Here is a 115,343-nt window from a genome sequence, read left to right as displayed (position 1 = left end):
TCGGCAACGTGCCCTGCCCCGAGATCGGCACGAAAACGCAGATCAATCTGTTGGCTTGGCGTGTAGACAAAGAAACCGTCACCGTCGGTGGTAACTTCGTCAATCTTGTTGCCATCAAGATCAAAGATCTCAACAACCGTGTTTTCGGCCATGACACCGTTGGAGAAACCGATTTCACCTTCGATGTTCGAACCGCTTGGAAACAGAGATGCGATAACCTTGTGCGCCTGTGCCGGTGTTGCGCCGAACACAAGCATGCCAACCACAACGACCAGCTTGAGTGATCTAGCCATTGGATGCCTCGCCCGCCTGCTTTGCACGCAAGGTTGCTGTCGGTTGCATCTCAAAACCGGATGTCTGATCGGCGGCCTGCAACAATGCCGGTTTGACCTTGGCGATCAGATACACCGATGCCGCTGAAACCAGCCCTTCGACCACCATGATCGGAATGTGGGCAAAGAAGACCAGCTTGGCCGCCGGTACAAATGCATCACCACTGAGCGCAAGCGAAACCGCGACAAACACCGTTGTCAGCCCGATGGAAAACGCACCAGCACATCCACCAAGCACGGCGGCCGTGACCGGGTTGCTGCGCGACACCATTCCCCGGAACAAAAGCCCCGCCAGCACAGCCGGAAAGGCGATATTGACCGTATTGACGCCAAGAACCGTCAAACCGCCAAAGCCAAAGAAAACCGCCTGAAGCAAGAGACCGACAAAAAGTGCCGGAAACGCGGTCCAGCCAAGCACGAGCCCGGCAAGACCGCTCATGATCAGATGCACACTGGATGGTCCCACCGGCACATGAATGAGCGAGGCAACAAAGAATGTTGCCGACAAAACCCCGGTTGCGGGAATTTTATCGATTGGCAGTTTCCGCAGACCAAGGCCAAGCCCGGCAACTGCAAGAACACCCCCGCCAATCAAGACTTCCGGTGCCAGCGCACCATCGACAATATGCATCTGTTTTGTCCCTCGCCTATTTCACATCATAGGCGCGAACCCACAGGACTGCATCCTGTGAAAGTTCCTTGCCCTGAAATTCTTTGTCAGGGCCGCTGCCAAGTGCTGCAAATCCCCAAAAACCTGCCTTGGGGACACCAAAAGTGAAATACCCGTTTTGATCGGAGATGGCCACAACCGCACCACCGGGCATTGGCGATGCCGTTGGCCCTTTGGGTGTGTTACTGGCCATATCGGGTTCTGCGGCCATGTATTCGATTTCGACTTCAACACCGACTACCGGTTGGCCTTCGCTTAACACTCGGCCGGTAAAGGTCGAACCGGCAATGATGTTGGTTGGTCGATTAAGCGGCAGGATTTCGGTTTTAAGACCTTGCGGTTCCATCCAGTCGGTCGGAATTTCATTGCGGTTCACATAGGATTTCGTGATCTGTTGGATGAAGATATCTTCGCTTTCTTCGTAATACGGTGCGGGGACCACCACCATGACGTAATCGCCGCTGCGGCGAAGAGTCAAAGTTGCGTCAAAGGCCGCTGCCGTGTTCGCAATTCCGGTGAAAGTAATCGGCGAAAGCGTTGATTTCAGATCAATTTTCTCACCGCGGTTAACCGCATAAAATTCAAGCGGCTCGGCCATATCCATGACATGACCGTTTTCAAACGGGTGCCAGAAAATCAGCTTCACCGGCTGATCCCCGGCCTTGGTCACGTTTACGTCCGGCGTATAGGCCAATTGAAAATGCGCATGGGCCGGCATGGTCGCCGACAGCACGCAGGCGCTTGCAATCGCAAGCCTGCCAAGGGTCTTCAACATATAATCGTCTCTTTCTCAAACGATGCACGCAGGCCAAAGGCCCAACGCACAGGGTCAGGACAAAGAACGATAGGATGGCTGGAAGCAAGATTGCGGATCTTCAAAAGACCGTTTGTACCCCTGCAACCTGACGCTCACCCCGGCGTCCAACAGTTTCATACCGGGCAATCGGCACCCGGCAGTCAAAGGCAGGTCTCCTGGCTCACGGTTTGAAAAGCAATGCGCCTTCCCGGTTTGCACCAGTGGCATATGCAATGCTCTGACCGCTTACAGTTGCGGGGGCAGCCGTGGCTTTGTCATACATGACGCACCACGTTCCCTTTTAAGTTGATCCAATCGGATCAACACCAAAGACAATGTCATAATCCACGTCGGACGGATTGCTGTCAACTCCCTGCCCCATGGTCCATGACAATCTTTTTGCGGATGGCTTGACGCGCCTTAAACCGGGCGCGAAGATCACGCGCAATTTTGCCGACGGGCCGCAAAAGCCTGCAATCAGATGGGTGGAAACATTATGAAACCTGAAACGGTTCTTGTTTTCTGGTTCAAGGAACTCGAAGAAAAACAGTGGTTTATCAAGGATGAAGCACTGGATCGCCATATCACGGAACGCTTTGCCGATTTTCACGCCGCCGCCACGACCGGAGAGCTTTTTAACTGGCGCAAAACCGCCCATGGACGACTTGCCGAGATCATCGTTCTTGATCAGTTTTCACGCAATATGTACCGCGATCAGCCACAGTCCTTTGCATCAGATCCAATGGCATTGGTGCTGGCACAGGAAGCTGTTTCGTTGGGGCTGGATCGCAAACTGGTCACACCGCAGGAACAGGCATTCCTGTATATGCCCTATATGCACTCGGAATCCGAAATCATTCATGAAGTGGCGGTTGACCTGTTTTCACAGCCCGGCCTTGAACACAATTACGAGTTCGAGCTGAAACACAAAAAGATCATTGACCGGTTTGGCCGCTATCCACACCGCAATGAAATATTGGGCCGTCCATCGACGCCAGAAGAAGTGGCGTTTCTCAAAGAGCCCGGATCATCGTTCTGAGCATTAAAAAAGGGACGGTTTCCCGTCCCTTTTATTTGATCGCACTTAGGCGCAGAACATCAGCCAACATCACGGTCGCGATTATCCCACCAGCCCTGCACAAGGCTTTCTGCCTCATCCATGTAATCCGCCTTGCCCGCAAGGAAGGCTGCCATGGCAGCACTACCCTTGATCTTGGCTTCGGCGGGAATATCTTCCACCTCGCCACGCCAGACAGCCAGGAAGTGCTTCAGCGACACAGGGCTTTGATCTTCGCCGTCTTTCTCGGTTTTCGACAGCAATGCGGGCCAGCGAACATCATTGAGCTCACCATTATCAAGCATGCGCAGATCGACATGCTTATAGGGTGTTCTTTCGGCTTCGCCGCCACCGCCCTTGATCACACCGATGCGTGGAAGTTCCAAGAGCTTGCCGGTTTCACGATGGACATCAAGAAACGCCGGATGAAACACACCAAGGAAGGCTGCACGCGCATGCAACGGATTAAGCAAACGCAGTAACGTATTGACCGGACTACGCAATCCAAGAAGCGGACGTAATCCGATCAGCTCTTGCAGCTTGTGATGCATGTGACGTAGCGGCAGATATGCAAAGCCCTTTGATGCGATATCAGAACGCGCTTCTTCTGCAGACATGGCAATCGGAAGCTTAAGCGCCTTGATGGCAACTTCTGTGCTGATCCCGTTGACCAGATGCGAGTTATAGCCATGCATCAGCACCGGAACATTATTCTGCGACAACAGAAGCGCCGATAGCACAAACCAGGGCAGACCACGGGTCCGACCGGCCGCATAGGATGGCCAGTCCAGCGCAGGACGCATAAGCGCGTCATCTTTGCTGTCTTCATCCGGTTCAAGGCGCGCGGCCTTGCGCACAGCTTCGATCATGCCAGCCAGTTCTTCGGGCGTCTCAGCACGATAGCGCAGCATCAAAAGGAATGCGCCAAGCTGGATCGGTTCGACCTCGTCGCGCAGGATCATAGAGAACGCATCAAATGCCTCCTCGCGGGTCAGACTGCGCGAACGGCCCGGCCCACGGAAAAACGTGCGCAGATAGCCAGAAAACGGATGCGCCTCTGGTAAGACATTCTCATCCTCGAGCTGTTCAAGATGCTCGTCGGTCATATGGTTTCACCGGAATAGTTGGTGTTACTGATCGTGAATACGCGTGAAGACCCACTCTGTCTCGGTCGAGAGGTCATCCTGATAGCGATAGCCATCAACATTAAACTTCTTGAGCTCTTGCGGGTCTTCGAGCCGATTGTCAATCATATAGCGTGCCATCATGCCACGCGCACGCTTTGCCGAGAAGCCGACAACCTTGGCCGTACCGCCCTTCACTTCCTTGAACACAGGCGTAATTACCGGGCCATCAAGGACCTTGGTCTTGATCGATTTGAAATACTCGTTCGAGGCGAGATTGATCAGACTACGGTCCTTGTGAACTTTGGTGATCTGGTTGATTTCTTTTGAGAGCTTATCATCCCAGAACGCGTAAAGGTCTTTGCCCCGCGGGTTGGAAAGGCGCGTTCCCATTTCCAAACGATAAGGCTGCATCAGATCACGCGGCTTCAGAAGGCCATAAAGGCCCGAAAGCATTCGAAAATGGCTCTCTGCCCAGTCGATGTCTTCGGTCTTCATGGTATCGGCATCAAGGCCGACATAGGTATCACCGCGGAATGCAAAGATCGCCGGTTTGGCATTGGTGCGATCAAACGGACGCGAAAAATGCTGAAAACGCTGATAGTTCAGATCGGCTAGGTTTTCGCTGATGCCCATGAGCTTCATCAGATCGCTGCGGCTTTTTTTGCGCGCGACATCAACAAGTTGTTCGGTGTCGTCCAGAAATGCGGGTTGAGAAACAGACATTTCCGGGACGTCTGTTTCGAAATCCAGCTTCTTGGCCGGGGACACAACAGCAAGCATCAATCTGCCTCTTCTCTTTCATCTCGGTTCGATTTGTCGTAACAAGCCACAAGGCATGGGCAATGTCTAGGGTCCAACCCTATGTACAGGAGTATACGGCTGTACATGGATTTGGACCCTTAGCGTTATCCATAAACTTCTAATCTTGCAGAAAATCCGTCGGTTGCAAGTTTTGACGGATGAAAGGACCCATTATGAGTGAACAAGTTCGCGCGTCGCACATTCTTCTGATGTATGCCGGTTCGGCACGTTCGACCGCCACCCGCACCAAAGACGAAGCCCTGACCGAAATCAACGCGCTTAAAGACCAGATCGCAAACGGTTCCGATTTCGCAGAACTGGCAAAAGCCAATTCTGATTGCCCGTCCGGCCAGCAGGGCGGCGACCTTGGCTTCTTTGGCCGTGGCATGATGGTTCCGGAATTCGATGCCGCTGCGTTCAGCATGGAAGTTGGTTCGACGTCTGACGTGGTTGAGACCGATTTCGGTTACCACCTGCTGCAGCGCACCGCATAAGCAATCGCTTGCGCGTGATGCAAAACGTAAAGGCTGGCATTTGATTGCCAGCCTTTTTCTTTTTTCAGAACCGCCTGTCAGAAATCCACAACCGGGGCATCAAGTTCGTATTGCCCCTTGTGATCTTCGATTTCCAGCACCCAGACATCCGGATCATAGCCAATTTGTTTCCGCCAATATTCATCGCAGACAAACTCGGTTTCGCGGCCCCCATCCGGGCCACCGGCCACCAGCATCCAGCCCAGCTCCCCATCAAGTGTCGTCACACGTGAGTAGACAAAGCACCCTGCGTCAAACCGGTTGAGCTTCACAAGCACGGCGCCGGCATCTTCGTTGCCCTTGTGGGCCACCATCGCCGTAATCAGGTTCGACTGGCAAATCGCGATCTGCGCGCGCACCCACAAACCGGCTTTCAGACGCGGTTGCATCTATACCCCTTTCCGTGACGCGGTCACGTTTTCGGGCATTTGCAGGATCAGGTTCGGGTTTGGGCAGATACTTTCCCAGATATCCCATTCAGACGGTTTGGCAGCGCCAAAGAAGTCCCCTTCGCGCCCCAGCATGTCAAAGATGATCTGAAAATGCAGATGCGGGATCCAGTCGCCATTGATCGGGAAATCACCAAACCGACACAGAAGTTCACCGGCGTTGATTTCCTTGCCCTTGTAAAGCCCGTCTAGGGATTCGCGGCTGAGATGACCATAGAGCGTATAGAACCTGATGCCTTCCGCCGGTTCATGTTGCAAGATAATGGTCGGGCCATAATCCAGATGCAGGTTGTTATCGGCAAAGCTGTGTACAACACCATCCAATGGCGCAAATACCGGCGTATATGCCGGTGCGAACAGATCGATGCCAAGGTGCTGACTGCGGGCCTTGCCATCGTTTTTGAACTGTTCGGACTGATAACAGATGCGGTCTTCGCGATAACGCCCAATCCCGACCGGGGCATTGGCATCAGCCAGTTGCAGCCACATGATTTCGGTCTGGCGCGCCGGATCGCTTTCGCCACCAATCACCACATCGCTGTTTGAAGAAAAGTCGTAGACGATCTTCGCGCATGTTTTGAGGTCGCATTCCATGACCGAGTGAAAAACATCGCGGTTCTCATCGATCCAGGCACGCAGGTTTGCGGCTTCTGGCATCGGCTCGTCGCCGTTTGCAAAGCGGTCCTGATAGGATTGAAGACGTTGGGTTGCGGCAGTCGATCGCAAGGCGGTCACGGTGGTGGCTCCGAAACAGAAAAAGGCAGGGAACGATGCCCTGCCTTTAGCTACATTAATTTTTGCCTGATCGGCAAGCCTTGGCTTACCAGTTGGTCACTTCATATTCACAGGACACATCGTCATCATCGGTGTCGGTCAATGCAACCGTCAGGCGGCGCATCTGTGGATTGAAGCGTTTGATGAAGTTCAACAGCAGCAGTGCTTCTTCGGAAAGCTCGCCCGCGTCTTCGTCATCTTCATCAATTTCGCAAAGCTCGACCAGCTCCAGGAACAGGGCACCAAGGGCGCGTTTGACGTCTTCGCCGCCTTTAAGGCCGCCGGTAAGCTCGCCAAGCGGTGAAAGATCGATTTCGAGTTTCCGCAGGTTTTTGCTCATCTGGTCGATGGCATCTTCATCAAGCACCATTTCGGCCGCGATCATGTGCGTGCCGACTTCGTTGATGTTCATGAAACCGATGAACTCGAACAGGTCGTCTTTGGTGCGACCGTCTTCCAGCAGCTTTTCGGTATGGGCTTCGAATTCTTCGAAGTCGATGTCATCGCCAAGATCGTTTTCAAGATCGCTCATGTCGCTCTCCAATCAAAATTTGCGCTGCTGATACTCTGGATTGTGGAAAAACTCAACCCGGACTGGTGACATGACCATCTGCTATGCATCCATCACATTGCGTGGCAAACAATATTGCGAACGATAGCGCATTATCAATAGGATTAGAATAAATCTGATGGAACGGCTTTGAATGGAACCCGCTATGCCCACCTTCACGCTTCTTGATGTTGTCGCAATTTGTTGGGCGTTTGCCTGGTGGGTTGGTTACACAATTTTTGCCGATGCCAGTTCGCGGCGCCGGAACTCCATCTCCGCCCATATGGCACGCAATCGCCATCGCTGGATGGAACAGATGCTTAAACGCAATATCCGCATGGTGGATACATCAATCGCCAGCAACCTGATCACCGGCATCAGTTTCTTTTCCTCGACAACCATTCTGGTCCTGATCGGCCTGATGGCGCTCCTGGGTTATACCGACAAGGCGATTGAAACTGTCTCTGCCCTGCCCTTTGCTGCTGTCACCACGCCGGCTGTCTGGGAATGCAAGGTGGTGTTGCTGATCGTGATCTTTATTTATGCCTTCTTCAAATTCACGTGGGCGTTTCGGTTATCCAACTATTGCTCCATCCTGATCGGCGCCGCACCGGAAGCCGACGCGCCAGATGCCGCCCGCGCGGCTGCAAGGGCGTCGCGCATGAGCATGATGTCGGCCCACAACTTCAACCGAGGAATTCGCGCCTATTTCTTTGCGCTGTCGGCATTGGGCTGGTTCTATCATCCGCTTGCTTTCATTGTTTGTGCGACCTGGGTGACGCTGGTTCTCTATAATCGGGAATTCCGATCGCACGCACTCGATATCCTGAGCGGTCATCACTGATCAGCACAGCAACGAAAAAGGGCCGCATATGCGGCCCTTTCCTTTATCTGCCAAATTCCGCCTTCAGGCGGCTTGTGCCTTGCGGCGGATCGCGAAGGTCGCAACGATCAGCAACACCAGACCAACCGGCAAAGCGGCACTGTAAAGCAGCGTCCCCCATCCCGATCCTGCATAGATCGTGCCTGCCGACAGCGATGCAATCGCAACGGTGCCAAATACGCAAAACTCGTTGATCGCCTGTACCCGTGCCTGTTCGGACGGACGGTAATTTTCGGTCAGGAACGTCGTCGCACCGACAAACATGAAGTTCCAGCCAACGCCGAGCAACACAAGCGACACCCAGAAATTGCCGATCAGGTCCTGTCCGGCAAGACCAACCGCAAGACAGGCAAAGTTCAGGATTGCACCGGCCTGAATAACCTTAAGCGCACCAAATCGCTTAATCAGGTTACCGGTAAAGAAACCGGGCGCATACATGCCCACTACATGCCACTGAATGATAAAGGCGGCATCACCGAACGCGTAATCGCAATCAAGGATCGCAAGCGGTGTCGCCGTCATGACAAAGCTCATGACCGCATAGCCAAGCGCACCTGCAATGATCGCAACGATGACGGCGGGTTGCCCCATCACGGTCGATAACGGGCGTGCCGGTTCAGGATGCTTGTGCCCGCGCATGTCGGGCAAGCGCAGCTGACCAATGGCGATCACCAGCAAAAACTGCAAGCCGATCAGGGCAACGAAGGTTCCAAGAAACGGGATCGTCTCAAACCAGTCCCGTGCAAAGCTTGCCAGGTTCGGCCCGATAAAGGCCGAGGCAAGACCACCCAGCATGGTGTAGGAAATCGCACGCGCACGGAATTCCGCCGGCGCGGCTTCTGCGGCGGCAAAGCGGTACTGCATGGCGATGGCATTGCCAGCACCAATGCAGGCACATGCCACACAAAGCAGCCAGAAATTGGCGTAGTAGACAGCGCCCATACCAGACACTGCACCCATCATGGCAATGGTCGCCCCCATCCAGAACCCGAATTTTCGGCCCATCTTGGCCATGACAACCGCCGACGGGGCCGTCATCGCCATCATGGCAATCATCATGAAGGCAACAGGAAGGGTTGAAAGGGATTTGTCACTGGCCAGCGAAAAGCCGATCACGGCAGCGACAGTGAAAATCAACGACATCGCGCTGGCAGACAACGCGACGCACAGACTCAAAATCATGATGTTCCGGCGAACTTCCGGGCTCGACATTTTGGGGCTCCCTTCGATGGCGTTGGTGGCGCCGTAATAATGCTTTGAACAAAACCTGCCTTTGGCAAAGGCTTGCGTCTTGCTCTACAAGTTTGTCCTGTTATATTAAGTCTTCACCTTACGGGATAGTATCAATGCACGGCTTTGCCGACAAAAAGTTGAATACCGCCGAAAACACTGCACGCCAGATTGGCGTTGCGGCGGTTCGTGCTGTCCCGAAAGTCGCTTTTTTCAAAGAGCGAACTTGACCTCATCCTGAAATTCCTTTTCTTGTGCATTTACCCCGCGTAAACATGCGGGTCCTATATGTGCATTCCTGAATTATGCCCGCAGATAAAGCAGAGTTGAGCCAACCATGATTGCCCTGACCCTTCCCGATGGTGCCGTGCGCGAATTTGACGGCCCGGTATCGGGTTTCGATGTCGCCAAAAGCATCAGTTCTTCGCTGGCAAAGAAATCCTTTGCCATCATCGTCAACGGTGAAGTGCGCGACCTTGCGCGCGAGATTGACACTGACGCGACTATCGAAATCGTGACCAAGGGCCATGCGGAAGTTCTGCCGCTGATCCGTCACGATTGTGCGCATGTCATGGCCGAAGCCGTCCAGGAACTTTACCCCGATACGCAGGTCACGATTGGCCCGTCGATCGAGAACGGTTTCTATTACGATTTCGCCCGCGAAACGCCGTTTACGCCCGACGATCTTGTGAAGATCGAAAAACAGATGCACAAGATCATCGAACGCAACGAGCCGATCGTGCGTGAGGTCTGGGACCGTGACGAGGCGATCAAGTTCTTTCTTGATAAGGGTGAGAAATACAAAGCCGAGATCATCCGTGATCTTCCGGAAACCGAGACCATTACCTGCTATCGCCAGGGCGATTTCATCGACCTGTGCCGTGGTCCGCATGCACCGTCGACGGGCAAGATCGGCAAGGCCTTCAAATTGATGAAGGTTGCCGGTGCCTATTGGCGTGGCAATTCGGATAACGAAATGCTGCAGCGTATCTATGGCACCTGCTGGGAAAGCAAGGAAGACCTTGATGCGTATCTGCACATGCTTGAAGAAGCAGAAAAGCGCGATCACCGTCGCCTTGGCCGTGAAATGGACCTCTTCCACATGCAGGAAGAGGCCCAGGGCTCTGTCTTCTGGCATGACAAGGGTCTGAAGCTTTATCGCAAGGTCGAAACCTATATCCGTGATCGCCTCGATGCGGCCGGGTATCAGGAAGTTCGTACGCCGCAGTTGGTTGATCGCGTGCTTTGGGAAAAATCCGGTCACTGGGAAAAGTTCCGCGAGAACATGTTCACCACGACCCCGGATGAAGATGATCCCGAGAAGGTGCTGGCGCTTAAGCCGATGAACTGCCCGTGTCACGTGCAGATCTTCCGCCTTGGCAGCAAGTCATATCGTGACCTGCCGCTGCGTATGGCGGAATTTGGCTGCTGTCACCGCAATGAACCGTCTGGTGGTCTGCATGGCATCATGCGTGTTCGTCAGTTCATTCAGGACGATGCGCACATCTTCTGCACCGAAGATCAGATTGTCTCCGAAACCAAGATTTTCTGTGACCTTCTGAAATCGGTCTACAAGGATTTCGGCTTTACCGACATTCTTGTGAAGTTCTCCGACCGTCCGGAAGTGCGTGCCGGTTCTGACGAGATTTGGGACAAGGCCGAAGCGGCGCTCCGCGAAGCAGCTGAAGAAGCGGGTCTGGCACTTGAAGTCAATCCGGGTGAAGGCGCGTTCTATGGACCGAAGCTTGAGTTCGTGCTTCGTGATGCCATTGGTCGTGACTGGCAGTGCGGCACGCTTCAGGCTGACTTCGTTCTGCCGGAACGTCTTGATGCATCCTATATGGGTGAAGACGGTGAAAAACACCGCCCGGTCATGCTGCACCGTGCGATCCTTGGTTCACTTGAACGCTTCATCGGCATTCTGATCGAAAACTATGCCGGTCGTTTGCCGCTGTGGCTGTCACCTGTTCATGCAGTTGTTTGCACAATTACCAATGATGCCGATGACTATGCCCATGAAGTGAAGGCAGCACTTGAAGCCAAGGGCCTGAATGTTGAGCTCGATACCCGTAACGAGAAGATCAACTACAAGGTCCGCGAACACAGCCATGCAAAGGTTCCGATGATCCTTGCGCTTGGCAAACGCGAAGCCGAAGAAAAAACTGCTTCGGTCCGTCGCATTGGCTTCAAGCACCAGAAGACGTTTGGCATTGATGAGCTTGGTGATGCAATGGCGGCGGAAATCCGCGACCGCGTAATCGAAGCCGACTTCTGATCGACGTTAGAAACACAACCAATAAAGCCCGCAAGTTAAATACTTGCGGGCTTTTCTTTTGGCGCAACGTGACCTTATTCAGGCGGAAGTTTGGGTTTGTCCGATGGTGGCAAAGCTGATCCGCCTGCCCCGGACAGATTGAGTTTTGGCAGCCCCGTACCAGTGCTTGCCTGTTGCGCACGGGTTTGGGCGTAGGCCACGGACGGATGGCGCGCATTGCCAAACACCTGCCCGATAAACCGCCAGATCTTTGGCACCAGCCAGACCAGAAGCAGAACGAACAGGGCAAACAACACAAAGAAAACCACCGGATGGAAAGCGACCGTGTACAGTGCGCCAAAGACGGCGACATCCTCGGCGACTGAGGCAATGCTGTTACTAAACGGTTCAGGCGATGTATTGATTGCCGCGCGGCTGCCGGCCTTTGTAAAGTGGCTCCCGGCCGCCACCGTCCCGCCGACCAGCAAGGCAATCGCAGTTTGAACACCGTCGCCCATGCCGGTATCAAGGCCGCTCATGGCGCCTGCGGCAAGGAGTGCGCCGGCGGGAATCCTGATGAAGGTATGAATGGCATCCCAGACACTATCAACGATCGGAATTTTGTCGGCCACGAATTCGATCAGATAAAGGAACATGGCGAGTGCGAGTACCCACCAACTCCCCAGAAGCTGAAGCTCTGGCGGCAAATCAAGCAGCCCGAAATTGTTCAGAAGACCAAGAATAACCACTGTGCCATAGAGGTTTACACCACTGGCCCAGGCCCCGCCCATTCCCAACGCAAGAGTTTCAATTACCCCCACAGATTACGCCCTTTCAAAGCCATAATTCTCACCAACAAGTGAACAGGAAAAACGTTCAGTTGTGATAAATCACACTTTCAGCGCGTCCCGACACACGTATTAATGCCAAACCAGATCACAGAAAGGTACGACGATGGACCGTAACGGTGAAACCCCAAAAATGATCAAGGCATGTGCTGTTATGATGATGCTTGCCACCCCGCTTCTGGCAGGCAACGCTTTTGCAATGGGTAGCTCGGATAGCTGGAGTTCGGAAGGTACCGACCTCTCCGCTGTTACGGAGCTTGTTGATACCGGCATGTACGACATGGCGATCGACAAGATTGAAACCATGCTCGAAGAAGATCCGGAAAATGCCGATCTTTACAATTACCTTGCCTACAGCCAGCGCAAGATGGGTGACTTTGACAGTGCGGCGCAAAACTATGAACGCGCCCTGATGATTGACCCTGAACATGTCGGTGCTCTTGAGTATCAGGGCGAGCTTTTCCTTCAGACCGGGAAACCTGAAATGGCTCAGGAAAACCTTGCGCGACTGGAACAGCTCTGTGGCATGGACTGCGAAGAATACAAAACGCTGGCCAGCAGCATTACGAACTGATCTCTCCCGTTTGACCGCCAAGAGAACCTATTCTTTAGGATAGGTTCTTATTTTTGCACTAACACGCCATATGTCTGTCAAAGTTGTACACGAAAAAACAGGAATAAAGATGACCGACGCGGCACTTAGCAAAAGTTATACTGTGGTTTGCCTGCGCAAGACCGGGAACCTGATGGAGCTCGAGCCGGTATCGGACTACAGTTCTGCCCTGAAGACTGCCAAGGATGCCATCAGCAGCAAAGGCAATTCTGAAGTACGGATCGTTGAAAACAAGTACGACCAAGATACCCGCAAGGAAAAGAAGCAGGTCATCAAGATTTTGACGTCCGAGAACGCGGGCGGTGCTACGGGTGCCTCCGGCCGATCGTCTCAAAGCCGTGGCATGACGCGTGAAACCGCAAACAAGGCAACAAAAGGCATCATAAATATCGTCATCGCCGTAACCGTGCTGATCCTGCTTATCGGGATCATGATTCCATTGGCCATGCGGTGATTTACCGGTCTGCTGTGCCACCCTTCCGAATGCGATACCGCTTGCTTGCTATGTCCCTGATTTCCAAAGACAGCTGATCATCATCGTTGCGTTAGCAGGAGTTGTTTTTGCTGGCGATGAAAGATATAACTTTCTGTAATACAGCGATGATCAGGTGAAGCGTGAAAATCAGGTTTGCGACAACAAACACTCCCCTTCGACGCAACTGGGGAAGAATAACTGCCGCAGCTCTCCTGCCGCTCCTGACTGCTTGCAGCACCTCTGATTTTTCCGGTCTTTGGTTCGGTTCGTCGCACACGTCGCAAGAACTGAGTTCCCCATCGAACGAACAACTGCCTGCAGCGGAAAAAACAAGCTTCAACAGGGCCGCCTGTGGGTTGTTTTTCGGCCACACGGCTTCCACCGGCACCGGTATGGCGAAGGATGGCTCCACCCCATCCGAACCGATTTCACTTGATCGAAGCCCCGAGGATAACTTCCTTCAGGCGATTTCATATGACATGGACGGGAACTATGAAAGTGCGCGCAAGCTTTATGTTTGGCTGACCGCGACGCCGCCCGATGCCAAGATTGATCTCAATTGCGGCCAAGGTGTGCGGCTTTCAGGCAGCATCAACAGCCTTGCCCAGAGGCGCCTTGTCACGCTTGATGCGTCATCCCCGGAATATGCGCGATCCAAAGAAATAGATGCCGTTGTCGCATCCGCCACCGTTGCGCCAGGTCCAGAATTGCCCAATCCGCCGCAGGTCGAACGTGATCGCCGGTTCTATGAAACCGGTGGCGTCGTAGAGGCAGAACCCGAAGCGCCTACCAGTCCCGTCGTTCGGATGGAGATGGAAGTCAGCGAAAACACGGCGCGACTGACGCGTGTTGACCGACAGGCCGCTGCACCCAATGCGACGCCTGCAGCTACGCCCGTCCCCGCAGCTGAGCTAACCAATGGGCCGGCGACCAGTGGAGCCGAAACGGCAGTTTCTAAACTTGCCCCGGTTGCAGCCCCTGCGCCGGTGCCCAGTCAGTCAGTGCAATCCGCGGCACCGGTTCGCGTAATTGCTGCGCCAACGATTGCCGGCGACGCAGCATCAACAGAACATAAGGGTGCAATGGTCACCTCAAACGCGCGCCCGACTGAACAGGGCGAACTTGATATTGTTGACCCTAAACCCGAAGGACCCATGATCGAACTTCCGATCACCTCGACAGAGCCGGTGGCCACACAAAACGCGATGGCGCCATCAACCGGAAACTCGGCACCACCGGAAACTAAGATCAGCCAAACCACGCAAAGTGATAACCCCTACTACGCTGTTCAACTTGCGGCGTATCGTTCGCGCGGACGTGCGGAAGATGCGTGGTTGAAGTTCCGGAACGCATCGCATGGTATGCTGGCTGCCGCAGACCATGAAGTCGTCAGCATCGCGATTGAAGGCAAAGGTCTGTTCTTCCGCCTGCTAACCGGAATGTATGCTTCCTCTGCCGAGGCAACGCAGGCTTGCAACAGCTTGAAATCTGCCGGGACGGATTGCCTGGTTCGACGCGTCAGTCCTTAGACCGCTGCCTGGCGGATGCCGCCATCTTCTCAGATCGCATCAAGCCATCCGGGCGGGTTTTCTGACCGTGTCTTCGAACGAACCCCGGCATCTTTCCCAAAAAATATTCGATCCTGGCGTTGTGCCGGTAATACCGCCAGCGCAGATGCTGGATAAATCGTCGCGTTCGTTTCGATCCCGCTGCCAGCAATGGAATACCAAGTGCAATAAACACCATGCCAAAAAATGGTGGCGGCAATGGCAGGAACACAAGCCCGACCAGCAAACTGAACGCCCCCAAAAGCATCAAAGCTGTCGATTTCAAATGCTTGAACCTGTGCAAAGCCATTCCATCATGCAGTTCCATGGACTTTGGATGCGGATTATCCGCATGATTGGTGGCGCCGCCAAAAGAATGTTCAAAGACATTTGATCAAGACGGGAATTGCTATTGTGCGCGTCTGGAGTACATTGCAGGCATGAACGCAAATTCTTCTTCGGGAAATCAAGACATGTTCTCCGTGCTGAAATCAGACAAACCCAAAATGCCAACCGCTGACACCGCGCTTCCGGGGCGCGACGAAACATTGCCGGTTGCCGATTCCAATATCGTCACAGGCCATCCGATGAAGGGCCCCTTCCCGGATCATCTGGAAATTGCCGTCTTTGGCATGGGATGCTTCTGGGGGGCGGAACGCCTGTTCTGGAAAGCTGAAGGCGTTTACAGCACTGCTGTTGGCTATGCCGGTGGCTTCACCAAAAACCCGACCTATCGCGAAGTTTGCAGTGGCATGACAGGCCATGCCGAAGTGGTATTGGTCGTCTTTGATCCTGCCGTAACGTCCTATTCAGCGCTTTTGAAGCTGTTTTGGGAAAACCACGACCCGACTCAGGGCATGCGTCAAGGCAATGACATCGGCACCCAGTACAGGTCTGTCATCTACACCTTTACGCCTGAACAACAGCAAGCGGCTGTTCAGTCGCGTCAGGACTACAACGCCGCACTGAAAGAAGCAGGTCAAGCCGACGTGACAACCGAAGTCACCGAGACACCGGAATTCTTTTATGCCGAGGACTTCCATCAGCAATACCTTCACAAGAATCCTGATGGCTATTGCGGGCTTGGCGGCACCGGCGTTTCCTGCCCGGGTATGTAAACAGCAATACGACGTAACAGGATAACTTTGGTCCGTGGAAGAACGCCGGTCTTTAGACCGGCTTTCCTCCATATTCACGGCTCAGGTCGGCGCAGACACGGCGTATTTTAAGCCCCAATTGCTCGATATGGTCGTTTGGAATACGGGCCGCGGGCCCCGAAAGTGATAATGCCGCAATTGGCAAACCCGTTTCATCACGGACAACGCCCGCGACACAACGCAGACCAACCGCGTGCTCTTCATCATCAAGGGCATAGCCACGCTGACGGCAACGCTCCAGATCCTTTTCAAGAGCTTCCTGGGTTATCAGGGTTCGTTCGGTAATTTTGGGCAACCCATGCTTTGCCACGACCGAATGCAGTTCTTCTTCCGGCAAAAAGGCAAGCAAAGCCTTGCCAACGCCCGAGCAGTGCATCAAGGCCCGACGACCGGGTGTGACGAGTGCGCGCATCATTTTGCGGCATTCCACCTGCGACAGGAAGATGACCTCCCCACCATCTGCGACCGCAAGATTGACGGTTTCACCGCTGTCTTCCATGAGTGCGCGCATATAGGGGCGCGCGATCTGGCTGAGGTTACGATTCTTGGTAAATGAATTGCCGACGCTGAAAGCCTGCACCCCGACGAACCAAAGGGTGCGCTCCCCCTCGAACGATACATAGCGTTCGTGCTGCATGGTGGTCAGCAACCGGTGTGCTGTCGAGGGCGGTAATTTCACCTGATGGGAAATTTCGGTCAGGGTCATCCCGTCTTCGCTTTCGGCAAGCGCGTTGAGGATACTTAACGCCCGTACCAGTGACTGGACTTGCTGCATTCAGCGACTACTCCCTGTGCGCGGTCGATTTGACCGACCATCATTGTCGTGTTCTCTGAATGTTAGGAGATCATTGCGCTGCTTGCACGGACTTTTGGCGGACCCAGACGAAAGTGGTGTACCCGACCAGATAGACCGTAGCAGCACCAAAGGCACACAGCGTGCCCAAGCCAAGACCAAGAACAGGATAACCAAGGGTCACGGCAAGGATATAAACCCATAATGCCCCCATTCCTCTGGGAAAGTTTCGAATAACCGTATGCACCGGTTCGGCCCCATAGGTGAAATGAAGGATCAGCATCATGGGATAGAGTGTTACGGGGAAACCTGACAACAATCCTGCCCAGCGCGGACCAATCCACGCCGCCATGCCGCTGATGACCAGAACGATGATTGCCGCCAGTGAAGCGCGAAGCAAAACAACACGCTTGGTCAGGCGAACCCGATTGAGAATACGCACATTCTCGATCTTGCGGAAAAGAATGAGTGCGACAACGATCGCAACCAGCAAAATCACCGCCGCCTGCGTCAAGCTCATCGGTGCAAGCTGAAACAACCAGGAGACCGACAGATAAGTGACAAACGCGCCGAGCGAACTGAGCAGAATCTGTGGAAAGACAGGCAGGCGCACGCATTGGCGCGACACAATGAAATAGGCATAGAGGAAGGTTAAGGTCGCAATCAGGCCGGGCAAGGCGTACACCGCGCTTTCACTTGCGAAGGCAACACCTTGCTCAATTGCGATGAAATACAAAAGGATGGCTGTTCCCAACGGGTAACCTGACAGCACGCCGGCGACACGTGGCCCTGCTCTTTCTGCAAGCATCGAAAGCCCCAGCACCGTTCCGATTGACACGGCAATTTTGGCAAGGATCAGTTCCAACAGCTTTCATCCTTTAAGGCAGATACGATGACATTTTATCAATAAAGTGACAGCATCGTTAGCTCTTTTCACGCCAAGGGGCAAGCGCAAACACCTGCGCACAAAACAAAAGAAGACGGGCACCAACACAAGTTGCCCGTCTTCTTTTAGCAGATAGATATCGTGGTTCGCCTAGACGTCTACAGTTAGGCGACGGCATTTTCCGCTCTTGGTGTTTGCACGATAACCCCACGCCAGCCGAGCCCTTGATAGGTTTCGTAACCCGGCGTCAAGGCGTAGGCCACAAGGGATCCGTCTTCAAGCAGATAGGCCCCGCGGGCAGGATCATCGACCCGCAGATTAAATGTTTCGCTGAGCACGCCGCGGTCATCGGAAGCAGCAAGAACCCGATTTTTTGCGTCGATCAACATCACCCGGGTACGTTCACGTTCTTCCGCGTTGAAGTTCAGCGATTTAACGATCATCGGTGCCTGGCTTTCCCAGTCAAAAAAGACGCCCAAAACACCGATCACATCGCCATCAACGGCACCGCCCCGGCGTACGGCGGTCGCATAAGTCGGGGATGCGGCGTTGTTTAGCAGTGAATTGGATGCCACATCCGCGACGGCATAGTGTCCACCATCGCGACAGCGCAACGCTTCCTGAAACCAGCCCTGATCAGAAACATTTTTCCCCATCACGCGATAGGAGTCCGGGCGTCCGTTGGCAATGACGTTGCCGTTCCGGTCAGCCACCCAAAGATCGAGATACACGGTATAGGAATCAAGGATCACACCGAGCCGTTCCGATGCACGCGACGCAAACGCAGGGTCTTGCAGATTTTCACAAACATCGACCACGGCCGCGTCGGTTGCCCACCAACGCACATCGCAAGATCTTTCGTACAGGTTGCGATCCATCAATTCGACAGAATAACGGGCAAGGTCGGCAAAACGATCACCACGAACCGTCTGCGCTGTTTTCTCCAGATCGGAGGCAAGCGTCAGAAACATGTCTTCAAGTTCTTCGGTAATCACGTTCACACGCTGCGAGATTTCCTTGACCTCGTTGGCAACAACGCCAAAACCCCGGCCCACTTCGCCTGCGCGTGCGGCCTCGATCAACGCATTCAGTGCAAGAGTTCGTGTTGCCCGTGTAACGGCCTTGATTTCGGTAATTTTATCATTGGCTTGCCCGGAAATTGCTGTCGCAACCTGCAGAATTCTTTCTGGCATTTAAATAAAGCTCCCATATGCGCATCAGGTTTCCTCCTGGCTGCTGATCGCGTGCTTTTATTCGCCATCCATTCTGCTTGTCTTTGCAGCACTGATATCTAATAAGCCACTTATACCATTACGTAAATACAGGATTATATTCGGACCACACGGCTATCTCATTGGCGTATGCCATTTCCATCCTGACGCGAGTGGATACATCACATCAAAACCATTGATCGACACGTCGACAGTTAGCGCAGAGCGTTAAAGTACCGCGCAAACCGATGCAATATTTAGGCTGTAAATTCGAGGATCGAATCCGCAAGCAGCTTAATCCCTGTCAGGAACAACAGGCTATAGCAAACCCGGTAGAACAATTTGACACTGACTTTGTCATGCGCCCACAAGCCAAGCCACGTCCCGAACAGCGCGATCGGCACGAACAAAAGTGATGTTCCAAGGTTGGATGCATCGAATTGCCCAAGCAGCGCATACGGGATCAGTTTGACGTAATTGACGACAATGAAGAACATGACTGTCGTACCGACAAAGATCGATTTGTCCATTCGTTGCGGCAGCAGATAAACCGATACCGGTGGCCCGCCCGCGTGGGCGACGAAACTGGTGAAACCTGCCAGCGCACCAAGAACCGTGCCCTTACCAATCGTTGCCTTGCCCGGTGCACCGGTTTCCTTCCGGCCACGGAGCCAATGATCTAGGGTAAAGATGATCGCGATCATCGCGATGATCAGTTTGACGGCTGCCTCGTTCAGGTAGCTGAAAGACAATGTCCCGACAAGAATGCCCAGCAATGCGGCCGGCACCAGGATCTTCATGTTCCGGCGATCCCAGCGGTTGCGATAGGCCCAGACATTTGCAAGGTCCATCAGGCACAGGATGGGAAGCATGATCGCCGCGGCGGCCTGTGGCGATACTGCCAACGCCATCAAAGGCACAGCCACAACACCGAGCCCGCCGCCAAAGCCGCTTTTTGAGACACCGGCGATCAAGACGGCGGGAATGCCGACAACATAGAAAAACGGATCCGAGATAAATTCCATCGGAAGTCCTTGTTATTTGGGGGAATTTAGGGATCGCGGGCAACGTATATGGACGGCGCGCGTCCCTATTCTTCAAGAAGACGCGGCATGAGCTCGACGAAGTTGCACGGCCGATGGCGGATATCAAGCTGATAGGTCAGAATTTCGTCCCAGGCATCTTTGCATGCCCCGGTCGATCCGGGTAACGCAAACATATAGGTTCCCATACATACCCCCGCAGTCGCACGTGATTGCACGGTGGATGTGCCAATTTTCTGATATGATATCCAACGGAACAGTTCGCCGAAGCCGGGTATTTCCTTTTCGTAGATTGCCCGGTGGGCCTCCACCGTCACGTCGCGCCCGGTAACACCTGTGCCGCCGGTGGTAATGATCACATCGACATCCGGGTTTGAGCACCAAGCACCGAGCTGCTTGCGCAAAGCCAATTGATCGTCTTTCAGGATTTTGCGTTCATAAACGTGATGGCCCTTGGCGATGATGCGTTCGCAAAGAACCTCGCCCGAGGTGTCGTTATGGAGATCGCGCGTATCGCTGACGGTCAATACGGCAATATTGATCGATACAAAGGGTTGGCTTTCGTCAATACCTGCCACGGTTATCTCCATGTCTCGTGAAATGCTGTGTCAACCTAATATGCCCAGACAGGCGTGCAAGCGTTTTCACGTGCAAGACACACCTGCATCGCAACCCAACGAATCACGATAGAATAAAAACCGGTCGCCATTTGATATTTTATTAGCCTTGTGGGCTATTTTTAAGCTCCAACTCACAATATTTTTGAGCGCTGCAAGTTTAGACATTTATCAATTAAATACATATACTTAATAAATAGATCTCACCTTATATATGATAAAAAATAAGCCAATTGGTATTACCAATAAAGGACATCTGTGTTACTTCACTTGCTGGTCCGCATTTTTACGCCTAGAAAAAGCGGTAAAGGACTACCAATTTGGCGCCCTCAAAGGATGCGCCGACCAGATCGAAACGTTCGGCAGGAAACAGAGGACTCATGATGAGCGACTTTCTTTGGCAACCGACGAAAGAACGCGTTGAAAATGCAAACGTCACCCGCTTTCGCGACTGGGTGAATGAAAAGCATGCGCTTAACCTTCAGAGTTTCACCGAACTCTATGACTGGTCCGTTGCCGAGATTGAACGTTTCTGGCCTGCTCTTATCGAATATGCCGACCTGAAAGCGGAAACATGGGGCGAACGTGTGCTGATCGACGGCAACAAAATGCCGGGCGCCCAGTTCTTCCCGGACGCGCGCCTGAACTTTGCCGAGAACCTTCTGGTCCGTGATGACGACACCGACGCCCTGATTTTCTGGGGTGAAGACAAGGTCAAAAGCCGCCTGTCCTGGGCGGACCTTAATATTGCGGTATCGAAATTCTCGCAGGCCCTTCGCGCCGAGGGCGTTGGCAAGGGTGATCGCGTATGCGGCTATATGCCAAACATGTCGGAAACCGTGATTGCGATGCTGGCAACGGCAGCCATCGGGGCAACCTGGTCCTCCGCCTCCCCTGATTTCGGCGTTCAGGGTGTTGTAGACCGCTTTGGCCAGATCGAACCAACCGTGATGATCACCGTTGACGGTTATCACTATAACGGCAAGCAACACGACATCCGTGAAAAGGTTCACGATGTTGTCGAGCGGATCGACAGCCTGAAAAAGGTTGTCATCGTGCCCTATGCCTTTGACGGCGCCAACACGACGGATATCCGCAACGCCGTCACCTATGACGATTTCATTGCCACCTTCCGGACCGAGAAAATCGTCTTCGAACAGGTCGAATTCAATCATCCGCTTTATGTGATGTTTTCGTCCGGCACGACGGGTAAGCCGAAATGTATTGTTCACGGCACGGGCGGAACGCTGCTGAAACAGGTTTCGGAACATATTCTGCATTGTGATGTCGCGCCCGGTGATCGCGTTTTCTATTTCACCACTTGTGGCTGGATGATGTGGAACTGGTTGATGGCTGGTCTTGCGGCCGGTGCAACGCTTCTGCTTTATGATGGCTCGCCCTTCTATCCGAGCGGCAACATCCTGTTTGATTATGCCGATGCAGAAGGCATGACGCTGTTTGGCACATCTGCCAAATATATCGATGCGTTGGCCAAGGCCGAACTCAAACCGCGCGAAACACACGATCTGTCCACTGTTCGTGCAATGACGTCAACCGGCTCGCCGCTTGCGCCGGAAAGCTTCGATTACGTTTATCGCGACATCAAGGAAGACATTCATCTGGCGTCCATTTCAGGCGGCACAGATATCCTTGGCTGCTTTGTGCTGGCTTGCCCCGTCCTTCCGGTCAAACGTGGTGTCATCCAGACCCGTGCCCTTGGTGTTGCTGTGGACGTGTTTGACGACGATGGCAACTCAGTGCGGAACGAAAAAGGTGAACTGGTCTGCACCAAACCATTCCCATCGATGCCGGTCGGCTTCTGGAACGACCCGGATGGTTCGCGGTATCACAGCGCCTATTTTGACCGGTTTGATAACATCTGGTGCCATGGCGACTATGTCGAGCTTGATGATGATGGCGGCATGGTCATTTATGGCCGCTCGGATGCGACCCTTAACCCCGGCGGCGTTCGCATCGGCACGGCAGAGATTTATCGTCAGGTAGAAAAACTACCTGAAATTCAGGAATCGATTGTGATCGGCCAGGACTGGGATAACGACGTTCGGGTGATCCTGTTTGTTGTGCTCCGCGACAATTACGAATTGGATACCGCCCTGATCGACAAGATCAAGAAGCAGATCCGCAACAACTGCACCCCACGCCACGTCCCTGCCAAGGTGCTTGCGGTTGCCGATATCCCGCGGACAAAATCGGGGAAAATTACTGAACTTGCTGTTCGTGATGTTGTCCACGGACGGCCGGTAAAAAATCAGGAAGCCTTGGCCAACCCGACGGCACTGGAACTGTTTTCCAACCTGTCGGAACTGAAAACCTGATCAAGACAAGCCCCGCATCTCGAAGCGGGGCTTTTTCGTGCCGATCCTGTTTTGCAAGATGCTCGACCGCGCTGCTTAACGAATGTCGCTCCCGATTCCGCAGTGCAACGATGCGTATTTTTTAAACAGTGTGAACTGATGCACTTTTTTTGATCATGACTGATTGTTTGGTGAAAAAAAGTTCGTGCAATTCTCGGTCTTGCCGGTGATCAGAATGAAATTACCACTAGGTTATTGAATAAATGAGACAAACAAAGTTTCGTATATTTTATGTGATCGTATCTCCGCGCGATATAACCACAGAAAAAGCCTCAATTTTTAGCCAGCACGGCAGGTTCTAATGTTGCCAAAATTTTTTCACACTTGACACAAGGCGGCCTAAAATTTCTTAATTTGGCGGTCCGATGTTCTTCGGACGAATGGATATGCGGCTGTGCATATCCAGGGTGGCACAAAAGCTAAAAACAATGCTTTGCTAATAAGGGAGCTATCTTATGAAAATCCAGACGATCCTTGCCGCTGGCGCAATGACCGTTGCAGCCGTTGCCGCGCAGAACGCACAGGCAGGTGCCGTTCTTGACGGCATCAAGGCCAAAGGTTTCGTTCAGTGCGGCGTGAACACCGGTCTTCCGGGTTTCTCCGCTGCCAATGCCGAAGGTAAATGGGAAGGTATTGACGTTGACGTCTGCCGTGCAGCAGCAGCTGCAGTTTTTGGTGACGCAAACGCCGTTCAGTACACCCCGCTGACCGCAGCGCAGCGCTTCACGGCTCTGCAGTCCGGTGAAATCGACATCCTGTCGCGTAACACCACTGCAACCACCACCCGTGATGCGAAACTGGGTCTGACCTTTGTCGGCATCAACTACTATGACGGTCAGGGCTTCCTGATCCCGAAGGCTCTCGGCGTTTCCAGCGCAACCGAGCTTGACGGTGCGACCGTCTGCGTTGAGCCGGGCACCACGACCGAGCTGAACCTCGCTGACTACTTCCGCGCCAAAGGCATGTCCTTCGAGCCGGTCGTTATCGAGAACATCAACGAAGCAACCGCTGCCTTCTTCTCTGGTCGTTGCGACGTTTACACCACCGATGCTTCGGGTCTTGCTTCCATCCGTACCCAGATGGCAGAAAATCCGGCTGACTATGTGATCCTTCCGGAAATCATCTCCAAAGAGCCGCTCGGCCCGGTTGTCGCCCAGGGCGACGAACAGTGGTCGGACGTTGTTCGCTGGGCTTTTGCTGCAATGGTTGAAGCAGAAGAGTATGGCGTCACCATGGAAAATGTTGACGACATGAAAGCAAACAGCACCAACCCGGGCATCCAGCGTCTTCTGGGCGTTTCGCCGGGCATGGGTGAAGCTCTTGGTCTTGACGAAGCTTGGGCATACAACATCATCAAGCAGGTCGGTAACTATGGCGAAAGCTATGAGAAAAACGTTACCGCCAAGCTTGGTCTTGAGCGTGGTCTGAACGCTCTGTGGACCGATGGTGGCCTGCAGTATGCATGGCCGGTTCGCTAATCGCTAGCAAACCGACTGCCTAAACCTACGAAGCTCCGCCCCACTGCCTGAACGCATGGGCGGAGCTTTTCGTTAGGTGCTTGCTGATTTTGGATACAATCTACACCTGAGGGTCATATGAGTAAGCCTCAAAATGCCCCGGGGGATGTTCGTTCCAAGGGCCTCGTTGATTATCTCAATGACGAAAACGTCCGTGCGGTGCTTTATCAAGTAGTCGCAATTGGACTGATCGTTCTTGCGGGCTGGTACCTGGTGTCCAACACCTTGTACAACCTTGAACAACAGAACATCTCAACCGGTTACGGGTTCCTTGATCTTGAAGCTTCCTTCGAGATCAGTGAAACCATGATCGACTACAGCGCCCAAAGCGACTATGCGACGGCGTTGATGGTCGGTCTTCTGAACACTGTGAAGGTGTCACTGCTTGGGATCATTTTGTGTACGATTATCGGGACAATCTTTGGCATTGCCCGCCTGTCCTCGAACTGGATCGTTCGCAAACTTGCGACTGTGTATGTTGAAACGTTCCGGAACATTCCGGTCCTGTTGCAACTGTTCTTCTGGTACGCACTTATTCCAAGCGCTTTCCCGCATCCACGCGACGCGCTGGAGCCTCTGCCCGGTGTTTTGCTGACGTCGCGCGGTATGTATTTGCCGGTGCCGGAACCTGATAACGCCTATACCCTTATGACCATTGCGGCCGTGATTGCCTGCGTTGTGATCTATTTCGTCAAGAAATGGGCCAAGAAACGCCAGGACGCCACAGGTCAGCCCTTCCCGATGCTTCTTGCCGGGATCGGTATTTTCGTCGGTCTCGTTCTGGCTGCCTATCTGGCAGGTGGCGCACCGACCGACATGAGCATGCCGGCCCTCAAAGGCTTTAACATTCAGGGCGGCTACAACATTTCACCTGAATTCATGGCGGTTCTGATCGGGCTTACGGTTTACACCTCGACCTATGTTGCCGAGGTTGTTCGTTCCGGTATTCAGGCTGTTCCGAATGGCCAGTGGGAAGCTGCCGACAGTTTGGGCATTCGCCGTTCTATTGCGCTTCGCAAGGTGATCCTGCCGCAATCCATGCGTGTCGCGATCCCGCCACTGACCAACCAGTATCTTAACCTGACCAAGAACAGCTCTTTGGCTGTTGCCGTCGGTTATCCGGATCTGGTTTCTGTTTCCAACACGACCATGAACCAGACAGGTCAGGCGATCGAGGCCATCTCGATCTTCATGTCGATCTATCTTGGTTTGTCCTTGTTGACCTCGCTCTTTATGAACTGGTTCAACAAGAAAATGGCACTGGTGGAGAGGTAACATGTCAGAAAACGCAAAATTACCTCCTCTTCCGACCGGCACCTTTTCCGAGCGTGCCGTGGCATGGTCGAAAAAGAACCTGTTTGATGGATGGTTCAATACCCTCCTGACCCTTGGTTCGATTGCATTCCTCGTTTGGCTGATCCCGCCAATTGTCGAGTGGGCCCTCATCAATGCGACGTTGGCGCCATCAATTGAGGCCTGCGCGGAAGCGACAGGTGCCTGCTGGGGGTTCGTTAATGCCAATTTACGACTGATCCTGTTTGGCACCTACCCGTTTGAAGAACAGTGGCGGCCGCTTCTTGCCATGATCCTTCTGATGGGCATCATTTGCGGCAGTCTGGGTGCGGTTAAGTATCCGAGCCTGCGCAAGGCAATCATTCCGATGTGGGTCATTGGTGTGCCGATTATTGCCATCCTCATGTGGGGTGGTGTGTTTGGCCTTACCTATGTCCAGAACAGCTATTGGGGTGGCTTGCCGCTGACCCTGATCCTGTCCTCGATCGGTGTGATCTTTGCCTTCCCGTTCGGGCTGCTGCTGGCACTTGGTCGTCAGTCGCACATGCCGGCCATCAAAACCGTTTCCGTGGTGTACATCGAAGTCATTCGTGGTGTGCCGCTGATTACGGTTCTGTTCATGGCATCGGTCATGTTCCCGCTGTTCCTGCCCGATGGGGTTACCATCGACAAGCTGCTGCGTGCGCAGATCGGTATCATCCTGTTTACCGCCGCCTACCTCGCCGAGGTATTCCGTGGTGGTCTGCAGGCCGTTCCGCGTGGTCAGTTTGAGGCTGGTGACAGTCTTGCGCTGTCTTATTGGCAGTCGATGCGTCTGATCATTTTGCCGCAGGCACTGCGTCTGGTGATCCCGCCGACCGTCAACAGCTTTATCTCCATGTTCAAGGACACCACACTGGTCGTGATTATCGGCCTGTTTGACTTCCTTGGCACGGTGAAGCTGGCACTGCGCAGTGACCCGGCCTGGACCAAATATTACGTCGAAGGTTATGCCTTCGCCGCGGCAATATTCTTCCTGATCTGTTTCTCGATGGCGAAATATTCCGCCTATCTTGAAAAAGAGCTTCGCAAAGGCGAACAAAGGTAAGGAGCGAGGAAAAAACAATGACTGTAGCAACTGAACCCACTACCGGCGCTGTGCCTCCTCCGTCCAAAGAGGATGTCATCACCGTCAACAAGATGAACAAATGGTATGGCAATTTCCATGTTCTTCAGGATATTGACCTGTCTGTTCGCAAAGGTGAGCGTATCGTTATCTGCGGCCCGTCCGGCTCAGGTAAATCGACGCTGATCCGCACCCTGAACCGCCTTGAAACCTATCAAAGCGGTGAAGTTTACGTCGACGGCATTTTGCTTGGCGACGATGTCAAAAACATCGAAGCCGTGCGCCGCGAAGTCTGCATGGTGTTCCAGCACTTCAACCTTTTCCCGCACATGACCGTGCTGGAAAACCTTACGCTTGCCCCGATCTGGGTTCGCAAGATGCCCAAGAAGCAAGCCAACGAACTGGCCATGCATTACCTTGAGCGTGTGCGAATTGCCGAGCAGGCCCACAAATTCCCGGGTCAACTTTCCGGCGGTCAGCAGCAGCGTGTGGCGATTGCCCGTTCGCTCTGCATGCAGCCGAAAATCATGCTGTTTGATGAACCGACCTCGGCGCTTGACCCGGAAATGGTCAAGGAAGTTCTCGACGTGATGGTCGAACTCGCCAAGGAAGGTATGACCATGCTTTGCGTGACCCACGAGATGGGCTTCGCCAAAGAGGTTGCTGACCGTGTGATCTTTATGGATGCAGGCCAGATCGTCGAAATGGCTGGTCCGAAGGAGTTCTTTGATAACCCGAAAAGCGATCGTACAAAGCTGTTCCTCAGCCAGATCCTGTCGCATTAATCGGCTATCAAACATCCGATCTTTGCAAAACGGCCCCCATTTGCGGGGCCGTTTTCATTTTTGTAAAAATGATCCTTGCCCAGACCCGCGCAATTGCCGAAACTCGGCCCAACACGTTCATCATCCGGATTGCCAATGACCACGCCTGAAACCAGCTCCGCGACCCGTCCGGCCTTTATCTCGGTTGAAAATCTCAGCAAACGGTTTGGCGACAAGCTTGCCCTTGATGATGTCAGCTTGCATCTTCCCAAGGGCGAAACCATGGCCATTATCGGTCCGTCTGCCGCAGGCAAAAGTGTCCTGATGAAATGTCTGGTTGGGATTTACGGGGCCGATGCTGGCAAGATCCTTTTGGATGGCGATGATGTCAGTCAAACCAATGCGCCGAAACGTGATGCATGGGCGGAACGCATTGGCATGCTGTTTCAACAAAATGCCCTGTTTGACAGTCTGAAGGTTTGGGAAAACATCTGCTTTCGACAGATTGAAACCGGCACTCTTAGCCGCAAGGAGGCCCGGGAACGTGCCCTTGATCTATTGGGTCTTGTCGGTCTGGCATCGGAAAGTGCGGATCTGACACCAAGTGATCTGTCTGGCGGCATGCAAAAACGCGTTGGTGTCGCACGGGCGATTTCCACCGATCCGGCGATCCTGTTGCTGGACAATCCGACCGCCGGGCTTGATCCGGTTCTGTCGAACCATATCGAACGCATGATTGGCAAGATTGCAGAACAACGCGGGACCACGGTGATATCAATCACCAACGACATGCATATCGCCCGCACCCGTTATCAGAACCTGATGATGATGCATGACGGTAAAGTCTATTGGGCGGGCAAAACCAAAGATATCGATGACGCACATAATGCGCATCTGACCCAGATGCTGAACGGATCGTCACAGGGCCCGATCACCATGCGAACCGGCAAACGCGAAGACCACGTCTATAGCTAACGGGGCAAACAACACCCTGCCCCGTGCCGGATCTAGTTGGCTGTATAGACCGAAACGTCGGCTTCGCGGATCACATCGGCCCAAACCGGCCCTGGATGACGATCGGTAAACAGAGCGTCGATTTCGGAAAGATGTCCCAGGCGCACCATCGCACGACGACCAAACTTCGATGCATCCGTGCACAGGAATGTTTGGCGGGCGTTGGAAATAATCGCCCGCGCGACGCGCACTTCACGATAATCGAAATCCATCAGGCTGCCATCCTCATCGACGCCGGATATCCCGACAATCGCGTAATCAACCTTGAACTGGTTGATGAAATCAATGGTGGCCTCGCCGATGACACCGAAATCGCGCTGTCGCACAACGCCACCGGCAATAATCACTTCAAATCCCTGATTGGCAGCACAGATTTCTGCAACATGCAGGTTATTGGTAATGATCTTAAGACTTTTATGGCCCAGAAGCGCATGTGCGACTTCTTCGTTGGTTGTTCCGATATTGATAAACAGAGACGCGCCTTCGGGGATATGTTGCGCTACCAGCTTTGCGATCTCGCGCTTGCTGCCAAGGTTTAGAACCTGACGGTCGGTATAGGCGGTATTTTCGGTGGTCGAGACACTGGCAGCCCCGCCGTGATAGCGGGCAATCAGGCCTTCTTCGGCCATTTCATTGATGTCGCGTCGGATGGTTTGTGGCGTGACAGAAAAATGTTCGGCAAGGGTATCAATGGTCATAAAGCTGTTGGAGGCGACAAGCTCCAAAATCTCTCTACGACGCCGATCCAGTTTCCCCATGCCTCTCTCCTTCTGTTTTCAATTTTCATCTTTATTGGAAAATTTTCATTCCTGATCAAAATGCTTTCTCTTGAGCCATTTGGCAAGCCTTGTCCGCCGAAAGCAAATGCACGCAGAATGCTGGCGATGCACTTCGTTAAGAGCAGAAAACAAAAAAGCCGGGTTTCATCCCCGGCTTTTTTGTTTTTGACTTGCTAACGATCACGCCTTTTTGCGTGCTACGATCCGCTCACGAACTGCTGGTTCAGTACCTGTCGGATCGACATCCCCCTCGCCAATCACAATCGCATCGCGCAGCAAGGTCGTTGCCTCTTCAAGCTGTGCCTCGTCACGGGTATGGGCCAGGCAAATTGGTGTTTCGGCCGATACCGGCTGTCCAACCTTGATGAAATCGGTAAAGCCGACAGCAAAGTCGATCTTCTGGTCTGCCCGCGTGCGCCCGCCTTTAAGCGACACCAGCGCAAGACCAACCTTTCTGGCATCCATCGAAAGAACACGGCCTGTCTTGGCGGCTGTTACCGTATTTATCATCGGGGCGGCTTCAAGATACTTGTTGGTGTTTTCGACAAAGTCCGCAGGGCCACCAAGACTTGATACCATCTTGCCAAAGGTCTCGGCTGCCCTGCCGCTTTCAAGCGCCTCTGTTGCCATACGCAGGCCATCGGAAACATCGGATGCCACACCACTAACGGTCAGCATTTCTGCCGCCAGCGCCATGGTGACGTCATAGACACGTTGTTCCTGGTGCGTGCCGGTCAGAAAGTCGATTGCTTCCTGCATTTCGAGAGCATTGCCAACTGTGTCACCCAGCACCTGTTCCATATCGGTCAGAAGTGCGACCGTGGGAACGCCGTTGCGGGTGGCAACTTCGGTGATGCTTTCGGCCAGTTCACGGGCGCGCTCATACTCGTTCATAAAGGCGCCAGAGCCGAATTTCACATCCATGACAAGGCTATCAAGCCCGGCTGCCAGTTTCTTTGACAGGATGGACGCCGTTATCAACGGGATGCTCTCGACCGTCGCAGTCACGTCGCGAATGCCATAGAACCGTTTGTCCGCCGGTGCCAGATCGGCTGTCTGGCCGATAATGGCGCAGCCGACTTCACGGGTGACCTTGGCGAATTCGTCAAGACTTGGTGTGGTGCGATAGCCCGGAATGGAATCAAATTTGTCCAGCGTCCCACCGGTATGGCCAAGGCCACGGCCGGAAATCATCGGCACGAACGCCCCGCAGGCGCCAACAATCGGGCCCAGCATCAGGCTTACCTTGTCACCAACGCCACCGGTCGAATGCTTGTCCACCACCGGTCCATCAAGGCCAAGCGCCTTCCAGTCAAGAACCGTACCGCTATCGCGCATGTTGCGCGTAAGCGCCGCGCGTTCATCCATGGTCATGCCGTTAAAAAACACAGCCATGGCAAGGGCGGCAACCTGCCCCTCGCTGATGCTGTTATCGGTGATGCCCTTGACGAAAAAGGCGATCTCAGCGTCTGTCAGAACTTCGCCTTCGCGTTTACGGCGAATGATTTCTTGGGGCAGCATGTGCTGTCTCCTGCGCACGTGTCGTTAATTCAAATTAGCAGCCTCGAAGTCATTCGACTTCAGGAAGCGCTTGAAAAATATTGCAGTAATATCTTGATAAGATTGGCCGAACCGGCTTTGGACATTTCCAATGTCTGCTCGTGGCTAAGCGGTGTCGCACTCATGCCAGCAGCCAGATTGGTGATGTTTGAAACCGCGGCGACCTTGAATCCAAGACGGCGGGCCAGAATATTTTCCGGCACGGTCGACATGCCGACCGCATCGGCGCCAAGGATCTTGAGCGCTCGGATTTCAGCTGGCGTCTCAAAGCTTGGCCCGGTGCACCAGCAATAGGTTCCCTCAAACAGTTTGATGCCAAGCTTGGCCGCCGCACCATGCAGCCCAGACCCGATTTCAGGATCATAAGGCACATCCATGCCGACAAAACGGTCGTTTCCGTGATAGCCGATCAATGGGTTCGGGCCAAACAGACTGATATGATCGGTAATCAGCATCAGACTGCCCGGTACGGCGTCAGGGATCAGTGAACCGGCAGCATTGGTCAAAAGCAGACGTTCTGCGCCAAGTTCGCGCATAATTTCAAGCGGTTCAGCCATCAGATCTGATCGGCCATGCTCGTAATAATGCGCCCGCCCCTGCATCACCGCGACCGACACACCGCCAATACGGCCAAGAACAAGTGTCCCGCCATGTCCGACCACGGTCGGGCGCGGGAATCCCGGCAATTCTTCGTAGGCAATGCTGATCGCATCACTTACGGCGTCAACCACACCACCAAGGCCGCTGCCAAGAACCAATGCAACTTCGGCCTTGAAACCCGGCGCCTTGGCGGCAATGACATCAAGTGCTGCTTTTACATTGCTCATTTGAGGTTCTCCGGCCCGAAGGAATGGGGAATAAGTTCTTCACGGCTCAGCGTCAGAAGCGTTTCACCTGCATCATTGATGATAAAGATGGTCGCATCCGGACCGGTAAATTCGCGGATCTTCTGGCGGCACCCGCCACATGGGGTACAGGCGATATCGCCCAGCCCGACAACGACGATCTCGTCAAAACGGGTTTCCCCTGACAGCACCATCGCCGAAATCGCGCCGGCCTCTGCACAGACGCCCTCGGGATATGCTGCATTTTCAACATTGCAGCCCGAAATGACCTTACCCTCAGTCGTGCGCAGCGCAGCACCGACAAAGAAGTTCGAATAAGGTGCATATGCCTTGTCACGAGCCGCAAGTGCCGCGTCAATCAGATCGCGCGGAGCCTGTTTATGAGCAACCATTTGTTTGATCCTGTTTTGATTACCTATCGCGCCTGACCAAAGCGCACATTCCTGGAAAAATATGGTTCGGGACTGCCTGTATCATAGGCCGAGACCCGAACCACGAAAAACTTAGCGTTCCTTGACGTATGGCCGACCAAGTGCCTTTGGCGGAATGGCCCGGCCAATGAACCCGGCCAGAAGAATGACCGTCAGGATATAGGGCAATGCCTGCACCAACTGGACCGGAACTTCGCCGATACCGGGCAAAACGACGCCCTGCAAACGCGTGGCTGCGGCATCAAGGAAGCCAAACAGCAGGCAAGCTGCCAATGCCGGGAACGGACGCCATTTGCCAAACACCATGGCCGCCAGCGCGATATAGCCTTTGCCTGCGGTCATGTCTTGGAGGAAGGATGCGCCCTGTGCAGTCGAAAGATAGGCGCCTGACATGCCAACAAGCACACCACTGCAAATTACGGCGCGGTAGCGCATCGCGACAACACCAATGCCGGCCGTATCAACAGCGCCCGGGTTTTCACCAACCGCGCGCAGACGCAAGCCAAACCGGGTGCGATACATCACCCACCAGGCTGCCGGAACAGCAAGGAAGGCAACATAAACCAGAATGTTATGACCGCTTAACAGTTCCGAATAAATCAGGCCCAGAACCGGAACGTCCTGAACGGCGTCGGCACCCGGGAACGTGATCGGCTGGAAACGTGATCCTTTATCAAGCGCTGGCGTTTTGCCGCCCTGTGCAAAAAGTGCAATCCCGACAAGGGCGGTCAGACCCGACATCAGGATATTGATCGCCATCCCCGAAACCACCTGGTTGCCCTTGTGCGTGATGCAGGCAAAACCATGCAGAAGCGAAAGCGCAATCGTGGTTGCAATCGCGGCCAGTAGCCCGACCCACGGGCTACCGACATAGAATGCAACCGCAGCAGCCGAAAACGCACCGCCCAGCATCATGCCTTCAAGGGCAAGGTTAATTGTTCCGGACCGTTCGGAAAACATCCCGGCCAGGGCCGCAAGAATAAGCGGTGTCGAGGTGCGCAGCGTTGCATCCAACAACAGGATAATCAGCTGAAATGTATCCATTATGCGGCCTCCCCGGCATCCTGGCGCAGGCGCCAGGATGTATAGATCTTTGTCACGCGCGGACGGAACATGTGTTCCATCGCACCGGTAAACAGGATGACAAGCCCCTGAATAACCACGACCATGTCATTCGAGATGGTCGGAATTTCAAATGAAAGCTCCGCCCCACCCTGATAGAGCATCCCGAATAGCAAAGCTGCAAGGAAGATGCCAAACGGATGATTGCGCCCCATCAGCGCTACAGCAATGCCAACAAAGCCATACCCGGCGGTAAAATCAATCAGCAAACGGTGCTGAACACCCATGACTTCGTTTAGCGCAACAAAGGATGACAGCGCACCTGAGATCATCATCGCGATGATGATAAAACGCCCGGGCTCAAGCCCGGCATAGGTTGCTGCCACAGCATTGGCACCAACTGTCCGGATGGCATAGCCCCAACGGGTATGCCAGATAAACAGCCAGACCATCACGCTGATGACGATGGCATAAACAAATGACAGGTTCAGCGGGCTTGACGCCATTTCAATGCCAAGCGCGCCTGCAATGTCATGAATAAATGGCAATCGCAAATGTTCGGCGATCTGTTCGCTTTCGGGCGTCATCGAGCCTTCCGGGCGAAGCACATTGACCAACAGATACACCATCAGTGATGAGGCGATGAAGTTGAACATAATCGTCGTGATCACGACGTGCGATCCGCGACGCGCCTGCAAGTAGGCCGGGATATAAGCCCACGCCGCGCCAAAAATCATCGCCGCCAACATCGCCACAACCAGCATGATCGGGAATGGCAGGAAATCGAGATAAAGGGCTGCCAACGTCACACCAAGGCCACCGATATAGGCCTGCCCTTCGGCGCCGATGTTAAACAGCCCGCAATGGAACGCGACGGCAAACGCAAGGCCGGTAAAGATGAAGTTGGTGGTGTAATAAAGCGTATAACCCCATGCCTCTTCATAGCCAAACGCGCCATAAAGCAGGATTTCAACCACCTGAACCGGGTTTTCACCAATCGCCAGAACCACAAGCCCGGATACAACAAGGGCCAACAGCAGATTCAGCAAAGGCAAGGCGCCAACGTCAATCCAGCGCGGCAGCTCGACAGTCTTGCTCATGCCTGCCCCTCCGCTGCCTTGGCTTCATTTGGGTCAACGCCCGCCATCATCAAACCAAGCACACGTTCATTGGCTTCGGATGCGGCAACTTCACCAATGATGGCCCCATCGCACATCACCAGAATGCGGTCGGCAAGCGACATAATCTCGTCAAGCTCCACTGACACCAGAAGGACGGCTTTGCCCGCATCCCGCATGGCGACAATACGTTTATGAATGAATTCAATGGCACCGATATCGACACCACGGGTCGGCTGGCCCACCAGAAGTAATTCCGGATCACGCATGATTTCACGCGCCAGAACAAGCTTTTGCTGGTTACCGCCGGAGAAATTGGCAGCTTTCAAGTCCGGATTGTCCGGACGAACGTCAAATTCTGACATCATATTGGCTGTGGCAGCTGAAATAGCATCCCAATCCAGAAGCCCGCCCTTTTGATAGGCAGGATCATCTTCATAGCCAAGAATGGCCGCCTCTTTGGCTGAAAAGGCCGTGACCATTGCCATGCGATGGCGATCCTCGGGCACATGCGCGACACCGCGACGACGGAGCTCTGCGGCATCAACGCCTTTGCCGGGTGTTACATCCTGCCCGTTCAGTTCCACGGTCCCTTCGCTGGCAGATCTGATCCCACCAAGCGCTTCAAGTAGTTCGCTTTGCCCGTTGCCGGACACCCCGGCAATGCCGACAATTTCTCCTGCGCGCACGGTAAAGGTCGCATTTTTGACCTTGCGCACGCCCTGGGCATTATCAACACAAAGATTATCGACCTTCAGCACGGTCGCAGCCGGTCTAGCTTCACCTTTTTCAAGGCGTAGCAATACCTTACGGCCGACCATTAATTCAGAAAGTTCTTCCGGGCTGGTTTCGGCTGTTTTGCGATGGGCCACCATTGCGCCTTGGCGCATGACGGAAACATTGTCCGTTGCGGCCATGATTTCGCGCAGTTTGTGGGTAATCAGAACAACCGTCTTGCCCTGTTCTTTCAGGGTATCAAGAATTCTGAAAAGGTGATCTGCTTCCTGCGGTGTCAAAACACCGGTCGGCTCATCCAGAATAAGAATTTCCGCCCCGCGATAAAGGGCTTTCAGGATTTCCACACGTTGCTGGAGCCCGACCGAAAGATCACCCACCGTGGCGTCCGGATCGATGTTTAGCGAATATTCGCGTTCAAGACGTTTGAGTTCTTCGCGTGCCTTTTCCACACCGTCGCGCAGAACAGCACCGCCTTCGACGCCAAGAATAACGTTTTCGAGCACCGAGAATGTCTCAACCAACATGAAATGCTGGTGAACCATTCCGATCCCGACCGCAATCGCGTCTTCTGATCCGTTAATTTCACAGAGCTTGCCATCGACGTGAATGGTTCCTGCATCGGCCTGATAAAAGCCGTACAGAATACTCATCAGGGTCGATTTACCAGCCCCATTTTCGCCCACGATTCCGTGGATAGTTCCCTTGTCGACCTTCAGGTCGATTTCTTTATTGGCATGTACCGCACCGAACCGCTTGTCTATACCGCGCAGTTCAATAGCGGGTTGCACGGCACCGGTTTCCCCGGCGCCGTGCATTTGATGCATCGTATCCGACACGACAAATCCCCGATTTGCTTTGACGTCTGCCTTACATTGGGCAGGCGCTATCGCTCATGTAATCGTGTACTTCAAGGTTACCGGAAATGATTGCTTCCTTGGCCTCGGCAACGGCTGCTTTCATCTCGTCGGTGATCAGGCTTTCGTTGTTTTCATCAAGTGCCCAATCAACGCCGCCTTCTGCAAGACCCAGAATGGTCAGGCCCGGCTCCCAGGTATCGTTGGCAGCAGCCTCGAAAGCTTCGTAAACAGCAACGTCAACGCGTTTCAGCATAGACGTCAGAACCGAACCCGGATGCAGGCCGTTCTGGTTGGAGTCCACACCAATGCCGAGTTTACCGGCATCTGCAGCAGCCTGAAGCACACCAACGCCAGTACCACCTGCAGCATGGTAAACAACATCAGCACCACGGTCGAACTGCGATTTTGCAAGTTCACCACCCTTTACCGGGTCGTTCCAGGCCGCACCGGTAGTGCCGGTCATGTTCTGGAAGACTTCCGCATCACCGTTCGAATATTTTACGCCCTGTGCGTAACCGCAGGCGAATTTGCGGATCAGCGGGATGTCCATACCACCAACGAAACCAACTTTGCCGGTCTCAGATGCCATAGCTGCCAAAACACCGACAAGGAACGAACCTTCATGTTCCTTGAAAACCACCGACTGAACGTTCGGCAGGTCTACAACCATGTCAACAATGGTAAATTTGGTTTCAGGGAATTCTTTAGCGACTTTTTCAAGTGCAGAAGCCTGGGAAAAACCAATCGCAACAATCGGATTCATGCCGCGGCGCGCAAAGTTGCGCATTGCCTGCTCGCGCTGTGAATCGTTCTGGATTTCGAAGTCACGATACTCAGTACCGGTATCTTCCTTATACTTCTCGGCACCCGTGTATGCCGCCTGGTTGAATGAGCGGTCAAAACGACCACCAAGATCGTAAACCACAGCCGGATTGATTTCTGCAGCCGAAGCAACGCCTGCATAGCAAGCAACAGCCGCGACCACCGAGGTCAGAAGCTTTTTCATTCCGATGCCCTTCTTTGTTTGAATTCTGATTATCTTTCCGCCAATGCCCATCTTGTTTGGCGGAACTCCCTCATCGAAAACACATGTCTCGCAACATAAGCAAAGCGGCGTTGGTCGAGGACCAATGCAGCGCGGTTTGGCATGCTGCGAATGCTCATGGTAACTACAAAATATAGTGCCCTGTAAATAGCTGAGCACGCAACACGTTGCAGAGACCTGTCCACTTGGTCAGCACCAATGCACTACAACCGGAACTTCAAATCGCATATCTGCGGGGTTTCCCTTAGTTTCGGGCCGATCGGGCTCAAACCTGAACCAACCTTTTCTGCACGGTAATTTATCTTTGTCGATGCGCGTAAATGGCACCAAATCGGGACCATTGAACCTCGAATGATTAAAATTGGTGCGTTTCCGATTCTTCCCTACACAAATGGATGGGTGCGAATTTACGGGCAAAAGCGATGTGTAATTTTAACCACACCGTCAACAACCGGACATACCGTTCGCGAAAGTTTGGTGCTAGCATTCCTCGGGGCAAAGATTTTCCGACCCACAGATTTGCGTTTTCATACTTTCCTTCCTGAACGGGACAGGAAGAGTGGATTATTGTTGGAGAACAGGAATGAAAAGAACAATTGCAGGGCTGCTGTCGGCCTGTACAATGCTCAGCCTTGGTGCCGGAAGCGCGTTGGCCGATTACGATTTGCGTCTGATCCATACCAATGACGTCCATGACCGCGTTGAATCGGTCACAAAATACAATAACACCTGCAGTGCCGAGGATGATGCGGAAGGCAAGTGCTTTGGCGGCTACGGCCGTCTTGCCACGGCCATTCGTGACGCCCGTGCCGAAGGCGGCAATGTTCTGGTTGTCGATGCAGGCGATCAGTTCCAGGGGTCACTTTATTACTCGACCTACAAGGGTTCGCTGACGGCTGAACTGATGAACCTTGTTGATTATGATGCAATGGCGGTTGGCAACCATGAGTTTGATGATGGCCCGGACGTTCTGGCAAGCTTCATCAAAAAAAGCCTTACCCCCATTTTGTCGGCCAACATCGAAGCCACCACAGATGGTCTGAACGAACTGATCAAGCCTGAAACCATCATCACAGTTGGCGGTGAACGCATTGGTATCGTCGGGCTGACAACACCGGAAACGGCCGATATTTCAAGTGCGGGTCCGAACGTCAAGTTCAATGACCTTGCGCAATCACTGCAAAGCTCAGTCGATCGCTTGACCGCCCAGGGCATCAACAAAATTGTCGCTCTCAGCCATTCGGGCTCATACGCCGATTTTGAGTATGTCAGCGATGTCACTGGTGTTGACGTGATTGTCGGCGGTCATGATCATCTTCTGTTTTCCAACAGTGATGACAAGGCATCCCATCCCTACCCGGTCGTCAAAAATGGTGCCGATGGCAAACCTCTTCTGATCGTCCAAGCATATGCCTACAGCCGTTACCTTGGCGACCTGAACGTCACATTTGATGATGCCGGTGTGGCAACCGCATGGTCGGGTGATCCGATTGCACTGGATGCCAGCATTAAACCGGCCGAGGACGTTCTTGCCGTTATCTCTGCAGCCAGCGGTCAGGTTGATGCCGTTCGCACCCTTGAAGCCGGCAGCTTCACGGCACCTGCAGATGGATCGCGCGAAATCTGCCGCAAGATGGAATGTTCCATGGGTTCGTTGGTTGCCGATGCCATGCTCTGGAAGGCTGGTGATGACTATCAGATCGCCATCCAGAACGGCGGCGGTGTACGTGCAAGCATCGATGAAGGCACGGTTACCATGGGTGAAGTCCTGACGGTTCTGCCGTTCCAGAATGCGCTGGCAACCTTCAAGCTTTCCGGTGCGGATATCGTTGCATCGCTTGAACATGGTGTATCGCTTGTCGAGGAAGGCAAAGGCCAGTTTCCGCAGGTTGCGGGCCTGAAATTTGACCTTGATCTTTCGCAACCTGCCGGATCGCGTGTTTCAAACGTCATGGTTGCCGATGGCAACGGCTTCGTACCGATCGAGACCGGCAAAATGTATGGCGTCGTTTCCAACGACTTCATGCGCAATGGCGGTGATGGCTACGCCCTGTTCCGGGATAATGCCACCGATGTTTATGACTTCGGACCGAACCTTGAACAGGCTGTTGCCGACTATATCGGGCTTAACTCGCCACTGACCCCGACGACCAAGGGTCGCATCAACCTGAAATAAACAGGTTTTCTGCGTGATCAAGCGACCGAAAGGCAGTCCGTTACGGACTGCCTTTTTTGTTTTTCTTGCCTTCATGCGCGCTTGAGGCTTATCAACGTCGATTACAGCACATGACCGTCACCTGCGTGACGTCCCACGACAAAGAGCACCCGTTCTCTATGACGCCTAATGCCAACATTCTTTGCTTTGGTGCCGCCCATTTCGACCGCACCCTGCAATGTACTGAGACTTTTGTGCCCGCTGCCTCGAACCCGGTTCGGACCTTGCATCGCAAACCTGGCGGTGTCAGCCGCAACATTGCGGTGCATCTGCGGCTTCTGGGCAATAATGTCGCAATGCTTGGTGCTGTCGGGGATGACGGGGATGGCGATCAGGTGATCGAGGCGCTGTCCGAACTTGGGATCGATACCCGCCATCTGATGAAGATCAGTGGCATGGCAACGGCCGGTTACACGGCCCTTCTTGATGAAACCGGCGAACTCGCGCTTGGTATGATGAATGCCGAGGTCTATGACCTGCTGACCATTGATCGCCTTGAACCGCATCTGGCAAACCTTCAGGCGCGGCCCTGGTGGTTGGTTGACGCGAACCTGCCAACCGAAAGCATCATGTGGCTTGCCGAAAACAAACAGACGACAAAATTGTGCGCAGCTACCGTTTCGCCCAGCAAGGCAGTACGGTTCAAGCCGGTACTTGATAAGCTGGACCTGCTGATTGCCAACCGTGCTGAAACACGCATCCTGACGGGTATCGAGATCAACGATCTTGCGCAGGCGAAAGTCGCGATCGAGCTTTTGCGCGGCAAGGGTATCCCGGATGTCGTGATCACGCTTGGTGCCCAAGGGGTTGTGTCCTCGTCAGCATCGGGGACGGCGTTCTGGCATCCGTTGCCCACCAAGGTCAAGGACGTCAATGGTGCGGGTGATGCCTTCTATTCCGGTTTTCTGTCGGCTTACTCGAAACCGCATACGAGCTTTGACGATGCTATGGCATCGGGCCTTGCGATGGCAAGCCTGACGGCAGAAACCGAAGGCACCACTGTTTGGGGTCTGACGCTGGAAGCGGTCACGGAACGCGCAGCAAAGGCCGAAAGCAAGGTCCTTTGACCCAAAGGGGCCATACCAAGATCCTGCTTGATGATTGCATGGATCATGCAACGCAGGTAGCTTGTCCTGAATTCAACTTCAAACCGGAGCCGATCCGATGCATCCATTTTTCATCTTTGTGAAATGTGAACTTGGCAAAGCCTATGACGTCGCAGCAGCGCTTGTTGAAGAAGTCGAAGGCGTTTCCGAAGTCTATTCCATCTCCGGCCCGTTTGAATTGTTGGTCAAGGTATATATTGATGACGGACAGGATATTGGGCGCTATGTGAACGAAAGTATCCACAAGCTGCCTCATATCAAGGATACGCAGACCATCATTACCTTTAACGCCTTCACCTGATGGCCAAACGGCAGACAAACCAAGCTTGCAGAACCAAAAGCGGCGCCAGTCAGGCGCCGCTTTCTTTCTGTCGGATGCAGGCAATGCAACCTAGTTCCTGGCAACATCCCGGATCACATCAAGAATGATCTCGGTCCCCTTTTCGATCAGCACAACATCGTCGCCAACGATCTGACGCAGCGCGCCGTCCGTGCGCGCAGGAAGTCGTGAAATCAGGTTATCGGGCAAATCGCGCTTGGCAATGCCGGGCGGCAAGGTACCACCGCGCTCAAGCTTCATGGCAATACCGGGCGGCAGGCCCTTGTTGCCTTTGCCCTTGTTACTCTTGTCCTTCTTGTCGCTATCTTGGTCAGTCTGCCCGGTCGCGATATCAAGCACATCACGAATAATGCGCCGTTCTTCATCACTAAAAATGCCACCACCTTGGGCAAGTTCGACGACGGTGTGATCATGTTCCTGATTGGCCGGATGTGACTGTACAGGTGTTGTCAGGGCAAGACTGGCACCGACAAGAACAAAACCGGTCGTAATTGCTTTGACCCAGCTGGTTGTGAACGGCATGGCGACCTCTGTCATCGTGAAAAATATCCAAACTCATGTGGGGACTTTGCCCAAAATTGCGACAAGCCCAGTAAGGATAACGCTTCACCGGCTACCTTTATGCCACACAGCAGAGAATATTTTTCTGGATTGGTCACAGGGCAGACCGCGGCCATAAAAAATGACGCATTCGACCTTACCATCACTCCGTTTTGGCGCTTTTCAATCCGCGAAGATGTTCAACCGAAAACACTGATCAATTTAACGCTATCATATTGTTTTCATAGACAGTTCATTATGTGATACAAATCACTCTCTAGTCGTGAAAAACGACGATAACGAAGTTTCATTAGAACAACAGAATTAATTTCCAATATGGCATCCGGTAGATTTTCTGTTCATCTTGCCAAGACCAAAGAAGACCTGAAAGCGGCGCAAGAACTTCGCTTTGAGGTCTTCTTTGGCGAATTTCACGCCAAAGCCATTACCGAGCAACACTCGGCCGGCCTTGATAGCGATAAATTCGACGCGTTCTGCGAACACTTGCTGGTCGTGGATAATGAAAATGACAAGAAAGTCATCGCCACCACCAGATTGCTGCTTTCGCAACAGAAACCCGCAGATCTGTCATACATCGCGCAGGAAGAGTTCTCTATTCCCCTGCTTGACGCTGTAAAAGACAACTGCATGGAAGTCGGCCGATCCTGTGTTCACAAGGACTATCGCGATGGCAAGGCCATTCAGCTTCTGTGGCGCGGCATTACCAAGCTGATTTTCAATCATGACATTCGCTATCTGTTCGGCTGCGCAAGCTTCCATGCCACCGATATCGAAAAGATCGCCTACGAACTGTCATACCTGCATCACTACCGATTGGATGATGAACCTCATATTGCACGCGCACTCAATTATCAGTCGATGGAACGCATGGCAAAAGACGACATTGATCCGGACGAGGCCCTTGCGAAATTACCCCCCCTGATCAAAGCCTATTTGTCGCTGGGTGGCGTTGTTGGCGATGGCGTCGCACTTGATCCCGATTTCAAGACGCTTGATGTATTGATTACGGTCGATGTCGCCAAGGTCCCTGACCAATACCACAGATTCTACAAAAAGCAGGCTGATCGCCTTGATCTCACACCTCTAAACACGTGAGTGCGATTACTGTTAAAAGAGACATCCGTGACGTCAAACAAGGGTTTTCAAGCGCTTTGAACCAGATGGCAACACCCCACATTACTGCACCGATCACACCAGCACAGCACGTGAAGGCAGGGCTCAAATTCACGACGCTGATGATCTGGCTGTTTGCAATGCTGATCCCTTTCCTGATCCTTGAAGGTCTCAAGCTCCGGGCCAGCTCACATATTGTCCGCATCTGGCACCTTGGTGCACGCAAGATCACCGGCATCAAGGTCGAAGTCACCGGATCGCCAAGCGAAACACTTCCTTTGCTGCTGCTGGGGAACCATACGTCTTACCTCGACATTCCGGTGATCAATGCGCTGTTCACCGTAAATTTCATCGCCAAGTCCGAAGTTCGCAGTTGGCCCGGGATCGGGTTCCTTGCGCGCTGTTGCCAAACCATTTTCGTTGAACGTCGGGCCATCAAGTCACACGAACAAATCAAGATCCTGCGCGACAAGATCCTGCCCGACCGTCGGCTGGTTCTGTTTGCCGAAGGGACAAGTACGGATGGCAGTGTCGTATTGCCGTTCAAATCGTCGCTGATGGAATTTGTGTTTGACGAAAAGATCGCTGAAGTTTGCCACGTTCAGCCGATAACCGTTTTATGCCTGAAAGACAGCGCGAGTGAATCTTCGCCAGAACCGGAAACGGTTCTTTACCCATGGTTTGACGACACCACCCTTGCCTTCCATTTCTGGCGGTTCATGGCAACGTCGGGCTGTACCGTCAAAGTCCATTTCAGTCCAAGCCGTGCGGTATCCGAATTTGACAACCGCAAGGAATTGACCCGATGGGCCCATGCCTGGGTTCAAAACGGCTATGACATCATCCTGAAAAAGGCTTGAGGCAAGCCTCACACCTTACGCGCACGGGCGTGTGCCCAGTCTTCCTTCATCTGATACCACTTCTTCTCACCAATCATCTTGCCGAGATACTGGTCAATGACCTTGAGCTTGAAGATGCTGGCAAGACCCGCCGCACGTGCAGGCCAGGTTTCAGGCAAGGCACGCAATGTCAGGCTGATGCCAGCCGTGCTGTATTCAATGAAATGCCACCAGCGGCTGGGGATAAAGATGGTATCCCCGGGCTCCAGAATGCATTCATAGCCGTAAATATCTTTAAGCTTGGGATAGCGTTCCAGATCCGGGTTTCGAAAATCGATATTGCACGAAACAGTCAGCGGATGCTGATACAGGTGCCGTCCGTTTTCACTTCCATACAGGATCACACGTTTGGTGCCGGTCATCTGCGTCAGAAAAACATGGCTGTGATCAAGGTCGTAATGGATGTCGACATAGGCGTCCTGACCACCGACAAACAGGAATGGATGATTTTTCAGGAACGTGACGCCAAGGTCAGGATATGAAAAATCCTCGCGCAGTTGCGGCATATGCTTGAACACATTGAACAAAAACATGCGAAGCGGTGTCGGCCCCGCCTGAATAAGATCAAGATATTCGCCAAAGGGCATGCTTTGGGTTGAATCGAGATAGTCGTTGTCCGAGTTCGCAAATGCCTCGCTGTAAAGCGGCACCTCGACATCGCCACAGCCCTGCTTCAGATAGTCATAAGACCATTTGTCCAATGCAGGCCAGTTTGCGGCGAAACTGCGCATGATGACGGGACGTTTGGGCTGAAGATACTGGTCAATAAACTCTTCTTTGCTCAGATCATCTCGTCGATCAATGCTCAGATAGCTTAACTGGCTCGTCATTCCGGCCCCGTCTGTTTTCTTGTTTTGCTGCACACCAGAACGCTCAAGCCTTTTTTCTGTTCCACCTTCGGCTTGGAGCTTTTCAGATAGATCATAGGAAACAGCCGAAATCAAGCTGGCTGCACCGGTGGCACTATGGACTAAACAGTTGTAATTTTTAATATCTTGCGATGAGCGAACGTGATTTGGGAACGGATCTGGCCTCACCAAGATCAATCGCGTCGGCCACGGCCCAAATGCGCGGGCTCGAAACGAAAAAAGCACCCTTTTGGGGTGCTTTAATCAATGGCGGGCAAGGAGGGATTCGAACCCTCGATAGGGCTTTTGACCCTATACTCCCTTAGCAGGGGAGCGCCTTCAGCCACTCGGCCACTTGCCCTTTATGTCCTTGGTGTTCCCTGCGGAACGACGCCTTTCTTAAACATCGCCATGGCGCATGTCAATGCCCGAAACCGGCGTTAAGGTCGTTTTCTTTTTAACAGTCCTGCCAAATAAAACCAGCAGCTTTTTGACTGCATTGCTCACTGCATTTCACGGTTGATTGGGAAAAGAGTCTTCAAACCATCACATGGCTGTCATCGGACAGAAAAAAACAGCTGTCATAACGGTGTGGTCGATTGGTTTTTCACCGTCTTTTGACGTAAATGCTGGTTGGAGAAAAATGCGTACGATCTATCAAAGCACGGATGATCTCGGTCATACCCTTCGCGCCCTCAAGATGACCAAGGAAGGTCATAACGACCCTGTTTACATGGGGCTGGTCATTCAGGACCGCGAAGTCCTGTTCCGCACCCGCGAAAACAGTTCACGCGATTTCGTTTTGCAGAAGATCAAGGAATTCGTCGCTGGCAACGCGACAAGTTTGGTATCCCAACCGGCCTGATGGCCGGTTTTTTATTGCCTGTACACACGCACCCGACCTGTTCTCGTCCATCCCGAACGGCTTGGGGTGCAAGCGATTTCAGTCGCGCCGGGGCGACGATCCCCGTTCGCCCTGCAACTTCACCGCCGGTCGTCTTGACCGGCGGTTTCTTTTGATTTCATACGCCTGCGGTTGCTTGCTTTGCGGCATATGCCCGCCACATCAAAATCAATGCAATGGTTAAAACCGGCAGCACACCAAAGTTGATCAGGCTCCAACCAGCACCGGCGATCAATGCACCGCTGGCGATCGTGGCGACTGTCGCCGTCCCACTGTTGCCAAGCTCCATCAGGCTTTGCGCATGCCCGCGTTCCGCCGTGTCATGCCCCTCGCCCAGCATCGTCGTCCCCGCCAAAAGCATCATGTTCCAGCCAATCCCAAGAAGGAACGAACTGATCAGGAAAGCGGCAACCGAAATGCCCGAGACGGCAACGCCAACACTTATTACCAGTGCAAACGCCCCGAATGATGCGACCCGGCGTGGACCGAAATGGTCGATCATTGGCCCGGAAACGAAGGCCGGCAAGAACATCCCGATCAAATGCCAGCGGATCACGTTGGCCGAAACATCCACATCAAATCCACAATATTTCATCGCAAGCGGTGTCGCTGTCATGACAAGGACCATAATACCCTGGCCAGCGGCACTGATGGCGATTGCGCCGCGGATGACTGGGCGGCGCAACAGACTGGACATGACCGCCCTGCTCGACCCGGCACGTTGCGGAATGCCACCGTCTGGCAACATGATCATCAAGGATGTGCCCAAGGCAGCCAGACCTGCCAGTGCCACATAGGCCCCGGCAAACGGAACTGGAAGTAAACCTTGGCTCGCAACAGCAATCTCCGGGGCAATTAGCGCAGCCAGAACACCCCCGCCCAGAACAAGGGCAGCAGCACGCCCCTTTTCGGATGGCGCGACAGTTTCCAGCGCCGCGTAACGATAATACATAGCCGACGCCTGATAGGTGCCAATCAGTGCGGCGGCAAACGTGACCAGCCAGAACGAACCGATATAGATGCCGTAAGCCACCATCAGGCCACCCAAAACTCCAAAGAGTGCCCCGACAAACAACCCAACGCGTCGTCCACGACGCTGCATCAACATGGCAAGCGGATGAACAGATACGAGATTACCGACCATAAGCATTCCAAGTGGCAAAGTTGCCATGGATGGCGCGGGCGCAAGCGATACACCGACAAGCGATGTCAGGGTAATGCCGATCAGTGAACAGGACCAATACAGCGCTTGTGCGAAGAAAAGCAGACGCAATGATCCATTGGTCAGCAACAACATGTTCCCAACTCCTGAAATTCAGACTGTGATGAAAGCCGTCAAACCGTTGTTAGTTTGCGGTGACTAATGATTTGCGGGCAAAGCGCTCCGCATATTCCTGGGGACTGACAGAAAGATGGCGCTGAAACGCCCGGCGCAGCGTTTCCGGATGACGGAAGCCGCACAACTCGGCAACCTGTCCAATCGCAAGGGCTTCGTCCTGTAACAGCGCACGGGCAGCTTCTACCCGAACCCGTTCGACATAACGCGCCGGGCTCACCCCCAGATCACGCGCAAACACCCGTGAAAAAGTGCGCGGTGTCATACCGGCACGTTCGGCAAGCGTTTCAAGTGACAAATCCTTGGCGATATTGCCGGGCAACCATTCAAGCAGATTTGCAAGCCGTGCTGTAGCACCTGTTTCAGGGATAAGATAGGCGCTGAACTGTGCCTGCCCGCCAGGACGTTTGAGGAACATCACAAGCCTGCGCGCAACGGACAAGGCCAAGGCACGACCAAAATCGGCCTCCACAATCGCCAGCGCCAGATCAATCCCGGCGGTGACGCCAGCTGATGTGAAAACATGTGGATCGCCATCCAGGCCCGCGGGATCATAGCTATGCAGCCGGTCCCCCATCATTTGGATTGCCGGGTAATCCCGTGCCATTTGTTCGCAACGCGACCAGTGGGTTGTGGCCATTTTGCCATCAAGCACCCCGGCCTCGGCCAGGACAAGTGCACCTGAACAGATAGACCCTAGCCGCGGCACGATGCCTTCGGCCTTTCTGACCCAATCAAGGATTTGCGGTTCTTTGCATTCCGTCAGAACACCAACACCACCCGGCACCAGCAAGGTGTCGACCGTTTCCAGATCAAGGTCGCGCCACGCCATATCGGCATATATTCGCACGCCACATGATGTCCGTACCGGCCCACTCGCCCCGGCGACAACGATCCCTTCGTATCCTTGTGGCCGTCCCAGCGCGGAAAGTTCGTCATTTGCCGAGCCAAACACCTGAAGCGGTCCGATGACATCAAGGCTCATGACACTATCAAAGGCATGGCAGGCGACTAATTTCGGGGTGTGGGGCGAGTTGGACATCATCGTAGCTCCTTGTCAGAGATACATCATGCCCAATCCCGGATGTGGCAACAATGACAAACACCCCACGAATCTTGCCAACCGACTTTCGTGGGGTGTTTTGATCATTCAACGCCAAAAGAATTCTTCGGGTCAGAACCCGCTTCGTTGCAACAATGCATAGAAATCGCGGATCGTGCCTTCCTTGGTCGTCATATCCTTGATGTCATCGACCAATTTGTCGGTAAAGTTGGGCTGTTTCAGATACCCAACCACCCTTTTACGGGCCATGGCAGCCGATTTGCCCTCGATCAGAACACCGCTTGAACAGAATTGAACCAGCATATAGGCGCGTTTGCGCAAATGCAGAGACGGATTATCAATGCGTTCAATCACCTTTTCACGAACAAGATATTCTGCCAGTCCGTCATCAAGCTTGGCGCCGATTTCAGCCTTCTGTTCGTCAGGAACGTTTGATGCCGCAAGCACGTCATTCATATGTTTGACGGTCGCCATTTTGTCGCGTGGCTTGGCGTCCGGCTCACAGAACGCGCGCAAAGCACGCATATCACCAACAGCGTCGCGCATCATTTCGTAAAGTTCGTCGGCAAAGTCTTCGACAATCCCGCTATTGGCAACCGCGATAAGCCAGGTCAGTTTCCGGAAGTTTGGGATCAGGCGACTGTTGATTTCTGCAACACCTTCGATCAGCGCCCTTGGGCCGCCAACATTGCGCAACCGCGCCCCACGTTCGGCAATCGCGCTGACCATGGGCGTGCCATAAATCACGCCCTGCTCTGTGATCAGGCGTTCAAGGATACCGTCCAGCGGATCCGGATCGCTTTCGTGGCGTTGCAGACTATTGGCACTGCGCAGTTCACGAACGATGTAATCAAACATCGCTTCCTGACTGTTGGCCAAAAGGCCAGACCCAAACAGCGGGTTCAGAAGTTCCAGAATGTCATCGGCTGCACCGCGATTTCCCTTTGCACGGCCAAGTGCGAGGTCAATGTGCAGGGTCACGGCTTCGCCAAAGCTGCGTGAACCGCCAAGCAGTTCCTTGAGTGCGACGGGAGAACCGAGAATATCGGCAATCACGTCATCAATCATCTTGCGGGCGGCTTCGTCCTTTTCATCGCCCTTGACCTTAAGCGCAAGGTCAAGTTTGCCGACCCAGTTACGGGTCGAGGACAGCACGCGCGTCAACGCAACCATGGTCAGGAAGTCGGTATCTTCCGCAAGGTTGAGGCGTCGGATTTCGTCACGCACTTCCGAAATGGTGGCGTCTTCGAATGCCGGCAGATCGACTTTTTCAACTTCGCGGGCGCGCGCAGAGAGCTGCTCAATCGCGCCATGAAGGTTGTTCATCGCCTCAATGTGATCGCCGTCAGTCGCCTTGGCATGAAGCCCGGCAACCTTGTCAACCGCGGTCGGCATCAAGGTGTCATGGAACATCAGCTTGCGCAGGTTCTGGTAATTGTACATTACCTCGCAAGGAGTCAGAATTTCCTGTTCGAAATATTTGCGCAGCAACCGGTTGATGGTCGCGCGGCTTTCTTTCTGCAAAAGGTCGTTATCCGTTTCGCACAACGGCGCTTCGTCGATCGAGGTTACCCGAACATCATCGTCCTGGTCATCGCCAGCACCTTGTTTTTCGAGAAGTACCTTTTCAATATGACGACCGTCGCCGCGTTCCCAGTTACGAATAACGCGCACGGCAGAGATCTTGGTTTTCACAAGCTTTTCAGCTTCTGTAACCGCCTCCTGTTCGACATCAAATGTCGAATGGATTATCCAGCGATCCCCACGCTGGACCATAACTTCAAATGTCGTATCCGACATGACGCGCTCTGGCTCCCTAACTTCCTGTTTGGGCGGCATAAGTCTGCCGTTTAACTAGTCAGGCGCGTGTCCCAATTTTTATATTTATTCTTACTTATACTGCTATTCGGGTTCCTAAAACAATAGTTCGATGCAGATGTTTTATATACTTTCGGGTATTTCTTTAGAATTTCCTGAATTCCCCTGCTCTTGGAGCTGGGAAATTCTGACAATCGAACTGCGTATTTGCCCTCCAACCGTCGTTTTGCAGCGAATCACGGTATCCGCGCCGCAATTTCGGCTGTCAAATCGGCCAGCAGGCTGCTCATGGCGATAACGGTGTTATCGAGTGTTTGATCGACTGGTGTGCTGACCTTGTCATACTTGGCTGCTGTGACGATTTCCCCACTTTGGAAATGCACAAGCTTCCAGCGCGCTGTCAGGTTAACATTGCCATCGGCCTGCCGTTCAAAACGGTCGATATCAACAACCACCTGCCACTCCACCATGTCCCGTGAGTTCCACGGAAAGACTTCCAAACGTGCTGCAACCCCGGTCCTGTCGAGGTTATCCATAAGAACACGATTGATGTTCTCGCCCAGCGGTTCGGCCCAGCGGTACCCGGAATTGACCTCCGGCCGATTGGCGGCACTGCGCGTGACGATCGTCGATCGGTCGAGATAGCTCGGAATTGTTACCGGCCCTACGCCAATGACCGTCGTTTCACCGGGTGCTGGCGACACCGGCTGGACCATTGGTGACAGCAAATAATATTGGTCCGGAACCGAGGGTGACGCGCAAGCGGCCAATAGTGGTGCGACCAGCAGCACCCCCCATCTGGAGATCATTTTTCTGACTGTCTGTCGCATCATTTATTCTCCTCCGGGCCGCTCTTGCCAAGGATAAGGGCACTCGGGTTCTGTTCGAGGAAATCGGTCAGTTCACGCAGGGAACGTGCCGTCGCGCCGAGTTCTTTCAGGGCCTGTTCAAGGTTGTAACGCACAGGTGACGTTGGCGCCGTGACATCGCGAACACCCCCAAGTGCCTCGCGTGCTGCATCCAGGGCGGTCTGGGTTGCGGGTAACACACTCGCATCCAAGTTGGTAACAAGCGTATTTATGCCCGCTGCGGCCTGTTGCAGGCTGATCATCCCGTTATTCAATGCTGGCGACGTGACGATATTCTCCATGCCCTCCACGGTCCCAAGCAGGCGAATTCCGATTTCTTCAATCGGGAAGGTTTCGACCTTTTCAAGAAGACTGGTTAGCGAATTGGCAATTTCGTCCAGCTTTTGCGGCAATGTCGGAAGTTCCGGCAAATTGCCCTCTTGATTGCCAAGATAGCGCGCCGGGGAAACCGGATGCATAGACAGGTCGACAAACAACTGACCTGTAATGAAACTTCCTGTCTTGAGGCGGGCACGCAGGCCATTATCAATCAGGGTTTCGATGGTTTCCTGCGGATCAACATCCCCCAGGCGCCCACCAACGATGCTTACGCGTTCTGGTTCAAGTGTGACTTCAACCGGCACACGGAAGGCGTGCTGCGTGACGACATATTCCAGGTCGACACTTTCGACTGTCCCGACACGGATACCGTTAAATTCCACAGGCGCACCGCGCGAAAGTCCGCGAACCGAAGAATCGAAATAAAGCATGTAGCGCTGGCTGTATCCCTCGGCGAGCAGCTCAGCCTTCTCAAGGCTTTCATGCAGTCGGAATACCGTGTCTGCGGTCGCCATTTCGTCGTTCTCATGTGCGGGCGGCGTATAAAAGTTGATCCCGCCCGCCAAAACAGAGCGAACAGACTGCGCGCGTACAGAAAAGCCTTCGGCATTCAGATCAAGGGCAATCCCGCTTGAATCCCAAAATCTGGTTTGGCGTTTAACAAGCGCATCGAAAGGTTTGCGGATAAATATAGGGATTGAAACACCATCCGCATTCGCATCCAGTTCGGTATCAAGAACTTCTCCGACCTCGATCCCGCGCAGAAGGACCGGTGTCCCCTCACCCAGGGAACCGAGTTCTTCTGCGGTCAGGACAAAACGCGTGCCGTTTTCTTCATCAGGGATAAATTGCGGCTCTTCCTCGCCAACAAATTGGCGTGCCTTTTCCCCCGACTTGTCCGGTATTACTTCAATGTATGCGCCGGAAACAATGGTTTCCAAGCCGGTAATACCGCGCGCACTCACGCGTGGACGCACAACCCAGAACCGCGTTTTATCTGTCAGGTAGTCGCTGAAATCCGCGTTCATCCGGATCGTCAGAACAACATGTTCCATATCGTCGGCAAGATTGATGGCTGTTACCTGACCGACATCGACATCGCGATAACGCACGGCTGTCTTACCGGCAGACAGACCTTCGGCCGCTTCAAACGTAACGGTGATTTCAGGACCCTTTGAGACGATATCGCGCCACAACAGCCAACCACCGACGATCAAGGCCACCAGCGGCACCAGCCAGATAATTGAAAAACGGCCCCAGCCTGTTCGGATGTCGGGCTTTTCCGGCTGTTGATCCGGTTCTGAACTTTTCGCGTCACTCATGACGGAATCCCCTGATTTTCAACGCGATCATGATCTGTCTTCACACTTGCCAATCTTGGTCGTTTGACCGTTTGCATACCGGCGCGATCCCAAATCAAACGCGGATCAAAGGCCATGGCCGACAGCATTGTCAAAATAACCACCCCACAAAATGCCACAGCCCCGAACCCGGGTTGAACTGTTGCGATATTTCCAAGTTTTACCAGTGCTGCAAGGATCGATACCATAAACACATCAACCATCGACCATCGCCCGATCAGCTCCGTGATACGATAAATCAATGTGCGCTCCTTGAGTGGACCAGACAACCCCAAGGCGGTCGCAATATAAACCCACCCCAACAGCAGGATTTTGATGATTGGCACCAGAATGCTTGCGGTAAAGACAACGATGGCAATTGGCCACTCCCCGGCCCGGACCAGCGCGCTGACCCCGGAAAGTATTGTGTCTGCCTCTGCCCGGCCAAGATACGTCACGGTCATGATCGGAAAGACATTTGCCGGCACATACAAAATGACAGCAGCCAGCAACAAGGCCCATGAACGCGACAGGCTGCGTGGTTTTCGGTGATGCACCATCGCACCACAGCGCGGACAACGCACATTTTCATGCCCGCCGCCCAGAACAACCATGGAGCATGTGTGACAGGTCAGAAGTGCTCTGTCTTGCTGATCTGAACCTTGTTGGTTGCCAATATCTTCAGATGTCGGATAACGCAGGTTTGCCGGTGCCAACCGCCGCCAAACGTAGCGCGGATCAAGCGTGATATTCATCAGAAGAACTGTCGGGATCAGACAGCAGATCGCAAAAAATGCAGGACCGGCAATGACGTCAGCAAAATCCGTCAGCTTGGTCAAAGCCACCAGCAACCCGATCAGGAAGACATCGAGCATCGACCAGGGTCGGATGATCGCCAGAATGCGCCAGACCTGCTGCATGCCGGGCACTTGCCGGTTCAAGCTGATCGGCAACAATACATAGATGTGCGCCAGAATCAGGACAAGCGGTGCCAGTACAGATGTGACGGCGACCATAATGGCCAAAAACAGAAACCCTTCGCGCCAGAACGTCAGCACACCACTGCTCAGTGTGTTGGTTTCAACCCGGCCTTCCATTGCAAAGGTCAAAACCGGGTAGCTGTTGGCAATCAAGAACAACAGAAAGGCCGTGACAGCCAGCGCCAACGGTTTGTCAAAGCGCACCTGTGCCGCGCGGTACAATGGTGATCCACAGCGAACGCAATATGCGACACTGCCCGTCGGGATTTCTTCCTCGACATGGAGATAGTCGCAATTCTCACAGGCGATCAGTCGATGAGACATTGTTTTCCTGTTTTTACAATCCGTTATACGGACTGGTTCGCACATCAAAGTAAGCGACACTTTTGCATGCAAGTCAAATCGGGGCACTTGGCAGCGGTGAATGTCCTTGGCAAAGAAGACAAAACAATGTTCAGAGAGGCATGATTTTACTGCGGAATTTCCGGCAGATGACGGCGCGCCTCAGACAGGACGATATCGTTGACCTGATCAAGAAGCCGACTGTTGATGGTTTTGTGATGCCAATATAGTGGACGATCAATTTCAAACGGACACGGCCGAACCAGCCTTCCGGTACGAAGCCCCTCTTCCGCCTGATGTTGTTCAACGACGGCGTAGGCCACACCCTGTTCGGCAAGGGTCACGAAACCCTGTGAACTTGGAACAGTGTGGGCAGGGAATTCACCGGGGTTAAGTCCGAAATATTGATGAAGGAACTGATTTTGCAGTTCATCATGTTCGGAAAAATTCACAGCCGGACAGGCGCGCAAGGCATCCGCAGTTAAGCCATCCTTGAAATAGCGTTCCTGAAATTCTGGTGAAACCACCATAAAGTAACGCATGGAGCCCAGCGGCCGCACCCGACATCCCTGAATGGGTCTATCGCGCAAACTGACCGCACCCAGCACGTTTCCTTCCTGCAGGGAGTGATGATTAAGCGATTCATCATCGACGACCAAATGCACCAGAACGCCAAGTTTCTCAAACAGAAGCTTGGGCACATCAACAAACCAGGTCGCCAGACTGTCGGCATTAACTGCAAGCGTTACCTGACCAAATTCACCCTCGGCGCGCACCTCGGGCAGTTCCGACCCCAGATCCTGTTCAAGCAGTCGCACACTCTGATAATGCGCAAGCAGCCTTTGGCCTGCCACGGTTGGGACAATCGGCTTGGCGCGCACCAACACTGGCTGACCAAAACGCTCCTCCATCAGCTTGACCCGTTGGGATATTGCAGACTGAGTTAGTCCCAGCGCCCGCGCCGCCTTCTCAAAGCTTCCGAAACGGATAACCTCCGCACAGGCCTCAACCAGTTTGTAATCGAGCATGACCAACCATCAATTTTACTAATCCATGTTTAGTATAATTCGATTTTCTTAAAGCACAAAGATGCTATCAACGGCGAACCACAGCACAAGGAATGCCAGAGAATGCTTTTAACCTATGCCACCGGATTTGGCCTGGGCGGCGGGCTGATCATTGCGATTGGCGCGCAGAACGCCTTTGTTCTCGGTCAGGGATTGCGGCGCAATCATCCGCTGATGGTGGCCTTCGTCTGCGCCTTGTGTGATGCCGTTTTGATTGCGGCGGGTGTCGCAGGGCTTGGAACGCTGATTGCTGCCTACCCCCTCCTCACAAAGGTTGCGGCCTGGGGCGGCGGTTTATTCCTGATCTGGTATGGATTTGGTGCTCTGCGACGGTTGTTTGAAACCGAAACATTGTCGGAAAAGGCGATTTCAAAAACCGGCTGGAAGGCGGTTCTTACGACCACCCTCGCGGTCACGCTTTTGAACCCGCATGTCTATCTTGATACGGTTGTCATGCTGGGTGGTATTGGCGGGCAATATCCAGCGGACGAAAGATTTGGCTTTGCTCTGGGCGCCATGAGTGCCAGTTTTGTCTGGTTCTTTGCCATTGCACTGGGGGCTGCATGGCTTGCCCCCTATGTCGCACGCCCAATCACCTGGAAGATCATTGATGGCGTAACCTGTGGCGTTATGTGGCTGGTGGCCTATAGCCTGCTTGCACCGGAAATACGCGCTCTTATGGCTGGCTAAGCACAATCAGTCCAGGCCGACGCCCTACTCGTCCATCGCTTCCTTGAAATGCCGACGACAGACCGGGACATAACGGTCATTCCCGCCGATCTCGACCTGCGCCCCTTCGCGGACAGGTTTGCCGTCTGCATCCACGCGCAAAACCATGCCGGCCTTGCGGCCGCAGTGGCAGATCGTCTTAAGCTCATTAAGCTTGTCCGCCCACGCCAGCAGCCATTTGGAACCTTCAAACAACTGCCCCTGGAAATCGGTTCGTATGCCATAGCACAACACAGGGATGCCATGGATGTCGGCAATATCCGAAAGCTGCCAGACCTGGTCTTTAGACAGGAATTGTGCCTCGTCAATCAGGACACAATCGACTTTCCCCTTTTCGACCTGCTCCAGGATCAGGGCCGTCATATCGGTATTGGCGTCAAACAGCAGTGCCGGTGCTTCAAGACCAATGCGCGACGCAATCTTGCCTTCGCCAAAGCGGTTATCAAACGCCACTGTCATCAGTAACGTTTCCATGCCGCGTTCACGGTAATTGAAACTCGCCTGAAGCAAGGTGGTCGATTTCCCAGCATTCATGGACGAGTAATAGAAAAACAGATTGGCCATGCGTCTCCCCCGAAAGTCGTCACAGGGGAATAGCCCAACAATCACGAATGATCAATATGGCTGTCGCCTTGAACTTGTCCATTGCGTGAAATATCGATTTCACGCATTTCACGCCGCATGTAATCCAGAAGAGACTGAACCTTTGCACTGCGGGTCACACCGCCCGGATAAACGGCATAGATCTCAAGATCGGGCAACTTGCAATCCGGTAAAACCCGGATCAAGTCGCCGTTATCAATTTCCTGCTGAACATCACATAGCGGAACAACCGCCAATCCATGACCGCCCCGCAGAAACTGCAATCTGGCTGTCGCGTTATCCACCCGAACACTGCCCGACACCCGGATATTTCGGGTACCGTCGGCACATTGAAGCGTCAGCGTCTCAGGAACGCGGCTATACATCACCCACTCATGTTCGGACAAATCATCCCGGCTTTCGGGTAATCCGAACGTGCTGACATAGGACTCGCTGGCTGCAATGATCCTGTGGGTCTGATAAAGTTTGAAGTTCTTGAGTTCCGAATTTTTTAGCGGCCCGGAACGCACGGCAATATCAATGCCGCGACCAATCAGATCGACTACTTCGTCGCTGAGATGCACATCAATCGAGACACCCGGATATGTTTGCCTAAACCGGTCAAGGATCGGCACAATTCGAAGCGTGCCGAGATGAACCGAACAGGTCAGCGATATCTTTCCCACTGGGTCGTCACGCAATTCTTCGACGCGTTTTCGCGCTGCTTCGGCTTCGAGGGAAATGGTGCGGCAGCTGTCGTAATAGCGTGCACCCGCGTCGGTCAGACTGAAACTGCGTGTGCTTCTGCGTAACAAAGGCACGCCAAGGCGGGTCTCAAGCTGGCGAATTTGATGGGAAATGGCCGCACGGCTGAGCCCCATTTTCCGCGCAGCCGCAGAAAACCCGCCTTCGTCAACAACGCGGGCAAAAATCATCATCGCCCGAACTTCATCAAGTGCCGACATTCTATATGCTCATTAAATTTGACAATGTGTTCACTTCATCAATCTTTCGCAAATTCTGTCAGCCAGTTAGGATGAGTGCAAATGAATTCCACGCATGGAGGAACTGATGCGTATTTTGATGATTGTTACGTCGCATGATCAGATGGGTGACACCGGGCACAAGACCGGTATCTGGCTCGAAGAGTTTGCTGCCCCCTACTACCGCTTCAAGGATGCCGGGGCAGAAATTACGCTGGCATCCCCAAAAGGCGGCAAACCGCCCCTTGATCCCAACAGTCAGGTGCCCGATGCCCTGACCGATGCGACCGAGCGGTTTGAAAAGGACGACGCGGCAAACGCGGTTTTCGCCAACACCGTCACCCTTGACGGTTTGAAAGCCGATGATTTTGACGCCCTGTTCTATCCGGGTGGGCACGGTCCGCTCTGGGATCTGGCAACTGATCAGAAATCCAGTACCCTGATCGAGGCGTTCGTTGCCCAGAACAAACCGGTTGCTGCCGTCTGCCATGGCCCGGCCGCCTTGGTGAACGCCAAGACGCCAGATGGCAAACCGCTCGTTTCAGGCAAACGTGTTACCAGCTTCACCAATGATGAAGAAAAGGCCGTCGGCCTTGAAAACGTCGTGCCGCTGTCAATTGAGGACGAATTCAAAAAGCACGGTGCAACGTTTGAGCGCGGCGATAACTGGGCTTCCTACGCGGTTGTTGATGGCAAACTTGTCACCGGTCAGAACCCGGCATCAAGCGATGCAACGGCCGATGAAGTCATCAAACTTTTGTCTGCATAAAACCGCTTGACCTTCCATCTACTGGAACCTCCATACTGCGTTCATAGACACCGATCATATGGAGAAATCTGATGGTGAAACTGAAGGTCGAAAAAATGAGCTGCGGTCACTGCGCAAGTGCCGTGACCAGAGCAGCAACCAAGGTCAGCGGTGTTGAAGGTGCCGAGGTTGATCTGGCAAATGGCGAAGTCGCCGTTTCTGGAAACCCGGACGTCAATGCCCTGATCGCGGCGATCAACGATGCCGGTTATCCGGCATCCGAAGCCCGCTAGACTAGTATACACCCACGTTCGCGTCCCCCACCCGAACGTCAGAGCCGCCAGTATTGAAAATATGCTGGCGGCTTTTCTTTACCCTGCCCATTCGTTTGTGCAACCATCTCCACAAACAGAAAGCGGCACCAAATGACTTTTCATATCACTGCCTTGTGCGGAAGCCTTCGCCAAGCATCGATCAACAGAACGCTCCTTCAAGCGGCACAAAAGGTTGCTAGCCCCCATGGTGCAACCATTCATTTATTTGATGGCTTGGGCCACCTTCCGATCTTTAATCCGGACAATGAAGATACCGATGATCGCAATGTCGCGGCGTTTCGAGATACACTTCGCCGCGCGGATGCAGTCCTGATCGCCAGTCCCGAATATGCCCATGGTGTCACCGGCGCGATCAAGAATGCCCTTGATTGGGTGGTGGCCAGTGGCGAATTCATGCAAAAGCCGGTCGCCTGCCTGAATGCTTCTGGCAGGGCAAAAATCGCACAGGCGGCATTGATTGAAACCATTCGCACCATGGATGCACGTATCATCATTGACGCATGCATAACGATCCCGCTGAACGGCAAGAACTTTGACGTTGATGATATCCTACGCGACCCATCCAGCCTGACATTACTTGAAACCGCGCTTCGACACTTAACGGCTGATATTCCAAGCGAAATGCAAAACCAGGCCATTTAGTCATACAAAAAAAGCCGCCCAAACGGGCGGCTTTTTCTTTAATCTGATGATTACAATCAGCCGAGGATTTTATCGCGGAGCAGCTTGTTGACCATGCCCGGGTTGGCCTTGCCACCCGTGGATTTCATGACCTGACCGACAAACCAGCCAAGCATCTTGTCTTTACCAGCGCGGATCTCTTCAACCTTGTCCGGGTTTGCGGCAATGACTTCGTCAATTGCCGTTTCAATCGCACCGGTATCGGTGATCTGCTTAAGACCTTTTTCCTCGACGATCTTTTCCGGATCGCCGCCGGTTTCGATCATGATTTCAAAGACGTCCTTGGCAATACGGCCAGAAATGGTGTCGTCAGAGATCAGATCGATCAGCTTGCCAAGGTTTTCGGCCGTTACCGGGCTATCAGCAATCCCGACTTCTGCCTTGTTCAGCGCACCGAACAGGTTGGTGATCACCCAGTTCGCCGCCAGTTTGCCATCACGGCCCTTGGCAACAACTTCGTAGTAATCCGCCTTTTCCTTTTCGGCGACAAGAACACCGGCATCATATGCCGACAGACCGTTTTCACGCATGAAGCGGGCCTTTTTCTCGTCTGGCAGTTCCGGCAATTCTTTTTCGATTTCCGAAATGAACGCATCATCGAAAACCAGCGGCAGCAAATCCGGATCCGGGAAATAGCGATAATCATGTGCCATTTCCTTGGACCGCATCGAACGGGTTTCCCCCAGACGCTGATCATAGAGACGGGTTTCCTGCTGGATTTCCCCGCCACCTTCGATCACTTCGATCTGGCGTTTTGCCTCAATCTCGATCGCCTGCATCACGAAACGGATGGAGTTGACGTTCTTGATCTCGCAACGGGTACCAAAGCCTTCGCCTGGACGACGGACAGAAACGTTGGCGTCACAGCGCATGGAACCTTCGTTCATGTTGCCGTCGCACGTGCCAAGGTAACGCACAATCGCGCGCAGCTTGGTCAGGTATGCCCCGGCTTCTTCCGGCGAACGGATGTCTGGCATGGAAACGATTTCCATCAGCGCCACGCCCGAACGGTTCAGGTCGATATGCGAATATTTCGGGTCCTGATCGTGCATCGATTTACCGGCATCCTGTTCAAGATGCAGACGTTCAATGCCAACCGACTTGGTCGAACCATCAGGCATATCAAGAATGATCGTGCCTTCGCCGACGATCGGTTTGTCGAACTGCGAAATCTGATAGCCCTGCGGCAGATCGGCATAGAAATAGTTTTTGCGGGCAAAAACACTTTCCTTGTTGATCTTGGCCTTAAGACCCAGACCGGTTTTAACCGCCTGACGCACGCATTCTGCGTTCACGACCGGAAGCATGCCCGGCATGGCCGCATCAACGAGGCTGACATTGCTGTTGGGCTCGTTGCCGAATTTGGTCGAAGCACCTGAAAACAGCTTGGACTTGGAAATGACCTGGCAGTGGACTTCAAGACCGACAACGATTTCCCACGGGCCGGTAGAACCTTCAAGAATATAGCTCATGGATCAGCCCTCCTGCCCGGCAGGTTTTGCGGTAAAGTTGGCAGCACTTTCGAGCACGCCACCAACACGCAGAACGGTTTCTTCATCAAACGGCTTGCCAATCAGCTGAAGACCCAGCGGCAATCCTTCGGCCGAAAGACCGGTCGGCACCGAAATGCCCGGAAGACCCGCAAGGCTTGCCGGAACGGTAAAGACGTCATTGAGATACATCTTGACCGGATCACCTTCGTTTTCACCAATGGCAAAAGCCGCAGACGGTGCGGTCGGCGTCAGGATCGCATCGACCTTGCCAAATGCACCTTCGAAGTCCTGATAAATACGACGACGGACTTTAAGCGCCTTGTTGTAATAGGCGTCATAATAACCAGCCGACAGCACATAGGTACCGATCATGATACGGCGCTGGACTTCCTTGCCGAAACCGGCAGCACGGGATTTCATGTACATGTCATCAAGGCTGTCGCCATCATCCATCACACGCTGGCCGTAACGAAGGCCGTCATAACGTGCAAGGTTTGACGATGCCTCAGCCGGGGCGACGATGTAATAGGTGCCCAGAGCATATTTGGTGTGCGGCAGGGTCACATCGACAACTTCGGCACCCGCATCGCGCAACATCGCAACGCCGTTATCCCAAAGCTTGCTAATTTCTTCAGGCATGCCATCGACACGATATTCCTTCGGAATACCGATTTTCATGCCACGGATGTCACCGGTCAGGGCCGCTTCGAAATCCGGAACTGCAATCGGTGCAGACGTGCTGTCCTTGGCATCGTGACCCGCCATCGAACCCAGCATGATTGCCGCATCACGCACGGTTTTGGTCATCGGACCAGCCTGATCAAGCGAGCTTGCAAAGGCAACAATGCCCCAGCGCGAGCAACGACCATAGGTCGGCTTCAGACCAACAATGCCGCAATATGATGCCGGCTGACGGATCGAGCCACCGGTATCGGTACCGGTAGCGGCCAAAGCCATGTTGGCAGCAACAGCGGCGGCGGAACCACCAGATGAGCCACCCGGAACCAGATCCTTGCCGGACTTGTCTTTCCACGGGTTGATCACGTTGCCGTAATAGGAAGACGTGTTGGACGACCCCATGGCGAACTCATCAAGGTTCGCCTTGCCCAGCATCACCGCACCATTACCAAACAGGTTGCTGGTAACAGTGGATTCATATTCCGGTTTGAAACCTTCGAGGATGTGCGATGCCGCCGTGGTCTGGACACCTTCTGTGCAGAACAGGTCTTTGACAGCAATCGGCAGGCCTTCCATTTTGCCAGCACTGCCCTTGGCGCGCTTGGCATCGGATACCTTGGCCATTTCCATGGCTTTTTCCGGAGTTTCGGTGATGTACGCGTTCAGATTGCGATGCACGTCCATCGATTTCAGGTGTGCTTCGGTCAGTTCGACCGAGGTATAATCACCCTTTGCAAGCCCATCGCGGGCTTCTGCAAGTGTCAGCTTTGTCAGATCAGTCATTATTCAACCACCTTGGGCACAACAAAACAGCCAGCATCAGTCATCGGTGCGTTTGACAGCACTTTTTGCTGGATATTGCCATCGGTGACTTCGTCCTTGCGCAGCGGCAGGGTCAGATCGGCAACAGATGTCAGCGGCTCACAGCCTTCAACATCAACTTCTTGCAGTTCCTCGACAAAATCGAGGATACGGGTCAAATCTCCCGCCAGTTCGGAAAGGCCTTCTTCGGACACGTTGATACGCGAAAGATAGGCAATACGGCGAACTGTTTCCTTATCCAAAGACGACATGGATGAAAGTCTCTCTTAAGGAATGACAAAAAAACCCGGCAGAGAGATATCTGCCAGAACGTGAATTACAGCGCGGAAACTAGCACCCCGCCGCCCCTGCCGCAAGGGTTCGAAGCAACGAAGAACACGTGTTCTCGCGCTGTCTGACTCATAAAACTGTCGCGCGCGAAAATATCACCTGCCCAGATCGGATCGGGCATATGAAAACAAACAGGCCGACAACAAGAATGTTGCCGGCCTGTTTCGTGTTTATGCCCTGCCGCGTATTACGCGACAGAATGCCAGATCGGCTTAGCCCGGGCTCATACCACGCAGACGTTCGGAACGACGACGCAGCAGTTCCACGGTCAGCAGCAGCAGGATCGAGACAGATACAAGGATCGTCGCGGCTGCCAGAATGGTCGGCGAGATCTGTTCGCGCAGACCGGTATACATCTGCCATGGCAAGGTTTGCTGACGGGCAGACCCGACAAACAGCACCACAACCACTTCATCAAACGAGGTGATAAAGGCAAACAGGCCGCCCGAAATCACACCCGGCAGGATCAGAGGCATCTGAACCTTGAAGAAGGTGGTGACCGGGTTTGCCCCCATGTTTGCCGCCGCACGGGTCAGTGACTTGTCAAAGCCAACCAACGTTGCGGTGACCGTGATGATGACAAACGGAATGCCCAGAACAGCGTGGGCCAGGATCACCTTCACATAGCCGACAAATGCCTGATTGAGGCCAAGATTAAGCTCAAGCCAGTTGCCCAGCGGCGCGTAAAAGAAGAACATGCCGGTGGCCGAAATGATCAACGGCACGATCATCGGGGAAATAAGCACGGCCATCATCGCCTGGCGCCCCGGCACGTGCGACTGGCTAAGACCAATTGCGGCAAGTGTCCCAAGGGATAGCGAAATCAGCGTCGCAATCGGAGCAATGATCAACGAGTTCTTGAGTGGCACCATCCATTCATCGGTACCCAGGAAATCGCGATAATGCTTGAGGCTATAGCCTTCTGCCTTGAAGCTCAGCATTTCTGGCGTGAAGGTAAAGAAGTTCTCGGCATTGAAGCTGAGCCAGATCACCGGCAGAAGCGGCGCGATCAGGAAGAAGAACACAAACGCACAGATAAACAGGAACGCGTTGTGCCAAAGAACCTGACCCGGCGTGTAATAGATCGGAACGCCGGCCCGGTATCTACCGCTTCCAACCCAGTTGGCAAACCAGCCCATCGAAATACCGACAAGGAAGCCGCCAAACAAGCCGCCAAGCCCGCCGAAAATCATGCCTACTCCACCGAAAAGCACACCAGTTGCCAGCGTTTTCTGTTTGCTTTTCACTTTGACGATTTTCGAGAACACAAAGGCCAGTGCCGCCCCGACCAAAGCACCGATGACGAACCCGACCCACGGGCTGCCAAAGATGTTGCCGGTAATGAAGCCGAACATCGCACCTAACAAGGCCACCAGTGGCATCGTGAAAGTCATCAGTTCGGGCCGTCTTACGTATGAGATTACTTCATTCATGTTCTTAGCCCCCCAACTTCACGTTATCGATGCCCACAATCTTGTCGTAGCACCAGTACAGGCCAAGAACGACGACGAGAAGGATAGACCCGAGTGCGGCCGCAAGGCCCCAGTTGAGCGAACTTGAAATATGATAGGCAATTCGGTTGGAGATGAAGACACCATCCGTACCGCCAACGATTTCAGGCGTGATGTAGTAACCAATCGCAAGAATGAACACGAGGATCGAACCGGCACCAATGCCCGGCACCGACTGCGGGAAGTAAACTCGCCAGAAGGCAGTCCAGTTCGTCGCACCAAGTGACTTGGCCGCGCGCTGGTAACTTGGCGGGATGGTTTTCATCACCGAATACAGCGGCAGGATCATGAATGGCAGCAGGATGTGGGTCATGGCAATGACCGTACCTGTTGCATTATTCATCAGAACAAGCCGATCTGCATCATTAACAAACCCGAGCCAGACAAGGATTTCGTTGATAACCCCTTGCTGCTGTAACAAAACCTTCCAGGCCGACGTTCGTACCAAGAGCGACGTCCAGAACGGCAGCAGAACCAAAATCATCAGGATACTTGCCGTACGCATTGGAAGATTGGCGAGCAACCATGCCACTGGATAGCCAAGAACAATGCAGCTTGCGGTAATGATCAGCGCCATGATCAGTGTGCGCATGAACAGCGTGGTATAAATCTGCTGATTTTCCGGCTTCATCACGATCCCGTCCGGCGTCAGCGTCATATCGACGGAATTCAGGAAGTACCCTGGGGTCATGCTTGGCGAATAGAGTTTGATGGTTGCCCAGATATCAGCTGAGCCCCAATCTTCGTCTTCTTCGGTGAAAGCTTCGCGGAAACCAAATTGCGGAAGCTGATCAATATTGGCGGCCGCCGCCTGCAAGGCGCTTGCGCCTGCACCATTATAGCTGTTAATCGCCGAAACCGTATCCGAATTGGTCAGATCCATACCAAGGGCGCCGTAAACGGACTCCCATGGATCTTCCTCGGCAACGTTATCGCCATCGCGGATCGCAGCCCAAAGGGCAAAATCGGTATAAGCACGTGCGGTCCAGGGCAGCAGTTGAATGATTTGTTCTGACGGCACAAAGCCGACATCACCACTCATGTCTTCATCAGACATCAGCGCCATCAGTTCACGGCGTGTTTCAAGGAAATCTTCCCCGCCTGTGCCCGACATCATTTCGAACCAGAAAGAGCCCTCTTCGAAGTTCGGGTCGATATCTTCAAGCGGATCCTGCCAAAGTTCACCGATGTCATCAAGCGACCGCCCCGTGGTCCGGAACAAGGATGACAATCCGGATTGCTCGTAATTCAGGCGAGAACCAAGACGGGTATGCTGTTTGGCTTCCTCTGCCTTGAATAAATCAATGTAAAGATTGCGGTATACATTTTCGTGCGGCGGTTCCCCGGTTGAACCATCCCACTGGGAGAGCGCGATCACCGTTCCCGGGAGTGTGTTCGGCACAATGTCGTTTTCAACCGACCGGAAAAGCATCGAGAGGATCGGAACGATAAAAGTCACGACCACAAAGATCAAAAGTGGCGCAACCAGCATGAGCGCGCGCATCTTCTGGCGCATCAATGCCCTTCGTAGACTTTGTTTTAGTGGTCTGCCATCAGCAGCTAACACGACTTCTTGCGATGTATCACCCATTACGCCCCCGTAAGCCTGCCCCGGTGTTTTCGGTCTATTGTTTCGACCGGCAATTTATTGTTCTGCGAATTGGTCGGCAAAGGGGGCCGCGAACGGCCCCCTACCCTTAGCTCTTATTGAGCGAGCCAAGCCTGGAACTTGGCATCGATGTCGTCACGATAGTCAGCCCAGAACTCATAGTTATAGAGGAACGTGTTCTTGGCGTTTGCCGGGTCGGTCGGCATGTGCGGTGCCATGTCAACGCCCAGTTCGGCGTGTTTGCCAACAAGCGGCGCCGACGACAAACGAGCCGGACCATACGAAATGTAAGCAGCCTGATCAGCAAGGCGCTGGGTATCGGTTGCAAACTTCACAAAGTCCAGAACGCGGTTCAGACGTTCTTCCGGAAGACCGGCCGGAATGATCCAACCGTCAAGGTCAAAGACCTGTGCATCCCAAAGCATGGCGATCGGCTGATTCTGCTCAACAATTGCCGAGAACAGACGACCATTGTAGGTCGAGCCCATGAAGACTTCACCATCAGCCAGAAGTTGCGGGGTATCTGCACCGGCACTCCACCAGATCACGCTGTCCTTGATGGTTGCCAGTTTGTCGAGCGCGCGCTGCTGACCTTCCGGCGTTTCAAGAACGTCGTAGACTTCGTCCTTGGCAACACCATCGCAGAGCAGAGCCCATTCCATGTTGTTGATCGGGCGTTTTTCAAGCGAACGCATGCCCGGATAGGTTTCGGTATCGAACAGGGCACAGATGTCGGTCGGTGCCGGTGTTCCATCCGGAACCATGTCTTCGCGGTAACCAAACGTGGTCGAATAAACGATCTGCGGAATGTAGCAGTCACTTACGAGGAGATCACCAAAGTCATCCTCGGCAGAGGTACCGTCCGGCGCTGCTGCAAGGATTTCGTTCGGGTCAATTTCCATTGCGAGACCTTCATCGCAAAGGCGCATAGCATCGGCAGCAACAACGTCAACCAGATCCCAGGTCATGTTATTGGCTTCGTTCATTGCACGCATTTTTGCGACAGCCTCGTTCGAACTTTCATCCCAGGTAATTGAAACCTCTGGATGCATTTCCATGTAAGGCTCTGCATAAGCCTTGACCTGGCTGTTCTGGTATGCACCACCCCAGCTGACAAGGGTCATGTCATTTACCATCTCCTGGGCAAATGCGGAACCACTTGCGACAACGAGCAAAGCTGTTGATGCAGTAAGGGTTTTAATAAGTTGCATTAATAGACTCCCTGATTGTTTCCCGGACTATTCGTTAAGAACCGGTACCCGGGCATACCGGTCCTGTAATCTGTCCAACCAACGATTATGACGCGTCGAGTGCGCGACAATCTTCTGCAAGCCAGCCGATTTCAATCTGCTGGCCGGGTTTCAAGCGCATCTGATCAGGCGCATTTCGGGTCTTGATGATAAACTCATCATTGCCGGCCACACGCAGCCGCGTGCGGAAGATGTCACCCATATAGATGAACTCCAGCACCTCGGCTTTCAATGTATGGGCGTCTTCATGCAGACGATCACGATTGTATTCGACACGTTCAGGACGGATCGAAACGCGGGTACGTTCACCCACTTGACTGACATTTACCGGGACGGCATCAATGATTTCGCCGTCATCAAGCTGCACCACACAAGTGTTGCCCTTGATTTCCTTGACGATCCCCTCCAGCGTATTGTTTTCACCGATGAACTGGGCAACAAAGCTGTTTTCGGGCTGTTCGTAAAGTTTATCGGGCGGTGCAAGCTGCTGAATACGGCCATCGTCAAACACGGCAACGCGATCAGACATCGTCAAGGCTTCGGTCTGATCATGGGTGACGTAAACCGTTGTAATGCCAAGTTGATGGGCAAGATGCGTGATTTCAAACTGCATCTTTTCACGAAGCTGTTTGTCAAGTGCACCAAGCGGTTCGTCCATCAGAACAAGTTCAGGTTCAAACACCAGCGCACGGGCCAAAGCGACACGTTGCTGTTGACCGCCCGAAAGCTGAGCCGGGCGACGACCACCGAAGCTTCCCATTTCGACCATATCGAGTGCGCGTTTGACCTTTTCTTCCTGTTCCGCTTTGCCCAATTTGCGGACCTCAAGCGGGAAAGCCAAATTCTCGGCGATGGTCATATGCGGGAAAAGCGCATAGTTCTGAAAGACCATGCCAATACCACGCTTGTGCGGCGGAATATTGTTGATCGAAACGCCGCCAAGGCGAATATCGCCGTGAGTCGCGGTTTCGAAACCGGCAAGCATCATCAGGCAAGTTGTCTTGCCTGACCCTGACGGACCAAGCATCGTCAGGAACTCGCCTCTAGGCATTGTTAGGTTGAGATCTTTAACGACGAGCGTTTCGCCGTCATAACTTTTCTGTACACGTTCAAACTCAACGAACGCTTCGTTTGATGCACCGTCGGCCAAACCCTATACCCCCTGATTTGTCATTGTTTGTTCAGCGTTTTCGCTTTTGGTGATTTTTGTATGCGTAAATCAACTGGAACCTGTCGAGCATGACGGTTCCCGAACCCCGTGGATAGAAGCATTGCGACACTCACGTGTAATAGGTGCGCTGCGTCTTTCTGTTTTCTTTCTCTCAAGATGATCTGCGCATTCGGTCTGCCTGTTTCGCCCTGCATATTTCGATTTCGATCAATTTCGGCAGTGCGATATTAAAACAAACCTGCTGAGGCACTTCAACCCCTCATCATTCAGAAAGATTTTTACGCTAGGAAGCCCGCCATTCTTGGCTGCATTTAGAATAAAATGCGTCCACACACTCAACTCGGCGTCGTTTCTTCCATAAATCGGAAAACGATACATTTGCTTTGCGCTGGCAATTTCGCAAAAAGACTCCTATAAGGTCGCCATGATTTGCAATGACACTCAGGAATTGCTGCGGTTCTTGCCACCGGCAGCACGTGTATTGGGCCTTGATTTGGGCACCAAGACAATTGGCGTAGCCCTATCAGATGTCGGGCTGCAGATTGCCTCACCGTATGAGCTGATTTCACGAAAGAAGTTCACACGCGATATTGCCCAGCTTTCGTCGATTATCGACAAACAGAATGTCGGCGGCATTATCATCGGCTTCCCGCGCGAACTTGATGGTTCGATCGGCAAGGGGTGCCATCGCGTCTATGCCTTTATCGACGAAATGGAAAAGTATATCGACCTGCCGGTTTTGATGTGGGACGAGCGCCTGTCAACAAACGCGGTTGAGCGTATTCTGATTGAAGAAGTCGACATGACCCGCAAACGCCGCGCTGAAGTCGTCGACAAGACAGCAGCTGCCTATATCTTGCAAGGCGCGCTGGATCATTTGAACCGCCATACCGATCCCGGCGAGAATGCCGAACCAGACGATAACGATATCGAGGCGGAAGAAGACTGATAACCGTCAGCCCGCCCTGACCCACAAGATCAAAGCTGCCTGTTCATTCAGGCAGCTTTTTATTTGGCGGTGATCACCATCAACACCCCGAAGAACCTGGAAGGTGCAATGATAAGCATGCCGTCTTTTTCAACGGCCCCCATTGCGACGGCTGCATCGGCAATTTTCGCCATATCATCGACAATCAACTCAAAGCCGGCAAATCCGTCTGTCGGGAATGCGGAATCCTCCACGCCATAGCGCGAAACCAGTTCGTCGCCATGCAAGGCATCAACAATCGCGTCGACTCCGATTTCTTCATAGAAGTCGCGCACCGCTTCCGCCGCCCAGTGATCAACAAGAACCTTGCCAATCGCAACAGCGCCATTCTTGTGGCTCTGATAAGCAGGAAAGTAGAAATTCTGCGCCGGGTGTCGATGTTGACACACAAACGTCACCGCATGTCGCAACAGCGGATGGTTGGCGTAGGCCAACGAAAAGGCAACGCCGACTGTTTCACCGTCAGGCGTCTTGGCATCGCGTTCAAAGTGAAATACCGCCGGCACTGCGGCACCGGCTGCGATAAATTTTTGTCTGTCCTGCTCGGCATCGCGCGATTGCAGGGCCAGCATCGACATGCCTTCACGATGACGCAGATAGTCGCGATTGTAGATCGGAAACGAAAATGGCAGGGCAAGGTCAGTTTCGGCAATCTTGCCCGGATCCACCACGGCAAGAAGTTCGATATACATGGCGTCAAGCTGGATCAGGGCATTACCGGTACCAAAGGGATGAACCGCACGCGGGGTCACTGTAAATCCGAGCTGCGTATAGACAGCTATCGCAGCATCAAGATCATTCACACATAATACAATGTGATCAATCGCGCGTGACATGGCGTCCCTTTCCTTGAACATTCAGCGAGCTGGACGACTTTGCAGAACAAACAGTCTATCGACGCCAAAACCTGTTGGATGTGCTGACTATCACATCGGAAAACACCGGCAAAGAACAACTCGACACCAACTGAATTTTAGTCATCTATTCTAATTAGATATCGCGAGCGTATTTCACCCTGCTCAGATCGGTGGTAACAGTATGGTGACGTTGAAAGTTCTTCTTCATTACGTGATGAAAGCCACCTGATGCTTGCCATTCTCTCAGCACTTCTGCCGACCTTTGCCCTGATCGTTGTCGGGTATGTGCTGCGCGAACGGCGTTTCCTGCCCGACAGTTTTTGGCCGGGTGCAGAGAAACTGACTTATTTCATCACCTTCCCGGCCCTTCTTTTTTCCAACACCGCCAAAGCAGACCTTGGCAGCCTGCCACTGTTGGGGATTGCGACGGCAATGCTGGGCACGATTGCGATCTGTACCGCACTGATCCTTGTGGTGCGCCCCGTTTTGAAGGTTTCCGCACCAACATTTTCATCGCTGGTGCAAGGCGCCATTCGGCCAAACACCTATATCGGGCTTGCGGTTGCGGCGGCCTTGCTTGGCACACACGGACTAACCGTTACTGCCCTTTGCGTCGCATTGGTCGTGCCGACAGTTAACGTGATCTCTGTTTTGGCCTGCGCGCATCTGGGTGAAAATGATCGCAAGCCCGGCGTTCTGTCATTGCTGCGTGATGTGGCAAAAAATCCGCTTCTGATGGCATGCGTGCTGGGCAGCCTGTTTAACGTTCTGGGAATTGGCTTGCCGCCGATCATTGGACCCTTCCTTGAGGTGCTTGGACGCGCGGCCCTGCCCATCGGGCTTCTTGCCGTTGGCGCCGGGCTTGATCTTTCGGCTGCACGGCGCGCAGGTTTTCCGGTCGGGATTTCAAGTGTTGGAAAACTGGTGTTGAGCCCAGCGATTGCAGCGGGTCTGTGCCTTATGCTGGGACTGCCCGATATCGAACTTGCCGCTGTGGTGCTTTATGCGGCACTGCCCTGCTCTGCCAGTGCTTATGTTCTCGCGCGCCTGATGGGGGGCAATGCGCAGATGATGGCCAGCATCATCACCGTTCACACCCTGCTTGCGATTATCACCATGCCGGTGATCGCCATTTTGACCCAGGTCGTCTGATCGCCGATCGTGTGGCCTTCGTCGCCTGAAACCTGACCGATCAGTCAGGAAATTTGATGCGATTGCATCGGTATTACTGGCAATATTTAACTTTTCGTGACAGGGGCAATTCGTTATGCTCCGCCCGAAATTTTTCAAAGATCATCCAAGGGAAATGTGCAACGCCATGAGCGTCATGGGACCAGCGGCGGATCATTATCCGCACCCACACCTCCTCGGGATCGAGGGTCTGACCCCCGGGGAAATCACCCTTATTCTGGACCGCGCCCAGCACTATGCGGAAAAAAATCGCTCCGCAGACAAGACCAGCAACATTCTGGCCGGCGCGACAGTTGTTAATCTGTTTTACGAAAACTCCACCCGGACGCTGACATCGTTTGAACTGGCGGCCAAACGTCTGGGGGCTGATGTTATCAACATGACGGTTGGCACGAGCTCGGTCAAAAAGGGCGAAACCCTGATTGATACCGCGATGACCCTTAATGCCATGAACCCGGATGCACTGGTTGTTCGCCATGGCGATAGTGGCGCGGTCAAGCTTCTGAGCGAAAAGGTCAATTGTGCGGTTTTGAATGCAGGCGACGGGCGCCACGAACACCCGACCCAGGCTCTTCTTGATGCGCTGACCATTCGCCGCCACAAGGGACGCCTTCATCGCCTGAATGTTGCGATCTGTGGCGATATCGCCCATTCGCGTGTTGCACGTTCCAATATCCTGCTTTTGAATACCATGGGATCGCGCGTGCGCCTTGTCGCCCCGCCAACCCTGATCCCGTCGAAGATCGACCGGATGGGTGTCGAAATTTTCCACAACATGGAAGAAGGCCTGAAAGACTGCGACATCGTCATGATGCTGCGTCTGCAGCTAGAACGCATGGAAGGCAGCTTCATCCCGTCGGTGCGCGAGTACTTCCATTTTCATGGCCTTGACCGTGCGAAGCTTGCCAACGCCAAACCAGATGCCCTGATCATGCATCCCGGCCCGATGAACCGTGGTGTCGAGATCGACAGCGAAGTTGCAGATGACGTTGAACGTTCTGTCATCCGCGAACAGGTCGAAATGGGAGTTGCCGTGCGCATGGCAGCGCTTGAATTGCTTGTGCAGAACCACAGAAAGATCGGAGGTCAGGCATGAGCCCCGCCATTCGCGCCAAAGGTGCCGGCAAAAAAGCCTTCATCAATGCCAGGCTGCTTGATCCGGTCAAACAAACCGATGAAACCGGTGGCCTTCTGATTGAAGATGACACCATCGCCAAAAGTGGCCCGGACATCACCGAAGGTACTGTTCCAGATGGTTTTGAAGTCATTGACCTTGGAGGTGCATGCCTGGCACCGGGGCTAGTTGATATGCGCGCCCAACTGCGTGAACCGGGATTTGAACATCAGGAAACCATCGAAACCGCCGGCAAATCTGCGGCGATCGGTGGCGTTACGACCATTATTGCCCTGCCCAACACCGATCCGGTGATTGATGACGTGGCCGGTGTCGAATTCATTGCCCGTCGTGCCCGCAAGGTTGGCTTGGCCAAGGTATTTGTCTATGGCGCAGTCTCCAAGGGCATCGAGGGGCAGGAAATCACCGAAATGGGCCTGCTTCATCAGGCCGGTGCGGTTGCCTTTTGCGACGGGATCAAGACGATTGCCAGTGCGCGCCTGCTGCGTCAGGCCCTGTCCTATTCCACGTTCTTTGATGGCATGATCGTCCAGCACCCGGAAGAGCCCGAGCTTTCCAAGGGTGCCTCGATGAATAGCGGCGAACTGGCAACCCGCCTTGGCCTTTCCGGGGTGTCACCTCTGGCCGAAGTCATTCAGATCGAACGCGACTTGCGACTGGTTGAAATGACTGGCGGGCGCCTGCATTTTGCCCATATTTCGACCGGTGAATCGGTGGAAGTGATCCGCAAGGCGAAGAAACGCGGGCTTAAAGTCACCTGCGATACCGCACCGCCCTATTTCGCACTGAATGAGAATGCGGTTTCGGATTACCGAACCTTTGCCAAGCTGTCACCGCCGCTTCGCTCCGAAGATGACCGACAGGCGATTGTTGCCGGTCTTGCCGATGGTACGATTGACGCCATTGCGTCGGACCACAACCCGCAAGATGCAGATTCCAAACGCCTGCCCTTTGCGCAGGCCGCTGCCGGTGCGGTCGGGTTTGAAACGCTGCTTCCGATGGCGTTGGAGCTTTATCACAACGGACATATGTCGCTGCTCGATGTGATTACCAAACTGACCCGCACGCCAGCCGAACTGGTTCGCATCAAAGGGGCCGGAACACTGGCAGAAGGAACCGCGGCCGATCTGGTGATCTTTGATCCGGATCGCCCGTGGAAAATTGATCCTTACCAGTTCCATTCGAAATCGAAAAATTCACCCTTTGACGGCCGTCTGACACAGGGACGCGTTCTGCGCACCCTGATCGATGGCCGCGAAGTCTTCTCGGAAGGTGCCTGAAATGGAACTTGATGCCACTTATAAGGCAATGTTGATGTCGCTCCAGGTTGCGACGGTCTGTGGGTACCTGTTGGGCTCCATCCCGTTTGGTCTGGTTCTAACCCGCATGGCAGGGCTTGGCGACATCCGCCAGATTGGTTCAGGCAATATCGGCGCAACCAACGTTCTGCGTACAGGTCGTAAAGGATTGGCCTTCCTGACCCTGATCGGCGATGCGGGCAAAGGCGCCTTTGCCGCACTGCTGTTCACCCACCTTTATGGTGCAGAGCAAGGCATCTTTGCCGGCGGTGCCGCCGTTATTGGCCACATGTTCCCGATTTGGCTGCGTTTCAAGGGCGGCAAAGGGGTCGCCACCACCCTTGGCACGCTTGCCGCCGTCAACTGGATCATGGGCCTTTGTGCGGCGCTGACGTGGTTGGTGATGGCGCTGATTTTCCGGATTTCTTCGCTTTCGGCACTCATCGCCATGATCGCGGCCCCGTTGGCGGCGTTCTTCATCGCCAATGATGCCGGTGCCGGGTGGCTTGGTGTATTCCTGGCTGTGATTGTCTGGCTTGCCCATCACGCCAATATCAGACGCCTGATCCGCGGCGAAGAACCCAAGATCGGCCAGAAGAAAAAGCAGGCTGACGAAGAAACGCCTGCTTCATAGGCGCAAGTCGCCCTTCGAATAGCTTGACGAAATAACGCCCGGATGACCACAATCCGGGCGTTATGCATTTACCCAACCAACAACCATCGCGATTATCGCAATCGGAACGTCTGGCACGCATGCGACTGGCGCGCAGCACCAATGTCGGACCGGTTACCTTTCGCAAATTGCTGGAACGGTTTGGTTCAGGCCGAAATGCCATTGATGCCCTGCCCGATGTCATTGCCCAAGCAAAGGCCACGCGAAAGATCAAGATTGCCGGTCGCGACGAAACAGTTGCGGAAATTGAGGCCGCAAAGGTATCGCGCGCACGACCGATCATTTTCGGCGACCCGGAATATCCGGCCCTTCTGGGGCGGATTGATGATGCGCCGCCCTATTTTTATGCCATCGGACGGATTGAGCTTCTTGGCAAAGCCGCCATCGGGATCGTTGGTGCGCGCAATGCTTCGGCAACGGGATGCGGATTTGCCCGTAAAATCAGTCATGAGCTCGTAAACGCGGGCTATGTCGTCGTGTCAGGTATGGCACGCGGCATCGATGGGGCGGCCCATGCGGCGGCCTTGCAAAGCAAACATGATGCAGGCGGCGGTACGATTGCTGTTCTGGGTGGCGGCGTGGATGTCGTTTATCCCCGCGAACATCAGGACCTTTATGCACAACTCTGCGAACAGGGGTGCGTGGTTTCAGAAATGCCCCCCGGCCTCCAACCACAGGCAAGGCACTTTCCGCGCCGTAACCGCATCATTTCCGGACTGTCTTTGGGAACGGTTGTCATCGAGGCCGGGCGGAATTCCGGATCGCTTATCACCGCCCGCTTTGCCGCCGAACAAGGGCGCGATGTGTTTGCCGTTCCGGGCTCCCCGACCGACCCACGCGCAGCTGGTCCGAACAGCTTGATCCGTGATGGTGCAATCTTGTGCGACTCTGCCGATGTAATTCTGGATGCCCTTCGAACCGCCGAGCAAAACAGTCATCTGTTTGAACAAAATCACACCTTCAACACAGCTGCGCGCGACGCACGCTCTGACACCTCAGCCGAGGCATATCAGGAAATAACGGCATCACTGGAAAAAGATGCGGTCATTCTTGGTGAAAAGAAAACCCGTCAATCAATTGAATTAGAAGAATTTTCTGACGAAACCGACACCAAGGAAGACTCCGACAAAGAGTTGGAAAAACTCTTTGATTTGCTATCTGCTAGCCCCCTTCTGATTGATGAGCTCATTCGGACGTCTGACTTGCCCGCCGAGCAGGTTTCGACAATTTTGATTGAGCTCGAACTTGCAGGAAGGGTTGAACGTCACCCCGGAAATAGGGTATCGCGTATCGCCAAATGAGAGTCGCGTCGGATATGGATGTGACAAATATTGTTGTGATTTGCCGCAATTTGCGCAATTTGATCTGAAAAACAGCGACACACTATAATATATGTGTGCAGACTTTCAGGTTACGGACCACACAGCATAATGACCGCCTTCGGGCGCAAGAACCGGACACGAAAAACGTAATGAATCTTGTCATCGTCGAATCCCCGGCCAAAGCCAAGACGATCAATAAATATCTCGGCGACGATTATAAGGTGCTGGCCTCGTTTGGTCATATCCGCGATCTGCCGTCCAAGGATGGTTCGGTTGATACCGACAATGATTTTGCAATGGTCTGGGAAACCGATGGCCGTTCCGAAAAGCAGATCAAGGAAATTGCTTCGGCGGCACGTGACTCTGACACCATCTACCTCGCGACTGACCCGGATCGCGAAGGTGAAGCCATTTCCTGGCACATTCTTGAAGTTCTCGAGCAGAAAAAGCTGCTCCGCGGTCGCGATGTCCATCGCGTTGTGTTTCACGAGATCACCAAGAAAGCCGTAACCGAAGCCATCGCCAATCCGCGCGAGCTCAATCAGGAACTGGTGGATGCCTATCTGGCGCGCCGTGCACTTGATTATCTTGTCGGCTTTAACCTGTCGCCGGTTCTGTGGCGCAAATTGCCCGGTTCGCGTTCGGCAGGCCGCGTGCAATCAGTTGCGCTCCGCCTGATTTGCGAACGCGAGATTGAGATAGAAGCCTTCAAACCGGACGAATACTGGTCGCTTGAGGCTGGCTTTGCCGTTCCCGAGGGCAAGTTTTCCGCACGCCTGACCCATCTGAATGGCGAAAAGCTTGATAAGCTGGCACTTGGTGATGAAAGTGCTGCCAAGATCGCCAAGGAAAAGGTCGAAAGCCGCAGCTACACCGTTTCAAAGGTTGAGCGCAAAGACGTCAAACGGCGTCCGCAGCCGCCTTTCACTACATCGACCCTGCAGCAGGAAGCATCGCGTAAACTTGGCTTTGGCGCGAAACGCACCATGCAGCTTGCGCAGCGCCTTTATGAAGGTGTCGATATCGGTGGCGAAACGGTTGGTCTGATCACCTATATGCGTACCGATGCCGTGGTGCTTTCACAGGAAGCACTCGCCGCCGCACGCCGTCTGATTGGCAAGGATTACGGTGATCAATACCTTCCGGCCAATGCGCGCAGCTTTGCCAACAAGGCCAAGAACGCCCAGGAAGCCCACGAAGCTGTTCGCCCGACCGATCTGTTCCGTCGTCCGGAACAGGTTTCGCGTCACCTTGATAAGGACCAGTTGGCGCTTTACACCCTGATCTGGAAACGTACCGTGGCGTGTCAGATGGAAGACGCCCGTTTCGATCAGGTCGCAGTCGATCTGTCATCGAATGACAATCACGTGGTTCTGCGTGCAAATGGTTCTGTTGTGAAGTTTGACGGCTTCCTGAAACTTTATCAGGAAGGCAAGGATGACGAGGCCGAAGACGAAAATGATCGTCGCCTGCCGCCGTTAAAAGAAGGCCAGAAGCCCGACCTTGGCAAAGTCAGCATTGATCAGCACTTCACCCAGCCCCCGCCCCGCTATACCGAGGCGAGCCTGGTCAAGAAGATGGAAGAACTCGGCATTGGTCGTCCGTCGACCTATGCGTCGATCATTTCGGTTCTTCAGGACAGGAACTATGTGTTGCTGGAACGTCGCCGTTTCGTCGCACAGGACCGTGGCCGTCTGGTAACCGCCTTCCTGTCGAAGTTCTTTGAACGCTATGTGCAGTACAACTTCACGGCCGATCTGGAAAACCAGCTTGATGAAGTTTCGATGGGCAAGCTGGAATGGAAAGACGTTCTCAAGGATTTCTGGAAGTCGTTCAAAGGCAATGTCGACGAGGCCAAGGAACTCAAGATCACTGACGTCCTTGATGCCCTTCAGGTAATGCTGGAAAACTACCTGTTCCCGCCCCGCGAAGACGGAACAGACCCGCATAAATGCCCGAAATGCACCGATGGAACGCTGAGCCTCAAGCTCGGCAAGTTTGGCGCCTTCCTTGGTTGTTCGAACTATCCGGAATGCAATTATACCCGGCCGCTCGTTGCCAATGAAAACGGATCCGAGTCCGAACTTGATTCCGGCCCCAAGGTCCTTGGCATTGACAAGGAAACCGGCAAGGAAATTACCCTTCGCAAAGGCCCGTATGGCGTTTACGTCCAGCTGGGTGAGGAAGAGGAAGTCGAAGGCAAGAACGGCAAGCCGAAAAAGGTCAAACCGAAACGCACATCCCTGCCAAAGGGGTTGGAGCCATCTGTTGTTGACCTGACAAAGGCCGAGGAACTCCTGACCCTGCCACGTGTTGTCGGGATTTACCCCGACACTGGCGAGGAAATGAAGGCCAATATCGGCCGTTTCGGCCCATACGTTCAGGCAGGCAGTATTTTTGCCTCTCTCAAGGCCGACGATGATGTTCTGACGATCGGTGAAAACCGCGCGATCACGCTGATTGCCGACAAGCGCGAAAAGGCCGGTACCGAAATTGGCAAGCATCCCGATGATGGTGAACCGATCTTTGTCGCCGTTGGCCGCTGGGGACCGTTTGTTAAGCACAAGAAAACCATCGCCAATATCCGCGATGTAGAACGTGATGACATCACCCTTGAAATGGCCATCAAAGCCATCAAGGAAAAGGAAGCCAAGTCGGGCAAAACGACCAAGGCCGCGACCAAGAAAACGGCAACGGCGAAGAAAAAAGCCCCTGCGAAAAAGAAAACGGCTGCAAAGAAGCCCGCAGCGAAGAAGACAACCACGAAAAAGGCGGCGGCGAATTAATCGCCGCCTTCCTTTTCTCTGGAATACCTATGAAAGGACGCCGCAACGTTGGCGAACGATACAGAAGACAAAAAACACTTCCCCACCAAGGAAGAGATTATCGAATTCATCGATATGAGCCCGACACCGGTTGGGAAGCGCGAAATTGCGCGCGCCTTTAACATTAAGGGCGCAGCCAAGATCGAACTCAAAAAGATCCTGAAAGACCTTAAAATTGGCGGCGATGTCGTCAAGGGCCGTCGGCGTTTTGACAAACCCGATCGCCTGCCCCCGGTTGAAGTTCTGGAAATCACCGGCGTTGATGACGACGGTGAAGTTCTGGCCAAACCGAATGTCTGGAAACACGAATACGAACCGCCGCTGATTGTTGTGAAATCAATTCGTCGTGGCGGCCCAAGTGCGCCAGGCATTGGTGACAAGATTCTCGCCAAGCTGCGCTACACCGGCAAGCATACCTACGAAGCCAGCATCATGCGGGTCCTTGGGAGCGGGCCACAGCGCGTCTTGGGACTTTATCGCCCCAATGAACGCGAAGGCCGCGTTGTGCCCACAGATCGCAAGGATAGCGGCGAGATCGCGGTCCCGCTTGACGACCATCCTGATCTTGAAAGCGGCGCACTGGTTCTGACCGAAATTTTGCCGGGCAAACATTTTGGGCTGCGCAAGGGTCGGATTACCGAGGTTCTTGGCAACATCAATGAACCCAAATCCATCAGCCTTGTATCGATCCATGCGCGCGGCATTCCGTTTGAATTCCCGCCGGAAGTCGAACTTCAGGCGCGCGAGTCCAAGGCCACACCACTGGGTAAACGCACTGATCTGCGCGACATCCCGCTGGTCACCATTGATGGCGCCGATGCGCGTGACTTTGACGATGCTGTCTGGGCCGAAGCCGACCCCGATCCCGCCAATGAAGGCGGCTGGCACATCATGGTCGCGATTGCTGATGTGTCCTGGTATGTGCGCCCGGGTGATGCCCTTGATCGCGAAGCGGTCAAACGCGGCAATAGCTGCTATTTCCCGGACCGTGTGGTGCCGATGTTGCCGTTTGAGCTTTCGAACGGCTGGTGTTCGCTTGTCCCGCATGAAGATCGCGGCTGCATGGCGGTTGAAATGTGGCTGGATAAACACGGCCACAAACTGCGTCACAAGTTCTGCCGCGGGATGATGAAGTCCGCCGCCCGCCTGACCTATGATCAGGTTCAGCGCGCCATGGACGGCCAGCCAGACGACACCACCGGTCCGCTGATTGATACCATCATCAAACCGCTGTATGGCGCTTTCAACGCGTTTTTGGAAGCACGCAAGAAACGTGGCGTGCTCGAGCTTGATGTGCCCGAACGCAAGATCGAGCTGAATGACAGCGGACAGATCGTCGCCATTGCACCGCGTGCACGGTTTGACAGTCACAAGCTGATCGAAGAATTCATGATCGCAGCCAATGTCTGTGCTGCTGAGGAACTTGAACGTATCAAGCAGCCCTGCATGTATCGTATCCACGATGCACCGAGTGAGGAGAAGCTTGAAGCGTTGCACGAATTCCTTGAAGGCGCTGGCTATAAGCTGAACAAGGCATCGGTCCTGAAACCGCGTGATTTCAACCGCATTCTTGAACTGGCCAAGGACACGCCAGAGTCTGAGCTGATCAACACGGTCGTGCTGCGCAGCCAGTCACAGGCCATGTACAGCCCCGACAATATCGGGCACTTCGGCCTTGCACTGAAACGGTATGCGCACTTCACCTCCCCGATCCGGCGCTATGCCGACCTTCTGGTCCATCGTGCATTGATCGCTGGCCTTAAACTTGGTGAAGGCGGTTTGACGCCGGAAGAAGGCGAACGGTTCGAACAGATTGGCGAGGACATCTCGGGCACCGAACGACGGGCGGCCATGGCCGAACGCGATGCGGTTGACCGTTATGTCGCTGCCTATATGTCCGACAAGGTCGGGGCGGAGTTCCCCGGCAAGATTTCTGGCGTCACCCACTTTGGTCTGTTTGTTTCATTGAACGAAACAGGTGCAGACGGGCTGGTTCCGATATCCACCCTGCCCGACGACTATTACTTCCATGACGCGGCGAGCCACGCACTTGTCGGGCAAAATCGCGGCAAGAAGTTCCAGCTGGGTGATACGGTTGTCGTCAGGATCGCCGATGCCGATGCGGCCACCGGATCATTGGCATTGCGACTGGCAGAACACGCCGACATTACCGCCCGCGACCTGGTTGAACGGCCACGTGGACGTCGTGGTGCGGGCAAACGGCGTGGCAGCCCCGGCGACCGCAGCCATCGCCATGGCAGCAAGCCCGGTTTCCGATCCGGGCCGCGGGACGCAAATGGCCCGGCTGGATCGTCTGCGACCAAGTCCAAAGGCAAGAAAGCAGCGGCAAAGAAAAAGACCACACCGAAAAAGCAGCGCAAGCTGGTGGCATCCAACCGGGCGGCGCGCAACGCCCCCAAACAGGGCCCGAAGTCGGATTAGACCGAACTGCCAACACAAACAACCAAAGGCGGCCGATATGGCCGCCTTTTTCTTTTCGATACCAACGCTCCACCAAAGGCTCAGAGCATGGTTTCGATGAATTTCGCCAGATGTTCAGCGGTTTGCTTGCCCTTGTTGCTGATGATCGCAACGTTTTCAGGCAGGCCTTCAAGATCGGGATGCGACGCATCGAAACTCGTCAACAGACCAAGCTTTTTGTCTGACAGGGTTTTCATCGCTGCCAAGGCACGGATCAGTTCGATCCCACTAAGCCCATCAAGCACAGCCGCGGTAATGACGGCATCCGGGCGCGATTGAACCACCGTTTCGAACGCCTCGACAGCCGAACGGGCCGTGATGGTGCGAAAACCCTTTTCACGCAGTGCACGCTGCAAAAAATGCCCCTGAACAGCGGTCGCGGTGACCAGAAGGACTTCCTTATCCTGCGCAACCGCAACTTCGGATGCATCACCCTGCTCATCGGCCTTGGCACTGCGGGTCGGCAGGGAACGCAGAATACGGGTTTCTTCTTCGGCCTGGGGGTTGGTGCCACTTTCGATGATTTCGCGGATCCAGCTGGTGAAATCCACCAGCGATGCAGCTTCGAGATCATCAATTTCGCTCAGTTCGGCAATATAATCTTCAAGCCGATGCGCAATCGCGCCCACCAGCGGGAAGCCGAATGATCCGGCAAGTCCTTTGACAGTGTGCGCTTCGCGCCGCAGTTCGGCAATTCCCGGTCCGGCTTCGTCCATTCCGCCGGCGACACGATCAATCGTGGTTTCAATACGATCAATGCGTTCGATCGTGTCCTCAATGAAGTCCTGTTTCAGACCGGCAATGACTGCGTCTGCACTTCCCACTGGGCACTCCCTTGGCAACTGTTCGATCAAGCAAATGTGACCCTATATACGCCCCTGAGGTGAATAGGCATGGCCGATTTTACTTGCTTGCGCAACCGAACATCATGATGATGGCGTACAGTCTCAATGCCTGTTTTCGCCACACGGATCAAGAGGGCGCTGAGATATGACAGGAGTTAATTTTATACATGAATGCCCCACACGATATTTCTCCCGAAACAAATGCCACCACCAGCAACCAAAGCAGCGGTCGACTGATGACCGGTTTGCGTCGCGGATTTCGCCGCAAATGCCCGAATTGCGGGCACGGTTTTGCTTTTGGCGGCTATCTGAAGCTTCGTTCCGAGTGTGATGTTTGCAATCACCCGATCGGTGAATATCGTTGTGATGATGCCCCACCCTACTTCACGATCTTTCTGGTCGGACACATCGTGGTTCCGGGTGCCTTGGCGATGGAGCAGAATTTCAGCCCGTCCATGGCGTTGCAACTTTCGATCTGGCTTCCGGCCACAGTCGCATTATGCCTTGGCTTTTTGCCCTTTATCAAAGGGGCTGTTCTTGGCACTCAATGGGCCATGCGCATCAAAGGATAGTCGTTGGCAGAATGCCAATTTTTCCAGTAGAATGTGTAGGTTATCTCGCCTGAATTAACCGGATTGTTTAATTGGTCGCACTTCGCGTAGCACAGAATACATATGACAATCCCGACGCAGGAGTGCGACGTTTGCGGCGCATCTGTGTTGCAGTCGGGTTATGTGTATTGCAGGCTGCCTGTGCCAGTTCCGACAGGATGGCTGTGACCTCCCCTGATGACCCACAAACGCGCGAACTGATTTCTCAAACAATCGAACTTGTCGCAACCCGCTATATCGATCCGATCAGCCGTGAGCAGATCCTGGTGAGCACCCTTGATGGGCTCTCATCGATTGACGAAAACATTCGCGTCGACATCACCCCGACTGATCTGGTCTTGCAATATGATGACCGAACGGTCGGCAAAATTGCCCTGCCGGCGTCATCCGACGTCATGGCGGATCACGAAAATCTTCAGATCTGGTCCGAAATCACGCTCACCGGATTGGCAAGATACCGGGCACATTCGGCCAAACTGCGCAGCACGGACACCAAAGACGTCGAGTCTGCCCTGATCAGTGGCGCAATCCGCAATCTGGACCGTTACAGCCGCTATGAGGGGCCGGTACGTGCAGAAAACGCGCGCAACCGTCGTGACGGCTACATTGGCATCGGCGTTCGTGTCGTTGGCGGAAGTGGTTACCCTGTTGTCAAACTTGTTCATGCGGAAAGCCCGGCTGCGCGTGCCGGACTGCATCCCGGCGATCAGATCCTGACGGTCAATGGCGAGGACATGTATGGCAAAGCCAGTCGCTATGCTGCAGACCTGCTGCATGGCGAAGAAGGAACATCTGTCCTGCTTGAGGTGAATGCAGCCAAAAGCAACGCCATCACCCCGATGGAGATACTGCGTGAACGGGTGATTGACCGGACAGTATTCGATGATGTCCGTGACAATATCCTGATTGCGCGTGTCAGCAGCTTCAACTCGGCAACCGCGTCAACGCTTGCCGACAGCATCATGAAGGCGAAACTTTATGATGGTGGCCTTCACGGTGTTATTCTCGACCTTCGTGGAAACCGTGGCGGACTCCTGCAACAAGGCGTTGCCGTGGCTGACCTGTTTCTGGCCGATGGTCCGATCGGAAAGACATTTTCCCGTGTCACAGCCGCACGTCACATATTCAAGGCAGAAACCGGCGATTTGACCAATGGCGCGCCGCTGGTTGTCCTGATTGACGGGCGTACAGCCTCGTCTGCGGAACTGGTCGCAGCAGCCCTTCAGGATCGCCATCGTGCCGTGCTGATCGGGTCCACAAGCTTTGGCAAGGGGTCCGTTCAGGCAATCAATGATCTGCCCAACCATGGCACATTGACTTTTACCTGGTCGCGCATGACAGCCCCTTCTGGATACACCTTTGACAGAATCGGTCTTTTCCCGGCCATCTGCACGAAATCGGGCACAGGTAGCACCGCTATTCACAAGGTGGCAAACGCCCTGTCACAGCGTGATGAGACCGCCTCGGTGATGATGAAATGGCGTAAGCTGGACTATCAGGACGAAAAGAGCCGCCGTGAGCTGCGCAGCGTTTGTCCGGCCAGTACAAATGGCGAAACATTTGATGTCGAAGTTGCACTTGAGCTGCTGAAAAATAACCGTGAATACAAGAATCTGGCCTATGTCGGACAAGAGGAAATCGCCGATACTTTTGCCAGCCAATAAAATTGCATTCTTTTTTCCAAAATGGCTTGACACTCTGCCGATAACCTTTATGTTCCGCCGCCTGAGATACACCTGAACACAGGATGCAGAGACATGGCGAAGCCCGCTTCGATCCTCGTAAAGTTGGTAAGCACCGCAGACACCGGTTACTTCTATGTTGTTAAGAAGAACCCGCGGAATACCACCGAGAAATTCCAGTTTCGCAAGTACGACCCGGTCGTGCGTAAGCACGTCGTGTTCAAAGAAGCGAAAATGAAGTAATCTGGTTCTTCGGAATCTGATTGCAAAGATTTAAAAAAGACGTGTCCTTCGGGACACGTCTTTTTTTGTTTGTACTTGCCTGTTTCAGGTTAAATGCCAACACGTCCTACAATATCACCCAAAGCGTCTGTATCCCGCCGCAGCAAGCAGCAACCAGCCACCAATAAAGGCAAAACCGCCAATCGGGGCCACTGCACCAAACGCAGAAATGCCGCCAAAGGCAATGGCGTACAAAGACCCGCAGAAGAAAATGATCCCGACAAGCATTGCATAGGCGGCAATGCGCAGGAACTTCTCATCGGGCACATGATGAACCAGACCGGCAATTGCGGCCAGGGCAACAGCATGCACGAGCTGATAATGCGCGCCCTTCTCGACCAGGCCGCGTGCATAATCCATTTCGCTTCCAGCCATGCCATGGGCGGCAAACGCCCCCAACGCAACCGCCATCGCACCATTCAGTCCGGCCATAACCACAGAAATACGCATCAGAGGTTCCCTTAAAAAGAAGTGGTGTTGTTTCGAACAGATTAGACATCAACAAATCCGTTCGCCATGCGAAAACGCAAAAAAAATGGCCGTACAACAAGTGTACGGCCAGTAACTCTCTTGGGGGAGATGTGCCGGAACATTTAAATGTCCGCCACACCAATACCTTTACCTGTCGATCATCCTCTTCTCTGTGACAGTCGTCACATGAAGACAAAAAAAATCATACAAATACGACCTAATGAATTGACTCACTTAGGAATTCTTCAAGTCGGCGCACATCCGGAACGAAAAGACCGGTCTCAACCTTTGTCACCAGTTGGCGACGGCCAAGTGTGCTCATGACGCGTGCAACGGTTTCACGCGATGTGCTGACGCGCCCGGCGACCTCGGAATGAACCGGAACGGGTGACAAAAGTGCCGAGCCGTTATCGTCACAAACATTGTTGGCACGGCGCAAAATTTCCGCCACGACGCGTTCGTTGGCGCCAAGTGTGCTGACATCAACAATTCTTCGGGTGGAGTTCCTCACAATTCTGGCCAGTTCGCTGATTACGTTCCAGGCGACTGACGGGTGATTTTTGACGACCTTTTCAAAGTTGGCCGGGCTTAAAATACCGACACTGGTATCGTCAACCGCAATCACACAGGCCGAACGCGGCTGCCCATCAATGGCAGAAAGTTGGCCGACACAGCCGCCCGCCCCGATTTCCTCAAGGGTGATTTCACGCCCCGAAAGCGAGTAATTAACGATCCGTACCCGCCCGGACAAAATCAGGTAAACGTCCGAACTATCTGATTCCGGTTCGATAATTTGCGTCCCGGCCGCAAACGTCTTTCGGTTGACGTGGCGTTCGACGTCTGCAATCGCGCTCTCATCGAGATCCGCGAAAATGCCGACCACTGATAATTTAACCATATCCCCCAAGCTTCTCACTACGGTGTTGTTAGTGTCCGGAGCACAGACCCCCTGCGTTCCCTCACATCTTTTACTGTCCCGGACGCAATCATAAGCAAACAACTTCAGACTGACAATCATTGCCAAACCAAAGTCGGACTCCCACATGTGATTGGACAAGATTATGCTGCATGTGCGAACATAATCGAGTTCTTTTTAATCAAGGCATATATTTGCATCGATCCCGCATCGCGAGGAGGCAGGCCATGAGTCCCGAATTGGAGATTTTCCGTCGCAGCCCGACAGGCAAACCCAAAAGTAAACATCCATTGGTGTTTGTACATGGCGCCTATACCGGAGCGTGGTGCTGGAACGAACATTTCCTGACCTGGTTTGCAGATCGCGGCTTTGAGACCGTGGCGTTTTCCTTGCGCGGCCATGGCGGAAGTGGCGGTCGTGAACTGCGCAGCCTTGCATCCATTGACGATTACGTCGAAGACCTTGAAGAGGTTGTCGAGACCCTTGGCAAGAAGCCGGTGCTGATTGGTCATTCGATGGGCGGCTATGTCATTCAGAAATATCTCGAACGCCACAGTGCCGAGGCCGCCGTCCTGATGGCCTCAGTCCCGCCAGAAGGCCTCATTGCCAGCAATGCGATGATGGCAATGGCCCAGCCCGATCTGTTTTTCCATATGTTCTGGCTTCAGGCCATTGGCCCCCATACCCTGCTTCGTGAACGTCTGGGGCGTGCGATGCTGTCGCCTGATATCGCCGAAGATGAAGGCATGATCTATTTCGGGCGGCTCGAAACAGAAAGCCAACGGGCGATTACGGACATGATGGGCGCCAATCCGATCTTCCTGACGAAGGATGAAGCGCCAGCCATGCTGGTCATGGGCGCACGCGACGATGAAATCATCCAGAGCGAGCTGATCCACCACACAGCCAAGCGCTATGGCGCGGATTATGCCCTGATTGACGACATCCACCACGCGATGATGCTCGATCAAAACTGGGAAAAGGTCGCCGAAACCATACTGGAATGGCTACAGGTCAAGCTCGTTAGCCAACAGCGCAGCAAAGGTAACAAGACAGCGGCCTAGGCAACCTACACTGGATTTTTACTGCACATTTGCACCCGCATCTGCCACGATGCGGGTGTTTGCTTTTGAGCGCCCCGACAAACAAAATACCCCGCCAAACAAAATAAAAGGTCTGGAACATGCCCCTTAACGCTCCTGTATCTTTCGAAACAGTCAAACCACGCCCAAGGCTTCTGGCAACCCTTATCGCTGCGGGCTTATGCGCCTTCGTTGGCCAAGGTGCTGTTGCCCAACAAACAACAGACGCCGTTGCGCCTGAGGCAAGCACGGCCGGTTCCTCGTCCGAAATGCGCAAGGCCGCCACTGCCAGCAACTGGATGATCAGTGCTGCCAACCCGCTGGCAGTTGAGGCAGGTGCTAATATCTTGCGATCTGGTGGCAACGCCATCGATGCGATGGTCACCATTCAGACCATGCTTGGCCTTGTCGAGCCACAATCATCCGGGCTTGGGGGCGGCGCATTTTTGGTTTATTTCGATGCAGCTAGTGGAAAGCTGACCACGCTTGATGGCCGCGAAACCGCCCCACTGAACGCAACGCCGACGCTATTCCAGGATGAAAACGGTGAACCGCTTAAGTTTTATGATGCGGTTGTCGGCGGCAGATCGGTTGGCACGCCCGGCACCCCTGCCCTGATGAAGACGGCACACGAAAAGTGGGGGCAACTTCCTTGGAATAGCCTGTTCGATCCGGCAATTGATATCGCCACGACGGGCTTTGAAGTTTCTCCGCGTCTTGCTGCCTTGATCGCTGATGATCAGGAAAAACTCTCACGCGATCCCGAGGCCGAGGGTTATTTCTTTGACAAGGATGGTGCGCCACTTGCTGCTGGTACGCTCCTTCGCAATCCGAAATATGCCAAGACCCTGCAAGATCTGGCGGTCAACGGAACCGTGAATTTCTATCAGGGTCAGATCGCCCAGGACATTGTCGACAAGGTTAAGGGTGCCAGTTGGAACCCCGGTGTCCTGTCACTTGCCGATTTCGCCACGTATCACGTCAAGGAACGCCCGGCCGTCTGTATCGAGTATCGCGATCATGATGTGTGCGGCATGGGACCGCCTTCTTCGGGGGCGCTGACGGTTGGGCAGATCCTTGGACTGCTTGAGCCATATGATATCGCCGCGATGGGCCCCAGTTCTGCACAAAGCTGGCGTTTGATCGGCGATGCATCGCGTTTGGCATTTGCAGATCGCGGGCGCTACATGGCCGATATTGATTTTGTCCCGATGCCATTGACAGGATTGCTTGATAAAACCTATTTGGCGGAACGATCCAAACTGCTTGATAGGGACACCGCGCTTGAAACCGTCGAACCCGGCATGCCGAGCTTTAGCCACGCCATGAAATTGGCCGACGACGAAGCGATTGAACTGCCAAGCACCAGCCATTTCTCGATCGTTGATATCTATGGCAATGCGGTTTCGATGACGACCACCATTGAAAACGGCTTTGGTTCACGCCTGATGGTGAACGGCTTTATGCTCAATAACGAACTGACCGATTTCTCGTTCAAGACCCATTCCGATGGCGTCCCGATTGCCAACGCCTTGGCACCCGGCAAACGCCCGCGTTCATCCATGGCGCCCACCATCGTGATGAAGGACGACAAACCGGTAATTGTCACTGGTTCACCGGGTGGATCGCGCATCATTGGGTATGTGGCACAGTCGCTTATCGGGATGATTGATTGGAACATGTCGCCCAAGGACGCCATCGACATGCCCCATCTGGTCAACCGGTTCGGCACCTTTGACCTTGAGGCTGGAACCGATGCCGAAAACTTGGCCTCGGCACTGGAAGGCATGGGCTTTAAGACCGATATCCGCGACCTTAATTCCGGCATTCATGCCATTATGATCACCGAAGACGGCCTGATTGGCGGGGCTGATTCCCGCCGCGAAGGCATTGTGGTTGGTGAATAAAGACATCCTGCGTAAAGAAAAGAACGGGCAGCCCAACACGGCGCTGCCCGTTCTTTTTTGATGGATGCTATGAACGCCAGCTAGGCTGCAGACATCCAATCGGCCAACAGGCGATAAAGGTCGCGATGGTCGGTCGCAATATGGTGCGCACCGGCATCAAGAAGGTAGTTGGCCGGCGTAATATCGACAAGACCGATGGTTGTCGCACCGGACGCAACACCTGCACGCACGCCGTTCTGGCTGTCATCCACAACAATGCAGTCCTTGATATCGACACCGATTTTCTGTGCGGCCAGCAAAAAGACATCCGGATGCGGTTTAGGGTTTTCGACATCATGTGCCGAGCAAACCCTGCCTTCAAAGCGTTCCTTCAAGCCTACCTTGGCGAGCGACACATCCATCTTGGCATGTGGACCGTTGCTGCCAATCGCAATGGGAATGTTGTTTTCTTCCAGCAGATCAAGCACCGGATCAAGATGTGCGAACGGCGTCAGATCGTAGCGAAAGGCCGTAAACGTGCGTTCGTAACATTCAGACAGCCAGTCTTCTGGCAGTGTGATGCCAAACATCTGTTCCATTTTTGGCGGCACCATCGCCAATGTGCCACCAATGAAAAGATCATGGGTCTTCGCCATATCCATGTCGCAGCCATAATCGCAAAGCTGCTCTGTCAACACGCGACACGCCAGTGTTTCGGTATCAACCAAAACACCATCACAATCAAAGATCACACCCCGAACGACCGGCTTTGCCATTTCCGCCCCCTTACAAACCGGCCAGCTCAGACCAGCGTTCCTCATCATAGGCGACCGTCCGGGTCGATCCGAAATCAACAACCGGACGTTTGATCACGGTCGGATTGGCGGCAAGCACCGCGGCCGCAGCGGCACCGCCCTGCTCCAATGTCGCTTTGTCGTCGTCACCGAGGTTGCGATAACTCGGCCCGCGCTTATTGATCAAAACCTTACCCCTGACTTCATCAAGCCAGGCTTCAATGGTCTTGGCGTCAATACCATCAGCCCGGAAATCATGGAGCTTGTTTTCAATGCCCTTGGCCTCAAACCATTTAAGGGTTTTGCGGACAGTGTCGCAGTTCTTGATGCCGTAAATCGTAACCATATCAAATCCTGTACTTTAATATCTTCGGGATGCTGCCATGCATCGCGCAATCGGTTTTGACCCTAAATCCCGGAACCTATATAAAGACCGCGCTTGGAATACAGCAACCCTCTTCACCCGGCTTTGACAAAAACGGTAAGCAAATGACTGTTAATCGGCGTATTTCCGTCGCCCCGATGATGGATTGGACGGATCGGCATGATCGCTATTTTCTGCGGCAGATCAGTCGTCATACGTTGCTTTATACCGAAATGGTCACCACGGGCGCCATTCTTCACGGCGGCGTGGAACGTCATCTCCGCTATAACGACGCCGAACACCCGGTTGCGCTTCAGCTTGGCGGCAGCGACCCGTCTGATCTGGCGCGCGCCTGCGAAATCGCCAATGACTATGCCTATGATGAAATCAATCTGAATTGCGGTTGCCCGTCTGACCGCGTGCAGAACGGCGCCTTTGGCGCCTGTCTGATGGCGACGCCAGATGTCGTTGCGAAGTGCGTGAAATCGATGATTTCGGCCAGCAACGCCCCGGTCACAGTCAAAAACCGCATCGGCATTGACGATCAGGAAGACTACCCGTCGCTGAAACGCTTTACCGAAACGGTTGCCGAGGCTGGCTGCAAGACTTTCATCGTTCACGCGCGCAAGGCGTGGCTCAAAGGCCTTTCGCCCAAGGAAAACCGAGAAGTTCCGCCGTTAAAGTACGAGTTGGTCTATCAGCTTAAACAGGAATTCCCGGAACTTGAAATTCTGATCAACGGTGGCATCAAGACGCTTGATGAAACCGACGCGCATCTGAAACATGTCGATGGTGTCATGATCGGGCGTGAAGCCTATCAGAACCCTTATGTTCTGGCCGATGTCGACCGGCGTTTTTATGGCGATGACGCCAAGCCCCTGAGCCGCCATCAGGTGGTTGAGGCCATGCTGCCCTATATCGAAGAACACCTGAAAGAAGAACATGGCACCATTGGCCATGTCACCCGCCATATGCTGGGCCTGTTCCAGCAAATGCGCGGTGCAAAACAATGGCGCCGTTATCTGAGCGAAAATGCCCATCGCAAAGGTGCAGGTACGGAAGTCGTACGCGAAGCCCTGGCCCTTGTCCCCGAACAGGATGACGAGGTCCTGTCTGCATGACAGCAAACGATGTCACCAGGCCAGCAGAGGGTGATGAACCAAGACCTGCTGGTGAAATAACCTGGCAGGATGGCAATGTGCCGTTCTCTCCGCATTTTGGTGATATCTATTTCAATCCCAAGGATGGGCTTGCTGAAACGCGCTATGTGTTTCTTGAGGGCAACAACCTTCCATCTGCCTGGCAGGACCGCGAAAACTTTGTCATTGGCGAAACCGGCTTTGGCACTGGACTGAACTTTTTGGCCGCTTGGCAATGCTGGGGCACTGATCCCAAACGATCCAGACGCCTGCATTTCGTTTCCGTTGAAAAATACCCGCTGTCGCGCGATGACATGATCCGCGCACACCAGAGCTGGCCGGAACTATCGCAATATTCCAAACAGCTTGCCGAAATCTGGCCGCATGAAACCATGTTGCCCGGTGTGCACCGTTTTTCCCTTGCCGATGGCAATGTCAGTCTGACACTTTTGATCGGCGATGCGATTGAATGCTGGTATGGCTATGACGGGAATATTGATTGCTGGTTTCTTGATGGCTTTGCGCCCTCGCGCAATCCCGATATGTGGCATCCGGACCTGTTTGCTGCACTTGCTGGCGCGTCCAACCGGCGTGTTGCAAGCCTTGCGACTTTTACTGCCGCACGCATTGCTCGTGACGGCCTGGAAAGTGCCGGATTTGCAATCAGCAAGCGCAAAGGGTTTGCCTATAAACGCGACATGATCACGGCAACGCTTCCGGCATCGATTGGTGACAACGACGATACGCCGGACCTGTTTGAAATCGCCGATGATCCTTGGTTTAACCTGCCCCGTCCCAAGGAAACCAAATCTGTCGCCGTTATCGGTGGGGGACTTGCCGGTTCGGCCTGCGCGGATGCCTTAAACGCACGTGGCGTTGCCGTAACCCTTTTTGAAAAGGCCGATCAACTGGCCAGCGCGGCATCGGGCAATCCGATTGGCATGTTGGAGCCCTATCTGACCGTTGATGATGCCATCATGGGCCGGTTTTATGAGGCTGGTTACCGCTTCAGCCATCGCAAGATCAAAAAACTCGCCGATCATGGATTGGTCGAGGCTGATTTCTGCGGCGTGATTGATCTAGCCACCAGTGTCCGCAAACGTGAACGGCTTGATGGCCTGATCGCGCGTCTTGGCGACAAACCCGACCTTGTCGAGGCGCTTGACCGTGATCAGGCCTCAGAACGATTTGGCCTGCCCTTGCCCTATGGCGGTGTTTTTTATCCATCCGCCGGCTGGGTTAATCCGCCGTCGGTGGTGCGGGCCTTTTCTGATGGCATAGATATTCGGTTTTCAACAACCATCACGGCCATTGGCGATGCTGAACAAGGCAAAGTCCTGACCAATGAAAACGGGGATTCCTATGGGCCGTTTGATGCCGTTATCATCGCTGGCGCGCTTGAAACGCAAATGCTGTCTCAGACAAGCTGGCTTAGAGATCACCTGAACCCTGTTCGTGGTCAGATCAGTTTTCTGCCAGAAGAAATCGTGGCAAACCTTGGCAATGGTTCCGTCATCAAATGCGTTCTGAGCCACAAGGGCTACATCACACCAGCGCGCGATGGCCTGCATGTATTTGGGGCTACCTTCGGGCGTGACGATGCGCAGACGAACCTGCGCGAAGATGACCACGCATTTAACATTTCCCAGCTTGGCAAAGTCCTGCCCGATGTTGCGGCGAAGATCTCGCCTGACATGCTTCAAGGCCGTGCATCCTTGCGCACGACAACCGCGGATCACCTGCCCCTGATCGGTCCTGCGCCGGATTTTGACGCCTATCTTGCGTCATATGGCGACATCGACAAGGGCAAAAAAGGCGCGCGATATATCGATGCGCCCTACCACAAAGACGTGTATATCTGTACCGGTTTCGGGGCCCGCGGACTGATTGGCGCCCCGCTTGCCGCCGAGATTCTTGCCAGTGAGATTTGCGATATGCCCCTGCCTCTGGAAAAAGTGCTGATGGATGCCATTCATCCGGCGCGTTTTATCATTCGCGGCCTCAAACGTCGGCAACTCACCGCATGAACACGCCAAACGCCACACCATCATTGAAACCGTCACCGGCCACCGATCCCGACCGGATGAAAACGGCAGCAACACTGGCCTTGTTCTTTTCGGGACTATTCCTGATTCAGGGTGTTTTTCTGCCTTATTGGCCGGTCTGGTTGAAGTCCCAGGGGTTATCGGCGGCCGAAATTGGCATCCTGCTTTCGCTGCCGAACTGGGTGCGCGTCTTTGCCGATCCGTTGATTGCCCAACGTGCTGATCGCACCGGGAACCGCAAGACGCCAATGCTGTGGCTTGCTGGCATATATGTGATTTCCATTCTGGCCTTCCCGCTTTCAAGTGATTTTTGGTGGCTTGCGGGCCTTTCAGTCGTTATCGGCTTTACGTTCTCACCGTTACTGCCGCTTGGAACGACCATCACGGTCCATGAATGCAAGGCGCGCGAGCTTGATTATGGGCGCGTTCGACTATGGGGGTCGCTTGCCTTTATTCTGGCCTCTTATGGTGCGGGCTGGGTTCTGGATGGAACATCGACGGAATGGATCGTCTGGATGCTGTTCGTTGCCGGGATCGTGAATTTTGCCATTACGACCCGTATGCCCGACCCGCAAACTGACCGCCCGCTCAGATCCGGTTCATCGCTGATCTATCTGCTGCGCAAACCGGTTTTTCTGATCTATCTCGCCTGCATCGGGTTTGCCCAGGGTGCTCATGGCACTTACTACGCCTTTGCGTCAGTCCATTGGGAATCAGCCGGTTACTCGCATGAAATGATTGGCGTTTTCTGGTCAATTGGTGTGATTGCCGAGATAGTTCTGTTTGCCGTCGCCGGGCGGTTTGTCCGTGGACGCCATCCGGGTATCTTGTTTGCGATTGGTGCGGGATCGGGAATTTTACGCTGGATTGTACTGGGTACAACCGACAATCTATGGTTGATTATCTTGGTTCAACCCCTTCATGCGATGACATTCGGGATCACACATTTGGCCGCCGTCAGTTTTATCGCCCGTGCCATACCCCAACAACTTGCCACCTCGGCACAAAGCCTGATGGCAACACTGTCCATGGGCGTCTTCCTTGGCAGCAGCATCTGGATTTCCGGCCCGCTGTATGAGCAGTTCGGATCGCAGGTCTATTACCTGATGGCGTTATTTTCGGCGATTTCTGTGGTGTTTGCGATTGTGCTTACGCAAACCTGGCGCGGAGAGGATCAGACCTTTTGCAACTGATTAAACTTACCGGCACCGATAGAAACACAATAATTTTGAACTCAAAGGGGCCTTTGATATGACCTCGATGCCGTTCTCTCTAAGAATGCGCCGCTTGAAACTTGGTTTGAAAACACTGATTGGCGCTGAGCCTGCCGGCTATTTCATCCCTTACCGCTATGCCAGCGAGACGGCAAAGGCCGTGGGGCGCCCAACATACCCGGCAATCGAAACCATGATGGACACGGCCGCCCCCACCATGAAGGCGTGGCTGACCAAGGCCGCAAAGTATCAGGAGGCGTTTGCGAGTTTCGGCAATGCCACCCCGCCGGAGCCGCGCTGGCAACAAAGCTGGTTTCCGCGCCTTGATGGCATGATGGCCTATGTCTTTACCCGTGAATTTCGCCCGGACCGGATCATTGAAATCGGTTCGGGTCATTCAACACGGTTTTATTACCGGGCGATCAAGGACGGCGAACTCGATACGGCATTTCATGCGATTGATCCGGCGCCACGCGCTGATATCGCAAAGCTTCCGATCACCGTCGAACGCACCATCGTGCAAAAGGCCGATCCATCGGTTTTCACAACCCTGACCGGTGCGGATTTCCTGTCGATCGATTCAAGTCACATCCTGATGCCCGGCACCGATGTTGACATGCTGTTTTCATCGGTCATCCCAACCCTGCCGAGCGGGGCGATCATCCATGTCCACGACATCACCCTGCCCGATGACTATCCGGAAATCTGGCAATGGCGCGGATATAACGAACAACAAGGTGTCGCAGCGCTTCTGGCAGGCAGTGGATTTGAAATCATGTGGTCAAGCGCCTATGCCACCACCCGCATGCGTGAAGAGGTCGATCAATCGATTGCCAATGGCATTCACCTGCCTGATGGGGCACATGAAACAAGTCTGTGGCTGCGAAAGAAGTAGGCGGACTCAGCCTTTGGGGTGTCTGAAAACAAGGTCATCTGGATCAGGACGGGCGGCATTCTGATCCAGAACTGCGCCAAGACGGTTTGCCAGGACAAGTGATCGATCATTTTCTGGTGCGATGTAGCTTACAAGCGTTGGCAAGCCGCGCGCGTTAAACGCCCAATCACTCAAGGCCGTTGCTGCCTCAAACGCATATCCCTTGCCTTCTGCATCTGGATACACAAGCCAACCTAGTTCATATTCAGGGAACGGCGGCCCAAAATTGATGCCCACTTGACCAACGCAGTGACCGGTCGATTTCTCATCGATCATCAGCGCACCAACGCTGAAAAAATCCCATTGTGCAGCATCGCGACAAAACATCGCCCAAGCACCCTCAGCATCATATGGGCCGCCCATGTGTGCTGAGCGCTTTGACGCAAGCATGGATACGTAATCCGGCCAGTCGTCAAACGACATCCTGCGCAAGATCAGGCGTTCGGTCTCAATCCTAGGGACCTTAGACGACATAATCCGCTCAGTTCTTGTAGGGATCAGCTGCATCCCGTAGACCATCGCCAAGGAAGTTAAAGGCGAGCACCACGACAACAACCGGGACAACCGGCAACATCAGCCAGGGATAAACCGCGACCGCATTGATGTTTTGCGCTTCATTGAGCAACACGCCCCAACTGGTCACTGGCGCGCGCAGTCCCAGCCCAAGGAAGCTAAGTGCGGTTTCACCAAGGATCATGTTCGGGATCGACAGCGTCACGGAGGCGATCAGGTGGCTGGCAAAGTTCGGCAGCAAGTGACGTGCAATAATCCGTTTGGGCTTTGCCCCCATCAGCCTTGCCGCCAGTGCATAGTCCTCTTCACGAAGCGCCAGCAGTTTCGATCGAACCGCGCGTGCAAGCCCCGTCCAGTCAATCAGACCAAGGATAATCGTGATCCCGAAATAAATTAAGATCGGGCTCCAGGTCACGGGCAATGCCGCCGAAAGTGCCATCCAAAGCGGAATTTCCGGCAAGGAACGGATGACTTCAATCGCGCGCTGGGCTGTTGAATCAACCCAGCCACCGTAATACCCAGCCGCACCGCCAATCAGGATACCAAGAAGGAAACTGACGGAAATACCCACCAGACCAATGGTCAGCGAAACCCGCGCGCCATAGATCATTCGTGACAACATGTCCCGACCAAGCCTGTCGGTGCCAAACATGAACAGCGTACCGTCTTCAGACGGGCAGACGAAATGGAAGTCCATATCGATCATGCCCCAGAATTCATACTCATCCCCCGAACAGAAGAAGCGCAATGGCTCTATCCGGTCCGGATTGACCGTGTAAGTCGGTTTGAGCGTTTCCATATTGACGGAGAAATCTGTGCCATAGGTAAAAGGCCCGACAAATTCGCCGTCATGGAACAGGTGAATACCCTGCGGCGGGTGATGGATATATTCCGAATTGCGGGTTTCCTGCGCATAGGGTGCTATGAACTCGACGATAAAGACCGACGCGTACATGATCGCCAGAACAATCAGTGAAAAATACGCCAGCCGGTGCCGTTTCAAACGCCACCACATCAATTGCCATTGCGAGGCAAGGAAATACTTTTCCTGCTCAGGCGTCAGTTCCTCGCGATCCCAGGGATCAAACGGTGCTGAATCAACAAAATGTTCGTTGCGCTTTTCGGTTTCCTTGCTCAATTCCCGACCCCTCCCTGCAGGCGAATGCGCGGGTCAAGCCAGGCAAGCAGAACATCGGAAACAAACATGCCGACAACCGTCAAAAGGGCCAAGAACATCAGGAAGGAACCAGCCAGATACATGTCCTGACTTTGCAGTGCCGTAAGCAACATCGGCCCCGTTGTCGGCAATGACATCACCACCGACACCAGAACCGAGCCCGACACCACCTGTGGCAGGATGTTACCGATATCGGCGATGAACGGGTTAAGTGCCATGCGCAAAGGATATTTGAACAGTACCTTGGTCGGTGACAGGCCCTTCGCGTGGGCTGTAACCACATATTGCTTGCCCAGTTCATCAAGCAGGTTGGCGCGCAGACGGCGGATCATGGCGGCTGTCCCGGATGTCCCGATCACCACGACCGGTGCCCAAAGATGTTCAACGACCGACATCATCTTGGCCAAGGACCAGCCTTGATTGATGTATTCAGGGTCCATCAGACCACCGATCGATGTTCCGAAAACGACGTTTGCGTAATAAAGCAGGATCAGAGCAAACAGGAAGTTCGGCATGGCAAGCCCAAGGAAGCCAAGTAAAGTGAACCCGTAGTCGCCCCAGCTATATTGCCGAGTTGCGGAATAGATCCCGATGGGGAAGCTGACGATATAAATGAAGATCACCGTGCTGAAATTCAGCACCAGCGACAGCCAAAGCCGATCACCAACCACATCACTCACAGGCAGGTTATACTCAAACGAGAAACCGAGATCGCCTTGCAGCAGCCCCCAGGCCCATTCGGCGTATTGAATATAGATTGGCTGATCAAGGCCGTACTGGCGTTTGAGAAACTCGATCTTTGCCGGGTCGACGGCCTCGCCCTGGGCTTGAAGCTCGTTGAGATACGTGGTCAGAAAGTCGCCGGGTGGCAGCTGAATGATGACAAACACCAGCACGCTGATCATAAACAGCGTGGGTATCATCACGAAAAGCCGTCTTGCCAGATAAGTCAGCATCGGCGCTGTTGCTCCCCGAGGATGTATTACGCCATTCCCTCAACGACGTAAAACAACACGTTTTTAGTTAAAAGATTACCGATCCCACCAGAAGGTATCAGGTCGGTAAATCCCAAAGAACGCGCCCGGCTCCCAGCTATGGATGCCTTTTTTGGGCACGTTGCGCATGTCCTTGTCGATAACGACCGGTTGCGGCACGTTGCCGATCAAACCAATGGAGAACATGTTTTCCGAATTGATATCGAGAATGGCCTGCCATGCTTGTTTCTGGCCCGCTTCATTGCTGGTTTGCCACTTGCGATACTGTTCCATGAGTTCCTTGGCGGCTGGCATATCGGGCGCTTCACCCGCCTCGCTGTCCGTTTGATAATACTGCCCCCATTTCGGCCATTGCAGGCTGTCTTGCAGGACAGGAACGAATTCATCAGGGGCAGTGTTGGGCGTTGCCAGGCCGTTATCAATACCGTTGAAAATCGACATGATCGTCTCGCCGGTATAGGCACGGTTGCGCATCACTTCGCGCTGCAGGCCCTTGACGAACAGCTTGATGCCAACCTGACGCCAACTGTCGCCAACCAGTTCAAGCATGTCGTCATGTTCGGGGTTTTCCCCGGACGTCTCGACAATGATTTCCATCTGGCGTCCATCAGGCAAAAGACGGATACCTTCGCCATTGCGTTCATCCAGCCCCATTGCATCAAGCAGTTGGTTTGCGGCCTTGACGTCGAAATCGGTATAGCTTTCGCGATATTCCGGTTTGAATAACGGGCTTTTTGGCAAAACGGTATTGTTGGTCGGTTGCGCCAGACCAAAGAACATGACCCGGTTAATTTCGGTGCGGTTGATCGCCAAGGATAACGCGCGGCGGAAACGGACATCGCGCAGAACTTCGCGCCAGACCGGATCGCTGCAGGTCAGGTTGGGATACAATGCGGCATAAGCCCCTGCCCCGACATCCCAAAGACGCACATCATAGTTCTGATTGGCTTCGGATTGCTTCAGGAACGTATAGTCCTTAAGCGACAGAATCCTGCTTTGCAGGTCGACCTCGCCCGCGCCGACTTTGGCCGGGACCAGCTTTGCGTTCGAGATATTGAAGATCATCCGATCGATGTAAGGAAGCTGGTTACCTTCCGGATCGACGCGGTGATAATACGGGTTGCGCACGAAGACGAAGCGATCCGACGGCTCCTCTGTCGTGATCAGCCATGGCTCCAGCGACGGGCGATGAATGTTGGAAAGCTTGTAGGGACGATCAATGTCCGTATGCAACACAGCCCAGCTACGCAGACCGCGTTCTTCAACCATCGCCTGGAGTTCGTCCGCATCACGATAATTCTCGTGGAACTGTTTCAGATAGTGCGCCGGACGATAAATAAATGGCGGACGGGTTGCGGCCAGTTCGGTCAGGAAAAACGGGTTTGGCTGTGACCAGCTGTAGCGAACTGTATATTCGTCAAGAATTTCAAAGGTTGCCGGTTCATTCCCGACAAACAGGAAACGCGGCGGCCCGACCGGAAACAATTCATCATTATTGACGATATCTTCCCAGTAATAGCGAAAATCCTCGGCCGTGAACGGCTCGCCATCGGACCATTTGTGACCTTTGCGGATATGCAACGTGAAGACATTGCCTTCTTCATTCACATCGAGCGCTTCAAGGATGTCTGGGCGCAGGTTCAGATCCTGATCATAGCCGATCAAGCGGGCATAGCCGTAGACAACCGCCATACGGATATCTTTGGACCGCCCCATGATGGTGACAAATTCCCCACCATATTTGCCGATTTCCTTACCCTCACCCGCAAAGTCAATCACATGCGGATGTTCTGGCAGGCGGTCATTCATCGCAGGCAAAGACCCGCTTGCGACCGCATCCTCGAAATAAGGGACTTCTGCATGCGCCGGTGCGACCAAGACACTTGCCGCCAGAAAACCTGTCGTCATCACAAGGCCGGAAAAGGCACGATGCATTCTAGACATCGACGGGTTTAAAATACTGATCATATGGCGATCTCCGTAAAATCGGCACGTTCGGCACGAACAAAGTGATCTTCTGCGACCTGCATCATCTTGGGCTCACTGGACTGGTTGATCGTGAACGGAGCTGGCCAGCGGGACGGATCAGATGCCTTGCCATCCATTATCTTGTCAAAATCAAGCAGGTGATCCAGATCGGCAAACGGCACGGCATGCAGCAAAGCCTGCGTGTAAGGATGCATCGGGTTCTTAAACAGCACTTCGCGTGGTGCGGACTCAACAATCCGCCCGGCACACATCACGGCAATCCTGTCTGCAACGTAATCCACGACCGCAAGATTGTGTGATATGAACAGATAGGTCAAATTAAGATCGCGCTGCAAATCTTTTAAAAGATTAAGTATTTGCGCCTGAACCGACACATCAAGTGCCGATGTCGGCTCATCGAAAATCAACAAGTCCGGCTTCAGGCTGAGCGCACGTGCGATCCCGATGCGCTGGCGCTGCCCGCCGGAAAAACTATGCGGATACCGGTTCAGAAAACGCGGATCAAGACCAACCAGGTCCATCAGTTCCAGCACCATTTTCTGTCGATAGTTACTATCCCCGACACTGTGAATCAGCATGGGTTCGGTGATGATATCCTGAACCGTCATCCGCGGATTAAGCGATCCGAACGGGTCCTGAAAAACAAATTGTATCCGCTTTCGGTACGGATTGAGCTGATCTTCATCAAGCCCTGTTAATTCAGTCATCTGCCCGCTTTCACCGCGAAACAGAATGGAACCTTCATCCGGGCTCATCGCGCGCATGATCAGTTTTGAAAGGGTTGTTTTGCCACAACCACTTTCGCCCACCAGACCAACGCATTCGCCGCGATTAACCGTCAATGAGACGTCGGAAACTGCGGGCACAAGGCGCTCTTCGGATTTGATCCAGTTACCCTTGCGCGTGGTAAAGCTTTTGCTGAGATGGCGAACTGCCAGAACCGGTTCGCTTGCCATGGTCGGGTGCAGGGCCAAAGTTGCCGGAACATCGGATGTATTTTGTTGTGCGTTGCCATCACCTGCGCTGGCAAGTAGACTGCCGGTTTTCGGCTTGATCTCGCGCAGCGGACGCAATCTTTCGTCCGGTCCCATGTCAAAGTGCGGAACCGCCGCCAGCAATGATCGTGTATAGGTATGGCCAGGATTGATGAACACATCATCTGTTTTGCCAGCCTCGACCACCCGCCCGTCATAAATCACCACCATCCGGTCTGCCATATTGGCAACCACGCCAAGGTCATGGGTGATCAACAGAACCGACATCTGCAATTCTGCCTGAACTTCCTTGATCAGACGCAGAATTTGCGCCTGAATGGTTACATCGAGCGCGGTTGTCGGTTCATCCGCAATCAGCAAGGCCGGACGGCACACCAGTGCCATCGCAATCATCGCGCGCTGGCGCAGGCCACCGGAAAGTTCGAATGGATAAGTTTTCAGTGAACGCTTGGGCTGCGGGAAGCCGACCAGTGTCAGCATTTCAACGGCAAGTTCACGCGCCTCGGCCGATCCGACCTTGCGATGAAGTTTCACCGCCTCACATATCTGATCGCCAATGGTATGGAGCGGCGACAGGGAACTCATCGGTTCCTGAAAAATCATCGAAATCCGGCCACCGCGAATGGCGCGCATGTCAGAGCCCGACCGATCCAGCATGGCGATATTCACCCGGGTTCCGGGCTTTTTCGGATCTGCAAAGATGATAGATCCTTTGGTGACCTGGGCCACCTTTGGCAACAGGCCCATGATTGCCTGCGAAATGGTGCTTTTGCCCGATCCCGACTCACCAACCAGTGCCACGGTTTCCTGCGCACCGATGCGAAAGCTTACATTTTCAACTGCCTTGACACGCATGTGCGGCAGTACGAATTCAACTTTCAGATCCTTGATGCGCAGAATATCGGTCATTCTAGTTGATACCACCGTGTTTGCGTTCGGATGCCGCGGCCTTAACCAGTGTTTCGGCCTCATCCATGCGCATCAAGTTTGTTCTTGTGACGTCATCGACAAGCAGCTGGTTATCTTTCGCCCAATCACGAGAAATTTCAAGGAGATCGTCAAAACCGTCCAGTGTTGATTCTGCGACAATTTTCGCATCCCCTGCCTGCAGGGTCAGCTCGAACCATCCCTTGTTGCCATCGCGCTTGGTACTAAAGTAACGCAAACGGAACTTTGAAAGTTCCGGCCAGGCAAAAGCCGTTCCACCGCGCAGGCTTGAAAGCCGAATGCCGTACTCCGATACATAGATCTTTGACTGGAAGCGGATAACCGTGCGGGCAAAATAGAAAACGAACAGCAAAGCAAGCCCAGCCGACGTCCATTGAATGATTGCGAGCATCTCGGGAATCAACGCGATAACCCCGCAGATCAGCAGTCCGACAATTGATTTTGCCAAATCCGGCGCCATCAGTTTCGACGGATAGCCCATCGTCTGGACTTCACTGTCACCAACACCTGCTGGCTTTACCGGGTCGACGGTGCTTGGCACGGTGCTGGGCACACCGGGGGCCTTGGGGGCCTGTGCCGGTTCAGGTTCCACGTGTTGTTTTGGCCTTATTGCCATGGAAATACTCCGGGTATTCTCAACCAGCGCAAAGCTGAATGGTCCATAGAAAACAGATTATCAAGGAACTTCGTAGTGGGTTCGTCATGGACAAGATGATGGGTCAGAATACCCGTCGGCTCATCCGCGTCGACCTGCCCTGTTCGCCGCGCCGCCAGATGTTCAATCATTGCGCCAAGTGCCGCGTCTTCGCCAACAAAGCCGCGCGTTCCGCGCCAATCAATGACATCGACATGCGTGTTGACCTGCATAATGCCTTTGTACGGCTCTGCCACCTTGCGGGCATTGAATGTGCTAATCCCGCAAAAGCCAAGGGAATGCAACGCCGCCACGACATCTTCGGCCACCCGGTTCCATGGCGGCACCAGGACCGGCAAGAAACGATTGCCAAAACGCGATTGCAGAACCGAAAACCCGTGGCGCAGATCGGCAACGACATCGCCAATATCTCGTACGTCATCGAGTTCCTGTTTCTTGCGTCCCTCTGGCATGTGGTTCTGATGGGACCAGCCATGCTGCAACACACGGGTATCAAGCGTCTCGACAAGACGTTCGACAAGGTCATCCTGCAAAGACGCCGGAATAACCGCAAGGGCGAGTGGCACTTTATAGTCCTGTTCAAAACGCAGAAGCGTTTCAAGCGCCGGGGTCACAGAAACAGCATCGTCGTCACGCCACCACGCGGTGGCAATCCGGTCTTCCGACTGCCACAGATCAAGCTCTGCGCGTAATTGGTCCCAGCTGCTCATGCCTGCCCTTTGATCTTTTCTGCGATGATTGACGCAGTTCTTTTTGCACCATCCAGCGCGATTTTAATCCCGCTTGGTTGTCTGGCGTTATCTATTTGTTTTGCTAATGATTGCGCAGACAGGCCATCAAGATCAAGCAGGGAAATAACCCCTTCATTGGCAAGGACTTCTGCACGTTCGGTTTGCTCGCTTTCGCCGCCTTCTGCAAACGGCACCATGACCGCTGGCGTTCGCGTCGCCAACACATCCATCAGCGTGTTGTATCCGGCCTGTGAAATGGAAACGGCGGCACCCGCCATCCTTTCACGGAAATCGGGCAAGAACCGATGCAGGATCACACCGTCGGGCAACTGGCCGCGCAAAAGGTCGAACTGATCTGAGGGAAAATGCGGCCCAGCGACAATATCCCAAATAGCGTCATTATACTTTTGCGAATGCGCGCGGGCAGAAATTGCAAGCCTGATCAACTCTGCCCCGACGGCACCACCACCGGCAGAAACAAGAACACCGCTACGATCTGCCTCAACACCATCCGAGACGTCATTGGTAACCTTTGGTGCAACATACCCCGTGTAGGCGATCAGTTCCGATATATCGTCGGCGAACTCAAAGCTGCGATCAAAACCAAACAGTTGGGGATCTCCATGTACCAGAACAGCATCAAGATATTTACGTGCGGTATCACGCATCCATCGCGTTTTGCTGATGTCTTTTTTACGCACCAAAAGGTCTCTGACAGAACAAATGATCGGAACGCCTGCTTCAGTCGCCGACTCAAACAGCGGAATCAATTCGAAGCGAAATGCGCGGCGCCCGAACGGAAACATTTCAACCAGAAGCAGTTTCGGCGCCGTTTCCTTAAACGCGGTCATCAGTTGTCTTTTACGTTTTTCCTGCCAGTCGTCTCCCAAGGCGTTCCCTTCCGGATCGACAAGCCCTGAAAAACCAGTATCGGATGTTTTGCACGGGGAAAGCTGAATAACTTCACTGGCGGCGAAATCAAGGCTGTAATCGGGCACACCGCCGCTTACGACCGTAACGCCAAGCCCTTCATCGCGAAGCGCATGATTGATCAACGCCATGCGGCGCACGTGACCAATGCCAAGCAAGTGCTGAACATAGACCATGACGTCACTCATCACGCGCTCTCCTGCGCAGGCGCAAGTGGCACATTGAGTGCTTCAACAGAGAACCCGGCCTCATCAGAATACTGAAACACCTGCAAACAGTGCCAATCGAGTTTGTCTGGAATTTTGCCCATCATGTCCCATCCACGTGCTGCAGCATAGACAGCACGTATCACGCCCTTGTGGGTGACCGCACCAAATTCCGGCAGGTCACAATCCTTTAGGAATGTCGCAACCCGGTTTAAGACGTCACGCGGGCTTTCGCCATCATCTGGGCGAAAATCCCAACCACGGTCTTCATTGGCGCGAAGGTCTTTCCCCATACTTGCACGAAGATCCGAAAGTTTTTCACCCTCCCACGTACCCCAGTCCATCTCGATGAACTCGGGCTCGGTGGCAACGGTTCTGATCCCAAGCGCATCTGCAGTTTCACGTGTTCGGGATAAGGGCGAAGAAAACCACGGTACATTGGCCCACTTGGCGGGCAAACGGTGCTGACGATACCAAGCAGCTGTCTCGGGCCTGATTGAGATATTTGTGCGTCCCTGAATGCGCTTATCGGCATTCCAGGCCGTGACACCGTGGCGAAGCAATGCAAAACGGATCTGTTTCATACCAAACCTTGCCCGTTTTGTGACGACAGGTGACCCGTGATGATTTTCTTGAATGTTGTGGATAACAGATCAGCTGCGGCTTCAAGCGTGTGATGCTGTGCTGCTTTCGATGCGCCAGCGGTACCTATATCACGCAATACGGCGACATCCGCCCCGAGGCATTCCCCTAAACGGTCTGAAAAAGCCGCGACATCACCAACAGGCACAAGCCACCCGGTCACACCGGACGAAACAATACCCGATACGCCACCAGTATCCCCTGCCAGAACCGGAAGCCCAGCTGACTGCGCCTCAAGCAACGCCATTCCGAAGGCTTCATTGATTGCGGGCCAGACAAATAAATCTGACTGCGCGAGAATATCTTTGGTTTGTTCCGGTGTTCTCAGACCGACAAGTGAAGCCTTGTCTTCACCAAGACCATTTGCTTCAAATACGTCTTCGACCTGCTGGCGCGCTGGGCCATCACCAATCACTGTCAGATGCCAGTTATCAACACCACTGCGCCTGAGGCGACCCAGTGCGTCTGCCAAAAGTGCATAGGATTTCAATTTATCGCCATCACGCATCATCGCAGTTGTCACCAACCGCACACATTGCGGATTGATTGCTTCCCGCTGTCCAACATTCCATGACGCGACACGTGTAAAGGGCGGCAGGAAATGCAGATGATCCGGTTGGCAGACCTGAGCCAGACATTCCATATCAACCCGATTGAGCGAGAAAACGGCATCTGCCTGCTTAAGCGCTGTCTCGGCTGCCAGATGGCTTTGTCCCCATGGCCCGTTTGCACGCTTTGGGGCAAAGGATGCTTCGGCCACCACATACGGGATACCCAGCGCATCGGCGACAACCGGCCCGATCCAGTCCGGTGCCTTGTAATAAAGATGATAGGTAAACCAGATATCCGGTTTGGGACGGAACCCTGATTGGTATTGCCGCAGTAAACGGGCAGCAAGTTTGGTACCCAGATCGGCAAGCCGCGCCTGCTTAAGGACATCGCCATCTGCAACGCGGCTGCGAAGGCGGGCAGCAATATCGACCTTCATGCCTGCTGACTGAAGAGCCTCACACAGCATGCGGGCAATCAGGCGGTCACCCGACGGCACCGGATGGTCAATCGGCTTTAGCGGGGCGTAAAAGGCAACCTGCAAGTGCGTGCCTCCTACTCTGCGGCGGGTTGTTCGGCGGGGATTGCCGCCTGTTCGTCGGACTGGGAGTTAACACCGAAACGTTCCGCCAGTTCCTTCATGCCGCGATAGAATGAGAAATCACGACGCACAATCTCATTGCCCTTGCGGCCCATGGTTTCGCGAAGACGGGGATCAGTGATCAAAGCTTCCAGCGCACTCGCAAGTGCATCCGGATCACGTTCGGGCACAAGTTTGCCATTTACGCCGTCTTCAATCAGTTCAGGAATGGCCGAAATTGCAGTCGAAACCGCAGCAAGTCCGCAAAGCTGCGCTTCCATCAGAACGTTTGGCAGCCCGTCGCGATCACCATCCTTCTCAATCCGGCTGGCCAACACGAACAAATCGGAAGACTGACATGCCGCGATGACTTCCTTCTGATCACGCGCCCCTTGCCAGTCACAGCGATCCGCAATGCCGAGCTCTGTCGCAAGTTTTTTATATTTTTCGCCGTTACCACCGCCAATATGAATAAACCGCCAATGACAGTTGGCTGGCAGTTTGGCCAAGGCGCGCAGAAGGTCGTCATATCCCTTTTTGCCCACCAGTCGCCCGACCGACAGGATCCTTACCGGGTTTTCGGCATCCGTCCCATCGCGCAGAGGTCTTTCTGGAAGGTCTTCGGGAAAGCGCGAAAAATCCAGTCCGTGATAGAGCAGATTAACTTTATCCGGATCCTCGGCAAGTTTACGCAGGTAATCGACATTGGCGCTTGTACAGGTCACCAGCCAATCCATATCGCGCAGCTTTTCGCGCATGTCCCAGTCCTGACTGGTATAGATATCCTTGGCATGCGCCGAACAAGACCAGGGCAAGCCGCGCATAATTGCGCAATAGCGCACGACCGATGCCGGTGTATGCAGGAAATGGGCATAGATGCGGGTCACATCATCGGGCAGTTCGGCCGCCATCACCATAGCCTGGGCAAATCGGCGTGCGCGATTGGCGGTGCGGTCCCGGCGGTAATCCTGCAACCAGATATTCAGGGCACGACGATATCCGGGCATCTTGCGCGCCTTGAGCCAGCCACGCAAAACCCGCATCGGTTCCTGATAGACATATTCCGGCAGATAATCGACCGCACCTGTAATGCGATCATTGATCGGGTGGCGTTTTTTGTCGGTTGGATGGCGCAGCGACACAATCCGATAGGGAATGCCTGCTTGCTGAATACCCAGAATTTCCTGGGCGATAAAGGTCTCCGACAATCGCGGATAACCCTTCACCACGATTGCCAGATTGTCGCGTGCCATCAAATCTATTCCCGATGATTATTCTGCGGCCATTTGTGGCGGAAGCCAGCGATCGACCAATTCGCCAACGCGATCCAGTCCGCCCATAAGGTTCGGAACAGTCACATGCGACGGTTTTGGCTGATGTATCAGACCACGCAGTGCGTCGGCCATTTCGCGCGGATCGCGACCACCGTCTTCGGTAAGCATTCTGACCAGACCAAGCTTTTCCGCCGCCGCAGCGCGAACATACTGTTCAAGACGCGGAACAGTACGCGGCACGATAACGGCCGGTTTGTCAAAGGACAGGATCTCGCAGAAGGTGTTGTAGCCGCCCATGCCGATCACGCCGGCCGATTTGTGCATCAACACTTCGACATTGGCATCAAAGGTAATGACCGACAGCTTGTCGATCTTTTCCGCACGCTTCATGAATTCGTTTTGCTGTGTTGGCCCCATAAAGGGTCCGAGAACAACCAGCGACGGCACCGGAATGTCCGGATCGGTTTCATAGGCGCTGATTACCCAATCGACCAGATTGACACCATCCCCACCGCCACCGGTCGTCACCAGATAATACGGTTCTTCAAGGCCAAGCGCCCCGTGCTCGGGTGCGGGTCTGCGGGTGGCGGTACGTGGCAGATAGCCGGTATAGGACATCTTTTCTTCAACGCCCGGGGGCAAGTCGATCCCTTCGAGCGGATTACAGATTTCCTTAAGGCCATAAACCCAGATTTCATCATAGAGGTTTGCCAAGGCCGGAACGCATTGCTTGCGATCCCATTCTTCGCGCAGGTTCACCGGATCATCCATCACATCGCGCAAGCCCATCACCAGACGGGTACGCCGATGGCGCAACATCTGCAGAGTAGACTCGACCTCTCCGCGCAAGCCAAGCGGTTCCTTATCGACGATGAAAATGTCAGGGTTAAACACATCGGCTGTGTGCTGAATAATCGATTCCCGCATCGCCAGAATCTGGTCGACATCGATATTAAGGTTAAGCGAAGTATATTCGCCGTTAGACAGCTTGATCACGCCCGGAATGCGGACAAAGTCCACGCGCGAGCGGAATTCAAAGCTGCCGATAATCGGCGAGCCTGACAAAATCAGTACAGATACATCATCGCGATGCGATACCAGCGCATGCGCAATCGTACGGCAACGGCGCAAATGCCCAAGCCCGAAGGTATCATGGCTGTAAATCAGAACCCGATATCCGGAATTCCCTACGATTGACATATCCCCGCCCGTATGCGTAGTGATCTCAGCTCCCCGCACAACCCATTAACAGGGTGACAGGTTCTTTGTTTATGGCAAGTAAATCCGTGAAGTCGGGGTTTGCGCCCTTCTTTCAGCTTCCGGACAATTGCTCTCATACTGAACCGATATCGCGCAAGACTTTTTCGAGCATCTCTTTTCTTTCTTCCGCGGTTTCAAGCGAACGAAGTTTTTCCGAAAGCGCCGTTACTGTACCTGCATAAAGATTATGCCAGTCATCGCGCGAAAGTTCTTCACCCGAAAGACGTGCCTGCGGAATAGCCGGTTGGCCTTTGCCCTTCTTGAGGGTGACCGTATCATCAAGCATCGGCATGGAAATCAGCTTTTCCTCGATGCCGTGCGCCATCAGAACTTCGCGGAATGCTGCACGTGCGCCTTCTTCACCGTGGGTGAGGAAAATCTGACGCGCGACTGGCAAACGGTTCTTGGTCCATTGCAAAAGCATATCCTGATCGGCGTGGCCGGAATAAACGTCCAACGTCCGAATACGGGCACGCACTTCGATCTCATCGCCGTGGATCCGCACATGTTTTGCCCCGCCCTGCAAAACACGCCCGAAAGAGCCCGCAGCCTGAAAACCAACCAGAAGCACAGTGCAATTAGGCCGCCACAGGTTGTTCTTCAGATGATAGCGAATGCGACCGGCATCGCACATGCCGCTTGCGGAAATAATGATCGCACCACTGGTGACCTGTGCAAGCTGTTTACTGGCCTGAACATCCGGCACCATATGGAACTTCGGATGCGACAGCGCCTGTGAGTCGCCGCGCTTCAGGTGTTTGGCAAATACATCGGTCGCACGTTGCGCCAAGGGGCTATCGACAAAGACATTTGCCGGTGGCAACTGGCCGCGGTTGAAAAGATGCGCAAGATCAACAAGCAACTCTTGCGTTCTGGCAACGGCAAAACTCGGAATAACCAGATTGCCGCCATTGCCCAGCGCATCCTGAACTTCCTTGCGCAGCATCTCGCGGCGTTCTTCGTCGGTCATCACCGGACGGTTACGATCGCCATAGGTGGTTTCGACAAACAGATAGTCGACACCCGTTGGTGCCTCGGGCGCTTCGTTAAACACGGCCTCACCGGTGCCAACATCACCCGAGAACAGCAATCTTGTCGGCTTACCGTCTTTGTCGCCGTTCTCAATCTCCACCTCGATCGACGCAGAACCAAGGAGATGACCAGCATCCCAGAACCGCGCGCGCACGCCATCAATCACCGGCAACCATTCGTGATATTCAACGGTCTTAAGCTGCGACAGCGTATTTTCCGCGTCTTCACGGGTGTAGATCGGGGTGACTTCAGGACGACCGCGCCGCGCATTGCGACGGTTCAGACGTTCGACCTCGCTTTCCTGAATGTATCCCGAGTCCGGCAACATATAAGTCAGAAGATCACAGGTCGGTTCCGTCGCATAAATCGGCCCGCCAAAACCGGCCTTGACCAGCTTGGGCACCAGGCCGGTATGGTCAATGTGCGCGTGCGTCAGTAACACGGCCGAAATCCGGTCCGCCTCAAACGGGAACTTGCCATAGTTCAGTTCACGGACGGTTTTGCTGCCCTGGAACATACCGCAATCGACAAGGAAATTGCCGTGATCGGTCTGCAAAAAATAGCAAGATCCGGTCACCCCACCAGCAGCACCACAAAACGTCACCGATATCGTCATTCTATTCACTTTCGCGGATTGGAAACGATCCAACAGTCCGGCAAACCATTTTCGTTTGCAATGATGTGGATCATTTTGATGAAGTCACTGCAGGCCTTGCAGCGGCAAATAAAGAACCTGATCTCCCTTGGAGACCTGCCCGCAATTTTCCGGCAGTTCAATCAGACCTTCGGCCCAGACCATTGATGACAACATCCCGGAACTGGTCGAAGAAAAAGCAATCGCTTCAAATTCGCCGTCATCATTTTGCACCAGACGCGCGCGCAACCATTCCCTACGCCCCGTGCCACGCTTGAAGTCAAACCCGGCACGGACCGGAATACGTGTTGGCGCCAGTTTGGAATGATCCGCCCCCATCGCATGACGCAGCAACGGCAAAACATATAGCAACCCTGAGACCAAGACCGATACCGGGTTCCCCGGAAGCCCTATCACCAGACAATCACCGATTTTGCCGCGCATCAAAGGCTTGCCAGGCTTGATCGCAAGCTTCCAAGCGGTGATTTCACCAAGGCTGTCAACAACCGGTTTCAGAAGATCGGCCTTGCCGACCGAAACACCGCCAGATGTCATGATCACGTCATGTGACTTTGCCGCGCTCGCCAACGCGGTTTGCAACACATCAAAATTATCAGTGAGCAATCCAAGGTCTGTGACCTCGCAACCGATGGACCGCAACATCCCGATCATTGCGAAACGGTTGGAATCATAAATGCCCCCGGCGGCAACGGATCACCGGGCTTGGCCAGTTCGTCACCGGTGGAGAAGACAGCAACTTTAAGGGGCCGCGCAACCGACAAGCTGCCAAATCCCTGCCCGGCTACGATTGCGATGTCCTGTGGGCGCAGGATTGTGCCTGCCTTCAAAACTGTATCACCGGTTTTGATGTCTTCACTCAGCCAGCGGATGTTTTGATGCACGCTGGTGCGTGCGATCACGTCGGCATCAATTTCAATGATGGTTTCATCGGCATTGGCGGTAACGTTTTCCTGAATGATCACGCAATCCGCGCCATCGGGGATCGCAGCCCCGGTCGCAATACGGATCGCGCATCCCGTTGGCAGGGTTCCGTCATAAGGGTGGCCTGCCAAGGATGCCCCGACCACCGAAACCGGGCCGTCTATTGCCGCCAGATCGGCATGGCGAAGGGCGTAGCCGTCCATGGCGGAGTTATCCACCGACGGCACGGAAACCTGCGCAACGAGGTCCTTGCGCAAAATCGCACCGTAACAATCACTGATCGGGCGTTCTTCGGATGGCGTCATCACCGGCACTTCGGCAAAGGCAATGTCGAGCGCATCGGAAAGTGTTGTCAGTCCCGGTTTGATTGTTTGCATTCCGAAGTTTCCTGCCGCCCTTGGTCTTGTTTTGTATTCCCATCCGTAATCAGGATAGCCCGATCATCGACGAAACGCATCAGGATTGTCCGCTATGCCCCGGACGGGATTTTGAAATCGCACGGCTCAGCATAATCACCGGCACCACACCGACAAGCACAATGGTTAGCGCCCCAAGGGCTGCATGTTCAATCATTTCATCCTTGGCGAACTGATAGACATGGGTGGCAAGCGTATCAAAATTGAACGGACGCAAAATAAGCGTTGCCGGCAGTTCCTTCATGCCATCGACAAAGACCAGCACCGACGCCGCCAAAATGCCACCACGCACCATCGGGAAGTGAATACGTTTGAGCGTACCCCACGGGCTTTCGCCCAAGGTGCGCGCCGCATCATCCATGCTTGGCCGAACCTTGCCAAGGGCTGCTTCGATCGAGCCATAGGATACCGCCATGAACCGCACCGCATAGGCAAAGACCAGCGCGAATACCGTCCCGCTTAATAGCAACCCGGTCGATATGCCGAAGGCATCACGCATCACCGCGTCCAACGCGTTGTCAAACCGTGCAAACGGGATCAAAACCCCGATGGCCAAAACCGCGCCCGGCACGGCATAGCCAACCGATGACAGACGGACACAGAATTTCAACAGCGGTTGCGGGAACAGGCGCAGCGCATAGGCCATGAATATTGCACAGCCCACGGCAACAAGCGTCGCAAGCCCGGATACCAAAAGGCTATTACCCGCAAATTCAAAGAAATCAGCCGTCCAGCTTTGATCAAAATAACCGATGGAATAATAAATCAGCACCAGCGACGGCACGACAAAGCCCAAGACAATCGGCAGAATACAGACCGCCAACGCCCCGGCTTTGGCAAGCGGGCTCAGTTCATACCCCGGGAGTTCCTGAAAACGGCTGGTCGTGTCATGGAAACGCTGGCGGCGGCGTGAATAGCGCTCAACCACCATCAATGCGATCACGACAGCCAGCATGGTCAGGGCAATCTGGGCAGCGCCACCGGCATTTCCCATACCAAGCCAGACATTGAAAATACCGGCCGTCAGGGTATGCACGGCAAAGAAATCAATCGTGCCAAAGTCATTGAGCGTTTCCATCAACGCAATCACAACCCCAACAACGATTGCCGGTCGCGCCAATGGCAAAGCGACCGTAAGAAACGAACTCCAGGCACTCCGCCCAAGGATACGGGCCGCCTCAATCGCACAGATCGATTGCGACAAGAACGCCGCACGCGCCAGCATGTAAACATAGGGATAAAGTGTCAGGCTGAGCACCATGATCGCACCACCCTTGGTGCGAATATCGGGAAACCAGTAATCGGCCGCCGATTGCCAGCCAAACAAGTCCCGCAAGAAGCCCTGCAAAGGACCGGCATATTCCAGAAGGTCGGTATAAACATAGGCCACGATATAGGCCGGAACCGCCATCGGCAGCAGCATTGCCCATTCAAAGAACCGCTTTCCCGGGATTCGGCACATGGTCACAACCCATGCGGACGCAACACCGATCAGGGTCACACCAACACCAACGCCAAGCATCAGGATACCGGTATTCTTAAGGTACCTTGGCAACATTGTGGATGCCAGATGCGGCCAGATATTTTCGGTCGGGAACAGAGCAATCCAGGCGACGGCAACAACCGGTGCCGCGACCATTGCCGCCACGATAAACGCGCCGATCAGCCAAGCTGCCGATTGGCCACGCGGCAACCACAGCATCGCCCTACGTCCGGTCGGCGTGCGCATCGGGTCAAAGGTTTCCGCCATGGCGCTCGGCCGAATGTCATCTTCCTTTTGCGTCTGACAAGCGTTGTTCAAGGCTGTTTCCGTTTCATTCGCCGCGGACTACTCCGAACGGTTCTGTTGGGCTGTGTTGATATCCCTCTATCGACGTATCGTCTACTCGTTAAAGCCGACCTCATCAATCAGACGAATTGCCGCACCACGATTGGCCGCAACCGCATTAAGCGGCAGATCATCATGGACAAAGGTGCCCCATGCCCGGACCTGTTCAGACCAAGCAACGCCCGGTTTGACCGGATATTCAAAATTGATATCGGCATACATATGCTGGGCTTCAGCACCAGACAGGAATTCCACAAGCTTGATGGCATTTTCCTTGTTCGGCGCATATTTCATCAGCGCCACACCCGAAATATTAACATGCGTGCCGCGGTCCCCCTGATTGGGGAAAACGATGCGAACCTGTTTGGCGGCGTCCGCCTTGTTCGGGTCATCAAGCATCTTGCCGTAATAATAGGAATTGCCAATCGCCACATCACAGACGCCCTGCGACACTGCCTCGATCTGATCGGTATCGGCACCCTGCGGTTTACGGGCCAGATTGGCCTTAAGCCCGGTCAGCCAGGCTTTGGTTTCTTCTTCACCATGATGGGCAATCATCGAGGCGATCAGGGCAATGTTATAAACATGCATGCCGGAACGGACACAAATGCGACCCTTCCATTTCGGATCGGCAAGCTCTTCATAGGTGGTGATGGCGTCGGGTGCGACACGATCCAGCGATGTATAAAGAACACGTGCCCGCGTTGTCAGGCCAACCCAAAGCTTGTTCTCATCACGGAACTGATCGGGGATATTGGCATCCAGAACGGGGCTTTCGATCGGTTGGGCGATATCGGCATCAACCGCGTCCTGAATACGCCCGATATCCACCGTCAACAGAAGGTCAGCCGGGGTGTTACGTCCTTCATGCTTGATTCGTTCAACCAGCCCGCTTTGTGAAAACAGTGTATTGACGCGAATACCGGTTTCCTCGGTGAAGCGTTTGAACATCGGTTCGATCAGAAAGGGCTGTCGAAGCGAATAGACATTAACTTCCTCTGCGGCATGTGCGGCGGGGAACATGGACAACCCCATCGCGGAAACAACAAGACCAAGAACGGTTTTGCGCAGAGAAATCATAAATGCCTCGTTTGGATCAGCTGCAGGTCGTGCAGCAATTAGGAATGATTTGTATTTGCTGCGGCCGAAATTAAAGGCCCCGCCCCGCCTTTTGCAAGCAAGAAAACCACATAAGAGCCATACCCGAAGTCACGAATGCGCGACCGCATCCGGCCTTCGACCACGTGCCGAAACTGAAAAAAGGGGTGGCATTGCACCACCCCTTTCAAAAAGCTCATCAAACTCAGTCGGTTTGACTATTCGTTATAACCGATCTCATCGACCATCTTGATCGCATCCGGGCTCAGGCGGGCAATATCGGCCAGCGATACTTCATCGGCCTTGAACGTGCCCCAGGACTTCACATTTTCGGCCCACTCAACACCCGGTTTTACCGGATATTCGTAATTGACCTCAGCATAGATGCCCTGTGCAACGTCACCGGCCAGGAATTCCATCAGCTTGATGGCGTTTTCACGGTTCGGCGCTTCGGCAATCAGGCTCATGCCCGAAATGTTCATCGACATGCCACGACCATCCTGGTTCGGGAAGACAAGGTTGACTGCCTCTGCCCAAGGACGCTGTTCTTCATTGTCGAGCATCTTGCCGTAGTAATAGGTGTTGCCGATCGAAAGATCGCAAACGCCTTCCTTGATCGCCTTGACCTGTGCGCGGTCATTGCCCTGCGGCTTGCGCGCCAGATTGTTCTTAAGACCCTGCAGCCATTCCTTGGCTTTTTCCTCGCCATGAACGGCGATCATTGATGCAAACAGCGCCACGTTATAAACATGCGTACCGGAACGGGTGCAGATGCGACCTTCCCATTTCGGGTCAGCAAGGTCTTCATAAGACGTGATCTCGCCTTCTGCCACGCGCTCCTTGGAGGCATAGATCGCACGACCACGCTGGGTCAGGGCAAACCAGTGACCTTCCGGGTCGCGCAGGTGGGCCGGAATATTGGCATCAAGGGTGTCATTCGAAACGGCCTCAGTCACACCGGCGTCAACTGCCTGCTGGATACGGCTGATATCGACGGTCATCAGGATATCGGCCGGGCTGTTTGCGCCTTCCTGCTTGATACGTTCGACCAGACCTTTTTCAGCAAAGATCACATTGACGTCGATGCCGGTTTCAGCGGTGAACTTCTCAAAAAGCGGTTCGACCAGAAATTCCTGACGCAGGGAATAGACATTAACTTCCTGTGCCATCGCGGTTGTCGCAGCCATCGCTGTTGCGCCAAATACCGCACCACCGACGAGTTTCTTGATATCCATTTGAACGATCCCTGTTGAGTTTGACCCTGTTGGATTTGGGTACGCGTTGAAACGTACTGACGTTGCAACTCACTTGCATATTCAATGCAATTAAGATCAACTCGCATTTAATTCAACACAAATTTGCAAGACAGGGTGTCAAAATGTGACGGACTTCACTTCTGAAGTCATGCTTGGGCACAACGACGAGCCGTGTCAAAGAACGTTGAACGACCCGCCACTCGATTGCTTCCAGGCATCAAGGAATTCCTGATAGGCGGGAATGTCCCCTGCCCTTTTTTCAAGCCAGCCAACGGTCAGATTGATCGCATGGTTATAGCCATCATGATCGGTCAGCCCGGTATGAAGTGCATGGCGCAGATACAACAAATAGGTATTCAAAACATCGGTCTCGCAATAACGACGAATGCCATCAATCTCGCCATTGTCATACATGTCCGAAACCTTGCTGCCATCGACCCCGGTCTTGCCCGGCAAATCAAGGGCGGC

Annotated in this window: 109 protein-coding genes, 1 tRNA gene and 1 riboswitch (2 of these 111 cut by a window edge); of the genes, 41 read left to right on the top strand and 69 right to left on the bottom strand. The window is 53.8% G+C overall.

What is annotated here, in order from left to right; all coding sequences use genetic code 11:
- The 3 genes in view from DY252_RS11870 to DY252_RS11860 are tightly spaced (at most 16 nt apart) and all read right to left on the bottom strand, a layout consistent with a single transcriptional unit that may run on beyond the window.
- A protein-coding gene (locus DY252_RS11870; RefSeq protein ID WP_064789674.1) for a hypothetical protein crosses the window boundary here: on the bottom strand, positions 1-293 show its start. It extends 304 nt beyond the left edge of the window; 293 of the gene's 597 nt are visible here — the first part of the coding sequence; the start codon lies at positions 291-293; its stop codon lies off the left edge, out of view.
- Complete coding sequence (gene cbiM / locus DY252_RS11865; protein ID WP_064789673.1) at positions 286-963, bottom strand: cobalt transporter CbiM; 678 nt, start codon at positions 961-963, stop codon at positions 286-288. Before cbiM ends, DY252_RS11870 begins: the two co-directional genes overlap by 8 nt.
- A gap of 16 nt (positions 964-979) precedes the next feature.
- Entirely contained in the window at positions 980-1,777 is a 798-nt protein-coding gene (locus DY252_RS11860) for a DUF4198 domain-containing protein (RefSeq protein WP_064789672.1), read from the bottom strand.
- A gap of 170 nt (positions 1,778-1,947) precedes the next feature.
- Positions 1,948-2,144: riboswitch (cobalamin riboswitch) on the bottom strand.
- A 150-nt stretch (positions 2,145-2,294) separates the two neighbouring features.
- On the opposite strand from DY252_RS11860, the gene DY252_RS11855 reads away from it, so the two are divergent.
- On the top strand, positions 2,295-2,837 hold the full coding sequence (locus DY252_RS11855) for a DUF924 family protein (protein WP_064789671.1): 543 nt from the start codon (positions 2,295-2,297) through the stop codon (positions 2,835-2,837).
- A 59-nt stretch (positions 2,838-2,896) separates the two neighbouring features.
- Here DY252_RS11855 and DY252_RS11850 read toward each other — a convergent pair whose 3' ends face one another.
- Both DY252_RS11850 and yaaA read right to left on the bottom strand, forming a co-directional pair.
- The gene (locus DY252_RS11850; RefSeq protein ID WP_064789670.1) at positions 2,897-3,961 is read right to left on the bottom strand and encodes a glycosyl transferase family protein; all 1,065 of its coding nucleotides are present in this window, start codon (positions 3,959-3,961) and stop codon (positions 2,897-2,899) included.
- A gap of 24 nt (positions 3,962-3,985) precedes the next feature.
- A complete protein-coding gene (gene yaaA / locus DY252_RS11845) occupies positions 3,986-4,762 on the bottom strand; it encodes a peroxide stress protein YaaA (protein ID WP_064789669.1) in 777 nt (258 codons plus the stop codon).
- 194 nt (positions 4,763-4,956) lie between these two features.
- On the opposite strand from yaaA, the gene DY252_RS11840 reads away from it, so the two are divergent.
- Positions 4,957-5,277, top strand: coding sequence for a peptidylprolyl isomerase (locus DY252_RS11840; RefSeq protein WP_063089685.1), 321 nt, complete (start codon positions 4,957-4,959; stop codon positions 5,275-5,277).
- 77 nt (positions 5,278-5,354) lie between these two features.
- Here DY252_RS11840 and DY252_RS11835 read toward each other — a convergent pair whose 3' ends face one another.
- From DY252_RS11835 to DY252_RS11825, 3 genes are all read right to left on the bottom strand, one after another.
- Positions 5,355-5,705 carry a DUF1491 family protein gene (locus DY252_RS11835; protein WP_064789668.1) on the bottom strand — a complete coding sequence of 117 codons (351 nt, stop codon included), beginning with the start codon at positions 5,703-5,705 and terminating at the stop codon, positions 5,355-5,357.
- A complete protein-coding gene (locus DY252_RS11830) occupies positions 5,706-6,500 on the bottom strand; it encodes a peptidoglycan DD-metalloendopeptidase family protein (protein ID WP_064789667.1) in 795 nt (264 codons plus the stop codon). It lies immediately after the preceding gene.
- 85 nt (positions 6,501-6,585) lie between these two features.
- Positions 6,586-7,071: a hypothetical protein gene (locus tag DY252_RS11825; RefSeq protein ID WP_008890721.1), complete on the bottom strand. Its 486-nt coding sequence runs from the start codon at positions 7,069-7,071 to the stop codon at positions 6,586-6,588.
- Positions 7,072-7,255: 184 nt separating this feature from the next.
- Between DY252_RS11825 and DY252_RS11820 the strand changes: the two genes are divergently transcribed.
- Positions 7,256-7,933: a DUF599 domain-containing protein gene (locus tag DY252_RS11820; RefSeq protein WP_064789666.1), complete on the top strand. Its 678-nt coding sequence runs from the start codon at positions 7,256-7,258 to the stop codon at positions 7,931-7,933.
- A 63-nt stretch (positions 7,934-7,996) separates the two neighbouring features.
- On the opposite strand, the gene DY252_RS11815 is transcribed toward DY252_RS11820, so the two are convergent.
- Entirely contained in the window at positions 7,997-9,184 is a 1,188-nt protein-coding gene (locus DY252_RS11815; RefSeq protein WP_064789665.1) for an MFS transporter, read from the bottom strand.
- A gap of 355 nt (positions 9,185-9,539) precedes the next feature.
- On the opposite strand from DY252_RS11815, the gene thrS reads away from it, so the two are divergent.
- A complete protein-coding gene (gene thrS / locus DY252_RS11810) occupies positions 9,540-11,477 on the top strand; it encodes a threonine--tRNA ligase (RefSeq protein ID WP_008890724.1) in 1,938 nt (645 codons plus the stop codon).
- A gap of 74 nt (positions 11,478-11,551) precedes the next feature.
- Here the strand turns inward: thrS and DY252_RS11805 are convergent, their stop codons facing one another.
- Complete coding sequence (locus DY252_RS11805) at positions 11,552-12,277, bottom strand: DUF4126 domain-containing protein (protein ID WP_064789664.1); 726 nt, start codon at positions 12,275-12,277, stop codon at positions 11,552-11,554.
- A 133-nt stretch (positions 12,278-12,410) separates the two neighbouring features.
- Between DY252_RS11805 and DY252_RS11800 the strand changes: the two genes are divergently transcribed.
- Both DY252_RS11800 and DY252_RS11795 read left to right on the top strand, forming a co-directional pair.
- Positions 12,411-12,878: a tetratricopeptide repeat protein gene (locus DY252_RS11800; protein WP_063089694.1), complete on the top strand. Its 468-nt coding sequence runs from the start codon at positions 12,411-12,413 to the stop codon at positions 12,876-12,878.
- A gap of 109 nt (positions 12,879-12,987) precedes the next feature.
- Positions 12,988-13,371: a hypothetical protein gene (locus tag DY252_RS11795; RefSeq protein ID WP_064789663.1), complete on the top strand. Its 384-nt coding sequence runs from the start codon at positions 12,988-12,990 to the stop codon at positions 13,369-13,371.
- Positions 13,372-13,462: 91 nt separating this feature from the next.
- Here DY252_RS11795 and DY252_RS22355 read toward each other — a convergent pair whose 3' ends face one another.
- Positions 13,463-13,732, bottom strand: coding sequence for a hypothetical protein (locus DY252_RS22355; RefSeq protein WP_156518948.1), 270 nt, complete (start codon positions 13,730-13,732; stop codon positions 13,463-13,465).
- 52 nt (positions 13,733-13,784) lie between these two features.
- Here DY252_RS22355 and DY252_RS11790 point away from each other — a divergent pair, with 52 nt between their 5' ends.
- On the top strand, positions 13,785-14,921 hold the full coding sequence (locus DY252_RS11790) for an SPOR domain-containing protein (protein WP_129542724.1): 1,137 nt from the start codon (positions 13,785-13,787) through the stop codon (positions 14,919-14,921).
- On the opposite strand, the gene DY252_RS11785 is transcribed toward DY252_RS11790, so the two are convergent.
- Positions 14,911-15,267 (bottom strand): PGPGW domain-containing protein, encoded by a 357-nt coding sequence (locus DY252_RS11785; protein ID WP_082923545.1) that lies wholly within the window; start codon positions 15,265-15,267, stop codon positions 14,911-14,913. The two genes, DY252_RS11790 and DY252_RS11785, sit on opposite strands and share 11 nt — an antisense overlap.
- A gap of 145 nt (positions 15,268-15,412) precedes the next feature.
- On the opposite strand from DY252_RS11785, the gene msrA reads away from it, so the two are divergent.
- Complete coding sequence (gene msrA, locus DY252_RS11780) at positions 15,413-16,057, top strand: peptide-methionine (S)-S-oxide reductase MsrA (RefSeq protein ID WP_064789660.1); 645 nt, start codon at positions 15,413-15,415, stop codon at positions 16,055-16,057.
- Between the two features lie 52 nt (positions 16,058-16,109).
- Here the strand turns inward: msrA and DY252_RS11775 are convergent, their stop codons facing one another.
- From DY252_RS11775 to moaB, 5 genes are all read right to left on the bottom strand, one after another.
- Entirely contained in the window at positions 16,110-16,871 is a 762-nt protein-coding gene (locus DY252_RS11775; RefSeq protein ID WP_008890731.1) for an IclR family transcriptional regulator, read from the bottom strand.
- A gap of 70 nt (positions 16,872-16,941) precedes the next feature.
- Complete coding sequence (locus tag DY252_RS11770; protein ID WP_063089705.1) at positions 16,942-17,754, bottom strand: hypothetical protein; 813 nt, start codon at positions 17,752-17,754, stop codon at positions 16,942-16,944.
- A 185-nt stretch (positions 17,755-17,939) separates the two neighbouring features.
- Complete coding sequence (locus DY252_RS22680; RefSeq protein ID WP_064789659.1) at positions 17,940-18,968, bottom strand: methyl-accepting chemotaxis protein; 1,029 nt, start codon at positions 18,966-18,968, stop codon at positions 17,940-17,942.
- A gap of 275 nt (positions 18,969-19,243) precedes the next feature.
- A complete protein-coding gene (locus DY252_RS11760; protein WP_064789658.1) occupies positions 19,244-20,011 on the bottom strand; it encodes a sulfite exporter TauE/SafE family protein in 768 nt (255 codons plus the stop codon).
- Positions 20,012-20,076: 65 nt separating this feature from the next.
- Positions 20,077-20,607 (bottom strand): molybdenum cofactor biosynthesis protein B, encoded by a 531-nt coding sequence (moaB, locus tag DY252_RS11755; protein WP_040823811.1) that lies wholly within the window; start codon positions 20,605-20,607, stop codon positions 20,077-20,079.
- Between the two features lie 422 nt (positions 20,608-21,029).
- Here moaB and DY252_RS11750 point away from each other — a divergent pair, with 422 nt between their 5' ends.
- The 6 genes from DY252_RS11750 to DY252_RS11725 all read left to right on the top strand — a co-directional run bounded on the left by DY252_RS11750 (position 21,030) and on the right by DY252_RS11725 (position 28,675).
- On the top strand, positions 21,030-22,982 hold the full coding sequence (locus tag DY252_RS11750; RefSeq protein ID WP_064789657.1) for an acetoacetate--CoA ligase: 1,953 nt from the start codon (positions 21,030-21,032) through the stop codon (positions 22,980-22,982).
- Positions 22,983-23,476: 494 nt separating this feature from the next.
- Positions 23,477-24,499 (top strand): amino acid ABC transporter substrate-binding protein, encoded by a 1,023-nt coding sequence (locus tag DY252_RS11745; protein WP_064789656.1) that lies wholly within the window; start codon positions 23,477-23,479, stop codon positions 24,497-24,499.
- A 117-nt stretch (positions 24,500-24,616) separates the two neighbouring features.
- Positions 24,617-25,813 carry an amino acid ABC transporter permease gene (locus tag DY252_RS11740; protein ID WP_063089712.1) on the top strand — a complete coding sequence of 399 codons (1,197 nt, stop codon included), beginning with the start codon at positions 24,617-24,619 and terminating at the stop codon, positions 25,811-25,813.
- Between the two features lies 1 nt (position 25,814).
- Positions 25,815-26,918 carry an amino acid ABC transporter permease gene (locus DY252_RS11735; protein WP_064789655.1) on the top strand — a complete coding sequence of 368 codons (1,104 nt, stop codon included), beginning with the start codon at positions 25,815-25,817 and terminating at the stop codon, positions 26,916-26,918.
- A 17-nt stretch (positions 26,919-26,935) separates the two neighbouring features.
- Positions 26,936-27,721 carry an amino acid ABC transporter ATP-binding protein gene (locus DY252_RS11730; protein WP_040823744.1) on the top strand — a complete coding sequence of 262 codons (786 nt, stop codon included), beginning with the start codon at positions 26,936-26,938 and terminating at the stop codon, positions 27,719-27,721.
- A gap of 135 nt (positions 27,722-27,856) precedes the next feature.
- Entirely contained in the window at positions 27,857-28,675 is an 819-nt protein-coding gene (locus tag DY252_RS11725; RefSeq protein WP_064789654.1) for an ABC transporter ATP-binding protein, read from the top strand.
- Between the two features lie 32 nt (positions 28,676-28,707).
- Here the strand turns inward: DY252_RS11725 and DY252_RS11720 are convergent, their stop codons facing one another.
- The 8 genes from DY252_RS11720 to DY252_RS11685 form a co-directional block, all read right to left on the bottom strand.
- The gene (locus DY252_RS11720) at positions 28,708-29,472 is read right to left on the bottom strand and encodes a DeoR/GlpR family DNA-binding transcription regulator (RefSeq protein ID WP_008890742.1); all 765 of its coding nucleotides are present in this window, start codon (positions 29,470-29,472) and stop codon (positions 28,708-28,710) included.
- Positions 29,473-29,673: 201 nt separating this feature from the next.
- Positions 29,674-31,014, bottom strand: a complete 1,341-nt coding sequence (gene deoA, locus DY252_RS11715; RefSeq protein ID WP_064789653.1) for a thymidine phosphorylase — start codon at positions 31,012-31,014, stop codon at positions 29,674-29,676.
- 59 nt (positions 31,015-31,073) lie between these two features.
- The gene (locus DY252_RS11710; RefSeq protein WP_064789652.1) at positions 31,074-31,880 is read right to left on the bottom strand and encodes a purine-nucleoside phosphorylase; all 807 of its coding nucleotides are present in this window, start codon (positions 31,878-31,880) and stop codon (positions 31,074-31,076) included.
- The gene (locus DY252_RS11705) at positions 31,877-32,290 is read right to left on the bottom strand and encodes a cytidine deaminase (protein WP_008890745.1); all 414 of its coding nucleotides are present in this window, start codon (positions 32,288-32,290) and stop codon (positions 31,877-31,879) included. Before DY252_RS11705 ends, DY252_RS11710 begins: the two co-directional genes overlap by 4 nt.
- Positions 32,291-32,401: 111 nt before the next feature.
- Entirely contained in the window at positions 32,402-33,373 is a 972-nt protein-coding gene (locus DY252_RS11700) for an ABC transporter permease (RefSeq protein WP_064789651.1), read from the bottom strand.
- Positions 33,373-34,491 carry an ABC transporter permease gene (locus DY252_RS11695; RefSeq protein WP_064789650.1) on the bottom strand — a complete coding sequence of 373 codons (1,119 nt, stop codon included), beginning with the start codon at positions 34,489-34,491 and terminating at the stop codon, positions 33,373-33,375. Before DY252_RS11695 ends, DY252_RS11700 begins: the two co-directional genes overlap by 1 nt.
- Positions 34,488-36,071 carry an ABC transporter ATP-binding protein gene (locus tag DY252_RS11690; protein ID WP_082923543.1) on the bottom strand — a complete coding sequence of 528 codons (1,584 nt, stop codon included), beginning with the start codon at positions 36,069-36,071 and terminating at the stop codon, positions 34,488-34,490. Before DY252_RS11690 ends, DY252_RS11695 begins: the two co-directional genes overlap by 4 nt.
- A 43-nt stretch (positions 36,072-36,114) precedes the next feature.
- Positions 36,115-37,110, bottom strand: a complete 996-nt coding sequence (locus tag DY252_RS11685; RefSeq protein WP_008890749.1) for a BMP family lipoprotein — start codon at positions 37,108-37,110, stop codon at positions 36,115-36,117.
- Between the two features lie 622 nt (positions 37,111-37,732).
- Between DY252_RS11685 and DY252_RS11680 the strand changes: the two genes are divergently transcribed.
- From DY252_RS11680 to DY252_RS11670, 3 genes are all read left to right on the top strand, one after another.
- On the top strand, positions 37,733-39,325 hold the full coding sequence (locus DY252_RS11680) for a bifunctional metallophosphatase/5'-nucleotidase (protein ID WP_064789649.1): 1,593 nt from the start codon (positions 37,733-37,735) through the stop codon (positions 39,323-39,325).
- A 158-nt stretch (positions 39,326-39,483) separates the two neighbouring features.
- Positions 39,484-40,431, top strand: a complete 948-nt coding sequence (locus tag DY252_RS11675) for a carbohydrate kinase family protein (protein ID WP_064789648.1) — start codon at positions 39,484-39,486, stop codon at positions 40,429-40,431.
- Between the two features lie 97 nt (positions 40,432-40,528).
- The gene (locus DY252_RS11670; RefSeq protein ID WP_063089733.1) at positions 40,529-40,771 is read left to right on the top strand and encodes an Lrp/AsnC ligand binding domain-containing protein; all 243 of its coding nucleotides are present in this window, start codon (positions 40,529-40,531) and stop codon (positions 40,769-40,771) included.
- Between the two features lie 90 nt (positions 40,772-40,861).
- Here the strand turns inward: DY252_RS11670 and DY252_RS11665 are convergent, their stop codons facing one another.
- Positions 40,862-41,347, bottom strand: coding sequence for a hypothetical protein (locus tag DY252_RS11665; protein WP_231959759.1), 486 nt, complete (start codon positions 41,345-41,347; stop codon positions 40,862-40,864).
- A gap of 339 nt (positions 41,348-41,686) precedes the next feature.
- Between DY252_RS11665 and DY252_RS11660 the strand changes: the two genes are divergently transcribed.
- A complete protein-coding gene (locus tag DY252_RS11660; RefSeq protein WP_064789647.1) occupies positions 41,687-42,466 on the top strand; it encodes a GNAT family N-acetyltransferase in 780 nt (259 codons plus the stop codon).
- Positions 42,467-42,531: 65 nt separating this feature from the next.
- Positions 42,532-43,344: a lysophospholipid acyltransferase family protein gene (locus tag DY252_RS11655; RefSeq protein WP_064789646.1), complete on the top strand. Its 813-nt coding sequence runs from the start codon at positions 42,532-42,534 to the stop codon at positions 43,342-43,344.
- Positions 43,345-43,352: 8 nt separating this feature from the next.
- On the opposite strand, the gene DY252_RS11650 is transcribed toward DY252_RS11655, so the two are convergent.
- Both DY252_RS11650 and DY252_RS11645 read right to left on the bottom strand, forming a co-directional pair.
- Positions 43,353-44,213, bottom strand: a complete 861-nt coding sequence (locus tag DY252_RS11650; RefSeq protein WP_064789701.1) for a cupin-like domain-containing protein — start codon at positions 44,211-44,213, stop codon at positions 43,353-43,355.
- Positions 44,214-44,499: 286 nt separating this feature from the next.
- Positions 44,500-44,592: transfer RNA gene (locus DY252_RS11645), tRNA-Ser, on the bottom strand.
- 282 nt (positions 44,593-44,874) lie between these two features.
- On the opposite strand from DY252_RS11645, the gene DY252_RS11640 reads away from it, so the two are divergent.
- Positions 44,875-45,096 carry a hypothetical protein gene (locus DY252_RS11640; RefSeq protein ID WP_008890757.1) on the top strand — a complete coding sequence of 74 codons (222 nt, stop codon included), beginning with the start codon at positions 44,875-44,877 and terminating at the stop codon, positions 45,094-45,096.
- Between the two features lie 157 nt (positions 45,097-45,253).
- Here the strand turns inward: DY252_RS11640 and DY252_RS11635 are convergent, their stop codons facing one another.
- The 7 genes from DY252_RS11635 to DY252_RS11605 all read right to left on the bottom strand — a co-directional run bounded on the left by DY252_RS11635 (position 45,254) and on the right by DY252_RS11605 (position 54,229).
- A complete protein-coding gene (locus tag DY252_RS11635) occupies positions 45,254-46,432 on the bottom strand; it encodes an MFS transporter (RefSeq protein WP_064789645.1) in 1,179 nt (392 codons plus the stop codon).
- A gap of 49 nt (positions 46,433-46,481) precedes the next feature.
- Positions 46,482-47,516, bottom strand: coding sequence for a GlxA family transcriptional regulator (locus DY252_RS11630; protein WP_231959758.1), 1,035 nt, complete (start codon positions 47,514-47,516; stop codon positions 46,482-46,484).
- 129 nt (positions 47,517-47,645) lie between these two features.
- Positions 47,646-49,334 carry a hypothetical protein gene (locus tag DY252_RS11625; protein WP_008890760.1) on the bottom strand — a complete coding sequence of 563 codons (1,689 nt, stop codon included), beginning with the start codon at positions 49,332-49,334 and terminating at the stop codon, positions 47,646-47,648.
- Positions 49,335-49,588: 254 nt separating this feature from the next.
- The gene (locus DY252_RS11620; RefSeq protein WP_082923541.1) at positions 49,589-50,185 is read right to left on the bottom strand and encodes a PqiC family protein; all 597 of its coding nucleotides are present in this window, start codon (positions 50,183-50,185) and stop codon (positions 49,589-49,591) included.
- On the bottom strand, positions 50,182-51,861 hold the full coding sequence (locus DY252_RS11615) for a PqiB family protein (protein WP_064789643.1): 1,680 nt from the start codon (positions 51,859-51,861) through the stop codon (positions 50,182-50,184). The genes DY252_RS11620 and DY252_RS11615 overlap by 4 nt, the downstream gene beginning before the upstream one ends.
- Entirely contained in the window at positions 51,858-53,183 is a 1,326-nt protein-coding gene (locus DY252_RS11610) for a paraquat-inducible protein A (RefSeq protein ID WP_064789642.1), read from the bottom strand. Before DY252_RS11610 ends, DY252_RS11615 begins: the two co-directional genes overlap by 4 nt.
- Positions 53,184-53,329: 146 nt before the next feature.
- Positions 53,330-54,229 carry a LysR family transcriptional regulator ArgP gene (locus DY252_RS11605; RefSeq protein WP_064789641.1) on the bottom strand — a complete coding sequence of 300 codons (900 nt, stop codon included), beginning with the start codon at positions 54,227-54,229 and terminating at the stop codon, positions 53,330-53,332.
- A 102-nt stretch (positions 54,230-54,331) separates the two neighbouring features.
- On the opposite strand from DY252_RS11605, the gene DY252_RS11600 reads away from it, so the two are divergent.
- Entirely contained in the window at positions 54,332-54,958 is a 627-nt protein-coding gene (locus tag DY252_RS11600) for a LysE/ArgO family amino acid transporter (RefSeq protein WP_064789640.1), read from the top strand.
- A gap of 24 nt (positions 54,959-54,982) precedes the next feature.
- On the opposite strand, the gene DY252_RS11595 is transcribed toward DY252_RS11600, so the two are convergent.
- Both DY252_RS11595 and DY252_RS11590 read right to left on the bottom strand, forming a co-directional pair.
- Positions 54,983-55,561 (bottom strand): thymidine kinase, encoded by a 579-nt coding sequence (locus tag DY252_RS11595; protein WP_064789639.1) that lies wholly within the window; start codon positions 55,559-55,561, stop codon positions 54,983-54,985.
- 41 nt (positions 55,562-55,602) lie between these two features.
- Entirely contained in the window at positions 55,603-56,544 is a 942-nt protein-coding gene (locus DY252_RS11590; RefSeq protein ID WP_064789638.1) for a LysR family transcriptional regulator, read from the bottom strand.
- A gap of 106 nt (positions 56,545-56,650) precedes the next feature.
- Between DY252_RS11590 and DY252_RS11585 the strand changes: the two genes are divergently transcribed.
- From DY252_RS11585 to DY252_RS11575, 3 genes are all read left to right on the top strand, one after another.
- A complete protein-coding gene (locus DY252_RS11585) occupies positions 56,651-57,331 on the top strand; it encodes a type 1 glutamine amidotransferase domain-containing protein (protein ID WP_064789699.1) in 681 nt (226 codons plus the stop codon).
- Between the two features lie 71 nt (positions 57,332-57,402).
- Positions 57,403-57,603: a heavy-metal-associated domain-containing protein gene (locus tag DY252_RS11580; protein WP_064789637.1), complete on the top strand. Its 201-nt coding sequence runs from the start codon at positions 57,403-57,405 to the stop codon at positions 57,601-57,603.
- A gap of 132 nt (positions 57,604-57,735) precedes the next feature.
- Positions 57,736-58,287, top strand: a complete 552-nt coding sequence (locus tag DY252_RS11575) for an NADPH-dependent FMN reductase (RefSeq protein WP_064789636.1) — start codon at positions 57,736-57,738, stop codon at positions 58,285-58,287.
- 56 nt (positions 58,288-58,343) lie between these two features.
- Here the strand turns inward: DY252_RS11575 and gatB are convergent, their stop codons facing one another.
- The 7 genes from gatB to DY252_RS11540 form a co-directional block, all read right to left on the bottom strand.
- A complete protein-coding gene (gene gatB / locus DY252_RS11570; protein WP_008890771.1) occupies positions 58,344-59,798 on the bottom strand; it encodes an Asp-tRNA(Asn)/Glu-tRNA(Gln) amidotransferase subunit GatB in 1,455 nt (484 codons plus the stop codon).
- Positions 59,799-59,801: 3 nt separating this feature from the next.
- Positions 59,802-61,280 carry an Asp-tRNA(Asn)/Glu-tRNA(Gln) amidotransferase subunit GatA gene (gene gatA / locus DY252_RS11565; protein WP_064789635.1) on the bottom strand — a complete coding sequence of 493 codons (1,479 nt, stop codon included), beginning with the start codon at positions 61,278-61,280 and terminating at the stop codon, positions 59,802-59,804.
- Positions 61,280-61,570, bottom strand: coding sequence for an Asp-tRNA(Asn)/Glu-tRNA(Gln) amidotransferase subunit GatC (gene gatC, locus DY252_RS11560; protein WP_008890773.1), 291 nt, complete (start codon positions 61,568-61,570; stop codon positions 61,280-61,282). The genes gatA and gatC overlap by 1 nt, the downstream gene beginning before the upstream one ends.
- 291 nt (positions 61,571-61,861) lie before the next feature.
- Entirely contained in the window at positions 61,862-63,082 is a 1,221-nt protein-coding gene (locus DY252_RS11555; RefSeq protein WP_064789634.1) for an ABC transporter permease, read from the bottom strand.
- A gap of 4 nt (positions 63,083-63,086) precedes the next feature.
- The gene (locus DY252_RS11550; RefSeq protein ID WP_197482585.1) at positions 63,087-64,676 is read right to left on the bottom strand and encodes an ABC transporter permease; all 1,590 of its coding nucleotides are present in this window, start codon (positions 64,674-64,676) and stop codon (positions 63,087-63,089) included.
- A gap of 188 nt (positions 64,677-64,864) precedes the next feature.
- Positions 64,865-65,980: an extracellular solute-binding protein gene (locus DY252_RS11545; protein ID WP_064789632.1), complete on the bottom strand. Its 1,116-nt coding sequence runs from the start codon at positions 65,978-65,980 to the stop codon at positions 64,865-64,867.
- A gap of 85 nt (positions 65,981-66,065) precedes the next feature.
- Complete coding sequence (locus DY252_RS11540) at positions 66,066-67,169, bottom strand: ABC transporter ATP-binding protein (RefSeq protein WP_064789631.1); 1,104 nt, start codon at positions 67,167-67,169, stop codon at positions 66,066-66,068.
- Between the two features lie 445 nt (positions 67,170-67,614).
- On the opposite strand from DY252_RS11540, the gene ruvX reads away from it, so the two are divergent.
- Positions 67,615-68,139, top strand: a complete 525-nt coding sequence (gene ruvX, locus DY252_RS11535) for a Holliday junction resolvase RuvX (RefSeq protein WP_064789630.1) — start codon at positions 67,615-67,617, stop codon at positions 68,137-68,139.
- Between the two features lie 59 nt (positions 68,140-68,198).
- Here ruvX and DY252_RS11530 read toward each other — a convergent pair whose 3' ends face one another.
- A complete protein-coding gene (locus DY252_RS11530; protein ID WP_064789629.1) occupies positions 68,199-69,014 on the bottom strand; it encodes a VOC family protein in 816 nt (271 codons plus the stop codon).
- 249 nt (positions 69,015-69,263) lie between these two features.
- Between DY252_RS11530 and DY252_RS11525 the strand changes: the two genes are divergently transcribed.
- The 7 genes from DY252_RS11525 (at position 69,264) to rnr (ending at position 79,921) form a co-directional block, all read left to right on the top strand.
- Entirely contained in the window at positions 69,264-70,187 is a 924-nt protein-coding gene (locus DY252_RS11525; RefSeq protein ID WP_064789628.1) for an AEC family transporter, read from the top strand.
- 175 nt (positions 70,188-70,362) lie between these two features.
- Positions 70,363-71,322 (top strand): aspartate carbamoyltransferase catalytic subunit, encoded by a 960-nt coding sequence (locus DY252_RS11520; protein WP_086013196.1) that lies wholly within the window; start codon positions 70,363-70,365, stop codon positions 71,320-71,322.
- Complete coding sequence (locus DY252_RS11515; RefSeq protein WP_064789627.1) at positions 71,319-72,641, top strand: dihydroorotase; 1,323 nt, start codon at positions 71,319-71,321, stop codon at positions 72,639-72,641. The genes DY252_RS11520 and DY252_RS11515 overlap by 4 nt, the downstream gene beginning before the upstream one ends.
- A gap of 1 nt (position 72,642) precedes the next feature.
- The gene (plsY, locus tag DY252_RS11510; RefSeq protein ID WP_082923540.1) at positions 72,643-73,293 is read left to right on the top strand and encodes a glycerol-3-phosphate 1-O-acyltransferase PlsY; all 651 of its coding nucleotides are present in this window, start codon (positions 72,643-72,645) and stop codon (positions 73,291-73,293) included.
- A 62-nt stretch (positions 73,294-73,355) separates the two neighbouring features.
- Positions 73,356-74,633, top strand: a complete 1,278-nt coding sequence (gene dprA / locus DY252_RS11505) for a DNA-processing protein DprA (protein WP_342768631.1) — start codon at positions 73,356-73,358, stop codon at positions 74,631-74,633.
- 170 nt (positions 74,634-74,803) lie between these two features.
- A complete protein-coding gene (gene topA / locus DY252_RS11500; RefSeq protein ID WP_064789625.1) occupies positions 74,804-77,440 on the top strand; it encodes a type I DNA topoisomerase in 2,637 nt (878 codons plus the stop codon).
- 48 nt (positions 77,441-77,488) lie between these two features.
- A complete protein-coding gene (rnr, locus tag DY252_RS11495; RefSeq protein ID WP_082923539.1) occupies positions 77,489-79,921 on the top strand; it encodes a ribonuclease R in 2,433 nt (810 codons plus the stop codon).
- Positions 79,922-80,001: 80 nt separating this feature from the next.
- Here the strand turns inward: rnr and DY252_RS11490 are convergent, their stop codons facing one another.
- Positions 80,002-80,784 (bottom strand): Hpt domain-containing protein, encoded by a 783-nt coding sequence (locus DY252_RS11490; protein WP_064789624.1) that lies wholly within the window; start codon positions 80,782-80,784, stop codon positions 80,002-80,004.
- 188 nt (positions 80,785-80,972) lie between these two features.
- Between DY252_RS11490 and DY252_RS11485 the strand changes: the two genes are divergently transcribed.
- The 3 genes from DY252_RS11485 (at position 80,973) to rpmG (ending at position 83,341) form a co-directional block, all read left to right on the top strand.
- Entirely contained in the window at positions 80,973-81,377 is a 405-nt protein-coding gene (locus DY252_RS11485) for a DUF983 domain-containing protein (RefSeq protein WP_064780928.1), read from the top strand.
- Positions 81,378-81,574: 197 nt separating this feature from the next.
- On the top strand, positions 81,575-83,080 hold the full coding sequence (locus DY252_RS11480) for a S41 family peptidase (RefSeq protein WP_064789623.1): 1,506 nt from the start codon (positions 81,575-81,577) through the stop codon (positions 83,078-83,080).
- Between the two features lie 93 nt (positions 83,081-83,173).
- Positions 83,174-83,341, top strand: a complete 168-nt coding sequence (gene rpmG / locus DY252_RS11475) for a 50S ribosomal protein L33 (protein ID WP_008890790.1) — start codon at positions 83,174-83,176, stop codon at positions 83,339-83,341.
- Positions 83,342-83,455: 114 nt separating this feature from the next.
- Here the strand turns inward: rpmG and DY252_RS11470 are convergent, their stop codons facing one another.
- Both DY252_RS11470 and DY252_RS11465 read right to left on the bottom strand, forming a co-directional pair.
- Positions 83,456-83,830, bottom strand: a complete 375-nt coding sequence (locus tag DY252_RS11470) for a DUF423 domain-containing protein (RefSeq protein WP_064789622.1) — start codon at positions 83,828-83,830, stop codon at positions 83,456-83,458.
- A gap of 238 nt (positions 83,831-84,068) precedes the next feature.
- Positions 84,069-84,749 (bottom strand): Crp/Fnr family transcriptional regulator, encoded by a 681-nt coding sequence (locus DY252_RS11465; RefSeq protein WP_008890792.1) that lies wholly within the window; start codon positions 84,747-84,749, stop codon positions 84,069-84,071.
- A 245-nt stretch (positions 84,750-84,994) separates the two neighbouring features.
- Here DY252_RS11465 and DY252_RS11460 point away from each other — a divergent pair, with 245 nt between their 5' ends.
- Both DY252_RS11460 and ggt read left to right on the top strand, forming a co-directional pair.
- Positions 84,995-85,831 carry an alpha/beta hydrolase gene (locus tag DY252_RS11460; protein ID WP_064789621.1) on the top strand — a complete coding sequence of 279 codons (837 nt, stop codon included), beginning with the start codon at positions 84,995-84,997 and terminating at the stop codon, positions 85,829-85,831.
- A 119-nt stretch (positions 85,832-85,950) separates the two neighbouring features.
- Positions 85,951-87,756, top strand: coding sequence for a gamma-glutamyltransferase (gene ggt / locus DY252_RS11455; protein WP_064789620.1), 1,806 nt, complete (start codon positions 85,951-85,953; stop codon positions 87,754-87,756).
- An 80-nt stretch (positions 87,757-87,836) separates the two neighbouring features.
- On the opposite strand, the gene DY252_RS11450 is transcribed toward ggt, so the two are convergent.
- Both DY252_RS11450 and DY252_RS11445 read right to left on the bottom strand, forming a co-directional pair.
- A complete protein-coding gene (locus tag DY252_RS11450; protein WP_064789619.1) occupies positions 87,837-88,511 on the bottom strand; it encodes an HAD family hydrolase in 675 nt (224 codons plus the stop codon).
- Positions 88,512-88,521: 10 nt separating this feature from the next.
- Positions 88,522-88,875, bottom strand: a complete 354-nt coding sequence (locus tag DY252_RS11445) for an ArsC/Spx/MgsR family protein (RefSeq protein WP_064789618.1) — start codon at positions 88,873-88,875, stop codon at positions 88,522-88,524.
- Positions 88,876-89,018: 143 nt separating this feature from the next.
- On the opposite strand from DY252_RS11445, the gene dusA reads away from it, so the two are divergent.
- Genes dusA through DY252_RS11425 form a run of 4 tightly spaced genes read left to right on the top strand, consistent with a single transcriptional unit; the run spans position 89,019 to position 94,186 of the window.
- Positions 89,019-90,014 (top strand): tRNA dihydrouridine(20/20a) synthase DusA, encoded by a 996-nt coding sequence (gene dusA, locus DY252_RS11440; RefSeq protein WP_064789696.1) that lies wholly within the window; start codon positions 89,019-89,021, stop codon positions 90,012-90,014.
- Positions 90,011-92,059, top strand: coding sequence for a bifunctional tRNA (5-methylaminomethyl-2-thiouridine)(34)-methyltransferase MnmC2/FAD-dependent 5-carboxymethylaminomethyl-2-thiouridine(34) oxidoreductase MnmC1 (gene mnmC / locus DY252_RS11435; RefSeq protein ID WP_064789617.1), 2,049 nt, complete (start codon positions 90,011-90,013; stop codon positions 92,057-92,059). The genes dusA and mnmC overlap by 4 nt, the downstream gene beginning before the upstream one ends.
- Complete coding sequence (locus DY252_RS11430) at positions 92,056-93,270, top strand: 3-phenylpropionate MFS transporter (protein WP_064789616.1); 1,215 nt, start codon at positions 92,056-92,058, stop codon at positions 93,268-93,270. The genes mnmC and DY252_RS11430 overlap by 4 nt, the downstream gene beginning before the upstream one ends.
- A gap of 58 nt (positions 93,271-93,328) precedes the next feature.
- Positions 93,329-94,186 (top strand): class I SAM-dependent methyltransferase, encoded by an 858-nt coding sequence (locus tag DY252_RS11425; protein ID WP_064789615.1) that lies wholly within the window; start codon positions 93,329-93,331, stop codon positions 94,184-94,186.
- A 6-nt stretch (positions 94,187-94,192) separates the two neighbouring features.
- Here DY252_RS11425 and DY252_RS11420 read toward each other — a convergent pair whose 3' ends face one another.
- The 19 genes from DY252_RS11420 to DY252_RS11335 all read right to left on the bottom strand — a co-directional run.
- A complete protein-coding gene (locus tag DY252_RS11420) occupies positions 94,193-94,699 on the bottom strand; it encodes a GNAT family N-acetyltransferase (protein WP_064789614.1) in 507 nt (168 codons plus the stop codon).
- A 7-nt stretch (positions 94,700-94,706) separates the two neighbouring features.
- A complete protein-coding gene (locus DY252_RS11415) occupies positions 94,707-95,876 on the bottom strand; it encodes an ABC transporter permease (RefSeq protein ID WP_063089835.1) in 1,170 nt (389 codons plus the stop codon).
- Positions 95,873-96,871, bottom strand: a complete 999-nt coding sequence (locus tag DY252_RS11410; protein WP_063089838.1) for an ABC transporter permease — start codon at positions 96,869-96,871, stop codon at positions 95,873-95,875. The genes DY252_RS11415 and DY252_RS11410 overlap by 4 nt, the downstream gene beginning before the upstream one ends.
- A gap of 75 nt (positions 96,872-96,946) precedes the next feature.
- Complete coding sequence (locus DY252_RS11405; protein WP_082923538.1) at positions 96,947-98,878, bottom strand: ABC transporter substrate-binding protein; 1,932 nt, start codon at positions 98,876-98,878, stop codon at positions 96,947-96,949.
- A complete protein-coding gene (locus DY252_RS11400) occupies positions 98,875-100,803 on the bottom strand; it encodes an ABC transporter ATP-binding protein (protein ID WP_064789612.1) in 1,929 nt (642 codons plus the stop codon). The genes DY252_RS11405 and DY252_RS11400 overlap by 4 nt, the downstream gene beginning before the upstream one ends.
- Before the next feature lies 1 nt (position 100,804).
- Positions 100,805-101,434: a hypothetical protein gene (locus DY252_RS11395; RefSeq protein WP_231959757.1), complete on the bottom strand. Its 630-nt coding sequence runs from the start codon at positions 101,432-101,434 to the stop codon at positions 100,805-100,807.
- A 14-nt stretch (positions 101,435-101,448) separates the two neighbouring features.
- Entirely contained in the window at positions 101,449-102,207 is a 759-nt protein-coding gene (locus DY252_RS11390; RefSeq protein ID WP_064789610.1) for a polysaccharide deacetylase family protein, read from the bottom strand.
- Positions 102,204-103,346 (bottom strand): glycosyltransferase family protein, encoded by a 1,143-nt coding sequence (locus DY252_RS11385; RefSeq protein WP_064789609.1) that lies wholly within the window; start codon positions 103,344-103,346, stop codon positions 102,204-102,206. The genes DY252_RS11390 and DY252_RS11385 overlap by 4 nt, the downstream gene beginning before the upstream one ends.
- Positions 103,346-103,948, bottom strand: a complete 603-nt coding sequence (locus DY252_RS11380) for a histidine phosphatase family protein (protein WP_064789608.1) — start codon at positions 103,946-103,948, stop codon at positions 103,346-103,348. Before DY252_RS11380 ends, DY252_RS11385 begins: the two co-directional genes overlap by 1 nt.
- Positions 103,945-105,099, bottom strand: a complete 1,155-nt coding sequence (locus DY252_RS11375; RefSeq protein WP_064789607.1) for a glycosyltransferase family 4 protein — start codon at positions 105,097-105,099, stop codon at positions 103,945-103,947. The genes DY252_RS11380 and DY252_RS11375 overlap by 4 nt, the downstream gene beginning before the upstream one ends.
- A gap of 11 nt (positions 105,100-105,110) precedes the next feature.
- Positions 105,111-106,388, bottom strand: a complete 1,278-nt coding sequence (locus tag DY252_RS11370; protein ID WP_064789606.1) for a glycosyltransferase family 4 protein — start codon at positions 106,386-106,388, stop codon at positions 105,111-105,113.
- A gap of 18 nt (positions 106,389-106,406) precedes the next feature.
- Positions 106,407-107,609: a glycosyltransferase family protein gene (locus DY252_RS11365; protein WP_063089861.1), complete on the bottom strand. Its 1,203-nt coding sequence runs from the start codon at positions 107,607-107,609 to the stop codon at positions 106,407-106,409.
- Between the two features lie 133 nt (positions 107,610-107,742).
- Positions 107,743-109,317: an MBL fold metallo-hydrolase gene (locus DY252_RS11360; RefSeq protein ID WP_064789605.1), complete on the bottom strand. Its 1,575-nt coding sequence runs from the start codon at positions 109,315-109,317 to the stop codon at positions 107,743-107,745.
- An 84-nt stretch (positions 109,318-109,401) separates the two neighbouring features.
- Positions 109,402-109,998: a molybdopterin-binding protein gene (locus DY252_RS22475; protein WP_245960847.1), complete on the bottom strand. Its 597-nt coding sequence runs from the start codon at positions 109,996-109,998 to the stop codon at positions 109,402-109,404.
- 5 nt (positions 109,999-110,003) lie between these two features.
- Entirely contained in the window at positions 110,004-110,654 is a 651-nt protein-coding gene (locus tag DY252_RS22470) for a molybdopterin molybdotransferase MoeA (RefSeq protein WP_245960846.1), read from the bottom strand.
- 79 nt (positions 110,655-110,733) lie between these two features.
- Positions 110,734-112,494 carry an ABC transporter permease gene (locus tag DY252_RS11350; protein WP_231959756.1) on the bottom strand — a complete coding sequence of 587 codons (1,761 nt, stop codon included), beginning with the start codon at positions 112,492-112,494 and terminating at the stop codon, positions 110,734-110,736.
- Positions 112,495-112,575: 81 nt separating this feature from the next.
- Entirely contained in the window at positions 112,576-113,601 is a 1,026-nt protein-coding gene (locus tag DY252_RS11345) for a Fe(3+) ABC transporter substrate-binding protein (RefSeq protein ID WP_064789602.1), read from the bottom strand.
- 236 nt (positions 113,602-113,837) lie between these two features.
- Positions 113,838-114,854, bottom strand: coding sequence for a Fe(3+) ABC transporter substrate-binding protein (locus DY252_RS11340; RefSeq protein ID WP_064789601.1), 1,017 nt, complete (start codon positions 114,852-114,854; stop codon positions 113,838-113,840).
- 195 nt (positions 114,855-115,049) lie between these two features.
- Positions 115,050-115,343, bottom strand: partial view of a 3'-5' exonuclease gene (locus DY252_RS11335; RefSeq protein ID WP_197482584.1) — the 3' end only. It continues 540 nt past the right edge of the window; the window shows 294 of its 834 coding nt (coding positions 541-834); its start codon lies beyond the right edge, outside the window; its stop codon occupies positions 115,050-115,052.

Origin of the sequence: Thalassospira indica (assembly GCF_003403095.1) — a bacterium.
Taxonomy (GTDB): Bacteria; Pseudomonadota; Alphaproteobacteria; order Rhodospirillales; family Thalassospiraceae; genus Thalassospira; species Thalassospira indica.
Note: the sequence above shows the minus strand (reverse complement) of the source record. Positions and strands in the feature narration are given on the sequence as shown.

Bases quoted from the DNA above. Each gene is read 5' to 3' on its own strand.
- DY252_RS11605 (WP_064789641.1), bottom strand. From the start codon at position 54,229: ATGCTCGATTACAAACTGGTTGAGGCCTGTGCGGAGGTTATCCGTTTC.
- DY252_RS11390 (WP_064789610.1), bottom strand. From the start codon at position 102,207: ATGAGCAGCTGGGACCAATTACGCGCAGAGCTTGATCTGTGGCAGTCG.
- DY252_RS11840 (WP_063089685.1), top strand. From the start codon at position 4,957: ATGAGTGAACAAGTTCGCGCGTCGCACATTCTTCTGATGTATGCCGGT.
- DY252_RS11695 (WP_064789650.1), bottom strand. From the start codon at position 34,491: ATGAGCAAGACTGTCGAGCTGCCGCGCTGGATTGACGTTGGCGCCTTG.
- gatB (WP_008890771.1), bottom strand. From the start codon at position 59,798: ATGAGCTATATTCTTGAAGGTTCTACCGGCCCGTGGGAAATCGTTGTC.
- DY252_RS11635 (WP_064789645.1), bottom strand. From the start codon at position 46,432: ATGTTGTTGCTGACCAATGGATCATTGCGTCTGCTTTTCTTCGCACAA.
- DY252_RS11785 (WP_082923545.1), bottom strand. From the start codon at position 15,267: ATGGAACTGCATGATGGAATGGCTTTGCACAGGTTCAAGCATTTGAAA.
- DY252_RS11470 (WP_064789622.1), bottom strand. From the start codon at position 83,830: ATGCGTATTTCTGTGGTTATGGCCGGACTGAATGGTGCGATGGCGGTT.
- DY252_RS11480 (WP_064789623.1), top strand. From the start codon at position 81,575: ATGGCTGTGACCTCCCCTGATGACCCACAAACGCGCGAACTGATTTCT.
- DY252_RS11860 (WP_064789672.1), bottom strand. From the start codon at position 1,777: ATGTTGAAGACCCTTGGCAGGCTTGCGATTGCAAGCGCCTGCGTGCTG.
- DY252_RS11630 (WP_231959758.1), bottom strand. From the start codon at position 47,516: ATGATGTCCAACTCGCCCCACACCCCGAAATTAGTCGCCTGCCATGCC.
- DY252_RS11590 (WP_064789638.1), bottom strand. From the start codon at position 56,544: ATGTCGGCACTTGATGAAGTTCGGGCGATGATGATTTTTGCCCGCGTT.
- DY252_RS11420 (WP_064789614.1), bottom strand. From the start codon at position 94,699: ATGTCGTCTAAGGTCCCTAGGATTGAGACCGAACGCCTGATCTTGCGC.
- DY252_RS11660 (WP_064789647.1), top strand. From the start codon at position 41,687: ATGGCATCCGGTAGATTTTCTGTTCATCTTGCCAAGACCAAAGAAGAC.
- DY252_RS11675 (WP_064789648.1), top strand. From the start codon at position 39,484: ATGACGCCTAATGCCAACATTCTTTGCTTTGGTGCCGCCCATTTCGAC.
- DY252_RS11410 (WP_063089838.1), bottom strand. From the start codon at position 96,871: ATGCTGACTTATCTGGCAAGACGGCTTTTCGTGATGATACCCACGCTG.
- DY252_RS11430 (WP_064789616.1), top strand. From the start codon at position 92,056: ATGAACACGCCAAACGCCACACCATCATTGAAACCGTCACCGGCCACC.
- DY252_RS11640 (WP_008890757.1), top strand. From the start codon at position 44,875: ATGCGTACGATCTATCAAAGCACGGATGATCTCGGTCATACCCTTCGC.
- gatA (WP_064789635.1), bottom strand. From the start codon at position 61,280: ATGACTGATCTGACAAAGCTGACACTTGCAGAAGCCCGCGATGGGCTT.
- DY252_RS11740 (WP_063089712.1), top strand. From the start codon at position 24,617: ATGAGTAAGCCTCAAAATGCCCCGGGGGATGTTCGTTCCAAGGGCCTC.
- dusA (WP_064789696.1), top strand. From the start codon at position 89,019: ATGACTGTTAATCGGCGTATTTCCGTCGCCCCGATGATGGATTGGACG.
- DY252_RS11835 (WP_064789668.1), bottom strand. From the start codon at position 5,705: ATGCAACCGCGTCTGAAAGCCGGTTTGTGGGTGCGCGCGCAGATCGCG.
- DY252_RS11460 (WP_064789621.1), top strand. From the start codon at position 84,995: ATGAGTCCCGAATTGGAGATTTTCCGTCGCAGCCCGACAGGCAAACCC.
- DY252_RS11760 (WP_064789658.1), bottom strand. From the start codon at position 20,011: ATGGAATTTATCTCGGATCCGTTTTTCTATGTTGTCGGCATTCCCGCC.
- DY252_RS11465 (WP_008890792.1), bottom strand. From the start codon at position 84,749: ATGGTTAAATTATCAGTGGTCGGCATTTTCGCGGATCTCGATGAGAGC.
- DY252_RS11385 (WP_064789609.1), bottom strand. From the start codon at position 103,346: ATGAGTGACGTCATGGTCTATGTTCAGCACTTGCTTGGCATTGGTCAC.
- DY252_RS11545 (WP_064789632.1), bottom strand. From the start codon at position 65,980: ATGCAACTTATTAAAACCCTTACTGCATCAACAGCTTTGCTCGTTGTC.
- DY252_RS11575 (WP_064789636.1), top strand. From the start codon at position 57,736: ATGACTTTTCATATCACTGCCTTGTGCGGAAGCCTTCGCCAAGCATCG.
- DY252_RS11735 (WP_064789655.1), top strand. From the start codon at position 25,815: ATGTCAGAAAACGCAAAATTACCTCCTCTTCCGACCGGCACCTTTTCC.
- DY252_RS11665 (WP_231959759.1), bottom strand. From the start codon at position 41,347: ATGACAGAGGTCGCCATGCCGTTCACAACCAGCTGGGTCAAAGCAATT.
- DY252_RS11520 (WP_086013196.1), top strand. From the start codon at position 70,363: ATGGGACCAGCGGCGGATCATTATCCGCACCCACACCTCCTCGGGATC.
- DY252_RS11405 (WP_082923538.1), bottom strand. From the start codon at position 98,878: ATGATCAGTATTTTAAACCCGTCGATGTCTAGAATGCATCGTGCCTTT.
- DY252_RS11800 (WP_063089694.1), top strand. From the start codon at position 12,411: ATGGACCGTAACGGTGAAACCCCAAAAATGATCAAGGCATGTGCTGTT.
- msrA (WP_064789660.1), top strand. From the start codon at position 15,413: ATGTTCTCCGTGCTGAAATCAGACAAACCCAAAATGCCAACCGCTGAC.
- ruvX (WP_064789630.1), top strand. From the start codon at position 67,615: ATGATTTGCAATGACACTCAGGAATTGCTGCGGTTCTTGCCACCGGCA.
- DY252_RS11720 (WP_008890742.1), bottom strand. From the start codon at position 29,472: ATGGGGAAACTGGATCGGCGTCGTAGAGAGATTTTGGAGCTTGTCGCC.
- DY252_RS11620 (WP_082923541.1), bottom strand. From the start codon at position 50,185: ATGATGCGACAGACAGTCAGAAAAATGATCTCCAGATGGGGGGTGCTG.
- DY252_RS11795 (WP_064789663.1), top strand. From the start codon at position 12,988: ATGACCGACGCGGCACTTAGCAAAAGTTATACTGTGGTTTGCCTGCGC.
- DY252_RS11745 (WP_064789656.1), top strand. From the start codon at position 23,477: ATGAAAATCCAGACGATCCTTGCCGCTGGCGCAATGACCGTTGCAGCC.
- DY252_RS11775 (WP_008890731.1), bottom strand. From the start codon at position 16,871: ATGCAGCAAGTCCAGTCACTGGTACGGGCGTTAAGTATCCTCAACGCG.
- gatC (WP_008890773.1), bottom strand. From the start codon at position 61,570: ATGTCGTCTTTGGATAAGGAAACAGTTCGCCGTATTGCCTATCTTTCG.
- DY252_RS11655 (WP_064789646.1), top strand. From the start codon at position 42,532: ATGGCAACACCCCACATTACTGCACCGATCACACCAGCACAGCACGTG.
- DY252_RS11690 (WP_082923543.1), bottom strand. From the start codon at position 36,071: ATGCATCAAATGCACGGCGCCGGGGAAACCGGTGCCGTGCAACCCGCT.
- DY252_RS11650 (WP_064789701.1), bottom strand. From the start codon at position 44,213: ATGACGAGCCAGTTAAGCTATCTGAGCATTGATCGACGAGATGATCTG.
- DY252_RS11625 (WP_008890760.1), bottom strand. From the start codon at position 49,334: ATGTCGGATACGACATTTGAAGTTATGGTCCAGCGTGGGGATCGCTGG.
- DY252_RS11610 (WP_064789642.1), bottom strand. From the start codon at position 53,183: ATGTCTCATCGACTGATCGCCTGTGAGAATTGCGACTATCTCCATGTC.
- plsY (WP_082923540.1), top strand. From the start codon at position 72,643: ATGGAACTTGATGCCACTTATAAGGCAATGTTGATGTCGCTCCAGGTT.
- DY252_RS11485 (WP_064780928.1), top strand. From the start codon at position 80,973: ATGAATGCCCCACACGATATTTCTCCCGAAACAAATGCCACCACCAGC.
- DY252_RS11515 (WP_064789627.1), top strand. From the start codon at position 71,319: ATGAGCCCCGCCATTCGCGCCAAAGGTGCCGGCAAAAAAGCCTTCATC.
- DY252_RS11595 (WP_064789639.1), bottom strand. From the start codon at position 55,561: ATGGCCAATCTGTTTTTCTATTACTCGTCCATGAATGCTGGGAAATCG.
- DY252_RS11525 (WP_064789628.1), top strand. From the start codon at position 69,264: ATGCTTGCCATTCTCTCAGCACTTCTGCCGACCTTTGCCCTGATCGTT.
- yaaA (WP_064789669.1), bottom strand. From the start codon at position 4,762: ATGCTTGCTGTTGTGTCCCCGGCCAAGAAGCTGGATTTCGAAACAGAC.
- DY252_RS11380 (WP_064789608.1), bottom strand. From the start codon at position 103,948: ATGAAACAGATCCGTTTTGCATTGCTTCGCCACGGTGTCACGGCCTGG.
- DY252_RS11585 (WP_064789699.1), top strand. From the start codon at position 56,651: ATGCGTATTTTGATGATTGTTACGTCGCATGATCAGATGGGTGACACC.
- DY252_RS11340 (WP_064789601.1), bottom strand. From the start codon at position 114,854: ATGGATATCAAGAAACTCGTCGGTGGTGCGGTATTTGGCGCAACAGCG.
- DY252_RS11815 (WP_064789665.1), bottom strand. From the start codon at position 9,184: ATGTCGAGCCCGGAAGTTCGCCGGAACATCATGATTTTGAGTCTGTGC.
- DY252_RS11445 (WP_064789618.1), bottom strand. From the start codon at position 88,875: ATGGTTACGATTTACGGCATCAAGAACTGCGACACTGTCCGCAAAACC.
- DY252_RS11530 (WP_064789629.1), bottom strand. From the start codon at position 69,014: ATGTCACGCGCGATTGATCACATTGTATTATGTGTGAATGATCTTGAT.
- DY252_RS11730 (WP_040823744.1), top strand. From the start codon at position 26,936: ATGACTGTAGCAACTGAACCCACTACCGGCGCTGTGCCTCCTCCGTCC.
- DY252_RS11705 (WP_008890745.1), bottom strand. From the start codon at position 32,290: ATGGTTGCTCATAAACAGGCTCCGCGCGATCTGATTGACGCGGCACTT.
- DY252_RS11825 (WP_008890721.1), bottom strand. From the start codon at position 7,071: ATGAGCGATCTTGAAAACGATCTTGGCGATGACATCGACTTCGAAGAA.
- dprA (WP_342768631.1), top strand. From the start codon at position 73,356: ATGCATTTACCCAACCAACAACCATCGCGATTATCGCAATCGGAACGT.
- DY252_RS11855 (WP_064789671.1), top strand. From the start codon at position 2,295: ATGAAACCTGAAACGGTTCTTGTTTTCTGGTTCAAGGAACTCGAAGAA.
- DY252_RS11580 (WP_064789637.1), top strand. From the start codon at position 57,403: ATGGTGAAACTGAAGGTCGAAAAAATGAGCTGCGGTCACTGCGCAAGT.
- DY252_RS11685 (WP_008890749.1), bottom strand. From the start codon at position 37,110: ATGAAAAAGCTTCTGACCTCGGTGGTCGCGGCTGTTGCTTGCTATGCA.
- DY252_RS11370 (WP_064789606.1), bottom strand. From the start codon at position 106,388: ATGGCACGCGACAATCTGGCAATCGTGGTGAAGGGTTATCCGCGATTG.
- DY252_RS22475 (WP_245960847.1), bottom strand. From the start codon at position 109,998: ATGTTGCGGTCCATCGGTTGCGAGGTCACAGACCTTGGATTGCTCACT.
- cbiM (WP_064789673.1), bottom strand. From the start codon at position 963: ATGCATATTGTCGATGGTGCGCTGGCACCGGAAGTCTTGATTGGCGGG.
- rpmG (WP_008890790.1), top strand. From the start codon at position 83,174: ATGGCGAAGCCCGCTTCGATCCTCGTAAAGTTGGTAAGCACCGCAGAC.
- DY252_RS11700 (WP_064789651.1), bottom strand. From the start codon at position 33,373: ATGGATACATTTCAGCTGATTATCCTGTTGTTGGATGCAACGCTGCGC.
- DY252_RS11400 (WP_064789612.1), bottom strand. From the start codon at position 100,803: ATGACCGATATTCTGCGCATCAAGGATCTGAAAGTTGAATTCGTACTG.
- DY252_RS11710 (WP_064789652.1), bottom strand. From the start codon at position 31,880: ATGAGCAATGTAAAAGCAGCACTTGATGTCATTGCCGCCAAGGCGCCG.
- DY252_RS22680 (WP_064789659.1), bottom strand. From the start codon at position 18,968: ATGCCAGAAAGAATTCTGCAGGTTGCGACAGCAATTTCCGGGCAAGCC.
- DY252_RS11790 (WP_129542724.1), top strand. From the start codon at position 13,785: ATGGCGAAGGATGGCTCCACCCCATCCGAACCGATTTCACTTGATCGA.
- DY252_RS11425 (WP_064789615.1), top strand. From the start codon at position 93,329: ATGACCTCGATGCCGTTCTCTCTAAGAATGCGCCGCTTGAAACTTGGT.
- DY252_RS11615 (WP_064789643.1), bottom strand. From the start codon at position 51,861: ATGAGTGACGCGAAAAGTTCAGAACCGGATCAACAGCCGGAAAAGCCC.
- DY252_RS11750 (WP_064789657.1), top strand. From the start codon at position 21,030: ATGAGCGACTTTCTTTGGCAACCGACGAAAGAACGCGTTGAAAATGCA.
- DY252_RS11360 (WP_064789605.1), bottom strand. From the start codon at position 109,317: ATGACGATATCGGTGACGTTTTGTGGTGCTGCTGGTGGGGTGACCGGA.
- DY252_RS11680 (WP_064789649.1), top strand. From the start codon at position 37,733: ATGAAAAGAACAATTGCAGGGCTGCTGTCGGCCTGTACAATGCTCAGC.
- DY252_RS11345 (WP_064789602.1), bottom strand. From the start codon at position 113,601: ATGATTTCTCTGCGCAAAACCGTTCTTGGTCTTGTTGTTTCCGCGATG.
- DY252_RS11600 (WP_064789640.1), top strand. From the start codon at position 54,332: ATGCTTTTAACCTATGCCACCGGATTTGGCCTGGGCGGCGGGCTGATC.
- DY252_RS11670 (WP_063089733.1), top strand. From the start codon at position 40,529: ATGCATCCATTTTTCATCTTTGTGAAATGTGAACTTGGCAAAGCCTAT.
- thrS (WP_008890724.1), top strand. From the start codon at position 9,540: ATGATTGCCCTGACCCTTCCCGATGGTGCCGTGCGCGAATTTGACGGC.
- DY252_RS11365 (WP_063089861.1), bottom strand. From the start codon at position 107,609: ATGTCAATCGTAGGGAATTCCGGATATCGGGTTCTGATTTACAGCCAT.
- DY252_RS11450 (WP_064789619.1), bottom strand. From the start codon at position 88,511: ATGGCAAAGCCGGTCGTTCGGGGTGTGATCTTTGATTGTGATGGTGTT.
- DY252_RS22470 (WP_245960846.1), bottom strand. From the start codon at position 110,654: ATGCAAACAATCAAACCGGGACTGACAACACTTTCCGATGCGCTCGAC.
- mnmC (WP_064789617.1), top strand. From the start codon at position 90,011: ATGACAGCAAACGATGTCACCAGGCCAGCAGAGGGTGATGAACCAAGA.
- DY252_RS11555 (WP_064789634.1), bottom strand. From the start codon at position 63,082: ATGAATGAAGTAATCTCATACGTAAGACGGCCCGAACTGATGACTTTC.
- DY252_RS11725 (WP_064789654.1), top strand. From the start codon at position 27,857: ATGACCACGCCTGAAACCAGCTCCGCGACCCGTCCGGCCTTTATCTCG.
- deoA (WP_064789653.1), bottom strand. From the start codon at position 31,014: ATGCTGCCCCAAGAAATCATTCGCCGTAAACGCGAAGGCGAAGTTCTG.
- ggt (WP_064789620.1), top strand. From the start codon at position 85,951: ATGCCCCTTAACGCTCCTGTATCTTTCGAAACAGTCAAACCACGCCCA.
- DY252_RS11820 (WP_064789666.1), top strand. From the start codon at position 7,256: ATGCCCACCTTCACGCTTCTTGATGTTGTCGCAATTTGTTGGGCGTTT.
- topA (WP_064789625.1), top strand. From the start codon at position 74,804: ATGAATCTTGTCATCGTCGAATCCCCGGCCAAAGCCAAGACGATCAAT.
- DY252_RS11550 (WP_197482585.1), bottom strand. From the start codon at position 64,676: ATGCGCCAGAAGATGCGCGCGCTCATGCTGGTTGCGCCACTTTTGATC.
- DY252_RS11850 (WP_064789670.1), bottom strand. From the start codon at position 3,961: ATGACCGACGAGCATCTTGAACAGCTCGAGGATGAGAATGTCTTACCA.